We start from the raw sequence: 111,876 nt of genomic DNA, 5'->3' as shown, positions 1-111,876 counted from the left end.
CCATTCGCACTCCAGACCGGCGCGCTTGCACAGCTCGTCACCGACTTCACGCTCGAAGCCGTCGATCTCACCAGCATCATTGATGAAGTTGTACGGAGGGTAGGCGCCCTCGGTGCCCATGCGCACAGTTTCGGCCATTGCGATACCGGCGGTCAACGCCAGCGCTGCGGTGGTCAGAATCAGGTTTTTCATGAGTTACTCCCCTTTATTGGTTCTGTCCGTTGGTTAAGCCGCCTGAGTGGCGGAGAGAAAGCCCTGAAGCCGTTCGGATTCAGGGGCAGTGAAAATGTCTTCGGCTGAACCCTCTTCTTCGATCAGGCCCTGATGCAGGAACACAACGTGGCTGGAGATATCCGCAGCCATCTTCATGTCATGAGTCACGATGATCATGGTGCGGCCTTCTGCGGCCAGATCCTTGATCACTTTGATCACTTCCTGTTCCAGTTCGGGATCGAGCGCTGAGGTCGGTTCGTCAAACAGCAGCGCCTGAGGTTCCATGCACAGCCCACGTGCGATTGCGGCGCGTTGTTGCTGTCCGCCCGATAGTTGCGCCGGATAAACGTCGCATTTGTCGCCGATGCCGACCTTCTCCAGATATTTGCGCGCGCTGTCTTCGACCTCGGCCTTGTCGCGGCCCATGACAGTGACCGGAGCCTCCATCACATTCTGCAGGATGGTCATATGGGCCCACAGATTGAACTGCTGGAACACCATCGACAGATTTGTGCGGATGCGCAGCACCTGCTTGGGATCGGCGGGACGGCGATGATTGTGGCTGCCAGTCCAACGGACGGGCTCGCCTTTGAACAGAATCTCGCCCTCTTGGCTGTCTTCCAACAGATTGCAGCAGCGCAGCAGGGTAGACTTCCCCGAACCGGATGATCCGATCAGCGACACGACGTCGCCGCGATGCGCGGTGATGTCCACGCCCTTGAGCACCTCGAGTTGGCCAAAGCTTTTGTGCAGGTTCTTGATCTCAATGACGGGAGCGGCGTCTGTCACGGGCAGTCCAGATATGATTGGTGTTGGTGCGGTAATAGGGCTGAAAAATCGGGCTAATGCAATGCGCAATTGACAAGTTCACGCAGCGAAATTGCCAAATCGGGCGGTCGCGCTGTCTAAACTGTCAGTTTGTTGGGCGCATTCTGTGACTCGATGCACCATTATCGACAGGTCAGCCAGATCAATCTCTTGATTGCGGCCCAGAGATTCAGGTCACAGGATTCCGGATCAACCGAGGTGATCCTCAGCGAAACCAAAATTATTGAACTGGCTTGATCCAATCACCAAAACTGTTTGAATTTGGGAATAATTCGTTTTGAGTTAAAGATTGAAATATACGAATTCAATTCACGTAAGGGGCTTCTTGTGATCGCGCTATTATTTGCATTGTTCGCCGGCACGATGGTGCTGGCATACTTTAAGCTGGTCAGAATTTCATACGCATTGTTCGTGCTGACGCTTTTGGCTAGTGCCTACTGGCTGAAGTTTCACGCCACGACCCCCTTAACGATTCAACTGTGAGGTCGTCCAATGTCACCTGAATTTGCTCGTAACATGAATGCGATTGGTGCACTGGCGGTTTGCCTGGTTCTGGTGCTTGCCTTCTACTTTCAGCTTGTCCTTTACGAACTGCCCTGTCCGTTATGTTTGCTCCAACGCGTGGGATTCGTGGCCGTTGGGTTCGGGCTTGCTCTTAACCTGTTGTGGGGTACGCGCGCCAGAAACTATGGCATCGTGTTGGTGGCGGCGATCTTTGGGATCAGTGTTTCGATCCGGCAGATTCTGCTGCATATCGTGCCCGGAACAGGGCACTACGGCTCCCCGGTTCTGGGCCTACACTTCTATACCTGGGCGGGAGTTGCCTTTGGTTTGATCATCCTTGGCACCGCAATCATGCTGGTATTCGAGAAGCAGTATGATCTTGCGTCGGACGTTCGGGCAACCGAACGCTTCGGAGGAAGTACATTGGCCAAAACAGCGTTTTTCCTGATTTTGGCATTGGCCGTCGCGAACGCTGGTTCGGCGCTTTTGGAGTGTGGGCCCGGCATCTGTGACGATCCGCCGACAGACTACAAGTTTCTGAATGAGCTTGAAGGCAGCGATTCATAGCGCTGACAACGCCCAAAGGCTTGCCGGTTGATCAGACCTTCGCCGCCTTTTGTCTTGCAAGCGCCGAATCCACATCGCTCACGCCGAGCAGGCTGACGACAAGGCGTAGCAGAGAATCCTCTTCACCGCTGCGGTGCCCATCCGCCAGTGCGACCGACCACATGGCCTGCACAACGGCCAGGCGGTCGTCATAGGCGATCGCCTCTTTGATGGCGCGAGTAAAGCGGACGGTGTCGGGCGCCTCGGCTTCAAGGTCTTCGGCTCGGGCGCGCAGGGCTGCGGCCTCAAATGGCGACAGGCCGTAGCGTTCGGCCGAGATGCGGTCGATTCGGGCCATTTCGGTATCGGCATAGTCGTTGTCGGACCGAGCGATACGCACCAACAGGGCGGTGAGGGCCAGACGGGCATCATCTTCGACAAGCGGGTCGGGCTGCGGCTGCGTGAGCCGGGACAGGAAATCACTGAACATAAGCGTTTATATAGAGATAGCCTAGGTCGCTTCCAAGCGGCTTTGTATCCGCTCGCGTGCCGCTTTGCTGTCGTTGAAGCTGAGGCCCATGGCAATGCGGGCTTCTTCGACGATCTTGACCTCGCCCTCGTCCGAGTTGCCATCGGCCAGCACGACCTCCCACAGGGCGTCAAGCGCGGCCAAGCGTTCCTGAAGATCGGTGGTTTCGCGGATCAGTTTGCCGAATGTATCTGTTTCCGGAGCAGCTGCGTGCAATTTTTCGCAGGTGGCGCGGACCTTGGCGGCCTCGATCGCATTGTGCTGGTAAAGTCGCGCAAGAATGCGGTCGATCAGGCTGATCTCTTCCAGCTTGTAGTCGCGGTCGGCCTGCGCGACACGTACCAGCAATGCCCCCAGGGCCAGTTCGGCATCAGGATCGGGCAGTTTGTCATGTTGCGGCGGCCGAAAGGCCTGGAAGAATTTTTTCAACATATCGGCAGGATATTCCGTAATTCGAGGCGCGCCAAGCGGTGCTAGCCCTCATAGCCCTGAATAATCACAAGATCGCCGGTCGAAACCGGATCGCGCAAGGCCTTGGCGGCTTGATAGGCATCGCTTTCATAGCAGGCCAGCGCCTGTTCATAGCTGGGAAATTCGATGACAACTGTGCGGGCGCGAGCCTTGCCTTCAGGCTCGCTCCTCTCGCCGCCGCGTACAAGAAACTTGGCCCCGTAATCGGCGAATGGGGCCGCATTGGCAGCAATGTAAGATTTGTAGGTTTCAATGTCGTCTACATCGACATGGGCAACCCAGTATCCTTTGGCCACAAGGTGTCCTCCGCTGGTATCGGATGCAAGGTGCGGAGGAACAGGTTGAAATTCAATCCCCTAAAAGTGGATCATCCACCGGATTGCAGCGCGGCGCGTGCTGAATCCTGTAACCAAGCGGTCATTTGCCGATAGGGAACCGGGCCATAGCTGATCCGGGCCACGCCGAGTTTCGCCAGCGTCGGCGTGTCAGGCGTGCCGGGCAGGGCGATGATGTTGACCGGCAGGTCGGTGGCCGCGCAAAGCTGGCCGATCATGGATTCGTCTTTCAGGCCCGGCGCGAAGAACCCGCTGGCTCCGGCATCGGCGTAGGCGGCCGCGCGGGCCATGGCGTCATCCAGCATCGCTTGATCATGCGTGTCCGGAGCGGCTTTGAGGAAGATGTCAGTGCGGGCGTTGATGAAGGCGGGAACACCGGCCACGTCACAGCTTTCGCGCATCGCAGCGACACGCGCTGCCTGTGTTTCGATGTCATAAAGATCTTTAGTTCCAACGACCTGATCTTCGAAGTTAAAGCCGATTACACCGGTTTCCAGCGCGCGTTTGACATTGGCCGATATGCCAAAAGTATCCTCGGCATAAGCGCCTTCGAGGTCCATGGTGACCGGTATATCAACCGCCTCGACAATGCGGCGAGCGTTGTCTAACGCCAACTCAAACGGGATGTTCTGGCCGTCCGAAAACCCCTGCGCCATCGCGACCGGAGCACTGCCAGTCGCCAGCGCTTTGGCCCCTGCATCGCGTACAGCGACGGCGCTGCCGGGGTCCCAAATGTTATAGAGGATGACCGGATCACCCTTCTTGTGCAGGGCGGCAAATGTTTCTGCTTGGGTAATCTGATCGGTCATGGCCGGTCTCCTGTCGCTGCTATGGCGGCAGTTAACCGTGCAAACCGCCGGCGCGTAAAGATATTTCGCGCCGACTGGTACAAATCTGTTATCGGCCCGTGATCAGACCAGACGCGAGGTGTCTTTCGCGGCGCGCACGAATTCGCGGAACAGGGGGTGCGGGTCGAAGGGTTTGGATTTCAGTTCCGGGTGATACTGAACACCAATAAACCATGGGTGATCCGACCATTCGACGATTTCCGGCAGGCGACCATCCGGGGACATGCCCGAGAAATTCAGGCCTGCCTTTTCCAGTTTGTCGCGGTACTTGATGTCGACCTCGTAGCGGTGACGGTGGCGTTCCTCAATCTGGGTGCCGCCATAGACTTCCGCGACCTTCGAGCCTTCGGCCAGAACCGCATCATAGGCGCCCAAACGCATGGTGCCGCCCTTGTCGTCTCCGACTTTGCGTTCGACCTTGTGGTTGCCCTGCACCCATTCTTTCAGGTGGTAAACAACGGGTTCAAAACGCTTTTTCCCGGCTTCATGGTCGAATTCTTCGGACCCGGCTTCGGTGATTCCCGCCGCGTTGCGTGCGGCTTCGATCACGGCCATCTGCATGCCCAGACAGATGCCCAGATAGGGCACTTTGTGTTCACGCGCATATTGAGCGGCCTTGATCTTGCCTTCTGTCCCACGCTCGCCAAAGCCGCCTGGGACGAGGATGGCGTGGAAGCCTTCCAGATGAGGTGCGGCGTCTTCGTTGTCAAACACCTCGGCATCGACCCACTCGATCTTGACGCGGACGCGGTTGGCCATGCCGCCATGGGTCAGGGCCTCGGCAATTGACTTATAGGCATCTTCAAGCTGGGTGTATTTGCCGACGATGGCTACTTTCACTTCGCCTTCGGCGTTGTGGATGCGGTCGCTGACGTCTTCCCATTTGGCCAGATCGGGCTTGGGGGCCGGGCTGATCTGGAATGCGTCCAGAACCGCCTGATCCAGACCTTCACGGTGATAGGCCAGCGGGGCGTCGTAGATGGTGCTGAGGTCTTGTGCGGCAATCACGCTGTCGGGGCGGACGTTACAGAACAGGGCCAGCTTTTCGCGTTCTTTGGTTGGAATCGGTCCCTCGGACCGGCAAACCAGAATGTCAGGGGCTAGACCGATCGAGCGCAACTCTTTCACCGAATGCTGGGTTGGCTTGGTTTTCAACTCGCCAGAGGCTTTGATATAGGGCAGCAGCGTCAGGTGCATGAAGATACACTGACCGCGCGGCTTGTCCTGACTGAACTGGCGGATCGCTTCAAAGAAGGGCAGGCCCTCAATATCACCTACGGTGCCGCCGATTTCGCAGAGCATGAAATCAACCTCATCCTCGCCAATGGCGATGAAATCCTTGATTTCGTTGGTGACGTGCGGGATCACCTGAATGGTCTTGCCGAGGTAATCTCCACGGCGTTCTTTCTCCAGCACGTTGGAATAAATCCGCCCCGAGCTGACCGAGTCGGTCTTGCGTGCCGCCACACCGGTGAAGCGTTCGTAGTGGCCAAGGTCCAGATCGGTTTCAGCGCCGTCATCGGTGACGAATACTTCGCCGTGTTCGAAGGGCGACATGGTGCCCGGATCGACGTTTAGATAGGGGTCCAGCTTGCGCAGACGCACCGAATATCCGCGGGCCTGCAACAGCGATCCCAACGCCGCCGAAGCCAGTCCTTTGCCCAAGGACGAAACCACACCACCAGTGATGAAAATAAAACGCGCCATGTTTTTCGGCTGCTCCCGTGAGACGTCATTATTAGCTGCCCGGCGGTTCGAAAAAACCGCTGCATCACGGGACTTCACGTATAAAGGATTCGCGCACATAGCGCAAGAGAACCGCAAGATGCTGTTGCAGTTCCCTTATGGCTTTCTAGGTTTTGTGGCTTAGTCGGCCGCCTGCGGGATCAGCGGAGCATTGTCGCCTTGCGCCGGCGGCAACAATTCATCTGCCGATGGGACTGCCGGAGCGCTTTCCTCAGCCGGGGCCGGGGCAGGCACGCCCAAACGGTCAATCACCGAGCTGCCAGAAGATTTCTGGGCCGCCAGAATCGTCAGCGTGATCGAGGTGACGATAAAGCACGCGGCCAGGATCCATGTCAGCTTGCCCAACGCCGTTGCTGCCGCGCGGCCCGTCATGGCCCCGCCGCCACCGCCACCCATCCCAAGGCCGCCGCCTTCGGAACGTTGCATCAGCACAACGACAATCAGGCCCAAGGCCAGAAGAAGGTGGATGATGAGAACGACGTTTTCCATGGTGGTCCTGTACAGCGTGGCGTGTATCGCGTGGTACTTATGCAAGTTTGCCAGCGGGGGCAAGTCACGAGTTGGCATCACGTGCGGTGATGTTTCATATCACACCAAAGAGACTGGACAGAGCGCTGTTCTGTCGCGCAGGCTGCGCCTCATGCCACATGATGATCACGACCACCCGCACGCCCTGTTGCCTCCCGAACCCGCGCTGCGCGTCAAAGCGCTTGAGACGATTCTGACCCGCAAGGGTCTGATTGATCCTGCAGCGCTGGATGAAATCATCGATACTTATCAGAACAAGATAGGTCCACAGAACGGCGCGCATGTTGTTGCCAAGGCTTGGAGTGATCCCGATTTCAGAGCCGCGCTGCTGGCAGACGCCACATCAGTCGTGGCGGATCTGGGCTATTACGGTCGTCAGGGTGAGCATATGGTGGTCGTCGAGAACACGCCTGAACAGCACAACATGGTCGTCTGCACCTTGTGCAGCTGTTACCCGTGGCCGCTGCTAGGAATTCCACCGGGCTGGTACAAATCTGACGCTTACCGCGCCCGCGCCGTGCGAGAGCCGCGCAAGGTCCTGTCTGAGTTTGGCGTTACCTTGCCCGAAGGCACTTCGGTTCGCGTCTGGGATTCGACGGCCGAAATTCGTTACCTCGTCCTGCCGATGCGCCCAGAGAGCACAGAAGGATTGAACGCGGATGAACTGGCCGCGCTGGTCACCCGCGACAGCATGATCGGCACTGGGCTACCCAAGGTGCCGTCATGACGCGCGTACATGATATGGGAGGGCGCTTTGGTGATGGTCCGGTGAACCCGGAACCCGAAGACGCGCCGGTGTTTGCCGAAGACTGGCACGGTCGGGCGCTGGCGGTAACGCTCGCTGCGGGGTTTCTGGGGCAATGGAATATCGATGTCTCACGCCACGCGCGGGAAAGGTTGTCTCCTACGGACTACGCGCGGTTTTCTTACTATGAGAAATGGATGTCCGGTCTGGCTGATCTTCTGGTCGAAAAGGGTGTCCTGACGCTTGATGATTTGCGCGGTGTTGACGGGGATGGTGTTCATCCTCTGACTGAGCGTACCCTGAAGGCTGACGCCGTCGCAGGCGCTTTGGCCAAAGGTGGACCCGCAGATCGCCCGTCGAACGTCGAAGTTCGGTTTCAGGCTGGACAGGCCGTCCGAACCTTGGGCCAGAGCGCCAATCGACTGGTTGATGGCGGCCACACCCGGTTGCCGATCTATGCCGCGGGTGCAACGGGTCGCATCCTCAGGCTGCATGGCACTCATGTCCTGCCGGATTCCAACGCCCATGGGTTGGGTGAAGCCCCCGAGCCGCTATATGCGGTCGTGTTTCCCGCCTCAGAACTTTGGGCAAACCCCGAGCATCCGGCGGATGAAGTCGTGCTGGACCTCTGGCAGTCTTATTTGGAGCCCGCATGAGCGATTGTATCACTCACTCGGCCCCCGAGCCGGTTTTTGCCGAGCCCTGGCACGCGCAGGTTTTTGCGGTCACAGTGGCCTTGAACGAAGCGGGCCGGTTTGATTGGCCGGACTGGGCGGGACGGTTTTCCAATACTTTGAAACGGAACGGCCTCAAAAAAGATCTGGATGGTGGGGACGATTACTTTCACGCTTGGTTAGAGACCTTGGAGGCGCTGCTGGCTGAGCAGGGGGAAGCGCCCACTGATGATGTCCAGGATCTTCGCAATGCATGGGAAGAGGCTTACCTGACAACACCCCACGGTCATCCCGTACAATTGCGCTAAAAGCAGAGGGGGCGCTGCCCCCGCCGCCCGTCCGGGCGACTCCCCCGAGGTACTTTTGGCCAGATGAAGCAGGGGACCCGCTCTTCATCAGGCCAAAAACACCTCCGCCGGAGGCATCGCGCGCAGCACGATTTGTGTCTGCGGCGAAATATCGGTTTCCCTGCCGTCTGTGCCCGGCTATATGAGCCGGGTTTGAATATTCAGCGCAAAAGGACCGGATATGGCCAACGTGGTTGTTGTCGGCGCCCAGTGGGGCGACGAAGGAAAAGGCAAGATCGTCGACTGGCTCAGTGAGCGAGCGGATGTGATCGCGCGTTTTCAGGGTGGACATAATGCCGGGCACACGCTGGTCATTGAGGGTGAGGTTTACAAACTGCATGCGCTACCTTCGGGCGTCGTACGCGGTGGAAAGCTGAGCGTGATCGGCAATGGGGTCGTTTTGGACCCTTGGCACCTGATCAAAGAGATCGGTACGATCCGCGCGCAGGGTGTCGATATCACGCCCGAGACGCTGATGATTGCCGAGAACACCCCGCTGATCCTACCGTTCCATGGCGAGCTGGATCGTGCGCGCGAAAGCCAGAATTCGGTAGCCAAGATCGGGACGACCGGTCGCGGGATCGGTCCGTGTTATGAGGACAAGGTCGGGCGGCGTGTAATCCGGGTGGCTGATCTGGCTGATGATGCGACGTTGGCGCTGCGGGTCGATCGGGCCTTGGTCCATCACAATGCGCTGCGCAATGGGCTGGGGTTGGAACCTATTGATCGTGACGCGTTGATTGCGCAGTTGAAAGAGATCGCGCCGCAGATTTTGCCTTTCGCAGCCCCGGTGTGGAAGGTGCTGAACGAGAAGCGCAAGGCAGGCAAGCGAATCCTGTTCGAAGGCGCACAGGGTGCGCTGCTAGATATCGATTTCGGGACCTATCCATTTGTGACATCGTCGAATGTGATTGCGGGCCAGGCCTCGACAGGCGTTGGGATTGGGCCGGGTTCGATCGACTTCGTTTTGGGCATCGTCAAGGCGTACACGACCCGCGTGGGTGAGGGGCCTTTCCCAACCGAATTAGACGACGAAGATGGCCAGCGCCTGGGCGAACGGGGGCATGAGTTCGGCACCACGACGGGGCGCAAACGCCGTTGTGGTTGGTTCGATGCCTGTCTGGTACGCCAAACCTGCGCGACTAGCGGTGTGAACGGCATCTCCCTGACTAAGCTGGATGTGTTGGACGGGTTCGAGACGCTGAAAATTTGTGTCGGGTATGAGCTGGATGGCGATCGTCTGGACTATCTGCCGACCGCCGCCGACCAGCAAGCACGTTGCACGCCGATTTACGAAGAGATGCCGGGCTGGAGCGAATCCACCGAAGGCGCGCGCAGTTGGGCAGACTTGCCTGCGAACGCGATCAAATACGTGCGCCGCGTCGAGGAATTGATCGAATGTCCGGTCGCCCTTTTGTCCACCAGCCCGGAGCGGGAGGACACCATTCTGGTGACCGACCCGTTTGCAGATTGATGAGCAGCAACGACAAACCCGGCCTCAGCTATAAGGCACGTCGGCGGTGGTCATTGGTGCTGCTGCTGATCGGGCTCCCCATCTATATCGTTGCGGTTGTGACAATCGTGAACTGGCTGGATCGCCCGCCGATCTGGCTGGAACTTCTGGTATATGTCGCGCTTGGCATTGTCTGGGCGTTGCCGTTCAAATTTGTCTTCCGCGGGGTGGGCAAAGAGGACCCGGATCAAGATCAAAGCTAAGCCGCCCGATTGTCTTGGTGTCTTCTGCGTGGCACGATGTTTGCGACTTTCTTTCGCGGCAACCAGAGGCAGATAGGGCATGAAAAACCGGGTATTAGCGGCGGTTACCACAACATGTATCGCGAGCAGCGCTCAGGCCGATGATTGGCGCTATACCATTGCGCCTTATTTCTGGGGGCCGGAATTCAGAACCTCACTGGACGTGGGACCAAACCCGCCGGTGAACGGGGATACCTCGATCTTCGACATTCTGAAGGGCGCGTTCCTGATCGCTGGTCAGGCCCGAAATGGGCGTTGGACCATTGGTGGTGAATTCAATTATCTCAATTTGGGTGACGATGTCTCGGTCGGTCGGTTTGACGATGCAGCCAGTTGGGATCTTGAGGGCACGATGGTCTCACTGGCGGCCAGCTATGCGGTCTATCAGGATGATCGGTCACGGTTGGAAGCGTTGGCCGGGCTGCGCCATTGGGACCTGGATGTTTCGACCACCGTGCTGGATCGCACCTTCAGCACAGATCAAAGCTGGACCGACCCGTTGATCGGCGCACGCTATAACTACGCGCTGAATGACCGCTGGAGCCTCACAGCGATGGGCAATATCGGCGGCTTCGGTTATGGCTCGGAATTCCAGTGGGAAGCGCTGGTGCAGGCTAGTTGGAAGTGGCGTGAGAATATCAACGTTGCGGGCGGGTATCGCCATCTGGATGTTGAGTTTGAAGACGGGCGCGATGTGATTGATCTGATCCTGACCGGCCCTTACGTGGCGCTGGCGTTCAACTTCTGAACTTGATTGGCTTTTTGGCTGCCAGCCACGGAACGAAAAAGGGCCAAAGTTTCCTCTGGCCCAATTTTGTCTTGAGGGGGTATTGGGGGATCTTGGTGTCAGCCAGCGGCACGCTCGTCGTCGTTCGGGCGGAACCCGATTTGGGTTGAGGCGGCGAAACGGCCACCTCCGGCCTTTTCGATCTTGCCGTCCCGCAGTAACTGACCGAATGAGCGCAAGCTTTCTTCGCGGTTGAACGAGTCCTGCTTGAGCGAGCGAACTTTGTTCATCAGCTGTGGACGCGAGAACTGCTCCTGACCTTCGATGAAGGACAGATAAGCCGCGGCAGCTTCCAGCAGGTCGAGTAGCGATTGGGCACCCTGTTCTTGCGCAAAGGCTGCAAAACCACCTTCTTCATCTGCAGATTCCTCGTCCGCTGAGGTGACACGGCGCGGTGTCACCGGGCCGGTGTCAGCCGTTTCGGTATCCACCCGCTGTTCAGCCACCAGTTTCAATGGTGCGGCAGCATCCGGGGTGGGGCGTTCACTGGTGACCTCGATCTCGGGTCGGCGTGGATTGACGACCGAGGCCAGATCACCGCGATAATCATCCTCGGGGGTCTGAGATTTGTCTGCGCCATCTTCGCGGTCTGCTTCGGTTGCAGCAACGGCAGTGCGCAGGTGAGAATATGTTTCGCGCTGACCGCTAGTGGCAGGATCATCCATATGGGCGCCCGCTTCGTCCATCAGGCGCGAGACGTCCTGATCCAGACCCGTCATATCGGGCAGCTCAGCCGTCGTGTTTGCCGCCAGCTCGGTTTCTACCAGCGCCATTTCGTCAAGCAGCAGCGCCTCATCCTCGGCCGAGATGACGCCATTGGTGAGGCCGGTAAGATCCGGTGATGTTTCATCTTCGTCGGTGTCGTCCTGGCCATTCAGGATGTTTGACGGGCCTTCGTCTTCAGTTTCAGATTCGTCGTCGAGGTCCGAGAACAACACGTCCTTGTCCGTGACATCGGCCGACGGCTGTTCGGGCGCTTCGTCCTCGTCTTCAAGTTCGGCAGTGATCGCCGGTGAGATGATCGGGGCTGCTTCGACTTCGTCCTGCTCGATAGCGGCAGGCGCGAGTGGTTCTTCGTCCTCAACCGGCAGCTCGGCAATCGTTGCCATTTGCTCGGGTTCGGCAGGCTGTTCGACCTGCGGGGCCGTTGCCGGAGCGTCGTCCGTAGCAGTGTCTTCCAGATCGGCCGGGCTCAGCGCGCCGGACTCAAAAGCGGCAGAGATTGCATCGACCTTTGGCTTCACAGGCTGCAGATAGCTGACGTCTTCGTCTTCAGAGTATCCGGCAGGGGCAGCATCGGAATGCGAAACAACAGCCCGGATTCGCTGCAGCTTGGCTGCGATACTGTCAGCGGCGGGGGCATCGTCGGATTGCGGAGCAGACGGAGCAGGGGGAACAACATCCGCGACAGGCTGAACAGGTTCAGGTGTTGTGGCTGGCGCAATTGCAGCGGGGGTCGGTGCTGCAACCGGGGCGGCTTCCGTTGCGCGCAGCAACAGGCCGGTCTCGTTCTGGCTGGCTTCAACCTTCTGTGCGGCGTCCCGCTGTGCGATCCGGGTCAGCATCTCGGCGTCAGGCTGAGGGGGTTCCGATCCGAAGTATCGGTCATCCGCTGCAAGGTCCCGGAAATACTCGGCGATCGCCTTCATTGTTTCAAATGAATCGTCAAAACCTTCGAGGGTGCACGAGAAGGTGCCGTATGAAACGGTGAGTACCTTGTTGTTCTGTACCATCAGACGCATGTCCTTTACAAACTACCAGGTCGACTACCAGACACAGCAGGGGCAACCGACTCGAAACTCTAGCCATGAAGCTATCATTTTGTGGTTTCATTATGTCCAAAACTGGAAAATATGGTCAATCTTGTGGAAAATGGGGCAATTGTTCGCTCTGGCGGGCCAATCGGGCTGTTTGGTGGGGGCGAAATCTGTTCAGAGGATGTGAATCTGGTGCTAAATCGCGTCAATTCTGCCGTTGCGGCGGATGGCGGTGCGGCTGCGTTGATTGATTCGGGACGGATGCCGGACGCAGTGATCGGCGATTTGGACTCGATTACGGCAGAATATCGGGCCCGGATTCCCAAGGATCGGTTGTTCCGGATATCCGAGCAGAACAGCACCGATTTTGACAAGGCGCTGCGCAATATGGATGCGCCTGTGGTGCTGGCAGCAGGATTTCTGGGCGCGCGGGTGGATCATCAGTTGGTGGCGTTCAATACTCTGGTTCGGTTGCAGGATCGGCCTTGTGTCCTGTTGGGCGCACGAGAAATTGTCTTTCATGCGCCACCCAGGATCAGTCTGGAGCTCACAGTAGGAGACACGGTTTCATTGTTTCCGCTGCGGCGGGTGACCGGGCGCAGCGAGGGGCTGGAATGGCCGATTGATGATCTGGTGCTAGAACCGGACGGGCAGGTCGGAACCTCAAACCGAGCGCTAGGCGCGCTAACGCTTGAGGTCGATGGACCCGGGTTGCTGACGATCCTGCCGCGCGCGGCGTTGGATCAGGTCATGCAGGCGTTTCAGTCGGGCCGGACCGAGCGTTGGCCCGCTCGTGCAAGATAACGTAGAGCCCGGCGGCGATGGTGATGCCGATGCCCAGCGCGGCCAGCCCGTTTGGCAGATCGTGGAAGATCAGCCAGCCGATCAGGGTGGCGACCGGAATCTCTAGATATTGCATCGGGGCCAGAGTCGCAGACGGCGCATAGCGCAGAGACCATGTCATCAGCAGATGCGCCAAGGTGCCCAGCACACCGATCCCCAGTAGCAGCCAGAGCGTCTCGGCCGTGGGCATCGTCAGGGACATTGCTGGCAGGCCGATCTGGGAACCCAGCAGGACAATCGGAAGCAAAAAGACGGTAGCCATGGCCCCCGATACCGCCTGCAGTGCAACCGGGTCTGTTTCCTTGGCGATCTGCCGCGTAACCAACATGAACAGGGCGAAGACCGCCGCAACGATCAGGGGCAGCAAGGCGGGCGCGCCGACCTCAGCAAAGCTGGGCTGGATCACCAGCAAGGTGCCAATGAATCCCACGACACAGGCGATCAAACGACGGGGGCCGACCTGTTCGCCCAGAACGTATTTGCCCAAAAGCAGCATGATGAAGGGCATTACAAAGGCGATGGCCACGGTATCGGCCAGCGGCATATATTGCAGCGCTGTGAACATCGCTGCGATCCCAATGATGTGCAGAAGGGTGCGGATCATCGTCAGGCGCAAAACGCGCGGCGTCATCTTCCATGGCTTGCCGGTCATCGCGATCAGTGGGATCAAGATCATCGCCTGAACAGCAAACCGAACCAGTACCAGCAGTCCCAATGCTGTGGTTTCACCCAACAGCTTTGCCATCCCGTCACCCAGCGGTGCGAGCACGCAAAAACCGAGCATCAATATGATGCCGAGAACGGGACGATCCTGAGTCATGTGCGCGACGCTAGCGCTTTAGCGGCACAGGGGGAAGCTCTGATCTCAGGTGTCGGGCAGGGGTTGGACTTTGGTGTAATCCGGGCCGATGCAGGTGGGCAGGCCGTCACCAAGCTGCAGCCAGCTAAGCTTTTCCTCGTGCGCGACATGCAAGGTTGGGCTGAGTGCTTCGGGTTTTTCCAGCGTCGCCACATAGAGGTGCATCACATCCGACATCACCGTGGACCGGAAGGATATCGGCGTGCCGCAATGGGGGCAGAAACTGCGCTCGACTCCGGGTGAGGAATTGAAGCGTTTCGGCTGCTCACCGGTCCAGCGCCAATTGCCGTCGCGCACGCCGAAATAGGTGGTCATCGGAGCGGCGCATTGGCGACGGCAGCTGTCGCAATGGCAGGTGACACAGGACAGAACCGGAGGATCAACCTCGTATCCAATCTTGCCGCATAGGCAGTGTCCGCGCATGTCACCCCACTTGTTCTTGCTGTCAGATCAGCAGTTCGGCACGTTGACGGCCAACCCGCCCAAAGAGGTTTCTTTGTATTTCTCGTGCATATCCTCGCCGGTCTGGCGCATCGTTTCAATGGCCGCGTCCAAAGGCATAAAGTGCTTGCCGTCGCCACGCAGGGCCAGCGATGCGGCAGAGACGGCCTTAATCGCGCCCAAGCCGTTACGCTCGATACACGGCACCTGCACAAGGCCCGCGACTGGGTCGCAGGTCATGCCAAGGTGATGTTCCAACGCGATCTCGGCGGCATTTTCAACCTGCTCAGGCGTACCGCCCATCACGGCGCACATGCCTGCCGCAGCCATGGCTGACGCGCTGCCAACCTCGGCCTGACAGCCCGCTTCAGCGCCCGAGATCGAAGCGTTGAACTTGACCAGACCACCGATGGCGGCGGCGGTCAGCAGGAAATCCTCGACATGGCTTTCGGACGCGCCGGGCACGTGATCGAGGTAATAGCGCAGAACTGATGGCAGCACGCCTGCCGCGCCATTTGTAGGGGCGGTGACAACTTGCCCACCGGCTGCGTTTTCCTCGTTTACGGCCATGGCGTAGACGCTCATCCAGTCGTTGATCGTATGCGGGGCATTCAGGTTCATGCCGCGTTCCGCCAGCAGGGCATCGTGGATGCCCTTGGCGCGGCGGCGCACGCTGAGACCACCGGGCAGGATGCCATCCGTTTTTAGCCCACGCTCGATGCAGTCATTCATGACCTGCCAAAGACGCGCGGTGCCTTTGGCAAAGCTATCCGCGCAACCGCGCGCGATCTCATTTTCGCGCTTCATCTGAGCGATGCTTTTACCGTTGTCTTTGGCCATTTGCAGCATTTCGGCGGCGGATTTGAACGGGAAGGGCACAGGCGCACCTTCGTCAGTTGCCTTGCCTTCGGCCAATTCCTCTTCCGTAAGAACAAATCCTCCACCGATGGAGTAGTAGACCTGACGCAGGATGACATCGCCTTGTGCGTCAGTGGCCATCAGGATCATACCATTGGCATGACCGGGCAGATTGTTGTCGTAGTCGAAGATCAGATCGGCTTTGGGATCAAAGCTCAGCGTCGGCAGGCCTTCGGGTGTCACCGTATGGGATTCTGCGATAGCTGCCAGTGTGGCTTCGGCCTTGTCGTTGTCATAGGTGTCAGGCACAAACCCGGCGAGGCCCAGAATGGTAGCGCGGTCGGTGGCGTGGCCGACGCCGGTAAAGGCCAGCGAGCCGTGCAACGAGCCGCGCAGGCCCGAAAACTCGAACGGTGAGGCGCGCATCAGGTCAAGGAACCGTGCGGCGGCCACCATCGGACCCATGGTGTGGGAAGAAGATGGGCCGATGCCCACTTTGAACATATCGAAGACAGAGAGAAACATATCAGGTAGCTGAGCCTTCTGGAGGGTTGGCGTAGGTCGGCGAGGTGAAGGGAGTGACCCCCAGCCCCTCGGCGGCAATGGCGGCGCGGGTCGACGGGTTTGATTCTAGCTGCATCAGGATTTTTTGCAGATAAGGCGTGTCGGCGAGTTGATACCAGCTGCGGTCCGCCTTAGCGGGATAAAGCGCCATCCAACGCATCATGCAGGCGACATATATCGTCAGGACTGACGGGTGATCAGCACTGAACCAGTCGGGCGCTTTTTGGGCTTGAGCATCCAGCAGATTCAGGTGCTGCCGCAGCCGGGGGCGGATGCCGGAGCGTAGTGTATCGGCCTGATCTGCCGCGATGTATTTCTCGGCATAAAACAGGATTCGCAGGTCGGCATGCAGGGTATTAGAGGCGAAGAACAGCCACTTCAGGAATGCCGCCCGATCAGGGCTGACCTGTGTCGGGGCCAATTGCCCATGCGTATCAGCCAGCCACAGCAGGATTGCGGCGGTCTCGAAGATCGGACCCTGGGGCGTCTCCAGCACCGGGATCAGCCCGTTCGGATTCAACGCCCGATACGCCGCACTATTCTGTGCATCGCGGGCGCGATCGACCAATACGGTCTCATAGGGCAGGCCCATCTCTTCCAGCGCCAGTCGGATCACCAGCGAGGCGTTGTCGGGGGCGTAGTGCAGGCGGTATGGCGATTCCATGGCGACTATCTAGGGGGTCTGGCGATCACAATAGAGGCTGATTGCGACGTTTCCTATCGGAAACGCGTATTTCAGCGACATGTTAGCACAGGTGCGGAGTGTTTTGCCTCTCGCAGTTGCGCGGGGCATTCCGTATAAGTCTGGCAGTATTCTTGGGGGAAGCTGCCATGACCAGAGACTTGTCGCCCATCGACAAAGCGAAATACGTTGCTGCCTGTCGCGCCGCCGATCTTGTTCAGGACGGGATGCGTGTGGGATTGGGGACAGGCTCGACCGCCGCATGGTTGGTGCGCCGCCTGGGTGAACGGGTGCGCGATGGAGGGTTGAAAATCAAGGGCGTTCCGACGTCGACCGCGACGGCGCAATTGGCGCGGGAAGAAGGGATCGAGGTCGTCTCGCTGGACCAGGCCGGCTGGTTGGACCTGACAATCGACGGCGCGGATGAGTTTGATGGCGAGTTCAACCTGATCAAGGGCGGTGGTGCTGCGCTGTTGCAGGAAAAGATTGTGGCCACAGCCAGCGATCAGATGGTGGTGATCGCGGATGCAGGCAAAGAGGTTGAGACGCTGGGCGCATTCCCTTTGCCGGTCGAGGTGATCCCGTTCGGCTGGCAGACCACCCGCACCCTGATTGAAGAAGCGCTGGACACGATGGATGTGCTGGGCACTTCGGTCACGCTGCGGATGAACGGTGAGGCACCCAAGGTTACGGATGAGGGCAATCACATTCTGGACCTGCATCTCAAGCGGATCGGCAATGCCCGCCAACTGGCACTGGTGATGAATCAGATCCCGGGTGTGGTCGAAAATGGGCTGTTCATTGATATCTGCGACAAGGTTGTCATTGGTTATGGCGATGGCCGGGTCGAATTGCGTGATATCAATGAGGGTACAGTCCTGACCGATATGCTGGGCGACGGCGGGGACAACCTGTTTTCTGATCTGGCGGACTAAAGATCAGGCAGGTGGCGCGATAAACTGCAGAAGAAAAATCACTATTTCCCGCGTCAGGGGTTGGCAGTTCAGGATTTGCGCCCAGATATCCAGTGAATTTTGGCCACGCGGAATAAAAGGAACTCGTACATGAGCTTTGACTATGATCTGTTCGTCATCGGAGGCGGCTCGGGCGGAGTTCGCGCGGCACGGGTGGCGGCGGGTGAAAACGGCGCCAAAGTGGCCTTGGCGGAAGAGGATCGTTACGGCGGAACCTGCGTGATCCGTGGCTGTGTACCCAAGAAACTGATGGTTTTTGCCAGTGAGTTCGCTGATACGATCGGGGACGCGCAGGCTTATGGCTGGGACATGCAGCCCGGTGCGTTCAACTGGAACATGTTCAAAGGCAAACTGCACGCAGAACTCGACCGGTTGGAAGGCATCTACCGCAATATCCTGAAGAACAATGGTGTCGAAAGTTTCGACCAGCGCGCCCATGTGGTTGATCCGCATACGGTTGAACTGGCTGATGGTACCCGCAAGACGGCCAAGCATATTCTTGTCGCAACGGGCGGTCGCCCGGTTGTACCCGAGTTCCCGGGATCAGAGCTTGCGATCACCTCGAATGAAATTTTCCATCTGGATGAATTGCCCGAATCCATGCTGATCGTTGGCGGTGGATATATCGCCTGTGAATTTGCCGGGATCATGAATGGGATGGGGGTCAAAACGACTCAGTTCTATCGCGGGGCGCAGATTCTGCGGGGCTTTGATGATGAGGCGCGCGGGCTGATCAGTGAAGAGATGTGCCAGAACGGGATCGACCTGCATCTGGGTACCAACGTGCTTGAGATGAAAAAGCAAGGCGACAAAATCTGGGTGAAGGCCACAAATGGCTCCGAGCAGCTATTCGACGTTGTGATGTATGCCACGGGTCGCGCGCCGAATGCGGATGATCTGGGGCTTGAGGCTTTGGGCGTCGCGCGCGGTCGCAAGGGTGAGATCATCGTGGATGAGTACAGCCAGACCGGCGTGCCCTCGATCTTTGCCATTGGCGATGTAACGGATCGGGTGAACCTGACCCCTGTGGCGATCCGCGAAGGCATGGCCTTTGTCGAGACCGTCTTTAAAGCCAATCCAACGCCCGTTGATCACGAACTGATCCCGACCGCGATCTTTACCCAGCCGGAAATGGGTACTGTGGGCCTCAGCGAGGAAGCGGCTGCGGAACAGGAACCGATTGAGGTTTATGCGACCTCATTCAAGCCCATGCAGAAGGCGTTTGCTGGAGGCACACAGCGCGTGCTGATGAAGCTGATCGTGTCGCAAGAGACGCGGAAAATACTCGGCTGTCACATCGTTGCGCCGGGCGCGGGTGAGATGATCCAACTTGCCGGAATTGCCGTAAAGATGGGTGCCACCAAAGAAGATTTCGACCGTACGGTTGCAGTTCATCCGGTGATGGCCGAAGAACTGGTGACAATGCGGCAACCTGTGCGCACGGCTTGATTTGCAAGCGCGCGCACACACGTTACAAGGGAACCCGTGATCACACGGTCCAACACAAGGGAAAAGATACATATGGCGGGCAACAGCGGCGGCCCCTGGGGGGGCGGAGGCTCATCCGGAGGCGGAGGAAATCGGGGTAACAACGGGGATGGGCGCAAGCCCCCCGAAGGTGACGGCCCGCAGATCCCCGAGATCGATGAGCTGATGAAAAAGGGCCAGGAACAGCTACGCGTCCTGATGGGCGGTCGTGGCGGCGGTGGCCGTGGTACAAATGGTTCGGGCGGCGGCGGTGGCCCCGCGTTTACCAAGGGAACCGTAGCGATCGGTCTGCTCGTCGCGGCTGGTCTTTGGGGTTTGGCGAGCTTCTATACCGTCAAACCTGAAGAACAGTCTGTCGAACTGTTTCTGGGCGAATTCTCGGCGGTCGGAAACCCGGGCCTGAACTTTGCCCCTTGGCCGTTTGTAACCGCCGAGGTCATTCCGGTGACCCGCGAACAGAACGAAGACATGGGCGGTGCCCGTGGCAGCGACGATGGTCTGATGCTGACCGGTGACGAGAATGTGGTTGATATCGACTATCAGGTTGTCTGGAACATCAACGACCCGGCGAAATTCCTGTTCAACCTGCGTGATCCGCGCCAGACGATCCGCGCCGTGTCTGAATCGGCGATGCGTGAGATTATTGCGCAGAGCGAACTTGCGCCGATCCTGAACCGGGATCGCGGTATCATTGCTGATCGCCTGCAGGAACTGATCCAAGAGACAATGGACAGCTACGATTCGGGTGTGAACATCGTTCGTGTGAACTTTGACAAGGCTGATCCACCGCAGGACGTGATTGCCGCGTTCCGCGACGTTCAGGCCGCCGCGCAGGAGCGTGACAGGTTGCAGAACGTCGCTGACGCCTATGCCAACCGCGTTCTCGCTGAGGCGCGTGGTGAGGCCGCGCAGGTACTGGAAGAGGCTGAAGCTTATCGTGCCCAGCAGATCAACGGTGCACAGGGTGAAGCCAGCCGCTTTAGCGCGGTTTTGGAGGAATATTCCAAAGCACCTGATGTGACCCGCAAACGTCTGTATCTGGAACGCATGGAGCAGGTGCTGGGTGATGTGGACAAGATCATTCTGGATGAAAACTCGACAGGATCGGGGCAGGGCGTTGTGCCTTATCTGCCGCTCAACGAGTTGCGCCGTAACCCTGCAGGGGAGAGCAACTGATGCGTAAGACAACGTTTATTCTGCCGATCATCTTTCTTGCGATAGTCGGTGTTCTGTCCTCGATCTTCATCGTGGACGAGCGTGAACGCGCTCTGGTTCTGCAATTTGGTCGCGTTGTTGCGGTTAAGGAAGATCCGGGGCTGGCATTCAAAATCCCGCTGATTCAGGAAGTGGTGCGGTATGACGACCGTATCCTGTCGATTGACGTTCAGCCGCTGGAAGTGACGCCTCTGGACGATCGTCGTCTGGTGGTCGATGCCTTCGCACGCTACCGGATTTCTGATCTGGAACAGTTCCGTCAGGCCGTTGGTGTCGGCGGTATCCCGGTTGCCGAGGATCGTCTGGACCGCATCCTGCGCGCCGAAACCCGCGAAGTGCTGGGTTCGGTTTCGTCCCGTGACATCCTCAGCTCGGATCGTGCCGCGCTGATGCTGCGTATCCGCAACAGCGCGATTGCACAGGCACGTGCGCTGGGCGTGAACGTAATCGACGTGCGTCTGAAGGCGACCGATCTGCCGCAGGCCAACCTTGAGGCGACGTTTGACCGGATGAAGGCGGAACGTGAACGTGAAGCGACCGACGAACGCGCCCGCGGTAACGAAGCCGCGCAGCGTGTGCGCGCGCAGGCCGATCGGACCGTGGTTGAACTGGTCTCGGACGCCAACCGTGAGGCCGAGATCATTCGCGGTGAGGCCGATGCCGAACGCAACGCGATCTTCGCCGAAGCCTATGGTGCCGATCCGGAGTTCTTTGAATTCTACCGTTCGCTGACCGCCTATGAGAATGCCCTGCAAGGCAGCAACAGCTCGTTGATCCTGAGCCCGGACTCGGAGTTCTTCAACTACCTTGCTTCTCCGACCGGGCGTCGGGCACCGGCAGCTGCGGCCGCTGAGTGATGGGCATGATCCTTCTGGCCTTCGGGCTGGTGCTGATTGTCGAGGGGCTGGCCTATGCGCTGGCCCCTTCGCTTATTGAACGCATGCTCGAAGCGCTGCGCGCGCTGCCGGAACAGGCGCGGAGGCTGGTCGGGCTGCTGTGCGTGGTCAGCGGGCTGGTGCTGCTGTGGGGCGCATATCAGGTCGGTTTTTGATGCGATGGTTTCACGCACCGGTGATTTCCCCGCGATCCCGAGTTGCGGGCCGGGACAAACTGACTACATTGGTTGCAAAGAAGGGCATCCAGGTGATGCCAACAGAGAATTAGTCAACAAGGAGACCCCAAGTGCAGGCTAAGGCGCGCAGTGTGTCCGTCCGACAGGACGATTTTGTTATGAAGATGCGGCTGATGTGGCTGACCTTGGTGGGGGTGATGCTGGTTTTGGCTCAATCCGTGTCCGCGCAGGCGCGGGGTGACAGCCTGGCACCGCTGGCTGAACAGATTAGCCCTGCGGTGGTCAATATCACCACGTCGACGCTGATCGAAGGCCAGACTGGCCCGCAAGGGATCGTGCCAGAGGGCTCACCATTCGAAGACTTTTTCCGAGAGTTTCAGGATCGCAATGGCGGGGACAATGAAAATCGTCCACGTCGCAGCAATGCGCTGGGCTCGGGCTTCGTGATCTCGGAAGACGGCTATATCGTCACCAACAATCACGTGATTGCCGAAGCCGATGAGATATTGGTCGAGTTTTTTCCCGGTGATGGCCAGCCCGCGAAAGATTTGGTTGCCAAGGTAATCGGCCGGGACGAAAAGACCGACATCGCGCTGCTGAAAGTCGAGGCGGAAGGGCCGCTGAAATACGTGCAGTTCGGTGACAGCGACATTGCCCGCGTGGGCGATTGGGTGATCGCGATGGGGAACCCGCTGGGGCAAGGCTTTTCGGTGTCAGCAGGGATTATCTCGGCCCGGAATCGGGCACTGAGCGGGTCATATGATGACTACATCCAGACCGATGCTGCGATCAACCGGGGCAACTCGGGTGGGCCGCTGTTCAACATGAATGGCGAGGTGATCGGCGTAAATACTGCGATCCTGTCGCCCAATGGTGGCTCGATCGGGATTGGTTTCTCGATGGCTTCGAACGTGGTGATCAAGGTCGTTGATCAACTGCGTGAGTTCGGGGAGACCCGCCGCGGTTGGCTGGGCGTGCGCATTCAGGACGTGACCGAGGATATGGCCGAGGCGATGGGGCTGGACAAACCCGGAGGTGCGTTGATCAGCGATGTACCTGACGGCCCGGCAAAAGAAGCGGGCCTGCTGGCCGGAGACGTGATCATCAGCTTTGATGGTGTCGAGGTCGAGGATACACGCGGTCTTGTGCGGCAGGTGGGAGAGACCACCGTTGGCAAATCTGTGCGTGTGGTCGTGCACCGTGATGGAGGCACCCAGACCGTGCTGGTGACGCTGGGCCGCCGCGAAGACGCCGAACGTGCCGAGAACGGCGAAGAGCCGGAAGCCGAAACGCCGACTGAGGAAGACAAGGATATTCTTGGCCTGACCATCGCTCCGCTGGGGGATAGCCAGCGCGAGGAATTGGGTCTGGATGCCGATGCCGAAGGATTGTTGGTGACCAATGTTGATGAATCCTCGGAAGCCTTTGAAAAGGGTCTGCGCGCCGGTGATCTTATCACTGAGGCGGGGCAGCAGAAGGTGACTTCGATCACTGATCTGGAGACGCGGATGGATGAGGCGCGTGAAGCAGGACGCAAATCTCTGTTGCTGCTGGTGCGGCGGGGCGGGGAACCCCGGTTCGTAGCGCTGAGCCTAGAATAATAAACTCAGCGAACAGATCCGAAATTAGAAGGTCGGGATATTTTCCCGGCCTTTTTCATATTTCGTTAAGAAAAAAGCCATATGCCGGGGAAGGCATATGGCTCTGTACAGGGAGAGGTCGGTGGACAGATATCGGGGATGATAAAACCGACCTCCTACGGTAACGGGATTGACCTTAGGGCAATCTTAAAGCTGCGTATGTGAAGCGGATCACATCTGTGCCGAAAATTTAGATTAAATCGGATTCGGCCAGTTGCCGCAGCGCGTCAAAGTCGTGGATCTGCAGCCCGCCGCGCGAAGCTTCGACGACATTGTCGCGTTTCCATGTCGAAATGGTCTTTGACACTGCCTCACGCGTCGCACCGACAAATTCGGCCAATTCACTCTGCGAAAGCGTGATACGTGCCGTTGGGCTGTCCTGTTGTCCTGCCAGGTGCAAAAGCTTGCGCGCCAGTCGGATCGGCATCGGCAGGAATACCTGCTCGTTCAATTGAGCGCCCATATAACGCATGCGAAGACCGGCCAAGCGGATCAGATCCACCGCAAGGTCAGGATGTTCCCGGATCTGCGCCATCATGTCTTTCTGGCGAACGCGCAGGACTTTGGAGGGCTCAGCTGCAGTAACGGTTGCGGTGCGGGGACCGCTGTCGAACAACGCGATTTCCCCGAACACCTCACCTGGGCGCATCATGCTGAGAGACAGCTTGCGCCCGCTCGACGCAAGAAATGACACTTCGAGCGCACCGGAAAGAATGGCATAGAGCGCATCGCCTTCATCGTCCTGCTCGAACAGGACATCGCCCCGATCCAATGTGACTTCGGTGGCCTGGGCTGCCAGCATGGTGCGCAGCTCTTCAGAGGCTTCGGACAGGAATCCACTGTTGGGAAATGCCATCATTCGGGCGCTGATCTCCGGGGTTGAGTGGTGCGGGTGGTGACCCAACTTTTCACAGCTTCAAGCTTAAGCCAAGAAATTTTGTTAGCTTGTTACGCTTGGGCAAGAACAGTTATTGCTTGTCGGGATCATCCATGTAGCTTTGTAGCAGGTTGAACTGCATCATCAGAAACGCCATCAAGGCAATGGGAAAGCCGAAGGTTTCGATCTTGACCCATAGGTCCGTTGACATCGTGCGCCAGACCAATTCATTGGCTGCGGCCAGTACTGCGAAACAGGCACACAGACGCCGGGTGAGGATCATCCAGCCCTCGTGCTGCATGGGTAGCATCTCGTCCAGAACATATGCCAGGTAGGATTTCCCCTGCAAAAGCCCGATCCCGAGGATGGCGGAAAAGAAGCCATAGACCAGTGTTGTTTTCATCTTGAAAAACCGCTCGTCATTGAACCACGCGGTGAGGCCGCCGAAGAAAATCACCATGAATGCGGTGAAAATCTGCATCCGGCTGAGTTTGCCCGTCAGGTACCAGAGGATGCCCATGGCAGCCAGCATCAGCGGCACGAACAGGATGGTGGCGACAATGAACCCAGAATACTCGGTGCCGCCGATCACGAAATTGTCATCACGCAGGCGCAGGTAGATGAAGAAGAAGGCCAGTGGGGGGCCAAGTTCCAGTACCTGTTTGAGGAATGGGTTGATGTCTTTTTTCTCTGCCATGATTCCAACCTGCTGCTTACCCGCCCATTTCAACTATTACTGCGCCGAGTGCAATCAATGCCATCAACGCAATGCGTCTGGGGCCGACAGTTTCTTTCAGCACCAGCCAGCCGATGAGTGCTGCGAAAACGGTGGAGGTTTCACGCAGGACCGCCGCCTCTCCGACCTTGTCCAGTCGCGTGGCGAGCATGATGGCACCGAAGGACATCGGCGCGATGATGCCGCCCGCGAACCCGCGAAGCATCAGAGGTCCGAGCGCAGGGCGGTGGATCATTGCGCGGTATCTGAGCGCAGCATAGATCGGCATCGCGGCCCCGTCGATCATGAAGAACCACGCAAGGAAAGTGAACGGGTCGGCCGTAGCGCGGATACCGTAGGCATCATAGGTCGTATAGAGCGCCACGAAGAGGCCCGTGACGACCGCCAGCACAAGCGCGATTTGCAGCGTATCTCGATTAGTCTCAAGGTAGCGCAGGTTATAGGCGGCAAGGCCGAAGATACCCGCAAGAAGCGTCGCGACTCCAAGCCATTGGATGGCCGAGAAGGTTTCACCGAACAAAAGATAGGCTCCGATCACGGTGAAGAGCGGGCCAGTACCGCGCACGACCGGATAGACAACGGTATAGGAGCCTTTGGTGTAGGCCATCGCCTGCAGCACTTTATAGCCGATATGGATCAGCCAGACGACGCCAAAGATCGGCCACATGTAAGGTTCGGGCCATGGCACGATGAAGAAGGCGAATGGCATCGCCATAAGGCAGTAGCAGGCATCGATCGCCCCGCGCGACATCCACGGGTCGTGGCGGCCTTTTTGCAGTGCACCGAAAACCGCATGCAGGAAGGCCGCCATCAGCGCGAGCGCGAGGGCGAGTTGGTGGCCTGCTTCGGTGCCTTCGAGGGAGATCAGCCAGTCGCTCAAATCGGGGCTTTCGCTTGGGCGGAGAGAGTGGGGGGCTGTCTGCCCCCCACGCCCCCCGAAGGTATTTTCGGCCAGATGAAGGGGCGGATCAGGATTGTAAGCCCGTCAGGGCGGCGGCGAATTCTTCGGGATCAAACGGGGCGAGGTCGTCGATTTGCTCACCGACACCAATGGCGTGGATCGGAAGGCCGAACTTGTCGGCGAGGGCGACCAGCACGCCGCCTTTGGCTGTGCCGTCCAGTTTGGTCATCACGAGGCCCGAGACATCGGCCAGTTTGCGGAAGGTTTCGACCTGACTGAGGGCGTTTTGCCCGGTGGTGGCGTCCAGCACCAGCAGAGTGTTGTGCGGTGCGGTGTCGTCAACCTTGCGGATGACGCGGACGATTTTGGCCAGCTCTTCCATCAGGTCGGCGCGGTTTTGCAGGCGGCCTGCTGTGTCGATCATCAGCAGGTCGGCACCTTCGTTCTGCGCTTTGGTCAGCGCATCAAAGGCCAGCGAAGCAGGGTCGGAGCCTTCGGGGGCGGTGAGCACTGGAACGCCTGCGCGGTCACCCCAGACCTGCAGCTGCTCGACGGCGGCGGCGCGGAATGTGTCTCCGGCGGCGATGACGACTTTCTTGCCGGCGGCTTTGAACTGGCTGGCAAGCTTACCGATTGTCGTAGTTTTGCCCGAACCGTTGACGCCAACAACCAGCACCACTTGCGGGCGTTTGGGGTAGATCGGCATTGGTTTGGCCACGGGTTCCATCACGCGGGCAACCTCCTGCGCCAGCAGCTGTTTGATTTCCTGGGTCGAGAGTTTGCGACCAAAGCGGCCCTCGGCCATGTTGGACGTAACGCGCAAGGCGGTGTCGACGCCCATATCCGAGGCGATCAGAAGCTCTTCGAGTTGCTCCAGCATGTCGTCATCCAGCGTGCGGCGGACAACGGTCTTGGATTCATTTCGGCCGAACAGGCGACCCATCAAACCCTTGGATTCTGGAACCTCTGGGGGTGGAGGCGCCGGTGTGGGATCAGCCGGGATCGGAGCGGGAGGCTCGACCGGTTGGGGCGCGGGCGCGGGTTCCGGCACTTCGGGAACCGGTTGCGGTTCGGGCTCTGGTTCGGGGATCACCGGATCAGGATTTGGGGTTTCCTCGCCGCCATCCTCGACAATTGCATCCAGCCCCTCTTCGAGGCGCGATGAGGATTTGAACAGCTTGTCCTTGAGCTTTGAGAAAAACGCCATTTTTGATCTCCGCAGGTGTTCCCCTCACCTAATGTGGATTGAAGGCAGTTGCAAAGGGTCAGGTGAAGGCGATCAGAAACCCGGCTTGGGCAGCCCAGTAAAGCGGCCAGACCAGATAGGGCGTAAGCTTCAGGGTCGGGTGATTGGCAGGTAGCAGGAACTTTTCAGTCGCAAGCGCCAGGTCCGAGGCGATGAATGCCATCGCGGCGGGAAGGGCCCAGCGTAGTGCTCCAGTTTCGGGAAGGGCAAGAACGGCTATGCCCATGCCCAGGATGATTGGAATATAGGCGAGGACGGGTACTTTGAGGTCTCCGGCGCGGGGGGGGAGCAGCGTGGCCATAACGATGCCCAGGATGATCAGGGACCAGAAGATCGCGGGGTGGTCGAAGATCTGTTCAGGGTTGCTGCTGGGGCTCGTCAAAAATAAGGCGATATAGGCCAAATGCCCCGCAGCAAATGCACCGATGCCTGCCATGAATGTGCTGTCGGTTTCGCGTGACAGAAGGGCATCGCCTATCGCGCAGAAGGTAAGGGCGAGGATCAGGAGCCATGGCGCGCTTGCCAGTATGGCGACGCCTGCCAGCAGCACGACCGATGCTGTTTTCAGCATGCTACGCAGCGTGCCGGCCGGGCGCGCGGTAAGTGGCAGGTAGGTCAGCGCGCAGGCCGCCGCAATCCAGAAAAGAAGTGTCGTCATGGTGCGTCCCCGATGTTTTTGAGGCAATCATCGCCATGATCTCGGCGGTGCATCAAGGCGTGACGTGGAGTTATCTTGCCGATCGTCGCGATGTGGAAAGGTTGAATGGCACTTGTGGGCTGCTTCTGACACAGTGTGGTCATGATCCGAATTTGCTTGATTCTGCTGACCCTTGCCTCACAGCCCGTTGCGGCGCAGTCGCCTCTGACGGGGTCTGAATTCGATGCGTATACGCGTGGAAAAACCTTGTACTACGGGTTCGATGGGCAGGCCTACGGAGTCGAACGGTATCTGCCAGACCGCCGAGTCATCTGGTCATTTCTGGATGGCAATTGCATGAACGGAGTTTGGTACGAGCAGGAAGATCAGATCTGTTTCATCTATGAGGATCAACTGGCGCCGCAATGCTGGGTTTTCTGGCAATCCGGGGGCGGTTTGATCGCACAATTCGAGGGCGATCCGACAGCGACCGAGTTGTACGAGGCCGAGGATATTGGCGAAGAGATGTTGTGCTACGGACCGGATGTCGGGGTCTGAAATGGTCGCAGGTCTTCATAGTCCAGCATGACGTGATGTTGAAACGCGGGCCTTTCGGTTAGCCGTTCATAGTATCGACGCAAATGCGGTAACGGTGCGCGGACGATGTCAATATCGTAGTAGCGGTAAAGGACGTGGCCGAACTGTATATCCGCCAGTGTAAAATGCTCACCCGCAAGGAACGTGTTTTGGTCCAGCTCCTTGTCTGCGATTGCCAGTTTGATTTCCAAATCGCTGACGGCCCGATGGATCGCTGTTTGGTCCTGCTGTTCAACGGGTGTTCGCACAATTTGCCAGAACACCGGAACGGTAAACGCCATCGCCACGTTGAGTTTCGCCCATTCGGCCCATTTGTCGATCGTGGCGCGCCGGGCAGGATCTGAAGGCCAGAATGCCTGTTCGCCATATTGGGTGGCCAGATATCGCAGGATGGCGCCGGTTTCCCAAAGCGGTGGGTTGTCGCCATCTTGCAGGACGGGGATGGTTTTGTTTGGGTTCAGTGCCCGAAACGCTGCAGTGTCCAGCCCGCCGAAGCGATGGCCAAGATCGTGACGCTGGTATTCTAGGCCAAGCTCACCCACGCACCACATTAGGGCCTGAACGTTCGAGGATGTTTTACGGCCCCAGATCGTCAACATCGGTCAGAACAACGATCCCTGATCAGGAGGTGCCTGTTTGGATTTCTTGGGTGGCGCCTTGCCCGCAGCCCCGGTGCTGAGGCGACCGTCAGCGAATTCGATCTCAAGAACAGCGTGACCGGAGGCTTGAGCTTTGGTTGTGATGACCTCTCCTTCAGCGCGCACCACGGCGTAGCCACGCCCAAGCGTTGCCTTATAGCTGAGCGTTTCGCGCAGGCGGTCGGTGGCGTCCATCTGCTGGCGCAGGCGGTCCAATCGCGTGGATTGCGCGGTGTTCAGGCGTTCGGATAGGCGATTTAGAGCGTCGTGGCGTGTTTCCAGTTCGCGCTGGATCGGGCGCATTGACAGGCGCGAGGACATGTTGCGCCAGCGATCGCGGCGGGTTTCGACAAAGCTGCGCAGGGTCGAGGGGCGCAGACGCGCCGCACTGTCCAGCAGTTTGACGCGGCGGTTCTGAACACCCCGGATCAGCGCGTTGGGCAAGCGCTCGGATATCTGGTCTAGCCTTTGGCGCGGGCTTTCCAGCAGTGTGTCTGGGCGCGGCAGCGCGCGCGACAGATCGCGCAGCCGTTGACTGCGGCGTTGTACGGCATCTGTTGCCGCGCGCGACAGGCGGGCCCCTTGTTCGTTGGTCCAAGCCAGCAGTTCCATGCGGACCGGTACGGCAAGTTCGGCAGCGGCGGTTGGCGTAGGCGCGCGGCGGTCCGAGACATAGTCGATCAGGGTGGTGTCCGTCTCGTGCCCGACGGCCGAGATCAGCGGGATTTCTGAGGCTGCAGTCGCGCGCGCGACGCTTTCTTCGTTGAAGCCCCAGAGGTCTTCTATGGACCCACCGCCGCGCGCGACGATAATCAGGTCGGGTCGCGGGAGGGCCCCGCCCGGTGTGAGTTGATTGAAGCCTTCGATGGCGCGGGTCACTTCGGGGGCACAGTTTGCCCCCTGAACCGCGACGGGCCAGATCAGTACTTTGCGCGGGAACCGATCACGCAGCCGATGCAAGATGTCTCGGATCACCGCACCGGAGGGCGAAGTGACAACGCCGATGATCTGCGGCAAGTAGGGCAGGGGTTTCTTGCGTTCAGCCGCAAACAAGCCTTCGGATTCGAGCTGCTTTTTGCGCTTTTCCAGCAATGCCATCAGCGCGCCTTGCCCGGCGACGGCGACTTCATCGACATTCAGGTTGTATTTCGACTGGGCTCCAAAAGCTGTCAGGCGCCCGGTGACGACAACCTCGAGACCTTCTTCGGGAACAACTGAAAGACCAGAAATCTGCCCTTTCCAAGTTGTGCAGGCCAGCACGTTCCGGTCGTCCTTTATGTCGTAATACAGATGACCCGAGCGGGCCTTGAACACGCGGCCGACCTCACCACGCACACGGATTCGACCAAAGGTGCCCTCGAGCGTGCGTTTCACCTCGCCCGAGATGTCCGAGACAGTGTATTCGGGGGTGTTCTGACCCGGAATCGGGTCATCTAGCAGGTCGGACATTTCAGCGCCTTGTGTCAAATCTCTGCGCAGCTTAGAACGCCGCGCAGGCAAGGCCAAGCAGATCGGAGCGTTTCATGAATATCCTCATTCTCGGCAGCGGTGGACGCGAGCACAGTCTGGCTTGGGCGGTGATGCAAAACCCCAAATGTGATCGCCTGATTGTGGCGCCGGGGAATGCCGGGATCGCGCAGATCGCAGAGTGCGCGGCGTTGGACATTGAGAATGGCGGTGCTGTGGTCAACTTTGCCGAGGAAAACGCGATTGATTTCGTGATCGTTGGCCCCGAAGCGCCTTTGGCTGCAGGGGTTGCTGACCGGCTGCGCGAAGCGGGTGTGCTGGTTTTCGGGCCCTCGGCAGAAGCGGCGCGGTTGGAGGCCTCAAAAAGTTTCACCAAGGAAATCTGTGACGCATCCGGCGCGCCGACGGCGGCTTATGCCCGGTTCGCCGAGGCTGAGCCCGCCAAGGAATACATCCGTGCGCAGGGGACCCCGATCGTGGTCAAGGCCGATGGGCTGGCTGCCGGGAAGGGCGTGATCGTTGCGATGGACGAGCAAACCGCCCTGGACGCGATTGACGACATGTTCGGCGGAGCTTTTGGTGGCGCGGGGGCCGAAGTGGTGATCGAGGAGTTCATGGAGGGCGAGGAGGCGTCTCTGTTCGTGCTCTGTGACGGAGAGGATATCCTGTCGATCGGCACAGCGCAGGATCACAAGCGCGTCGGCGAGGGCGATACCGGGCTGAACACAGGGGGTATGGGCGCCTATTCTCCGGCCCCGGTGCTGAGCGCCGAGATCGAGGCCCTTGCGATGGATCAGATCGTGCGCCCGACGGTGGCCGAGATGAAGCGGCGCGGGACACCGTTTCAGGGTGTGCTCTACGCCGGTTTGATGATCAAGGATGGTCAGCCCAGGTTGGTGGAGTACAACGTGCGGTTCGGAGATCCCGAATGTCAGGTACTGATGATGCGCCTTGGCGCTCAGGCCATGGACCTGATGCACGCGGCGGCCGAGGGTCGCTTGGCTGAGACGCGGGTGAACTGGGCCGACGATCACGCCATCACGGTCGTGATGGCGGCAAAGGGGTATCCTGGTTCTTATGAAAAAGGCACTGTGATCAACGGCCTGGGCGATCTGGCCGAGGATAGTAGCAACATGGTATTCCACGCGGGGACAAAAGCGGCTGAAGGCAAGGTTCAGGCTTCGGGCGGACGCGTTCTGAATGTGACTGCGCGTGGGGAAACGCTGAAAGACGCACGCGACCGGGCGTATGACATGGTTGAAGGTGTTGATTGGCCTGAAGGGTTCTTCCGTCGCGACATCGGCTGGCGCGCGCTTTAACTCAGTAGTCGGGCTGCGCCCGTCTTGAATATTTGTGAGCGAGGGGCCAGCCCCTCGCGCTCCCCAAGAGATTTATGGCCAGATGAAGATCGGATCAGCACTTTAGTGCGTTGGCCAGATCTTTGAGACTGTTGAGTGGTCCGAGGTCTTTTTGTCGCCAGCCTTTGCTGTACGAGACGCCTATGATCCGCGACCAGTCGGCGCTGGCGAGGATCAGCTCAGGGTGCGTTTCGCATTGGCGCAGACCGCCTGAAATAAAATCTTCTCCGATCCTGTGATTGGTAAGGCCAGGGATTGTCGAGATTTCAATGAGTTCACCGTCTTTGTAACGCCAGATGCGCAGAGTTTTGGCTAGGTGCGGGCGGTCGACATAGGCGATCTCGACATGTCCATCACCATCCAGATCGGCGGCACCGATGGGGGCGAGCCAGCGGTTGCGTGTGCCGATATGGGGGGTGGCGACGATTTTTTGACCATTTATGTCATAGATCGCCAGTTGAGCACCCGTATGCTGCTGGGTCTCTACAACGATGATTTCTGGCAACCCGTCCTGATCGATATCGGCCAGGCGTGGGGCAAGATCTTCGAATACGCGGTCTTCGGGCAGACGTACAGTAACGGTCGAGCGTTTGGAGCTATCGGCTTTTCGCTGTGCCGCCGAGGAAAGACTTGTTCCGACGTCGATTTCCAAAGCACCGTATTCGACGGCGTCGCCAAGCACCCCATGGGCGTAGCGTGTTGTTGGTTCCGTGAAGCGAGCAGATACTTTGGTTTCGCCGCTGGCTGCGGGCATATTCCCCGTTAGCCAAATGCAAACCATCAGAACAGCGCCGCGCGCCCGACGGTGCCAAAGGCGGTTGGGCTGACGCGGCGCATCAGAGTGCATCAGATCTGCTTTTCGGGCATCTGCACAACCAGACCATCCAGCGCGTCGGTGACCTTGATCTGGCAGGTCAGGCGCGAGCGGGTCGGGTCGGGTTCATAGGCGAAGTCCAGCATGTCTTCTTCCATGTCGTCCTTGGCGGGGATTCTCTCGACCCAATCTGCGTGGATATAGACGTGGCAGGTCGAGCAGGCGCAGGCGCCACCGCAATCGGCCTCGATGCCGGGAATATTGTTGTCACGGGCCCCCTCCATGACTGTCAGTCCGTTGGCGACCTCGACTGTATGTTCGGTACCGCCATGCTCGACATAGGTGATCTTTGCCATTGCGTGCGTCTTCCTTTTTCGGTTGTCGAATTCTTCCTTAGTGAAGCGAGTTAAGTGTTTCTAGAGGGAATTGCGACTTGAACGGTCGCGCATGAATGTTCTTATCAACAATATTGTGATTGAGCCTGCGCCGATGTCAGAGGCTTTGATCGATCTCGTGGACCATGTGCAGGTGCACACCTATTCCATATTCGTCGTCCAATACGGGCACGCGCGTTTCAATTTCGACGTTAAATCCAATATGCTCATAAAAACTAACGGCTTCATTGTTGGCGGCTACGTCAAGGCATATCTGATTGCACTCGCCAGCCAAAGCTCGTTTTGTTGCTACTTCAAAGAGTTGGCCGGCAATACCAGTGCCCTGCATATCTGGACTCACGGCGAATTCGAGAATGTAGTAGGAGTTTTGACGCGGGGCAGGAAATAACCGATCCATCCAATGCAAGGCAGATTTTAGATGAAGCGCTTCATCTTCGCCAAGAGCATTAGCCTGATTATCCACGGAAAAATCGAAATTCGCAGAATACTCTTCGTCTGTATGCCCAATAAGGAGACCCGCAACCTTGTCGTGTTGCATGGCCGTAAAGGCATGTTTGTATGAATACAAACCCTGTTGCGCAGTCCATTCCGTTCCGATGATCTTGTGCAAGACATCCATTTTACCAAACATGTAGCCGTTTAGTTTTGGATCTGTGCTCCAAAGAAGATCGGCGAGAGTCTCGGGCGGAACAGATTTAGAAGCCGATTGTACTATCGCAGTCAAAAGTCACTCCTGATTCTAGCATCCAGAAAATATGACTTGCGATCCAAACATACCCCCTGCTTACCGTTTAAACAAAACGCCCTGTGATTTCTGGTCCCGATGATCTCCCCGCAGGTCTGCGTGCAACGCGCGGCCTGCTATAACCGCAGGACGAGCGCTCATCATGTCCAGCCAGCGGGTGAAATGCGGTTTGTCCTCAAGCACCTGTTGCTGGCCTTCCCATAGGCTGGCCCAGCCCCAGATCGACATGTCGGCGATGGAGTAGAAATCGCCGGCGACGTATTCGTTTTCGGCCAGCCTGCGGTCGAGTACGCCGTAGAGACGCCCGACCTCACTGCGATAGCGGTCTTTCGGATAGGGATGGTCTTGTGGCGGGTCCAGATGTGGGGCGTATTTAAGGAAGTGATGCGCTTGGCCGGCCATCGGGCCTACGCCGCCCATTTGCCACATCAGCCATTCCTCGACTGCGATCCTGTCACGTTCGGTATTGCCGTAGAACCGCCCGGTCTTGCGGGCGAGGTACATCAGGATCGCGCCGCTTTCGAAGACCGAAACAGGCGCGCCGTCAGGGCCGTCCGGGTCGACGATGGCGGGCATACGGTTGTTAGGCGAGATCTTTAGAAACTCGGGATCGAACTGGTCGCCCTTGCCGATGTTGATCAGGTGGGTTTTGCAGGGCAGCTCCATCTCTTCCAGAGCGATGGACACTTTCCAGCCGTTGGGCGTGGGCCAGAAATAGAGTTCAATCATGGGGCCTCCTTGAGTTTGGGCGATCATGAAGCTTTCTGCACAAACGGCAAGAGCGCGCCCGGCCGTGTTACGAAAGCGTGACCGGTGATCAGTCGGGCTTGACGTGTTCCGGGGCGGGGCGTAAACGCATCTTCATTCATGTGGCGATTTGTTACCGGATTGCGGGCCACGTTAAACAACACCGCTAAAAGGTCAGGATGAAAGACCCCTTTCGCTTGGCCGCGTCTGGGGTTTTTTGTTTGCCTCCAATGCGGGGCTGAAAGGAATGAGATGAGCGAGAGCTGGAACAAACGCACCCAAGCCGTCCATGGCGGCATCCGTCGCAGTCAGTACAATGAGGTTTCTGAGTCGATCTTTCTGACGCAGGGGTTTGTCTACGATACCGCCGAGCAGGCCGAGGCCCGGTTTATCGAAAGCGGCCCGGATGAGTTCATCTATGCCCGCTACGGCAACCCCACCGTGTCGATGTTCGAGCAGCGTATCGCAGCTTTGGAAGGCGGCGAGGATGCGTTTGCCACCGCTTCAGGTATGGCCGCTGTGAACGGTGCGCTGACTTCGATGCTGCAGGCGGGCGACCATGTGGTTTCAGCCAAGGCGCTTTTTGGGTCCTGTTTGTATATCCTCGAAAACATCCTGACGCGTTATGGCGTTGAGGTGACCTTTGTAGACGGCACCGATCTGGACGCGTGGGAGGCCGCGATCCGGCCTGACACCAAGGCAGTGTTTTTTGAATCCATGTCGAACCCGACGCTTGAAGTGATCGACATCACGTCCGTGTCGAGGCTGGCCCATGCGGTGGGTGCGGTTGTAATCGTGGACAACGTGTTCTCGACACCCGTGTTCTCGCGCGCGATCGAACAGGGAGCCGACGTGGTGGTCTATTCGGCGACCAAGCATATCGACGGGCAGGGCCGGGCGCTGGGCGGCGTGATCATCGGCACCAAGGAATTCATCCGTGGCACGGTCGAGCCTTACATGAAGCACACCGGCGGTGCGCTTAGCCCGTTCAGCGCTTGGATCATGGTCAAAGGTCTTGAAACCATGGCCCTGCGCGTAAACGCCCAAGCCGACAGCGCGCAGAAGATTGCAGAAGCTTTAGAAGGGCATTCTGCACTGGAGCGGACACTGTATCCCGGGCTGAGAACCCATGCGCAAAACGCGTTGGTGCAAGAGCAGCTGGGCGGCAAGGGCGGCACGGTTCTATCGCTGGACATCAAGGGCGGCAAAGCGGCGGCGTTTGCTTTCCTGAATGCGCTGACGATCCCTGTGATCTCGAATAATTTAGGCGATGCCAAGTCGATCGCAACGCACCCGGCCACCACAACGCACCAGCGTCTGAGCGACGAACAACGCGATGAGTTGGGTATCACGCCGGGCCTGATCCGACTTTCGGTTGGGCTTGAGGATGCCGGTGATTTGCTTGCGGATATCCAGCGCGCGCTAGACGTATCTCAGGGCTAGTGATGCGCCGGGAATGCATCATCAGGCGGATGTGATCCGCCTGATCCGGCGCATTTGGTTGTAAAATGACGATTTCTTGCCTCGAATTTCGATCCGGACTGCTATTCCGCGCGTATCGTTCAGGACTGGTAATTAAACCTCGGTGGTATATAACCGTCGGCCTAGCAAGGGATCCGTGCCAATGAACATTCATCCGCGCGACATCAACGAGACACCCGATCACGATCAGGCCGCAGCAGCGCTCAAGGTGCTGCGCGAATGGGCGAAATCAGCCTCGGCGGCCGAGATCAGTCAACTTGACCCGGCAATTGCGCAGCTTGTCCCGGGGCTGTTGCCGTCAAACTATCCGGCCCTGTCGCGCGAATATCCCCACGAGTTCGAGGCGGATGCAGCCTATAAGGCCACATTGCCGGATCTGCAAAACGGTCCGTCCAGCCTGATCCGGGGTTCGAAGCAGCAGATCCAGCATGTCGGCATCTCGAATTTCCGCCTGCCGATCCGGTTCCATCGCAAAAGTGGTGCCGAGCTGACACTTGAGACCTCGGTCACCGGGTCTGTCAGCCTTGAGGCCGAGAAGAAGGGCATCAACATGTCTCGGATCATGCGGTCCTTCTACAAGCACGCCGAGCGCACCTTTAGTTTTGAGGTGATGGAGGCAGCGCTGAACGACTATCTGACTGATCTGGATAGTTTGGATGCGCGCATACAGATGCGGTTTTCCTATCCCGATCGGATTGAGAGCCTGCGTTCGGGCTTGTCCGGATACCAGTATTACGACATCGCGCTGGAACTGGTTGATCAAGGCGGAGAACGTCTGAAGATTATGCATCTGGACTATGTCTATTCGTCCACATGCCCCTGTTCATTGGAACTGAGCGAACACGCGCGCGCAACCCGCGGGCAGCTGGCGACGCCGCATTCCCAGCGCTCGGTGGCGCGGATTTCGGTGGTTATCGATTGCAACGCCAATTGTCTGTGGTTCGAAGATCTGATCGCGCTGTGCCGCCGCGCGGTGCCAACCGAAACTCAGGTGATGGTCAAGCGCGAAGATGAACAGGCCTTTGCCGAACTGAACGCTGCCAATCCCATATTCGTGGAAGATGCCGCGCGTCTGTTCTGCGCCGAGCTGCAGGCCGATCATCATGTCGGCGATTTCCGTGTGATCGCCAGCCATCAGGAAAGCCTGCACAGCCATGATGCGGTCTCGATTCTGACCGAAGGTCCAACCTTCGAATCCGCGAGCCTGGACCCGCGTTTGTTCACGACGCTGTTTCATGTGGGCTGATTGACCCCGCGGAAGCTGCTGGAAAAACAGTCAAAAATCCTGCATGGGCGCTTTTTTGCCGCAATGCAGCAGGAAATGCTGCATCTGCACCCTGAATTGCGCTAGATTGTCCCCGAGTGCAGCTGCTGCGCATCCGTAAAAACCGGGTCGCGCAGCCCGAAAGGAAACCGGGACGTGCAACGCCTTGGACCGCCAACCTGCAAATCCGCCCGGACGATTGGGGCGGGCGGGGTCCTTTACTCATCTACCCGCTGCCTCGGTTTTATCAGGAGAGACATGCAATGAATCCGATTACTCAACCACTTGAGTTTCAGGCAGCCGCCATCCGGATGGCCGGTTACGCAATGGCCAGTCAGATGGAGATCATGCAGATCATGACCCGCGCGGCTTTTGATCTGCCGATGACACCTCTGCACGGACTGAAGACAGCCGAGGCACCCGCACCGGTTGCCCGCGAAGTGGCGACACCAGCAACGCGAAAGCCAGCCAGACCGGCTGCAAAAGCCAAGGTTGCAGTAAAGCCTAAAGAGGCGCCGAAACCCAAAGCAGCACCAAAGCCGAAGGCGGCGGCTAAGCCTGCGGTGGCACCTGCGCCGAAAGCGGCGGCTCCTAAGGTTGCGGCCCCTGCACCCAAGGCGGCCCCGGTAGCCAAACCGGCTGTGAAAGCAGCACCGGCGAAGGCCAAAGTACCTGCAAAACCCGCCTCGAAAGCGGCCAAGCCAGTATCAACGGCGGCCAAGCCGGTTGCGGAGTTCAAATCTTCCGCACAGGCCAAGGCACGACCGGCAGCCACAGCGCCAAAAGCATCGGCAAACACGGCAAAAGCTGCGACCAAGGCACCTGCGGTGGCTAAGCCCGCCCCAGCCAAGCCCGCCCCGGCAAAAGCTGCGCCTCTGGCCACAGCGGCTCCGAAACCTGCCGCTGCAAAACCTGCGACGAAGAAACCCGCAGCTGCGTCGGCTGAGCAGGCCAAACCGGCACCGCGTCGTGCACGCGCCCCGTCGAAGCCACCCGCGATGCCGGGCGTTGAGATAAAATCCGACAGTTAACACGGATCATCTGCTTGACACCGTCGAGCTGGCGCGCCAACGCTGCCCGTCATGATGGATCTTCGCCCGGTCGGATATGTGATTGGCCTGCTGGTCGCCATTCTAGGGGCGACCATGCTGCTGCCCATGCTTGTCGACATGATCGAGGGGCGGGGCGAGTGGCATGTTTTCTTTGAAAGCGCGGTCATCACACTGCTGACCGGCAGTGTTCTTGCGATGAGTTGTTCCAACGGGGTGGGCGAAGGTCTGACCATCCGTCAGACCTTTTTGCTGACCTCGGGTGTCTGGGTGGCGTTGCCGGTTTTTGGCGCAATTCCGTTTCTGTTCGGCGAAACTGAACTGCGTTTCGTCGATGCCTATTTCGAGGCGATGTCGGGGCTGACCACCACAGGTTCAACCGTGATCTCGGGGCTCGACGAATTGCCACAGGGCTTGTTGCTCTGGCGGGGCGTTTTGCAATGGTTGGGGGGCATCGGAATCATCGTCGTGGCGATGGTGTTCCTACCCGAGCTGCGCGTTGGTGGGATGCAGATCTTCCGCTCGGAAGGGTTTGAAACCATGGGGAAAATTCTGCCCCGCGCGCAAGAGATCGCCGGGCAGATTTCCTTGATCTACGTATTTCTGACGGTGGTCTGCGCATTGGTCTATGCCGGTTTCGGCATGAGCTTTTTTGACGCCGTCGTACATGCCATGACCACAATCGCGACGGGCGGGTTTTCAAACTATGACAGTTCTTTCGCCCGGTTTTCGGGACCTCTGGAATATGCCGCTGCCATCTTCATGATCCTCGCGGCGCTGCCATTTGTGCGGTATGTGCAATTGGCCAATGGTCACACAAGCTCGTTGTGGAAAGACAGCCAGATTCGGGCGTTTCTGGCAACCATCGTGGTTCTGGTTGTGATTATGTCGATCTTCCTGACTTCGGTCTTTCCGCACCATTGGGAGCAGGCGTTCCGCGAGTCGCTGTTCAACATCACATCGATCATTTCGGGCACCGGGTACGCGAGTGTCGACTATATGGGCTGGGGCAGTTTTCCGGTCATGTTGTTCTTCCTGATCGGATTGATTGGCGGTTGCGCGGGGTCCACCGCGTGTTCGATCAAGGTGTTCCGCTATCAATTGCTGTTTGCGTCGATTAAAACCCAGCTCAGCCGAATTCGTTCGCCGCATGGTGTGTTCGTGCCGCGCTATGATGGACGACCGATCAGTCGCGACGTGCTGACCTCGGTCATGAGTTTCTTCATGTTCTTTGCACTATCGATGGGGGTTCTGTCGTGGGCGCTGGCCCTGACTGGGTTGGACTTTATCACCTCGGTATCGGGGGCCGCGACGGCACTGGCTAATGTGGGGCCGGGACTGGGGGAACAGATCGGGCCAGCAGGCAACTTTGCGGGGCTGAATGACGGTGCCAAGTGGCTGCTGACGATTGGGATGCTGGTCGGACGCCTTGAACTGCTGGCTGTCTACGCAATCTTTACCGTTCAATTCTGGAGAGGCTAATGAAACGACCCCTTGGGGCGCAGATCTCGCACATGCTTAAGGATCGTGGCGTTGACGTGATCTTTGGCATACCGGGCGTGCATAATCAGGAGATGTATCGCGGTATCGAAGAGGCCGGGATCACGCATGTTCTGGCCCGGCACGAGCAGGGGGCCGGTTTCATGGCCGATGGATATGCCCGCGCGTCTGGCAAGCCAGGGGTGGCCTATGTGATCACCGGACCGGGCCTGTGCAACATCATGACGCCGATGGGGCAGGCTTATTCGGATTCAGTGCCGATGCTGGTGTTGTCTTCTTGCCTTGAAGAGACACAAGCGCTGCGTGGCCAATTGCATCAGATGAAGGATCAGCGCGCTGCGGCCGAGACAGTTACAGACTGGTCCTGTCAGGCGAACAATGCCCAGGCTGCCTATGGTCTGATCGAGCGCGCCTTCGAAGAGTTTGAGCTGTCGCGCCCGCGACCGAAACACATTCAGGTACCCATCGCGCAATTGGAGGCCGAGGCAGCGCCTGCGCCTTTTCCAAACCAGCCTGCCTTGCGCAACCAGACTGTTCCACCGGATGTGGCACCGGTTCTGTCGCTGCTGAATATCGCGCAGCGGCCTTTGTTCATATTAGGCGGCGGGTGCCGGTCTAACCTTTGGCGACAGATCCTGACCCAGTTGGGGGCGGCGTGCTTCACGACGTATGCCGGTCGCGGGCTGGCCGGGTCCGATTATCCGCTGGATTTCGGATCGATGCTGCCACGACCGGGCAGCGCCAAAGTAATTGCCTCGGCTGATCTTGTCGTTGTTGTCGGTGCTGAACTGGGCGAGGTTGATCTGTGGCGCCATGATCTGGGCCACAACGCAACTATGGTGCGTGTTGATCTGGACCCGCAAGTGCTGTCAGACCACCATCGTGCGGCTGTCAAACTGCAGGCAGATGGTGAGAGTTTTGCGCATGCGCTGTGGGCAGTGTCCGATCAGGTAAAACCAGCCGCTGGTTGGTCTGCGGACGAGGTGCGCGAGGCGCGCGCGCGCTGGCGGGCCGAGGTAGATGCCGAGCGCCCGGGCATTATCCCTGTGGTCGATGCACTCAGGGCGGCCATGCCCTTGGATACGATGATTTATTCGGACATGACCCAATTCGCGTATGTCGCGAAAGAAGTCTGGGACATGGGCTTTCCTTATCATTGGCACCACCCGACTGGATTTGGCACGCTGGGTTACGCCCTGCCAGCCGGGATCGGTGGTGCAGTAGCACGGCGGGGCAAACCCACAGCGGTCATCGCGGGTGACTATGGTTTTCACTACACAATGCAAGAGCTTGGGGTTGCTGTCGAACTCGGCCTGCCGCTACCCATCATTCTGTGGGACAATGGTAAACTCAAAGAGATTGAAGAGAGCATGGTGCGCGGACAGATCGCGCCCAATGCGGTGATCGCGCGAAACCCGGATTTCTGCAAACTGGCCGAGGCGTTCGGGGCGCTGTCAGCTGCACCGAAGACGCTGGATGAGATGCAGGCCGCAGTGCGCGCCGCCTTTCAGGCCGAGGTTCCCACATTGATACGGGTCACACCGGATATCCTGTAAACCTATGAAAAAAGGCGTGCACCTTCGTGCAGCGCCTTTTCCCTGAACCTGATTGTTCAGTCCCAGCAGTGCACCAGAACGGTCATTCCGTTGGCTCTGCGGCTGAGTTCGTTTGGTGAAATCTGGGCTGAGCCTTGCGCGGGCTGACCTGAGATGCCCGCCTTGGTCAGAACCTCGGTCAGACGTGCCACATTCGCCGCAAGGCTGACCGAGTCGGGCAGGGTACGCCCATCGGAAGGGGCAGGTAGCAACATGCCAACAACGCTGCCGCTATCGTCAAAGACAGGTCCTCCCGCGTCGCCGGGCTGGGCGGACAGTGCAAGGCGTTTGACGCCATCTTCTCCATTCAGGCCGCGGATATCAGCGATTTCGCCAAAGGTCAGAGTAGGGGCACCCAATGCGCCTTCGTAAGAAAAGCCCGAAACAGCGACCTGAGACTGAATACGCGGAACGCCCGCGCGGAACTCGGCAACACTGATCGGGGCAAGGGTCTGGCTAGGACGCAGCACAGCGACACCAAGGTCGGCATCTTGCCAAGCCAGTTGAACCTCTTGGTCACCGTCCAGCGTGATGCGGGTGCAGCTTTCAGCGGCCTCGGTGACCGTCAGAACCGTACCATCAGCGTCGGCGAAGAAGCCCGATCGCGATAGCCGCGGTTTGCGGATTTGCAGTCCTGACATCAAATCGATGCGCTGGTCAGCATCCGCTCCGGCACCGGCATCCAGTACGGCATCGGTCGTGGCAAAGCTTACGCGCATCGCGGCCAGAACTCGGGCGCGGCGAGCCTCATCCCCGGCAGGCCAGACCAGCGTGAAACCTTTGATCTTGCCGTCTTTCAGAGCTGCTTGCGTGAACGAGGTCATGCCATTTCCGCGTCCTTCAATCGTGAAGCTGTTGCCGCGCAGGCTGCGCTCACCGTCCAGAGGAACGATTTCAAGCGACTGCATCACTTGATAGAGCGCCCGCAGGGTTGCGGCAGAGCCTTCCTGCGAGATCAGCAGCGCCTTGGCGTCCAGATCAGAAGTGGGGTTGAAATGGGCAAAGGGTGCCTCGTAACGGTCAAAGCCCAAGACGCCTATTGGCATGTCCAGTTCGATCCCGGCTTGCGGGTCGGAATAGCGTGCCATCCCGACGCTGATCAGTGGAGCGTTGTAGTCATCCATCAGGGTTTTGCGCTGCAGCGTGGTCAGAACGCCAGTCGCGTCGAACCCGTTGGAACGTTGCCAATCGCCCATCGAGCGGCGGGTGCCCTGACCAAAGGCTCCGTCAATTGTTGAATTGTAGAACCCGGCTGCCTGCAACGCGGTTTGCAGGTCTCTGCGCTCTTGCGCGGTCAAAAGGCGTTCGCCCTGCAGAGCCTGCGAACGGGTTTCATCTGCGTCCTGCAGGGTAAGACCGGCCAAGGGCTGCTCTGGTTGCGGCTCGGGCTGGATCGGGGCGGTGACGACGCCGCGGTTCAGGATGTTGGCACCGAAGGGCCAGAACTGTTGCCCCAGCGCGCTGGAGAAGGCGATGAAACTGTCCGATGGGATCTGACGCTCGGCCCTGTAAACGCGCAGCACCTGTTCGGCGTCGTCGCGTAAATAGGGCCCGATAACAATGGCATACCAGCCAGAATTCAGCCGAAACCCGTTCACATCGGGCAGCGCGTTCGCATAGACCTGCGCCCGTTCCTGCGCCTCGCGCAGCGACGGCTGCGCCTCGATCTGAACAAAGACGCCCGCATCTTGCTGGGCAAAAGCGGCGCGCAGGCCGAAGAGGATAAAGAATGTAATAACCGTAAATACGCGTGTCATTGTCTGCCCGTGTTCTGCAGTGTTTTCACTTTGGCGCAGATTACGCGGAATCGCGGTCCGATTGCCATGCCCGGAATACGGGGAATTCTGTGTGTGGCCGCTCAGCGACAGAGTGGCCGATTGGCCCGTTGACGCCCTTGGATGCCTTGCATAGGAAGGGCCGAACCCACCGGAACCGGGCGCTTGGGCGTCCAAGGGAATTGTCATGACCGAACCCAATAGCGCACCACGTTCATTTCAAGAGATTATCCTAAGGCTTCAGTCCTATTGGGCGTCGAAAGGTTGTGCGATCCTACAGCCCTATGACATGGAGGTCGGCGCAGGTACGTTCCATCCAGCAACCACGTTGCGCGCTTTGGGGTCCAAGGCTTGGTCAGCGGCCTACGTTCAGCCCTCGCGTCGCCCGACAGACGGACGTTATGGCGAAAACCCGAACCGGTTGCAGCATTACTATCAATACCAGGTGCTGATCAAACCCAGCCCGCCGGATCTGCAAGAGCTGTATCTGGGCAGCCTTGAGGCCATCGGCATCGACATGGATCTGCACGACATCCGCTTTGTCGAGGATGACTGGGAAAGCCCCACTCTGGGTGCGTGGGGGCTGGGCTGGGAGGTCTGGTGCGACGGCATGGAAGTCAGCCAGTTCACCTATTTCCAGCAGGTCGGCGGCCATGACTGTGCGCCGGTTTCGGGTGAGCTGACCTATGGTCTGGAACGTCTGGCCATGTATGTGCTGGGCATCGACCATGTGATGGACATGCCCTTCAACGATCCTCAGTCGCCCAGCCCGCTGACCTATGGCGACATCTTCAAGCAGACCGAAGAGGAATACGCCCGCTGGAACTTCGATATTGCCAATACCGAGGTCCTGCTGCGTCATTTCGAAGAGGCTGAAACCGAATGCGCGACCATTCTGGCGCAGGAACATGACGACCCGAAGACGGGCAAGCGCATCATCATGGCGCATCCCGCATATGATCAGTGCATCAAGGCCAGCCACATCTTCAACTTGCTGGACGCCCGCGGGGTGATTTCGGTTACCGAAAGACAGGCCTATATCGGCCGCGTTCGCGCATTGGCCAAGCAATGCGCCGATGCGTTCGTGCAGACCGAGGCTGCCGGGTTCGAAGTTTGATGCAGCGCCTAGGCCAGTCCGGGCAACAACGCCTTCAGGCCGTCTGCGATCATGCTGATTGCGATAGCCGCAAGGATCATGCCCATGAAGCGGCTCATTATCACTCGGGCATTGTCCGACAGCCGCTTAGCCAACGCCGATGCGTTCCAGAACGTGATCAAAAGCAAGGCCACCACGAACAGAAATACACCTGCATAGACAACGGCTTCGACCGGGGTTTTGATGTGGTGCGCATAAAGGATCAGTGTTGTGATTGTTCCGGGGCCGACCAGAATGGGAAAAGCCAAGGGATAGAACGCAACGGTCTCGGGCGCGGGATAGGATTTCTTTTCTCCGTCGGTTCCGTGATGCGAGCTGCTCTCGTTCCCGTTCAGCATGTTCAGGCCGATCATCAGTACAACGAGGCCACCGGCGACGCGCAGGTCATCGACGCTGATGCCAAAGAGCCCAAGCGCTTGACTGCCGATCGCAGCGAAGGCGCCACCGAGGATCGTGCAATAAAGCGCAGTCTTCACAGCCACTTTGCGTTGATCCGAAATGGGCAGGTCTTGCGTAACACTCAGGAACACAGGCAAGTTGGTAATCGGATTCATGATTGCAAAAAGCGCGCCAAAGAATCCGACGGCAAGAGTGGTTTCCATGCGAGTAGCCTCGTTTCTGACCGTACTGCTTGGGAACCTGTCTTATTTTCTATGAACTTGAAAGAGGTGGCGTAAACGATGACTGGAAAATTGGTTGCGCTAATCCTTCTGATTTCTGGAGTTCTGGCCGGTGCTGGCATGTATTACCTGCAGGTTTATGGGTTCTATTATGAGGTAGAACCGCGCCCGGGCCAGGATGTGGTCCTGCTGGCGCAAGGGGCGGAAGCGCCCGAAGCCATCGCCTATACTGGGTTTAAGGCCATTGACGCCGACAGTTCTCCGATCCGGTATCGGGCCTGTTTCGAAACCGAGTTGAGGCCGGATCAAATGGTGGATTTTACCCCTGTCGAGAACCCCGAGCCATTGACCGCGCCAGGGTGGTTTGACTGCTACGACGCAGTTGCGCTGGCCGACGTATTGAAATCGGGTCAAGCACAGGCTTTCTTGGGCACCAAGAACATCCATTATGGTGTCGACCGGATCGTTGCCATTACACAGGATGGTAAAGGCTACGTCTGGCATGCGCTGAACAATTGCGGTGAAAAGGCCTATGACGGCACGGTTGTGGGCGAGGAGTGCCCACCCAGGCCCGAGGGCTGATGCAGATGGGGATGGTCGTTGAGATACCGGAGTTCCTGACAGCAACGCTGGGCTTTGCGGTCTATCTGCTGGGGGCAGAGATCAACGCCCGTGTCGCACAATTGCGCAGCTTCAACATCCCCGAGCCGGTAACCGGGGGCCTTCTGGCCTCGCTCGTGGTATTGGCGCTGTATCTTGGTTTCGGCATTGAGCTATCCTTTGGCTTGACCGCACGAGACTTTCTATTGGTTCTGTTCTTTGCCGGGATTGGTCTAAATGCCCGTCTGTCCGATTTGATTGCGGGCGGCAAGCCTTTGCTTTTGCTTCTGATTTTGACGCTTCTGACCATCGTTGCGCAAAACGTGATCGGCGCTGCGGGGGCCGCGATGTTCGGTTATCCGGCGCAAGCCGGGGTGCTGTTCGGGTCTGCTGCGCTGATCGGGGGGCACGGAACCGCGATCGCCTGGGCCCCCGAAGTTGCGGGCGCCACCGGTTTGAGTGGCGCAACCGAGTTGGGGGTGGCCGTGGCCACATTGGGTCTCGTGCTGGCCGCTCTGGTCGGGGGGCCGATTGCGCGGCTGCTGATCGAGGGGCGCAATCTCAGCCCCGAACGCCCCGGGGAAGAGCATACGGTGGGCCTGCCCAATGAGGTCGACCAGAAATCCGAGATTGATCATCTGACAATCATGCGGGTGCTGCTGTATCTCAACCTCGCGATCATTTCAGGCGCGATCCTGAGCGAAGCAATCAGCGCCGCAGGGCTGAAACTGCCGTTGTTTGTGCCCTGCCTTATCATGGGGATCGTGATTGCCAATCTCCGCGCCATGTTCGCGCCGAATGCCAAGCCGGTCTCACGCACGCCCTCGCTGGCGCTGATCTCGGAATTCGCGCTTGGTGCATTTCTGGCGATGTCGCTGATGAGCCTTCAACTGTGGACCATCGCCGAACTGGGCCTTGCGATTGCGGTGATCATGACCGCCCAGACCCTGTTTGCCGTGGTGTTCGTGATCTGGGTTCTGTTTCCGTTGATGGGATCGAATTACCGCGCCGCCGTTCTGGCCGCCGGGTTCGGGGGGTTCGCTCTGGGTGCTACCCCCACAGCTATCGCAAATATGACCGCCGTAACCAAGCGATATGGCCCGTCGCCTATTGCCTTTATCGTACTGCCCCTTGTATCCGCATTCTTTGTGGACATCGCCAATGCCATCGTCATTCAGACGATTGTCAATTTCTAAGGACCGAAAATGCCCGACCTGCTGATCGAACTGTTTTCCGAGGAAATCCCCGCGCGCATGCAGACCCGCGCCGGTGAAGACCTGAAAAAGCGGATCACCGATGGTCTGGTCGAAGGCGGTCTGACCTATGCCTCTGCCGCTGCACTGACGACGCCGCGTCGCCTGACGCTGGCGGTTGAAAGCCTGCTGGCGGAAAGCCCGACAATCCGCGAAGAACGCAAAGGCCCAAAGGTCGGCGCGCCTGACAAAGCCATCGAAGGCTTTCTACGCGGCGCGGGACTGACCCGAGACCAGTTGGAAGAGCGCGACACGCCCAAAGGCGCAGTGTATTTCGCCACCATTGAAAAGGCGGGTCGTCCAGCAGCTGAAATCATCGCCGAGGTCTTAGAAGCTACCATTCGAAACTTCCCCTGGCCCAAATCCATGCGCTGGGGGGCTGGATCGATGCGGTGGGTACGGCCCTTGCACTCGATCCTGTGCATCCTGACCGATGAAGCAGGTGCGCAGGTCGTGCCGCTTGCGATCGAAGGGATCACGTCCGGTGATACGACTGAGGGCCATCGTTTTATGGCCCCGAACCGGTTTACGGTGACCTCGTTCGAGGATTATGCCGCCAAGCTGAAACGCGCCTTCGTGGTGCTGTCGCCCGAAGAGCGCGCCGAACATATCTGGAACGATGCCCAGAACATGGCCTTCGCCGCAGGTCTGGAAGTCGTCGACGACAAGGGTCTGCTGGCAGAAGTTGCCGGTCTGGTCGAATGGCCCGTTGTGCTGATGGGGCAGATCGACGAGGAGTTTCTTGAGCTGCCGCCCGAGGTACTGCAGACCTCGATGAAAGAGCATCAGAAGTTCTTTTCTGTGAAGAACCCCAAGACGGGGCGGATCGAGCGCTTCATTACCGTCGCCAATCGCGAGACCGCCGATAACGGCGCAACCATTCTGGCGGGGAACCAGAAGGTTTTGTCGGCCCGTCTGGCCGATGCGAAATTCTTCTGGGAGAACGACCTGCGCGTTGCCAAGTCGGACATCGCCCAATGGACCCGCGCGTTGGAGAATGTGACTTTCCACAACAAGCTGGGCACTCAGGCGGAACGCATCGACCGCATTGCCGCGCTGGCCCGAGAACTGGCCCCGGTGGTCGGGGCGGATGCGGATCAGGCCGAGAAAGCCGCGCGTTTGGCCAAGGCTGATCTGAACTCCGAAATGGTCTATGAATTCCCTGAACTTCAAGGGCTTATGGGGCGGTATTACATCGAAGCGGCAGGCGAGGATGCCGCAGTGGCCGCCGTTGCGCAGGAACATTACTCGCCGTTGGGGCCGTCGGATGATGTTCCGACCGCACCGTTGTCTGTGACAGTGGCGCTAGCCGACAAGCTGGACACGCTGACCGGGTTCTGGGCGATAGATGAGAAACCCACGGGTTCGAAAGATCCCTTTGCTTTGCGTCGTGCGGCGTTAGGGGTAATTCGACTAATCGTGAATAATGATCTGCGTCTTCGGTTGGACCGTTTTTTCGATAGTCAACTGGTTCGATCAGAACGCGCTATCAATGAGGCTTTGCCCGAAGCGAATGTCCGCGATCTCCTGGAAGAAATCGCAAAACATGGTGTCTTTGGTGCTTCATTCCATACTGTCAAAGAAAAGCTTGAAGGATCGCCCGCAGCAGCATTTCTTGAGCTTGAGAAAAAGGTTCCTGACGCGTCTGACGATCTTCTTTCTTTCTTCCACGACCGCCTCAAAGTCTTCCTCCGAGACGAGGGCATCCGCCATGATGTCATCGACGCTTGTATCGCGATGGAGGGGAATGACGACCTCAACCTGCTGGTCAAACGCGCCCGCGCTCTGAATGCGGTAATCGCGACCGAGGATGGAGAGAACCTCGTGCAGGGGTTCAAGCGTGCGAACAACATCCTGTCTCAGGCGGAAGAGAAGGATGGAGTCGAATACTCTTACGGCGCGGATGTGAAGTTTGCTGAAACTGACAGCGAAAAGGCACTGTTTGCAGCGCTTGACGCGGCAGAGGCCAAGATCGATCCCGCGCTGAAGGCCGAGGATTTCCCGACAGCGATGGCGGCAATGGCCGCACTGCGCGGGCCGGTGGATGCGTTCTTTGAGGACGTGCAGGTCAATACCGATAATGACATTCTGCGCCGCAACCGTCTGAACCTGCTGAGCCAGATCCGCAAGGTCTGCTCTAGCGTTGCTGATCTGACCCGTATCGAGGGATAACGCCCTTGCGCCAAGGGCGCAGGGGCTTATGCTGCGGTGAAACCAAAAGGTGCCGCAGTGCAGAATAATCCGCATACCACGCTTATCACTCCAAAAGCGCCCGTTGCCGCCAATACGCATGGCGGCCGGGCGAAGTGCCTGCAACGACTGGTCAGGCTGGACATGCCGGTGCCTCGGACAGTGGCCCTTTCTTTTGACGCGGTGCAGCGAATTGCCAAGGGCGACATTCCCGACATCGCGGCCATTCTGGAACAGTTCGACGCCGAGTCATTGCTGTGTGTACGGCCCAGTTCGGAAGATCCTGACTGGGGTGGACCGGGTGCGGTGCTGAATATCGGCATGAACGATGCCCGATATCTGGATCGGTCTGCGGAAATGGGGGCGGATGCGGCGGCGGCGCTATATCTGCGGTTTGTGCAGAGCTATGCGCTCCATATTGCGCGTCTGGACCCAGATGTATTCGATACCATCGAGGCGGACGGGCGCGAAGGGCTGAGCTTGTCGTTGCGGGCGTACGAAGACGAAACCGACGAGGCCTTCCCGCAGGATCGTGGAGAGCAGCTGATCGGTGTTCTGCGCTCGATGGCACGTGCATGGGACGGCACCTCGGCCCGCTTGCTGCGGCAGGCCAAAGGCGCGCCTGCGGATGCCGGTTTGGGTCTGGTGATTCAAGAGATGATCCCGGGCGTCGGGCAGGGGGAATGCGGTTCGGGCGTGTTGCAACTGATCGATCCAGCGACGGGTATGCCCCAAATCACGGGTCGCTATCTGAGCCAGAGCCAGGGGCGCGATGCTCTGGGCGAAGGTGTCGCTGCGCTGTATCTGGAAAAGGATGAACGCGGTCAATCACTGGAGGATGTGGCGCCCGAAGCGTTTGCCGATCTCAAGGCCCACGCTGCGCTAATGCGCGAGAAGCTGCGCGAAGAGATGCAGGTTGAGTTCGTTGTGCAGAACGGCAAAGTGCATATTCTGGATGGTGTACGGGTTCCGCGCGGGTCGCGGGCCGGGATGCGGATCGCTGTGCGCTTGGCCGAAGACGGTATCATTCCGCCGCAAGAGGCTGTGATGCGAATCGATCCGCATTCGTTGAATGAACTCCTGCACCGGCAGGTCCACCCCGAGGCCGAACGCGATGTGCTGACCACCGCTATCGCGGCCAGCCCCGGCGCGGCTACGGGTCGGATCGTCTTTACTGCAGCCGAGGCGCAAGCCAGCGCCGCGCGGGGTGAGCCTTGTATTCTTGTACGCCGTGAAACCTCGCCCGAGGATGTGCGCGGAATGCACGCTTCTGTGGCGGTTTTAACTGAAAAGGGCGGGATCACCAGCCATGCGGCGGTGATTGGCCGTGGTCTGGGTTTGCCGTGTATCGTCGGCGCGTCCGAAATGCGGTTTCAGACCAAGAAAAAGCTGCTAAGCGCACCGGATGGGCGTGTGTTCAAGACAGGCGATATTCTGACCATCGATGGGACTTCGGGTCAGGTATTGGCCGGACAACCCGAGATGCTTGAAGCGGCGCTGGATGATTGCTTTCAGACACTGATGAGCTGGGCCGATGCCGAGAGGGACATCGCCATCCGCGCCAACGCCGATACACCCGCTGACGCGCAAACTGCGCGAAACTTCAAAGCAGAAGGGATCGGGTTGTGCCGAACGGAACACATGTTCTTCGATCCCGGTCGTTTGACCGTAATGCGCGAAATGATCTTTGCGCAGACCCCGTCTGGACGTGCCGCTGTGCTGGAACGGTTGCTGCCGATGCAACGGCAGGATTTTGTGCAGTTGTTCCGGATTATGGAGGGGCAGCCGGTCTGCATCCGCCTGTTCGATCCGCCCTTGCACGAGTTTCTGCCCACTGCGCGCACCGGTCAGCGCGAGCTGGCTGAGGCGCTGGATTTGCCAATCTCGGATGTCGAACGTCGGGTCGAGGCGATGAGCGAGTACAACCCGATGCTCGGATTGCGCGGGGTTCGTCTGGGTGTCACCGTGCCGGAAATCTACGACATGCAGGCACGCGCGATCTTCGAGGCGACGGTTGAGGCCAGCAAAGAAGGTGCCCCTGTCGTGCCCGAGGTCATGATCCCGCTGGTCTCGGCCAAGCGCGAGGTTGAACTGGTCAAAACACGCATCGATACTGTAGCGGCCGAGGTTGCCTCGGAGCAGGGGCAGGAGTTCGACTATCGATTGGGAGTGATGGTGGAGACGCCTCGGGCCTGTCTGCGCGCGAATGAGATTGCGCCACATTCCGCTTTCCTAAGCTTTGGAACAAACGACCTGACCCAGATGACCTACGGATTGTCGCGCGATGACGCGGGGCGCTTCATGTCGGCATATGTCCGCCAAGGCGTGTTTGGCGAAGATCCATTTCACGTTCTGGATGCAGATGGGGTAGGTGAATTGCTGAAGCTGGGGGCCGAGCGCGGGCGCCAAGCCCAACCAGACGTTACGCTTTCTGTCTGTGGCGAACATGGTGGTAACCCCGAATCAATCGCAATCTGCCGGTCACTTGGATTCGACTATGTGTCCTGTTCTCCTTTCCGGGTTCCTGTCGCTCGGCTGTCTGCCGCTCAACTGGCGATTTCGTCCAAACTTGGGGGTTGACTAACTGTCTCCTACCTAGAAATAGTGGCGTAAGAAACGTTCCGCTGTCGATAATAATTGGCGGCGTGAGCGGTTTTTCTCTTGCATTTTTTTCAGAACTGGACGTCTCGCTTCGTCTGGGGTATTAGCCTCGTCGCGCCCGCCGGGGGAGGGTATGGCGCGTTTGTGCCTGTGCGAGGTTATCTGATGAGACGCTACATAGTGGCTGTTGCCGTGGGGGCCGCAGCCTTGCTACCGAGTTTGTCCTTTGCCGATAGGCAAGGCGATGCAAAATCTGTTGAGTTGGTCACACGCAACGAGTTGCCAGCACAAAGCTTCCGCGATTACCTAAAACTGTTTAAGCCGCGTAAGGCGCCGGAAAAAGTCGAAATCTCCTACACCAAAGCCTGGCTGGACCAGCAGCCAAAGGCGACCGGAGATGAAAATTTCCGTTGTCTTGCCGAAGCGCTGTATTTCGAGGCCCGCGGTGAAAGCGTGCGTGGCCAGTTTGCTGTGGCCGAAGTTATCCTGAACCGTGTTGAAAGCGGTCGCTTTCCGGATTCACTGTGCGGTGTGATCAAGCAAGGAACGGGCAAGAAATATCAGTGCCAGTTCACCTACACCTGTGACGGGCAGAAAGAGATTATCAACGAAAAACGCGCTTATGATCGCGTTTCGAAAGTCGCCCGTGCCGCAATCGATGGTGTAGCTGAAGAGATGACCGCAGGTGCCACGCACTATCACACCAAGGCAGTGCGCCCTTCCTGGTCCCGCGTCTACAAAGAAACGGCGCGTATTGGCGTGCATATCTTCTACAAGCACAATTATCGCACGGCCAGCAACTGATTGACGCACCAGCGCTGGAAGGGTGCTGGCAACAGGCGTTTTACCAACTATGTTGCGAGCCAGGAGGTTCGCAATGACCATAACACGCCGACAGTTTCTGCAATCGACCCTGGCCTTGTCGATGATACCACGCGTGGCGATGGCATCTGCCACCGAACTGGTGGCACAGACTTCCCTCCAGCAGATCGCGCCCCAGGGATATCCGGAAACTCCGGTCTGGAGTTATGGCGGCAGTGTTCCGGGCGCGGAAATCCGTGTTCCGCAGGGTGCTCGGGTACGCCGCAAGCTTGTAAACATGCTGCCGCAACCAACGACCGTTCACTGGCATGGCATCCGGATCGACAATGCGATGGATGGAGTGCCCGGCCTGACGCAGGAAGTTGTGCAGCCAGATTCCAACTTTGAATATGATTTCGTGGTGCCGGATGCGGGAACCTATTGGTATCATGCGCACAACCAATCGATGGAGCAGGTCGCGCGTGGGCTTTATGGCCCTTTGATCGTCGAAGAAGCCAGCGGACCCGATGTTGATCAGGACCTGACCTTAATGCTGGACGATTGGCGCCTTGACACCGAGAGCGCAAAGATATCCAGCGATTTCGACAATGCTCATGATCTGAGCCATGCGGGTCGGCTGGGCAACATTGTAACGGTGAACGGAGAGTTTGACCCTTCTTATCCAGTGCAAGCGTCTGAACGATTGCGATTGCGGGTGATCAATGCCGCGAATGCCCGGGTATTCGACGTAGCGCTCGACGGGCTTGCTGGCTGGATTGTTGCGCTTGACGGTATGCCGCTTGAGGTTCCATTGCGAGTTGAGAGCAGTTTTCCTTTAGCGCCTGCGCAGCGGGTTGACTTGATCGTTGATGTCTCAGCGGAATCCGGCCAGACGGCAAGTATTGTGAGTGTAGAACGGGATGGCGCTTACGGACTCGTCAAATTTGATGTGTTCGGAGTAGCATCGCGTATTGCTGATGCAAAAGTTAGACCGTTGCCAGCAAACCGAATGCCCGAAATTGAACTGCAGAATACACCTCTGCATCGTATGACGATGCAGGGGGGGGCAATGCGCTGGCTGGAGAGCGCCAAATTGGGCGATTCCGAGCTGTCGGGGCGCGAGTTGGCTCAGCTTGGACGATTCTGGGCTTTGAACGGATATGCAGAGCGGCCAGATGATCCGTTTCTGGATGCGCGATTGGGATCAGTTCATCGGATTGAATTCGCAAATGAAACGGCGTTTCCACATGCGATGCATCTGCATGGACACCATTTTCGCATTATCCTGCAGGACGGTACACTGGGGCCGTGGCGCGACACTGTTCTAGTCGAACGAGGGCAGGTGCGGCAAGTAGCGTTGGTAGCTGACAATCCGGGCAACTGGCTGTTGCATTGTCACATGCTAGGCCATGCGGCATCGGGTATGATGAGCTGGTTCCGGGTCACGTAACGCCGCATTCCGTAGCTGGAAAGGCGTTTGCTGCGATGCTATACGCCCGCGAAACGCCTAAAGTGGGCTGATCATCAGTCCACCGAGCCCGAAAAGGTCCGCCGCATGAGCTCTGAAATCCGTCTTGCCTTTGCGCACCCGTCCGAACGGTCCGAGGCTACCGCCGCGCGCGGTGCGCTGGACCGCATTTCGCTGCGCGATCACATCGTTGAGGTCGAGATCGGGGCGTTTCAGGCCGAACGCGGTACCACGCAACGGATCTGCTTTAACATCGTGGTCGAGGTGCGTCCGCTGACAGACCCCATCGATGATGACGTGGATCGTATTCTGTCTTACGACCGTGTAACCGAAGCGATTGCGTTCGAGCTGGCTGCTGAGCGACTAAATTTGCTCGAGACACTGGCAGATCGCGTGGCGGAGCGCATTCTGCTTGAGCCTCAGGCTGTAAGAGCCTTTGTTCGCATTGAAAAACTGGATCGTGGACCTGGCGCGCTTGGCGTCGAGATCGTGCGCGGCAAGGATGCGGTACATCATGATGTGACCGAAGAAGAGCGGCCACATCCACGGTTGGTCTTTCTGTCGAATGCAGCGATTTCATCAGGTAATCTCACCGGCTGGATCGACCAGCTTGAGAATCGCCAGCGCCCGCTGATCCTATGTGTTGGGGCGTCTGATCTGGATGTGCCGCAGACGGGTCACGCAATGACCCAACGCCGGATAGATCTGTTGGCAATTGAACAGAACGCCTGGGTTCTGGCTGCGCGCGATCACCGTTGCGTGGTCGTTTCAACGCGGACCGAGTTGGATTGGGCGATGAAAAACGGCCAGATTTGTGTTTGGGCACCCTCCAAAATTGTTCTGGATGCGGTCGATGGCCCCTCAGCCGCGCCGTCTGACGCGGTGGCGCTGGCTGCTTGGTTCGGAGCAACCTTTGAAGCCAGCGAGATGCTGGTTATTGGCGGAGACCTGCCCGAAGCCCCCAAAACGCCATTGCGCGCAGTTCCGGTGGAGCAGGCGCAACTGTGAACGTCTATTACCGCCCATTGGTCCAGCATGGGAGCACGCGCGTCGACGGGGCGGTGCCACTTGCAGGGCAGGTGCTGTGGTTCTCACAGGCCGAGCGGATTGAGCGCGGGCAAAGCACCCAGATCGTCGATGCCGTTGAAATCCCAAAGGAACAGCTGGATCGTCTGACCTGCGCGCGTCCAGCGATTGCCGGGCTTGATATGGCACGAACGCAGATCATGGGCATTCTGAATGCCACGCCGGATAGCTTCTCGGATGGGGGGCTGCATAACTCGGTCGAGGCCGCTCGGACCGCTGCCGCCGACATGGTAGCGCATGGTGCAAGTATTCTGGACATTGGCGGCGAATCCACGCGCCCGGGCGCTGATTTTGTGCCTGAAGACGAAGAGATTGCCCGCACACGCCCTTTGATTGAGGCAATTCGGGGCGAGACGGATGTGTTGATCTCGATCGATACTCGCAAGGCCGGTGTTGCCAAGGCAGCGCATCAGGCGGGTGCGGGACTGATCAACGATGTGTCGGGATTTACCTTCGATCCTAAACTTGCACCATTTTGCGCGCAGATTGAGGCTCCGGTTTGTGTGATGCATATGCAGGGTGATCCGACCACGATGCAGGATGACCCGCACTATGACAATGTTCTGCTGGATGTTTACGATTTCCTTGAGGGGCAAATCGCGCATCTTGAAGGACTGGGGCTCAGCCGCGATTTGATTGTCATCGATCCGGGCATCGGGTTTGGCAAGAATCTGGACCACAACCTGACCCTTCTGCGCAATCTCAGCCTGTTTCACGGGCTGGGCTGTCCAATCCTTCTGGGCGTTTCGCGCAAGGGATTTATTGGTCAGATCGGTAAAGAGCCGCGCAAGGATGCCCGCGCGCCGGGGTCAATCGCGGTAGCTCTGGCGGGAATATCACAGGGCGTGCAGATTGTACGGGTACATGACGTGGCCGAGACGGCTCAGGCCTTGCGTCTATGGGCCGCCGTCCGGTAATCCGGGCAAAAGGAATTTTCAGGAGACCGACTTATGCGCAAGCTGTTTGGAACCGACGGGGTGCGGGGCACCGCCAACACGCACCCTATGACGGCGGAAATGGCTTTGCGGATTGGCGCGGCTGTGGGGCGTTATTTCCGCCGCGATGCCTCAGGCGTACATCGCGTTGTCATTGGCAAGGATACGCGGCTGTCGGGCTATATGCTGGAAAATGCGCTGACGGCAGGTTTGACCTCGACCGGTATGAACGTGCTTCTGCTGGGGCCGGTGCCGACTCCTGCGGTAGGGTTGATGACGCGCTCGATGCGCGCGGATCTGGGCGTGATGATCTCGGCTAGCCACAATCCGGCGATCGACAATGGAATTAAATTCTTTGGGCCGGACGGGTTCAAGCTGTCCGATCAGGCCGAGATTGAGATCGAGCGGCTGATCGAAGAAGGCGTAAGCCCCGCACAGGCGCAGAATATTGGTCGTGCGCGTCGGGTCGACGATGCGCGGTTCCGTTATGGCGAGCGTGTGAAATCATCGCTGCCGCGCAATCTGCGCTTGGATGGGCTGAAGGTTGTGATCGACTGCGCCAACGGTGCCGCGCACCGTACTGCGCCGGAAGTTCTTTGGGAGTTGGGAGCAGATGTGATCCCGGTCGGCATCGCGCCGAACGGCAAGAACATCAACCTCGGATGTGGCTCAACCCAGCCTCGTGTTGCGGCCGAAACCGTGGTTTCACACGGCGCCGATGTAGGTATCTGTCTGGATGGGGATGCCGACCGCGTCGTTGTGATCGACGAAACTGGCGCTGTCGCCGATGGGGATCAGTTGATGGCTCTGTTGGCGACCGCGTGGTCCCGCGCGGATCAGTTGAAAGGCGGCGCCTTGGTGGCCACTGTGATGTCGAACCTCGGATTGGAGCGGCACCTGGCCGGGCAGGGGCTGCGTCTGGAGCGGACCGCCGTTGGCGACCGCTATGTGGTTGAACGGATGCGCGAGGGTGGTTTCAATCTTGGTGGCGAACAGTCAGGTCACATCGTGATGAGCGATTATGCCACAACCGGCGACGGTCTGATGGCGGGGCTGCATTTTCTGGCAGAGATGGTGCAATCCGGCAAGAAAGCCTCGGACTTATCGCGCCAGTTTGAGACGGTGCCGCAATTGCTGAAGAATGTGCGCTTTAGCGCGGGGCAGGCCCCGCTGGAAGCGGCCAGCGTCAAAAGCGCGATTTCCGAGGCCGAGGCGCGTCTGAATGGGCAGGGGCGTTTGCTGATCCGCAAATCGGGCACGGAACCTCTGATCCGGGTGATGGCGGAATGCGAGGATGCCGCACTGCTGACCCAAGTGGTCGATGGGATCGTATCCGAGGTTGAGGCGGCGACAGGTTAACGCCCCAGTAGCATTTTCTGCAGAGTGAACCACTGGCTGATTGCCAGCCCGGTTAGGATCATGGCAAGCGCGATATAGAACCGCAGCGGCAGGGCTTCGGATAGAATCCAGGCCCCGAACACCATCGACCAAACGGGCACCTGATAGTTCACCAGCGTCAGAAAGACGGACCCGGCGCTGCGGGTGATGGATACTCGCAGCAGGGTGGCGAAGGCCGTGGGGACAAGGCCTAGAACGATCAGGGCCAGACTGGGGCGCGTTCCCTGCCACGAGGGAAGCCCCTCGGTTAGCAGCATGATAGGTATCAATAGTACTGCGCCAACCAGCAGCGTCAGGGCTGCCAGAGCCATCGGTTCAATCGGCGGGCAGCGGCGGGTCAGGATCGACGAGCTGGCGTAGCACAAGGCTGCCGTGACGCAGGCCATTTGCGCCAGTGGCTGCGTACCCTGACCCAATTGCGCCAGACCGGGCCCGATCAACACAAGCGCGCCAGAGAAGCCAAGGCAAACGCCGACCAGACGCCGTAGGTTCATAGGCTCATCCGAAAAGAAATGTGCCAGCGGCAGAACCATCAGCGGAATCGCCGCCATGGACAGACCCGCAAAGGCCGAAGGGACAAATTGTTGCCCCCAGCTTAACAGCATGAAGGGAACCGCCGTCGACAGAATGCCGATGAAGAAAATCGAACTCAGAAGGGCTGGTGTCAAACTCGGAATACGCCGTCCGGTAAGGCGCATCAGCACCAGCAGCATAACGGCACCCAATGTGGTGCGCGACGTCGCCACGGTGACCGGTCCATAGCCTTCCAGCGCCATGGCAACCACCATGAACGTCCCGCCCCAGATGAGGCCCAGCGTGAAAACACCGCTCCAATCCTGTTTTGTCGGTTGTTGAACCATTCCATACACTTATCCCGCGAATCTGACGGTGTCACGCGCTGATATTGACATTAGGTAAGTCATTACTTACCGTAAGCTATGGCTTACAAAGAAGTGCTTTCGGCTTTAGGGGATTCGACCCGTCGTCAGGTTTTTGAGGCGGTGGCCAAGCACCCCAGGGCGGTTGGTGATCTGGCAGCGGATTTGCCCGTAAGCCGCCCGGCGGTCTCGCAACATTTGAAGGTCTTGTCCGAAGCCGGGCTTGTCGTTTGCCGGGCCGAGGGAACGCGCCGCATCTATGCCGCCCGACCCGAGGGGCTGGCAGACCTGCGCGCCTGGCTCGAGCAATACTGGTCGGACGTGTTGGAGAATTTCGCCGCCGAGGTAAACGAAGGACGAGATGCATGATCGAACCAATCATCAAGACCATTGTTGTGAACGCAACGCCCGAGTGCGCCTTTGACATTTTTGTAAATCGCATCGCCAATTGGTGGCCATTGGATGGGCACGCTGTCTCAGCGGCGCAAGGCAAGCCTGCGCTGGCAGTTGTGATCGAACCTCATGTCGGCGGTGCGGTTTATGAAACCATGTTCGATGGCGCCCGCGCTGATTGGGGCAAGGTGTTGATCTTCGAACAGGGGGCTCGCCTGGCCTTCAGCTGGCACCCCGGCACCAACACCGACCGCACCACGCGGGTTGAGGTCCGGTTCGCAGCCCACGGGGCCGGGCAGACCATGGTCACTCTGACCCATTCGGGCTGGGAAGTCTGGGCATCTGAGGCGTCGGACAAACGCACCGGTTACGACAGTGGCTGGGATTATGTTCTGGGTGAATGCTACGCAAATGCTGTCACCAAATGAAAAGGGCGGCCACCGGGGCCGCCCTTTCGCTGACAATTGTCAGACTTAGTTCTTTTCTTTGTCGACCATTTTGCCAGCCGAGATCCAGGGCATCATGGCGCGCAGTTTTGCACCGGTTTCCTCGATCATGTGCTCATCGTTCGCACGGCGCGACGCTTTGATGGTCGGTTGGCCTACAGCGTTCTCCAGCATGAAGTCACGGACGAATTTACCCTGCTGGATGTCGTTCAGAACCTCTTTCATACGCGCTTTGGTCTCGTCGTATTTCAAAATACGCGGGCCGGTGACGTACTGGCCATATTCAGCCGTGTTCGAGATCGAATAATCCATGTTGGCGATGCCGCCTTCATAGATCAGGTCAACGATCAGCTTCACTTCGTGCAGACACTCGAAATATGCCATCTCGGGCGCGTAGCCGGCCTCAACCAGCGTTTCAAAGCCGCAGCGGATCAGTTCAACCAGACCGCCGCACAGAACAGCCTGCTCACCGAACAGGTCGGTTTCGCATTCCTCGCGGAAGTTGGTTTCGATGATGCCCGAACGGCCGCCACCGATGGCCGAGCAGTAGGACAGGCCGATTTCCAGCGCTTTGCCGGTCGCGTCGTTGTCGACCGCGACGAGGCAAGGAACGCCGCCGCCTTTGGTGTATTCGCCGCGCACGGTGTGGCCGGGGCCTTTGGGGGCCATCATGATCACGTCGACGCCTTCTTTCGGCTCGATCAGGCCAAAATGGACGTTCAGGCCGTGGGCGAACGCGATGGCCGCACCTGGCTTGATGTTGTCGTGCACGTATTTCTTGTACGTCTCAGCTTGCAGTTCGTCAGGCATGGTGAACATAATAACGTCGCACCAGGCTGCGGCTTCGGCGATGCCCATCACCTGCAGGCCTTCCGCTTCGGCTTTCTTGGCCGAGGGGGAGCCTTCGCGCAGGGCGATGACCAGGTTCTTGGCGCCCGAGTCGCGCAGGTTCAGCGCGTGGGCGTGGCCTTGCGAGCCGTAGCCCAGAATCGCCACTTTTTTGTCTTTGATCAGGTTGATGTCGCAATCGCGATCGTAATAGACGCGCATTTCGCCGGTCCTTTCAGTTTCGATTGATGTGCTTCTATCTTGCGTGATTGCTATTGGCGATAGGGTTTGGATTGAGTATTTGACAAATAGATGAAGAATAATTCTTCTATTGAATGAAATGTGAAGAAATCATGCTTGATGATGTTGATCGACGTATACTGCGCCACTTCCAGGCCGAGCCAAGCCTGACAACGGCAGAATTGGCTGAGCGATGCCGCATCACTTCGGGCGTCTGCTGGCGCCGGATCGAAAAAATGCAGGCGGCAGGAGTGATCGAGGGGCAGGAAGCCGTTATCGACTGGGCCGCCTTGGGCTATGCGGTCGAGGTCTCTTTGCGAATAACGCTGGACAAGACGCAGGCACGGGCGTTCGACGAATTCACGGCGGCGGCGCGGAACGTGGCCGAGGTGATCGAGATCCAGACCTTCCTTGGTCGGGTGGATGTGCGCCTATCGGTGTTGGCGCGAGATATGGCGCATTATCAACAGGTCTATCGCGATCGCATTCTGACCCTACCGCATATCGCCGATATCGAAGCCCTTATGCATATCGCCCGAGTCAAACGGGATGAGGTGTTGCCGGTATGATCGAACTGGATGAGATCGACCGCAGAATTCTGCGCGCGCTGGTGCAGGACGCGACCCAAAGCGCGGGGGCTCTGGGGCGCCGCTTTGGCTTATCGCAGCCTGCGACCTGGCGGCGTATTCGTCGACTGGAAGAAGCAGGCGTGATCAAGGGGCGGCGGCTGCGTCTGAATGCCGAGGCCCTGGGTTTTGGAGTGACCGTCTTTCTCGGCGTGAAACTTGCGCGAAAAGGGCAGGTCAGCCTTGAAGATTTTGAACGTGCCGTCAGCGCCATTCCCGAGGTGCAGACGGTTGAGCATGTGCTGGGTCTTTATGATTATCGCTTGCGCGTCGTGGCGCGGGATCTGGCAGACTTCGAACGGGTTCTGCGCCGAAGGGTGATGACCTTACCAGGGGCCGGAGAGGTCGAAGCCAATGTACTGCTGAGCGAAGAACGCCTGCCCGGGCCGATCGGTTAGTATTTAGTGCGGATGCGGAACCCCGGATGATGGGTCATGCGGGCGAAAGTCATCGGTTGCCCGTCCTTCCACGTGGTCCGTTCCAGCTGAATCATCGAAGTGCCAGTGGTTGTGCCCATGAAATCAGCTAGACGATTGTCCGCCGAGATCGCGCAAAAGGCGATTTCAGCTTCGGTGAACGGGGCAGCATTCAACAACCATTCGTGTGGGCCACTTTTGTTGAGGTCGGCTTGCTCGACCTCGGGTACGGCTTCGATATTGATCCAGCGTTCTTCAAGCTGGAAGGGGCGGTTGTCTGCATAGTGCATGCAGATCACGTGCAGAACGCGCGCGTCCGGTTCGACATTCAGTTGCGAGGTCAGCCAGCCGGGGCTGTAGACCACGTTCCGTTCCACCAGAGCATAGCGATAGGCTGAGTTTTGGTTCTCAACCGCTTGTCTCGCAAGTGAAATTTCAAGCTTGGCTTGTTTGCGTGGTTCTTTCTTGACCCGCGTTCCGCTTTTGCGCTTGCGCTCGACAAAGCCCTGTTCGGCGAGCTCCCTCAGCGCCCGGTTCACCGTGGCGCGGGCACAATTGAACTCTTCCGCTAATTGGGTTTCGGTGGGTAAAAGCGAGCCCTGAGGCCATATGCGGGATTCAATCCGCCGCTTTACCTCGTCTCGAACGACTTGAAAACTAATCCGCTTTTGCGCAGTCACGAGTAAAATTATCCGTTCTTGTTCAAAGTGTGTGTATCTGTTCAGAAACACGCTAGGGTGTAAAGGGGACCTGACTCTGGTTGGCGTCATTTCTGCTAATTGTGGCATGTAAAAACTCAAAATGAAATTTTTGGCTGTGGGTTACTTTGGGTCAACTTCAGGCCACGTTTGACGCTTTACCGAGCGCGCAAGACAAGGCAGAACAAAAAGGACCCAATAGAAAGGATGCGTCATGCCGGCACTACTGAATACTGTTGACCCGGGCGGGCTGGAGGAGTTCTCGGTGGTTTTTACCGACCGTTCTCTGAACCATATGTCTGCAAGTTTTCAGCAAGTCATGCGCGATATTTCAGCAATGCTGCGTGAAGTTTACAATGCTGAAGGCGTTGCGGTCATTCCCGGCGGAGGCACCTATGGGATGGAAGCCGTCGCGCGACAGTTTGCGCGGGATGCTGATGTGCTTGTCGTACGCAATGGGTGGTTTTCATATCGGTGGAGTCAGATCATCGAGTCAGGTGATCTGACATCGTCGACCACCGTTCTCAAAGCGCGCGAAACCGGCAATTCCAGCCCGTCACCTTTTGCTCCGGCCCCGATTGATGAAGTTGTGGCGACAATCCATGAGAAACGACCGGGTATTGTCTTCGCGCCGCATGTTGAGACCTCGGCCGGAGTGATTCTGCCTGATGATTATGTGACAGCGATGGCCGCTGCTGCGCATGAGGTGGGGGCGTTGATGGTGCTGGACTGCATCGCCTCGGGCTGTGCCTGGGTCGATATGAAGGCCACCGGAGTGGATGTACTGATCTCGGCTCCGCAGAAGGGGTGGAGCGCAACGCCATGCGCCGGTCTTGTCATGCTATCCGAACGCGCCGAGACGCGGCTGGCAGAAACCTCATCCGATAGCTTTGCGATAGATTTGAAGAAATGGCGCCAGATCATGCAGGCCTACGAGAATGGCGGCCATGCCTATCACGCCACCATGCCGACGGATTCTCTGCTTTCCTTCCGCGACACAATGGCCGAGACGCGCGCGTACGGCTTCGAAAAGCTGCGCGCGGCGCAATGGGCGCTGGGTGATGGCGTCCGGGCCTATCTTAGGGACAAGGGCGTCATGTCGGTTGCCGCCGAAGGGTTCGGCGCGCCGGGTGTGGTGGTCAGCTATACAGCAGACCCCGAAGTGCAGAACGGCAAGAAGTTCGCGGCCCTGGGCATGCAGATCGCAGCCGGCGTACCGCTGCAATGTGACGAACCCGAAGGGTTCAGCACCTTCCGTCTCGGCCTGTTTGGCTTGGACAAGCTGTATGATGTTGACGACACGATTGCGCGCCTGAAACGGGTTCTGGATCAGGTGCTGTAATAGCGTGGCGGGCAGAAGCCCGCCCTGCGGTTCAGCGGACGCCGAGGCCCATTTGCATGAGCGTCTTGCGCACGGGTGGTAGGGAATAGAGCGCATTCAGCCCCATCGCTCGTGCGTCGCGCAGCGGACGCGCTTCGATCATCGAGGCGCGGTTCAGCAGGTCGATGCCTTTGACGCGCAGTTCGATCTCGGTATGGCGGGCCTTGTGATAGGAATCCAGCATCTGCGCATCGCCTAAGCCCTCGGGCCGGGCTTGCGTCAATTCCAGCAAGCAGCGCAGATCGCCCAACGACATGTTCAGCCCCTGCGCACCAATAGGTGGCACCACATGCGCGGCCTCGGCCATCAGCGCGATGCGTTCGCCCGACAACCGTTCCGCCGACTGGCTGATGATCGGCCAGATCGTCCGGCGTGAGGCCAATTTCAGCGGTCCGAACAGCCCGCAAGAGCGTTCGGTCATGGCGGCTTCGAACGCGTCGGATTCAAGGTTTAACAGTTCAACGGCACGTGGCCCACGTTCCATCCAGACAATGGCCGAGGACGGCTGGCCCTGCCAGTCGGGCAGGGGGACCAATGTGAACGGCCCGCCCGAGCGGTGAATCTCGGTCGAGACATTGTCGTGCGGGATGGGATGGGTGACGGCGAAGGCGAGGGCCTTTTGGCCGTAGCGCGTGGTATGAACATTGATCCCGGCAGCTTCGCGCATTGGTGAACTACGCCCGTCGGCGGCGATTACCAGTTTGCAGCGGATGCGGGTGCCGTCGCTCAGGCCGACCCGTGCCTCATTGGTGCGGGTGAACAGGCTGACCGTACCGGTGCCGGGGCGGAAATCGACATTCGGCAGTTCGGCTAGTCGCGCCACCATCTCGCGGCGCAGCAGCCAGTTGGGCAGGTTCCATCCGAATGGCTGATCCGAGATATCGGCGGCGTTGAAATCACGCACGACGCGCGGTTCGGGCACATCGCCACCCGCATCCACGATGCGCATGATCTGCAGGGGCGCGGCGTGGGCATCCAGCTTGGCCCAAAGCCCGCATTGTTCCAACAGACCGTGGGCAGGCTGCAAAAAAGCGGTGGTACGCAGATCCGATCCGTCCACGTCCCGCTCGGTGATCGGAGGGGTGGGATCGACGCAGACTACGTCGAACCCGGCAGCGCCAAAGGCGGCGGCGGCGGTCAATCCGGCGATTCCGCCGCCGGAAATCAGGATGTCACAGCTGTCAGTCATGAGTATGTCTCCGTTGCCGCAGACACTAGTGCTGTTGCGCGGTGGGCGCCAAGTGACATCCTGTCTCGTGCTTTATCCCCGAGAGATCAAAATCAGGACAAGGAACATCGTCGGCACCAGCATCAGGGCGGGAATGTAAAGACCCGGCAGGCCGAACAGAAGGATGGAACAGCCCCACATGCTGACCAGCGCCGCGGCTGTATAATAAAGGTCTTCAGCTTCGGCATTGGCCGCGTCCCGGGCCATCCAGCCAAACACGGGAATTGCAAACAAAAGGCGCTGCCAAAGAGGCAGGCGCTGAGGCATCTCAAGCGCGGTCATTGGGGTCTCCGATTCTGTTCGTCGCTGAGCTGCATATGGGGTCAATTCTGCAACTGCGAAACGAACAGATCGTCGCAGTGTGACAGCCTATCGCAGGCGACCCAGAAACCCGGTCAGATCATCGGTGTGATGGTGAATATGGTCAGCCTGGTGCGGGTCAGGCGCGACGTGCACGGTACGCATTCCCATCTCGTGTGGGGCGGCCAGATTGCGTGGATCATCTTCGAACATGGCGGCTTTCGCTGTATCGATTCCATCCTGCGCAAAGATCGCCTCGAACGCGGCTTTTTGCGGCTTGGGGCGATAGCCTGCGTGTTCTACGCCATAGATCGCGTCGAACAGCCCATTCAGACCGCGTGCCGCCAGAACGCGCTCAGCATAAGGTGCAGATCCATTGGTATAGACAATGCGTCGCCCGGGCAAAGCGCGGATATGTTCCACCAGCGCAACATCGGGTTCCATATGGCTCATGTCCACCTGATGCACGGCGTGCAGATAGGGATCGGGGTCCAGATCGTGCTCTGCCATCAGGCCCGCGAGTGTCGTGCCGTATTCGCGCCAGTAATGCGAACGCAACCGGTCGGCCTCGGGGCGGTCGACGCCGATAGCTTGCACGACGTAATCCGTCATCAGCACTTCGATCTGATCGAACAGGCGCATATGCGGCGGGTAAAGCGTGTTGTCTAGATCGAACACCCATTGGGTGACATAGGAAAAGGCAGGTTTGACCATGCTTTGGGTTTAGGGCGATGGGCTGCGGTTTTCAATGCCGCACTTGATCGGGGGGGCGTGTGGCGGCTAGACAGGTCCGAACGAGGAGACAATTCAGCCGATGCCCCAATCCAAACAGTCCAATACGGACGCCTATAGCCTTATTCTCGAAGCGATAGACGTCGGTGTCTACAAGCCTGGTGATCGGCTGGTGGAAAGCGAACTGGCCGAGCGGTTTGGCGTTTCGCGCACTCCGATCCGCGAGGCGCTGCAGCGGCTGGAAACGCAGTCGTTGCTGGAACGGGACGGGCGGTCGTTGATCGTGGCCTCATTGGACCACAACCAGATGGCCGAGCTTTATGTTGTCCGGCGTGAATTGGAAGGGTTGGCCGCACGTCTGGCCGCAAAACACGCAACCGAAGAGGAAATTCGGGTCCTTCGGGACATGGTGGTGGCCGATAATGAGTTGATCGGAGATCCTGTTGCGCTGTCGCGGGCCAACCGGAGATTTCACGAACAGATTCACCTGGCTTCGCATAACCGCTATCTGGTGCAGCAGCTTGATCTGGTGCATCGGACCATGGCCTTGATGGCGACCACATCGCTGGCCGCAGAAGGGCGTGGCGAGATTGCGCAGAGCGAGCACAAAGGCATCGTGGACGCGATTGCGGCGCGAGACGAGGACGCGGCGGCCAAGGCGTTGCAGGATCACATTTCGGTCGCTTTCATGACGCGGCTGAAACAGGATGCGATCCGGCGCGAGAAATAGCGGCCTCACGTTCCTCGACCGCATGGCCGTGCTGGGTCTTGTCCCAGAAGAACGGATTGACCGCCAGTTCCCACAGGCCTTTGTAGGCCGCCAACACGCCCAGCGGATAGTAAAGCACCATGGTCGGCACCCAGGGTAGCAGGAACCTGCGTTTGCCTGCGATGACACCGCAGATACCCACCAATAGGTTGGCGGCTTCGGCGACGAGAAACAGAACCACGCAGGCAGTCAATAAACCGGGTGTCAGGATTGGTTGATACAGGTTGGGCAGCCCGAAAAAGATGGGCCAGAACGCCCACAAAAGCGGGGCCAGAAGGAATTGGCCCAGTGTTCCTAGAAAAAAGGCCTGTAAGCCCAAAAAGCGCAGCAACCCCAGATCGCGCAGCAATTGGCGTGGTGCGCGCATATGCACCAGATAGGTTACCATGAACCCCTTCAGCCAACGCGAACGCTGCTTGACCCATGGCCAGGCGCGAAAGTTCGCCTCTTCATAGGTCGTGGTGCAGACGATCTCGGTCCGATATCCGGCACGGCTTAGGCGGAAACCCAGATCGGCATCTTCGGTGACATTATGGGCATCCCAACCGCCCAGTTCGACCAGCTTGTCGCGGCGAAAAAAGAAGGTTGTGCCGCCCAGCGGAACGACCAGACCAATTCGCGCGATGCCTTTCAGGACGACGCGAAACCAGCCGCTGTATTCGATGGTAAAACAGCGCGACCGCCAATTGGTGCGCGGATTGTAGTAGTCTAGAATACCTTGCAGGCACACCACCTCCTTTGGGGCGTTCGCGAAATGGCGGACAACGGTTTCAATCTGATCGGGTTGCGGGGCGTCTTCGGCATCCCAAACGCCCAAAATCTCTCCACGGCAGAAATCCAGCGCATAGTTCATCGCACGGGGCTTGGTGGTCAGGTCACTCCGATCCGGCACAACAATGGCGCGCATCCAGGTTGGCAGTTCTATTTGCCTGAGCGCCTCATTGGTTACGTCATCCCGCTCTTCCAGCACCAAAATGACATCCAGCAACGCTTTGGGATAGGTCAGGCGGCGCAGCCGGGCGATCAGGTCATCGGCAATCTCGCGTTCCTTATATAGCGGCACAAGGATCGAGACGCGGGGTAGGCGAAGTGACTCAGAGGTCTTTGTTGTTGGCTCAGATTTTTCTCGCCATAGATAAGCAATGAGCCCCGAGAGTCTGAGAGACAAGAACAGTCCCAGGGTCAGCAGTGCAAAGCCCAAAAGAAGGCCGAGGCCAACTATCGGGAAACAAACACAGAGTGCCGCGAATAGGATAAATCCAATGATCGGCCCACGGCGCGTCTGGGCCGACCAATTCCTGCAGCTTTGCCGCGCCTCAACGCGAGTTTCTGCAGCTTGTGCCAGCGGTTGAGCATATTGACGGGCGATGGCAGCATCGATCTGCTCGGGTCCTGCCAGAACCGGGATGATCGTGTAACCGTGGCCTTTCAATGCGTCTGCCACTGCGTCGAATGTATCCGGCCTAGCTGTAGCGATCAGCAGGATTGGCCCCACACGCATCCAGGGCAGTACATTGTGCTCCAACCAAAACTCGACCGGTTCGAGCAAGCAGAGGTCTGCGGCTGGTGGTACCTGCGCAAGATCGGCGATCTGAAGGCCGGTTTGGTCAGACAGCGCCGAGAGAACCTGCGCACGGCTGGCCCATCCTTCACTGACCAGTATTTCCCCCAATGGCGCGTTCTGGAATACTTGCATCCGCAGGGCGCGCGCCAACTGGTCGGATGTGATGATGCCTTGTTCGACGAGACATGTGCCGAGCGGTTTGCGCGAATGCGGCCCGGGCACAGGCTGCGCCAGTGTCTGACGCTGGAGATTCAATTCGACCATAACGAAACCCTGCCGCATGTAACATCCGGCAGGGTTGCTTAGTCAGGGTTAACACACGGTTAACGCTGTTGAATTCGCCTTTAAGCTTGTGCTTTTTGATCCGCCATCGCCGCGGCAAAGCGTTCGAACAGGTAGAAACTGTCCTGCGGGCCGGGTGACGCTTCTGGATGATGCTGCACCGAATAAACCGGGCGACCCGTCATGCGGATGCCGCAGTTCGAGCCGTCAAACAGAGAGCGATGCGTTTCGACTACGCCATCGGGCAGTGTTTCCGCGTCCACGGCGAAGCCGTGGTTCATCGAGGTGATCTCGACCTTGCCGGTTTCCATATCCTTGACCGGATGATTGGCACCATGGTGGCCGTGGTTCATCTTGATCGTCTGCCCGCCAAGCGCCAGTGCCAGCATCTGATGGCCTAGGCAGATGCCAAAGACGGGCAGATCTGTTGTATCCAGCACTTCCTTGATCATGGGAACTGCATATTCGCCGGTAGCCGCCGGATCGCCGGGTCCGTTTGACAGGAACACTCCGTCTGGCTTGTGTGCCAGCACCTCCGCTGCCGTTGCGGTGGCGGGCAATACGGTTACGTCGCAACCTGCCGAGGCGAGACAGCGCAAGATGTTGCGCTTGGCACCATAGTCGATCGCGACCACCTTGTGCATCGGAGCTTCCTGACGCTGGTAGCCATCGGGCCAAGCCCAACGCATCTCATCCCAGCGATAGCTTTGGGCGCAGGTGACTTCTTTGGCCAGATCCATCCCTTCGAGCCCCGCAAATCTACGCGCTGCAGCAATCAGGGCTTCGATATCGAAGTTTCCCTCGGGATCATGAGCTAGCGCCACGTGCGGTGCGCCTTGCTGGCGGATCGCGCGGGTCAGGCGGCGGGTATCGACGCCGCCGATTGCGATGCGACCACGGCGGGCTAACCAGCTTTTTAGCTCTTCTGTCGCGCGCCAATTCGACGGCTCGGTCGGGTCCCATTTGACCACCATCCCGGCTGCCACCGGGTCGCCGGTTTCGTCATCTTCGGGATTCACTCCGACATTGCCGATATGCGGGAAAGTGAAGGTCACGATCTGGCCCGCATAAGAAGGATCGGTCATGATCTCTTGATAGCCCGTCATGGCGGTGTTGAAACACAACTCGGCCTCGGTTTGACCGGTTGCGCCGAAGCCCACACCGTAAAACAGGGTTCCATCGGCCAACGCCAGACATGCGGTGGGCTTGGACGGGGCGTTCTGGGCCATGGCGCGACTCTCCTGCAAGGTAAACGGGCGCATAACTAAGTGGGTTATACGCTAGGGTCAAGTCTGTTCAAATTTTGGGCTATTGTTAAAAATCAATAAGTTACAATTAATGTCCACTGTTGTACCAACCTTTTTGTTTCGATATGGTCAGGGTTCCTTTGCCATGGGGATGGACAGACCATATGGATATGCGATCACGGGTGAACTCTGCCCTGAAGCAAGCTATGAAAGACAAAGCCGCCGAGCGTCTTTCGACACTGCGCCTGATCAATGCGGCGATCAAGGATCGTGATATTGCTTCGCGCGCCTCTGACAATGAAGAGACCAAAGGCTGCGGCGATGCCGAAGTGCTTGAAATTCTGGGTAAAATGACCAAGCAGCGCAAGGAAAGCGCACGCGCCTACGAAGAGGGTGGACGCCTTGATTTGGCCGAGCGGGAACTGCGCGAGGTTGAGGTGATTGAGGAATTCCTGCCCAAACAGCTGGACGACGACGAAGTTAGCAAGGCCATTCAGACCGCCATCACGTCTACTGGGGCGGGCTCAATCCGCGATATGGGCAAGGTGATGGGCGAGTTGAAGTCGCGCTATACCGGTCAGATGGATTTCGGCAAAGTAGGACCGATGGTCAAAGATCATCTTTGCGCTAACTCGAACGGCGCTTAATCACGTCGATTTGCGCAGTTTCTGACTCAGATCATCAAACAGCGCGATCCGCTCGTCCTCGGACAGGAACGCGCCGATCTCAACTTCGCGCCCATCGCCGATCAGCGTTACGTAGTGGGGTACCGGACCACCGCTGGTGTGCATTTCGGGGCGGGCCCAATAGCGGTTGCAGGTCCATTCCTGATCGCCCTTGTCTGGGTGGTGGTGCACAAGGTGGGCTTGCGTCTGGCCTAAGGTCAGAACCTCGAACACGCTGCGCGCGCGATAGTTTGTCTGGATTGCCAACCAGAGGCCCAGAACCGTCAGCAGCAGGAACGGCAGCAGACCCCACAGGACGATCGAACCCAACATCGCCAGCAGCGGGATCAGTCCGAACAGGAACACCGACAAGATGACGGTCATTGCACCACGTGGCGGCAAGGAGTTGTGCGGCCAAAGCCGCAGTTCCTGTTCAGCGTCCGAGTTTTCTGTCCATTGATAAGGCATGGCGAGAACCTAGCTCAGACCGGCGCAATGTCGAAGCAAAAATCGGTCAGACAACGTGGCCGACGCGGACCCATGACAGGGCATCGTCAAGCCGGTCATCACCCCAGAACACTTCGTCGCGGACAACAAAGCTGGGTGCGCCGAAAACCCCCAGTTTGATGGCCTTGTTTGTCTCGTCCTCCAAGGCTGCAACAGCGTCCGGGCTGCGGGCACGGGCAAGCATCAGGCGTGGATCTTGTTGGCACCGAAGCAGGGCTTCGGAAATGGCGCTTTCGCTACCGGCCTCAATCCCGTCCTCGAACCAGATCCGATAAAGATTTTGCGTGAACCCGGCGCCCCAGCCGTCCTGCATGCCCAGCAAAGCCACCTGATTTGCCAGCGCCAGGTCAGAAATTGGATAGGGGGCGGGAAGTTTGGCGTGGATGTGATATTTCGCAGCGCGCCGCTCAATATCGCGCCACATATAGGCCGACTTCACCGGTTTGCCAGCGAAGGGAATATTTTGCTGTTCCGACATCACCGTGCGCACGTTGAAGGGGCGCCAGGTTACTGTCGCATCGTTTTCTTCGCACCAGCCATCCAGGCGCGTGATGGTCAGAAAACTGTAAGTGCTGCCGATTGAATACCAAAAGTCGATCTCGGGCATAGCAAGGCTCCTGTCAAAAGGGGCTTTGCCAACCAGAATACCGCAAAACGGAGGTTTTTTCGATCTTTGCCCAATTTAAGTGGTCAAAGTAGCGCTTTATCGATGGGTTCTGTCGGCTGAGGGGCAGTGCCGCAGGAAGTCATCTGGCGCAGGTCGATTTCGATCATGCGGCAGATGGACGAGATCGGAACATCGGTTACGTCGCCTTCGAACGGGTCCTCCATCGAGGCGCTGACCCGTTCAGTCACGAAGAAAATCCAGCAAACCAACGCTCCGATCGGAGCAAAGACTGCCCAGTCAAGCAGAACGGATTTTGTTACCGAGTAGCCCATCCCAGCGGTGATCGAGCGTTGGTCATTCAACGCCAGCGGTAACATGAAGATAAAAATATAGCTGAAGATGCGCCCGACCTCGGCGACCTGCCGCGGGAAGGGGGTATTCTTGATACGTTCGCTTTGGCCTTGCGCGTCTGCAAACCGTGCTAGCCGGTTCATCAGCGCCACATGCCAATAGGGTTCGATCTTGCCGGATTGCGCCAGTGATGAAAGCCGCTCACCCTGAAGAAACAACAGGTACGCGGCACGGTTGGATTTCCCTTCGAGCAGAGGCATATCAGCCGCCAGTTGGGTATCGCGCCAGCATTCGGGTTCCTGATGCAGCGCGATTTTGTCCACGACCGGTTTGTGTCCGAACATCCACGGGCGGCGGGCACGTCCATGCGTTGCGGGCTGGCGCAGCTGAAATGCCAGCATGTTGAGCCAAGCGATATGACGTTCCAGCAATTCACGCCGTATCTCGGGCGCAAGCGGCGTGCCGTCAGCCTGAACCAGATTGCTGATCGTGTTGCCCCAATCGCGACTGGCGTTGACGATGTCCCCCCAGATCTTGCGGGCCTCGACCCAGCGGCCATAGGCCGAGGTGTTCTTGAAACCCAGAAAAAATGCCACTGCCAAACCCAGCATCGTGACCGGTGGGCTGGAGTTCGAGATCAACTCAAGTGGAGTAACTTCATCCACTAGTTCAAGCAGGAGTATCCAGGCCATGACGATGCAAATGAACCCGGCAGAGCCTTTGACCAGTTGCCGAAGTGTGATGCCGTGATGGAGAATCATGTGGCGCGCACCCGTCTTAGATTATGCTGTTTTCGCAAATACTAGCGGCCTGATCTTTGGTGCGTCTACGTGTTGGAAGCAGCAAGTTGCGGACTGGGGGCATAAAAAACACAAAGCCCCGCACGGGGCGGGGCTTTGCTGAATTTGGTTTGGATGGCGGGATTAGTGCGCGTGGCCCTTGTCCCAGTCTTCCTGCTTGGGCAGCTGCTCGAACGTGTGTTCAGGCGGCGGCGTGGGCAGGGTCCATTCCAACGTATCCGCGTATTCGTTCCACGGGTTCGGGCGTGTCTCTTTCGCACCACGCAGCAGGGCGTAGATCACGATGCCGAAGAACAGCAGGAACGAGGCGAACGAGATGAACGCACCAATCGACGAAACGAAGTTCCACTGAGCAAACGCTTCAGGGTAGTCGATATAGCGGCGTGGCATGCCCTGACGGCCCAGGAAGTGCTGCGGGAAGAAGGTCAGGTTGGCGCCGATGAAGAACAGCCAGAAGTGAACCTTGCCCCAGAACTCGGAATACTGACGGCCCGTCATCTTCGAGAAGTAGAAGTACACGCCAGCGAAGATCGCGAAGACGGCACCCAAGCTCATCACGTAGTGGAAGTGCGCAACGACGTAGTAGGTGTCGTGATAGGCACGGTCCACGCCGGCCTGCGACAGCACAACGCCGGTCACACCACCAACGGTGAACAGGAACAGGAAGCCGAAGGCGAACAGCATCGGGGTTTTGAACTCGATCGAGCCGCCCCACATGGTCGCGATCCACGAGAAGACCTTAACGCCGGTCGGAACCGCGATGACCATCGTGGCCAGCATGAAGTAGGCCTGCTGGCGCAGCGACATGCCAACTGTGTACATGTGATGCGCCCATACGACGAAGCCCAGCACACCGATCGCGATGATCGCCCAGACCATCGGCAGGTAGCCGAAGATTGGTTTACGCGCGAAGGTCGCGATCACGTGGCTGATGATGCCAAAGCCGGGCAGGATCACAATGTACACTTCCGGGTGGCCAAAGAACCAAAGGATGTGCTGATACAGGATCGGATCACCGCCACCAGCCGGATCAAAGAAGGTAAAGCCAAAGTTGCGGTCCATCAGCAGCATGGTGATTGCGCCTGCCAGAACCGGCAGCGACAGCAGAATCAGCCACGAAGTGACGAAGATCGACCAGCTGAACAGAGGCACCTTGAACAGTGTCATTCCCGGGGCACGCATATTCAGGAAGGTGGTGATCATGTTGATTGCGCCGAGGATCGAGGAGGCGCCCGATACGTGCACGGCGAAGATCGCAAGGTCCATGGACATGCCGCCTTCGGTCGTCGACAGCGGTGGATACAGAACCCAGCCTACACCTGAACCAAGCTGGTCGTTACCACCGGGGCTGAGCAGCGAGGCGACGCCCAGCGAGGTGCCAGCGACATACAGCCAGAAGGACAAGTTGTTCATCCGCGGGAACGCCATGTCCGGCGCGCCGATCTGCAACGGCATGAAATAGTTGCCAAATCCGCCGAACAGGGCGGGGATGACCACGAAGAACATCATCAGAACACCGTGATAGGTGATCATCACGTTCCAGAGGTGACCGTTGGGGGTACATGGATCGGCCATGAAACCTTCGAGGCACATATACTGAACACCGGGGTGCATCAGTTCGAGCCGCATATAGACAGTCATCAGAACCGAGATCAGACCGGCAAGAGCCGAAAAGACCAGGTAGAGAATCCCGATGTCCTTGTGGTTGGTCGACATGAACCAGCGGGTGAAAAAGCCGCGCTGATCTTCATGCTCGTGACCATGAATGGCTGCGTCTGCCATTAGGTGCCTCCTGTTGCAACTGTACCGCGCAGTCGGACCTCTCCAACGCGCGGGATTCCTGCTGGTTTTAGATTGCGAAGGGGCGACCTTCAATGGTCGAGTTTGATCTGGATCAAGATTAATTGTCGCGGGCAGACTGTGCTGCGCGATAATCTGACCTCGGATGCGAGGGATTTGGGGATTCAGTCCGCGATTACAAGTGGTGACGGGGAAACCCGCTTGACCCGCATCAAGCGGCGGCTCAGAACAACGGGTAAGTCCAACACCGGAGGCCTGTAATGACCGCTTATGATCCCGAAAATGTCTTTGCCAAGATCCTGCGCGGAGAAATCCCGTCAAACCGTGTGTATGAAGACGACGACACCGTCGCGCTGATGGATATCATGCCCCGGGCGGACGGGCACTTGTTGGTGATCCCCAAAACCCCCTGTCGCAACATGCTGGATGCAACGCCCGAGCAACTGGCAGCGGTGATGGCGACGGTACAGAAGATGGCTCACGCTGTGAAAGAAGCGTTTGACGCTGATGGCGTCACCGTTCAGCAATTCAATGAGGCCGCAGGCGGGCAAGAGGTATTTCACCTGCATGTGCATGTATTGCCGCGCCACGAGGGCGTCTCGATACGCCCGCCCGGTAAAATGGGCGATTTTGACCTGATTGCTCAACACGCCGACAAGATCCGCGCGGCACTGACCTGATCCACCTTCGAAGCGAGCTGTCGCAGGCGACGTGATCACCAAACGCATGGAGCACGACACTTGCGTAATCGCGCTGCCCGTCGCAGACCTGAGGAATACGGATCAGTCTTGTTCCATTCATTTCATGCGTGCGATCCGGACTCGTAAATCATCAGGCTGCTGTCCGGCGATTTCATTAGCCCGGTTCAAGTTTTTCCATTTGCAGCTTCGAGCGTGAGCAAGGCCTCTAATTAGACCAGCGGCTGGCCAGATCTTGGCCATGGCGTACGCATTGCAACCGCCGCAGCGCGGTATCGTCATAGCGGCGCCGATTACCCGCAGTAGGTTCGAACGGCGGTAGAAGTCCAGAACCGGATCGTAGGTGCTTTGAATCCAGTGCGAAATGAGGGAGCCCCGATTGCATTCATTTTCGAAAACACCCCCTTGAACCTCTAGTCACTAGAGGAATTATGTAGCATGGTGATTCAGAAAATAGGACACACTAAAATGGCTCATCAGCATTCCCACAAAGGGCACAGCCACGCGCATGTTGATCCGCAGGCCGGCGATGCGCGCGTTGCCTGGGCCATCGCGGTCAATATGTTCTTGACGCTGGCACAGATTGTGGGCGGGGTTATTTCAGGGTCGCTCGCCTTGATTGCGGACGCCTTGCACAACCTGTCAGATGCGATTGCGCTGGTCATCGCATTCTTTGCCCGCAAGATCGCTCGTCGACCCGCAAACGCGCGTATGAGTTTCGGGTATGGCCGGGCCGAGGTTGTAGCGGCGCTGGTTAACTACACAACACTGATCGTTCTGTCAGTCTACCTGCAGTACGAAGGCGTAATGCGGTTTGTCGAGCCCGAGCCGGTTAATGGCTGAATCGTTGTCTGGATCGCTGGGATCGCATTGGTCGTCGACCTTGTCACCGCTATGCTGACCTATTCCATGTCCAAGGACAGCATGAATATTCGTGCGGCATTCCTGCACAATGTGGCCGATGCATTGGGGTCCGTCGCCGTGATTGTCGCAGGTACCGCTGTAATTCTCTTCAACTGGACTTGGGTCGACCCAGCGGTCACCATCATGATCTCACTTTACATCCTTTGGCACGTCAAATCCGAGATCGGTGAAACCATACGCGTTCTGATGTTGGGCGCGCCAATAGAATTGGATCCGGAAGAGGTCGCCACAGCCATTGAGGGCGTATCGGGTGTGGCAGGAGTTCACCACATCCATCTGTGGAGCATGCAGGAGCGTGAGCCCGCGCTGTCGGCGCATCTGCTCATCAAACCCGACGCACAAGATAGTGCCGAGGATATCCGGGTGATGGTCAAGCAGGTTCTGCAGAACAAGTTTGGGCTTGGTCATGTTACGCTTGAAATCGAAGCCAGCGGGCACGCTTGCGTCGGATCAACCCGATTTGGGCATCAACAGATTTAGGGGCCTAAAACGAGAATTGCCGTTCCGATATGGGGTCGGAACGGCAGACTCGTAACCAAACACTTTCACGGATTTCGCAGGGCAGCCCTGAGATCACCGGTTAACACACCACTCACTCATGAACGGTCATTACATACTATGTGGTCAGATGGCGTTTGTAAGGAGAGGATGTGAAGAATCCCTGAATTTGAGGCGAATTGAGACCATTCAAAGGAATTTTCTGAATGATTTTCGAAACAGAGTGCCCCAAATTCTAGCATTGTCTTTTGCGTATTCTGGCCAGATCTGTCCGAATACGTGGAATCACCTATAAACTAGGCGCCTTCGGTGGCGAAGACCTCATCAAAGGTCTTTTTTAGCGCAACATCGACGTCATCCATGGTCACCGGCAACCCAAGATCGACCAGTGAGGTCACCCCGTGTTCCTGAATTCCGCAGGGCACGATACCGGTGAAATGGGACAGGTTCGGCTCGACATTGATTGAGATACCGTGAAAGCTGATCCATTTCCGCAGGCGAATGCCGATGGCCGCGATCTTGTCCTCGGCTGGCTGGCCGGTGATCGTCAGCGGCTTGTCTTGCCGTTGCACCCAGACGCCCACGCGGCCGTCGCGGATCTCACCGGTGACATTGAACTCGGCCAGAGCCGCAATCACCCATGCCTCAAGCTGCTGCACAAAGCGGCGCACATCATGACCGCGTTTGCCCACATCAAGCATGACGTAAACAACGCGCTGACCGGGGCCGTGATAGGTGTACTGTCCACCGCGCTTGCTTTCATAGACCGGAAAGCGATCCGGATCGGTCAGATCTTCTCGCTTGGCAGAAGTCCCAGCGGTATAAAGCGGAGGGTGTTCCAACAGCCAAATGCATTCGTCCGCCTCACCCGCTGCAATCGCAGCAACGCGCGCCTCCATGAAGGCAGTGGCCTCGTCGTAGTCGATCAGCCCGTCGGTAGTCTTCCATTCCATGCTCGTTCCTTAGACCGTCTGCGGGGCAGGGGGAAGGGGTCAGGCGGCCTCGGCCAGGCAGCGTTGCAGGACCTGCGCATAAGTGTCCGTGCCCTGTGCGCCGGTCAGCAGATATTTCCCTCCAAACACCATCGAAGGCACGCCCGAGATGCCTCGGCTGGTCCAGAAATCTTGTTTTTCACGCACCGGTTGGGCATGCGCACCTGATTCAAGTGCGGTTCGCGCCGCCTCCGGGTCGAGCCCGGCCGTCTCGACCGCGCCCATCAACACTTCGACGTCAGAGACATCCTGTTGCTTGGTGAAATAGGTTTCGAACAGGGTCAGTTTCAGCGGATGCTGACGCCCCTGTGTTTCCGCCCAGTCAAGCAGTTGATGCGCGGCAAAGGTGTTCACGATTCTGCTGTCATCAGTGAAATTGAAGGTGAACCCAAGTTCAGTGCCCAACGCAGTCAACCGCTCGCGCGCCTGCTGGCTTTGTTCGGGCGTCGAGCCATATTTCTCGGCAATATGCTCCCTCAGATTCTGTCCCTCTGGCCCCATGTTGGGGTTCAGTTCGAACGGATGCCAGCGCAATCGGGCCAGCACATTCTCTTGCTTCAGTGCGGCATCGAGTTGACGAAAGCCGACAATACACCACGGACAGACCACATCCGAGACGACATCAATCTGCACGGTAGGGCGGGGATCGGGCGAGGGCATGGCTGCTCCAGATTGCATTGTATCGCGGTTAGATATGGCTAAAGCACGTGATTTCAATCGGCTGTGTTTTTGCCTCTTCACATCGCGCGGCTCAGCGTCTATACGCCCCTCTACCAAGTCATTGGCAGTGCGGTCGTGGCGGAATTGGTAGACGCGCAGCGTTGAGGTCGCTGTGGGGTAACACCCGTGGAAGTTCGAGTCTTCTCGACCGCACCAAAATATCTGAAATAAATTAACTATATCAATGGTTTATTATTTATAGATGCAGGCGTGCCCACCCCTGTAACCACCGTTAGATTGCGCTTTAGTCGATCGCCGCTCAATTGCAGAGGCTTTTTTGCTCGGTCGAGCGCCATGGGCGCTTAAAACACTTATTAGGTGCTCGCGACCTTCATGTGGCTTAACACAGTCCCAACATCATTTGGTCCATTGCGTTTCGATCTCGACTATCGCAGAAATTGTGCAATGGATCAGATGCAAAGTAATTTCGATTTTTTGGATAAGCTAGACGGTGAACTTGCCAATTTAGGCCGACTTGCCGAGAGCTATTTTCAAGAAGACCCCAGCACAAGCTTGATTAAGCTTCGGCAATTCGGCGAACGTCTTGCCCGACGACACGCCGTGCTAGTGGGCGTTGACTTAGTTGACGCAGATACTCAAGTCGATCTGCTGCGTAGGCTAAAATATGATAGGGCCGCGCCTGACCGTGTGCTGGATGTGCTTCACCACATCAGAAAGCTTGGCAACATTGCGGTTCATGAGGGTCAGGGTGATCACCGTCAAGCACTGACATGTTTAAAGATGTCAGTTCAGCTCGGAGTTTGGCATCTTCGTGCCACCACAAAGGATCGAGAGTTCTCGCCTGGCCCGTTTGTCCCCCCGCGTGCCCCTCAGTCATCAACAGAAGAGCTTGTGAAGGAACTTGAGCGGCTGCGGCGTGAGCGTGACGATGCACTGACCGCTGTGCAAAGAGCGGAAGAGCAAAAAAGACAGGCTCTTCTGGACGCTGAAAGCGCCGAGGCGAGGCATCAACGTGAACTTTCCGAGCGTCAGACTTGGGAGGCTTTGGCGCAGGATGCCGACAAACAGCTGCAAGAACTGGCCGCACAGGTGCAAGGACAATCGGCGACGCTGCGAGCTGAGTTCGTAGAAGCTGCCAATGTAGCAGTTTCGGCTATAGACCTAGACGAACAATCTACACGTGCACTGATAGATCAGCAGCTTAGAGATCGCGGGTGGGAGGCAGACAGTTCCGAAATTCGGTACAGCAAAGGTATTCGGCCCGCGAAAGGGCGAAACGTAGCAATTGCCGAGTGGCCAACTAAATCCGGTCCTGCTGATTACGCCCTTTTTGTTGGAGAATACTGCGTTGGTATTGTTGAAGCAAAGCGGTATCGAAAAAACGTGTCGGCGGCGATAGATCAGGCCGAAAGGTACTCAAGAGGATTTGAGTGGACAGGAAACAAGTTAAAATGGACAGAAGAGTTCCATGTCCCATTTGTTTTTTCAACAAACGGACGGCCCTTCCTGAAACAGGTTGAAACCGAGAGTGGAATTTGGTTTCGAGACGTAAGGCTGTCGCAGAACCTACGTCGCGCCCTCATGGGATGGTTCTCACCCGACGAATTGATTTCCATGCTGGAAGTCGAGAAGGACAAGGCGCAGGCTGCTTTGGAGGCCCGTTCCTTCGACTTTGGTTTCCAATTGCGCCCGTACCAGAAGGCTGCAATCCAAGCAGTTGAGAATACACTTAGTTCAGAAAAACGCGAAATGCTGGTGGCTATGGCGACAGGAACCGGCAAGACCAAGCTAGCCATTGCCATGCTTTATAGACTGTTGGCCACGAAACGTTTCCGTCGCGTCTGCTTCGTTGTGGATAGGTCCGCGCTAGGCACTCAGACCAGTGATGAATTTATGAGCACTGCGATTGAGGGGCCGAAAACCTTTGGGCAGCTGTTTGGCATGAAGGGGCTTGAAGACGTCAAACCTGATCCCGAAACACGTGTGCACATTTGCACAATCCAAGGGTTGGTGAAACGTGTTCTTTATAACTCCGACCCCACAGATGTTCCACCGATTGGTCAATACGACCTGATGGTGATTGACGAATGCCATCGTGGCTACTTGCTCGACCGGGAAATGTCGGATGCTGAATTGAGCTTTAGAAGCCAAGATGACTATGTCTCGAAGTATCGGCGCGTTTTGGAGTATTTCGATGCGGTTAAGATCGGGCTTACAGCTACGCCCGCACTCCACACAGCACAGATCTTTGGCGATCCAATTTATACCTATACTTATCGAGAAGCGGTGGTGGACGGCTGGCTGATCGACCATGAACCTCCGGTTCGTTTTCAGACGGCCCTTAGTAAGGCGGGTATCACCTTTGAGGCCGGAGAAGATGTGGAAGTTCTTGACAGTCAAACGGGAGAGGTCGACAGCGTTACCACGCCAGACGAACTGAATTTCCAGGTGGAAGCATTTAACAAGCGAGTGATCACACAGCCTTTTAATCAGGTCGTCGCGGAGGAACTGGCAAGACACATCGATCCAAATCTGGATGGAAAGACTTTGGTGTTCGCGGCCACGGACGCCCACGCGGATATCGTCGTGCATGAACTGAAAAAGGCATTCGCGGCGCAATACGGTTCGATTGAAGATGCTGCCATTCGAAAGATCACAGGCAGCGTAGACAAAGTTGGGGCCTTGATCCGCTCGTTCCGAAACGACGCGTTTCCGCAGATTGCAGTTACCGTTGATCTGTTGACCACTGGAATCGATGTGCCAAAGATCACCAATCTCGTTTTTATTCGGCGCGTGAATAGCCGTATTCTATATGAGCAAATGTTGGGTCGGGCCACCCGCCGGTGCGATGATATCGAGAAGGAGGTTTTTCGTATTTTCGATGCCGTGGACCTCTATGCCTCGCTTCAAGACCTAACAAAGATGAAACCTGTGGCCAGCAACCCCAAGCTCACGTTCGAACAGCTTTTTGATGAGCTAGCGTCGGTTGTTGAAGAGGACCAGCGTGAGCTGGTGCGCGATCAGGTGCTGGCGAAGCTCCACCGCAAACTCAGAAAGTTACCTAGCAAGGTAGCGGATGCGGTAAGAGATTTGACGGGGGAGACCGCAGAGGAGCTGCGGGACCGTTTGAAGAACCACAGCTCTGAGCAGGCCGCTGAATATGCCAAGCGGTTTGCAGGTTTGGGCAAAATACTTGATTGGGACCCTGACGGGTCTGGACCAAACCTCGTGCCGATCTCGCACCATGAAGACAGCATGGAGGCCGTAACAACCGGGTACGGCGACTATGAGAAACCGGAGGATTTCTTGGATACCTTCACGTCCTTCGTGAAGAACAACCAGAACAAAATCGCAGCACTTTCAGTCGTGGTACAACGGCCTAGGGAACTCACGCGGACCGAGTTGCGAAACCTGCGCCTTGAACTGGATAAGATGGGCTTTTCTGAAACCAGTCTTCGACGCGCGTGGAATGATGCATCAAACGAAGATATAGCCGCTTCAATCATCGGTTTCGTCAGGCAAGCGGCGTTGGGTGACCCTCTGATACCATTTGAAACACGCGTGCAATTCGCTACAAAGGCGATCCTAGCAAAGGCAAGGTGGACAGACCCGCAAAAGACTTGGTTGCGACGTATCGCCGAACAAATCACAAAAGAAATTGTCGTGGACCGTGACAGCATCGACCAAGGCACCTTTGCAGCGCAGGGGGGCTTTAAGCGCCTCAATCTGGTGTTCAACGGTCAGTTGGAAACCATCCTCCACGACTTTAATGAAGAACTCTGGAAAGTGAGCGCATGAACCCGAATACCGCTGAAATCGTCGCCAAGCTTTGGCGTGAATGCAAAACGCTCCAGTCGGCTGGGGTGTCGTACGCAAACTACGTTAACGAACTGACTTACCTGCTGTTTTTGAAGATGCTGGAGGAAACCGGTCAGGAAAGCCGACTGCCAAACGGGCATTCTTGGCGAAAACTAGCAACGACGGAGGGCGGTGATCAACTCGAATACTATAAGTCGATGTTGCTGGAACTGGGTAACCCCAAAAATACGACTGACCCGGTGACGCTAGCGATCTTTACCGACGCAATGACGCACATCCGCTTGCCCAAAGACCTCAAGACACTGACAACCAACATCGACAAGCTTGATTGGTTCACGGCCCGTGAAGATGGTTTGGGTGATCTCTATGAAGGTCTTTTGGAAAAGACGACTTCGGCCACGAAGTCCAAGGCCGGACAATACTTCACACCTCGCGCCTTGATCGATAGCATCATCCGCGTGGTCAAGCCGCAACCCGGCGAGATCATCCAAGACCCTGCTGCTGGTACAGGCGGTTTCCTCATTGCCGCTGATCGTACGATCAAGGATGCCACCGACGATCTGTTCACGCTTTCCGAAGAACAGGGCAATTTCCAACGCCGTCTTGCTTTTCGAGGGCACGAATGGGTGCCCGACACCCACCGTCTGTGCGTCATGAACATGCTGCTACACGGGATCGAAAGCCTCGTAGGATGTGAAGATAGCTGCGCGCCACAGGGGGAAACACTTGGCGAAGCCGATGTGATCCTCACCAATCCACCGTTCAACAAGATGTCGGGCAATGTGAACCGCCCAGATTTCACTTTAACTGCGGGCGAACGTGTCGGCCCCATGCCATTCCTCGAACATGCCGTTCGCAACCTTAAAAAGGGCGGGCGTTGCGCGATTGTCATGCCGGACAACATCCTGTTTGGCGACGGCTTAGGCACTGAACTGCGACGCTTTTTGATGGCGAACTGTAGTCTGCACACCATCTTGCGTCTGCCGACCGGGATTTTCTATGCCCAAGGGGTTAAGACCAACGTGCTCTTCTTCACCCGCGTTACGGATAAGGTATATCCAGCCAATCACGGGCAGCAGGCCACTAGCGATGTTTGGTTCTACGACCTCCGTACGAATATGCAGTCCTTCGGCAAAACCAACCCGCTGACGCGCCAGCACTTCGAGGAGTTCGAAAGTCTTTTTGGCCCAGATCCCTCCGGCTACTCTGATCGTCAGGAGCAGGGTGAGGAAAGCCGTTGGCGCAAGCTCACCCGTGAACAGATCACTGAACGCGGTGACAATCTCGATTGGACATGGCTGCGCGATGAAAGCGGCGATCCCGAGGACGATATGACCGAGCCGGACGAAATTGCCGCCGCGATCATGAGCCACCTCCGCGCCGCCTTGGGCGAGATCGAAGCGCTCAGCGAAGAACTGGAAGACACCCCAGTCGTCGAGGCCGCAGAATGAGCACAGGCGAAACCTTTGGGCGCACCATCCAGCTGTTCCTAGTCGATGGCAAACCCACCGGCCTACGCAAGGCGACGATCCACGGCTGGACTGGTGTTGTACTTGTCTCCAGCCAATCCACATTCGCCAATCTCACCAGCCGTGACGAGGTTGACCGCACCGGCGCTTATGTCTTGACTGGCCCTGACCCAGAAAAACAAGGTATGACCCGCGTCTATATTGGCTCGGCCAATTCCGTGCGTGAGCGGATTAAGCAAAGCGCTGAAAAGCGCGAGTTCTGGGAAACGGCCATCGCGGTGACTACCAGTGATGATGACCTGTCCAAGGGTCACGCAGAGTACCTGGAAGCGCGACTGATCGAGTTGACGGCGCAGGCGGGCCGAGTGGCGCTAGACAACGGAACCCAACCCGACACCAGTCGCCGCAGACTGCCTGAGGCGGACGTGGCGAATATGGAGCAATTTTTGGCCAACCTACGGATCATCCTACCGGTGATTGGGCTGGACATGCTCAAACCGCAGCCCCGAGCGGTAGCGCAAGCTGCGAAGCCGGTGGAAGAGCGAACCAAAGGCGATGTCCAGTTTGAAATTCGCCACAAAAGCGGGATCCAGGCAACGGCGGTGGAAGAAGACGGCGAGTTCATCGTGCTGGAAGGGTCTGAGGCTAGAAATGAAACGGGCTATACCCAACACAGCTATACCGAGTTGAAAAAAGAGCTAGTTGCCGATGGCGTGCTTGTGCCATGCGGAGAAGGCAAAGTGAAGTTTGCTAAGTCGTGGTCGTTCAGAAGCCCGTCAGCCGCAGCAGCAATTGTTTATGACCGTAGCAGCAACGGGCGTCATGAGTGGAAGGTTAAAGGCTCCAAGCAGACCTATCACGATTGGCAACAGGCGCAGGCCGCCAAGCAGGAGGCGGCGGAATGAGTGAGCTTCCGAAGGGGTGGGCTTCTCCCGGCTTGGCCGAGATTTGCACCTTCAACCCAAAGCACGATCCAGAAACAGACCGGGATCAACACGTGTCTTTTGTCCCGATGCCGGCCGTATCTGATGAGCGCGGTTCAATCGAAACCCCTCAAGATCGACCGCTTTCAGAAATCTGGAAGGGCTATACGCATTTTCAGGATGGCGATGTGATCTTTGCCAAAATTACGCCGTGTATGGAGAACGGAAAATCCGCCGTAGCGTCTGATCTCACCAACGGGCTCGCTTGTGGCTCAACTGAATTTCACGTGTTGCGCCCCGAAGGCGGGATATTGCCTGACTATATCTGGAGGTTTGTTCGCCAAGTTGATTTCCGCAAAGATGCAGAAGCTCACATGACCGGTGCTGTCGGTCAACGGCGTGTGCCAAAAACCTACCTTGAGAAGCACCCGATCCCGCTCCCCCCACTCCGCGAGCAAAGGCGGATTGTGAGGAAGCTCGACACCCTCAGCGCCCGCACCTCCACAGCCCGTGCCCACTTCACTGCCATCGCGAAGCTGGTGGAGCGGTATAGAACCCAGGTACTTCAGGCGGCTCTGTCTGGCGTCTATACAGTTGATTGGAGATTAAAAAATCCAACGCCCGAAACAACGGCGGTAAAGATCGTGGGCGAGTGCAAAGAAAATTGCATCTCTGTACGTCGCTCGAAACAGCCAACAAGAAATCTTGTTCCGCCTGAGAGTGTTCCATTAGACTGGGGTTTTGAACGCGGACAAGACTTGTGCAGTGTTATCGTTGATGGCACGCACCACACGCCGACCTATGTCGACGACGGCGTTCCCTTTATTTCTGTAAAGGACGTTCGAAATGGGAAAGTCTATTTCGATGCGTGTAAGTACATTTCTAACGAAGAGCATGCAGAACTGTCGAAACGCTGTGCGCCGAAAACCGGCGACGTGCTGATTACGAAGAGCGGCACTATTGGAAGGCTCGCAGTCTTACGAGAAGTTCCAGATTTCAGCCTTTTCGTTAGTGTTGCAATGATCCGACCCGCTTCTCCCAAGCTCGCCCCGAACTTTCTTGCATACGCCCTCGAAAACTGGGTTAGATCAATAAACATTAGCGCGGAGATCACTGGTTCCACTATCAAGAACTTGCACCTGCAAGATATCAAAGCGCTTGGATTTCCAATACCTTCGTTTGAAGAACAATGCGAAATAGTCCACCGGATCGAAGCCGCCTTCGCCAAGATTGACCGCCTCGCCGCCGAAGCCGAGAAGGCCCTGAAACTCACCGACCGGCTTGATCAACGCATCTTCGCCAAAGCCTTCGCAGGCGAGCTTGTCCCCCAAGACCCTACGGACGAACCCGCTAGCGTTTTACTCAACTGCATAAGAGAAGAACGCCGCACCAAACCTAAACCCAAACGCGGGCGCAGGAAGAAGGTTGAGGTATAAATCATGGCAAGGCACATACCTGGGCAACGTATCGAAGGCATCCCAGAGATCACCGTAAAACCGGGCAGTTTACCAGGCACTTGGGATGTGTTCATGAAGCCCTCCGAAGAGCGAATTGAGGAAGCGGGCCTTAGCTCATTTACCGATAATATCGAGCCGGTAGTCCTGTATATCCTTGATACAGCGAACGAGCGCGTGCGGCTCTTTCCGATCTTTACAAGACCAGAGCCAGATGGGTCGTACACGCCCAAGCATAAGAAAATCAAGGCGATCTCTTTTGATTGGTTCCTTTCCACCCCAAACCCGAATGAGAATGACGCAGATGCTGCCCTAGACTTCCAACCGGATGGCCTTACCCGTGACCCGAACTTTGGGTTGGGGATGAAAAAAGAGTATCGTTTTGTTTTGGATGCGGTTGCTGAGCACACAGACAAGGATGTTCTTTACATCGGCGAAGGCGATCCGTTGGAAGACGAATTCAAGCTATCGTTGGACGACTTTGAAAACCTAGTCACGGAGATCGATCGAATTGATCGTCGTGCTCAAGTGGCCGAAAATGAGGTAAAGGCAACGACGGCATTCAATACTATTGCCGCAGTTGTGGGGGCCGAGTCGCGCCCATTTCGGTTAGGCCGTAACGAAATTCGGCAGTTGATCCAGAAGTATGCGGCTGACCCGGACTATCGCGACCCAGATGCACAGAAAGAATTGGTCACTGAGCTTGGGCGCTCAGCCCGTACTTTCGCTCAGCAAGCGCCGGAAGCGACGGAGCAACTTATCTCAGAACTTGAACTGACCCGATTGGAGATGGCTGTCAGAGAGTTTGAAGATTTGATTGCCAAGAACCACAATGAGAACAAGTGGCAGAAATTTTTTGAAGATGACCCGTTCCTACTGTCGTTTGCTTTTGGTTATCCCCTAGTTTGTGTCAACGGTCAGTCATATGTCGGAGGACGCCGAATAGATGGTAAAGGCGAAAAAATCGGTGACTTTTTGTACAAGAATAGTGTCAACAACAACGCTGCTCTTGTCGAGATTAAGAAACCCCAATCTCCGCTTTTGAAGAAGTACCGAGATGGCGTTTTTAACCCACACGATGAGCTTACTGGTGGCGTGACACAGGTGCTTGATCAGCGCTATCACTTTGTCCGGCGGTTTGCGCTGCACAAGTCTGACAATGATTGGCATGGTGATGACGAAGTTGCCGACTACGAGATCGATTGTGTGCTAATCGTCGGCACCATGCCTAGCGAGACAGACCAACGACGTTCGTTTCAGATGTATCGAAAGAACTCCCACGGTGTCCGCATCGTCACATTTGATGAAGTGTTGGCGATGCTAAAAAACTTGTTGCACTATTTGCAGACGACCAGCCTGACGAGTGCTAGCTGAGGGTGGTCTCAACAACGGGCTTACAAAGCTTTACCAAGGCGGGCGCAAACGCATGACAGATTGTGACACTTGCAACTATCTTAGTTGCCGAGTACCCGCGCGTTGATGAAGCCATACAGGACAAAGAACGGCCAGGCTACTATGAAGACAGCCCTGCATAGAAGAACCGCAAGATCGCCGGATTGTTCACCTGCGAGCAGAAAACGCTGATCTTCGCGCAGGGTTTCCAATTCTTCATCAGTTCGGCAATTTGATTGTTCCGACGTCGAGAGGTCTCTGAGAAAGACCAACCTCCAAAGATATGCCCCGGCAAGTAGGTATCCAAACGCGGCGACAACGGTCCAGAATGCCATATTAGTTTTCCTCCATGATCTTTCGTGCTGTAATTGGGCTCGATGGTTGCAACCCGTTGCAATCTACGCGCTGGGCACGGTCACTTCGGCATGACCGTTGCAACGGGTTGCATTTCCCTCTGACAACAGATGGATACGTGTCTCAAGCATTTGCCACGGGATTTCGCGGCGGATGGCGGCTGTCTGCGGTCCATAATGGGGTCGGGCCTCTGTAGCAGCCACGTAGGCTGCCCTCAGAGCAGTATTTGGCACTTCAAGGGCCTCACCCAGCCAAAACACCATCGGGGGGCACTGAAGCTGATTGTAGATGAACTGGCAGGACCGGCCAGAGTTTGGTTTGCGACCATAAACGCCGGGGGTGTCATATTCCTTCAGCCAGCGCAGCCAATGCTCTTTTTGACTTCTATACCAAGCGTTTCCGAAGCCGACGCCGATTTGGAGGAAATGCTCCAGCATAGTGGTCATGGGCTGGTCTTCGGTAAGGGTTTCAATCGTCTTCAAAAGGACATCTCTCTTCATGAGGAACCATACCAACGTAGTCGGTTCGGAAAACAATAACTGTCTGTTATCAATCATTTTTATGCCCTCTTCTCATACTTCTTGCCGTCTTGAAAAATGTCTCATCCAATGGGTCCCATTGGCCAAACAGACGCCAATGCATGTGCATCAACATGGGGTTGTTTGACGTTTCAGGTATCCACGACGATGTGGCAACGAATTCGGCCATTTCCGCCGCCATATCAGTCGCGCTGGAATAACCGGACGTAAAGTCGAGCAGTGTGCACCACACCTTGAAGGTCTCTAACTCAGGGTCGGCAAACTTGCCGTTTTCAAACTTTTGTTCGAGGGCATTGAGGTGTCGCATCAACCGCTCGCGGGCCTTGTGGCCAATGCCGATGGTCGAGCCATCAGTCGGGTGAGAATAGCCAAGGAACTCTAAGTCGTAATCCGGGTCAGCGGATGTCGGACTATGCAACGTCAGAGGACCGAAAGGGCACCGACCCAAGCTGTCGGCCAAGGTATCCCTAATCGTCCGGCTGCCTTCCTCGGTGCGGCTGGCAACCAAAAGGTTGTCAAAGCACACGATCACCCGAACGTCGTCAATACGAGGTAAGTCATTGAGAACGTTGTTCAGGTGCCACGCCAAAATGGCGCTTGAAGCCGGAGAGCCTTGCATAAGTCCCGAAGGCCCTCTGGTGTTGCAAACAATATCATCGGTATAGGAACCAATAGGAGCATGATCCCGTACCATGTAGTTCTCCGGCGTTGCCGCATCTGGCGTTTCCGGCGAAGCCCCTTTCTTGGCTTCATGTTTCGAGGAATGTGCTTGGAACGAAAAACGTGTGTTACGAGTATCTAGAACATTGGCGATTATCCGATTGGGGAGCGGCAAGTCGTACAGCGCGTCTAAGTTGAAGCTGTCAAAGCAGTCTTCAATGTCGGTTTGCCAAAGATTGCGGTATCCTTCGCGTTGCAGTTGTTGGATGTGAACCGCTGCATGGTCTCGGCCATAATGCTTGACACCAAACAGTGACGGGTGCCGAACGAACTCGGCGTCCATTGCGCTATTGATGATCTTGTGCGTTGCAGACAGTACCGGCGGCATGATGCAAATGTTTCGTTTACCACCGCTGGCTTTTGTTATCGGGTATGTTGCCACCGCATGTTCTTGCTCGGCGTATGGGTTAACCTGCTGGGCCAGAGTATAGGCTTGTTCTCGACCGATCTTCCCTTTGGTAGCTTTGAGAATGGCTGCCTGCTTCACGTCCGGGTGCCGAAAAAAACCGCGTTGCAGGGTATGACGGCGCTTACCCGCTTTCCGCCCCGCCATCAGCTTTCGGACTTGCTGCGAATAAATCTGGTACAGGGCTTGCTTCTCCAAACGCCAAGGCATGTTGCCGGAGGTGCAAGAATTTTGATGGTCGTTGGGCTGCATCGCTTGATCTTCGGTTGTTTGGATTTGCTGCGAGGGCAAAGCGATTAAACGCGCGGCGCTCGCGGGAAGCAGGGTAGATAGTTGCAACTGGTTGCACGGGAATGGATGGGGGCTTTGGTTCGCCCCGTTAAACCCGCTTGAATTGGGAATAACGCTCCGGCAGCATCAAGGCCTCGCTGGGTGCATCCATTTTCGTTTTGTTGCGCCACACGCGGAGCAGCGAACTGCGGTTCCGGTGGTAACTAACGGCTTTCCATGTGATGCGGGCTTTAGACCGCGCCCCGGAGTTCTGCTTCTGAATGATCCACTGGAAGTTGTCTTTGCAACTGATGATGCGGAAACGGTCTACACGGACGATTTCATAGGCATAGTTGTCTAGCGTTTCGCGGCGCGACATACACGACGGCGTGTCGTTGGTTTTCTTGTTTTCGTGCAACTGGTTGCACCGGTCCGGGCGTGACCGAACGAGATCGGAATGTTGGGTGTCTTTGCAAGGCATTTTGGGTCTCTCGGTTTGCCACCGGAGCCGGAAAGTGCTATTCTTCAATTGGTTAGATTGAGACAGCCCGTTCCCGGTTCGCCGGGGCGGGCTTCTTAGTTGAAGCGTTTGTCTTCAAGGGCTTTAACGGCTTCTTCAATCTCATCGCTCTTCCAGTACGAGCGACTGCCAAATTTCACCGGCGGAGGGAATTCACCCTTTTCTATAAGGCGATAGAGGGTAGTGCGGCTGATCGGATATTTCGCCAGAATTTCTTTGGCTGTGCTGTAGCGTATTTGGTTCTGCATGTTATTTTCCGTGTCTCGGCGTTTCTTCGAGACCAACAAACAGACGCTCGACGGAGCAGTGGAGAGCAAACCTCCAGTTATTTTCTTTTGATGTGGTAGTCGTAGATTTTTCTATTGGCGTCGACGCTGGTACCAAGCCCGCGCTTCAGAGCTAAAGCGGCAGCGCTCGACTTGCTTTTCCCATTAAAGATTAGTTCCTGCATTACACGGACTATCTCGGATGTGTCTTTCTTCACCTGCCCACGCTTGCTTTCGCCGCCTTTACGCCGCGCTTCCTTTTGTGCTGCTTCCCGTTCAACGTCATTTAGGTGACCGCTCCGCAAAAACTCTTCAGTCAATAAACTACCAGCAAGGAATGCTTGGTTCAGTGCGTGAGAAATTGCTTCGTGATACTTTTTTGGAACATTCGTTATTGCCTCTCCGGCGGCGTCCAATGCTCCTTGCGCTCGTTCGCAAAAATCGTTCGCTGATAAGTCGTCAGCCGCTGGCGGGGGCATTTCGTCCAACCGCTTTTTCGCGCTGGAAATCGAGCGCGGTGCGTGGTTTTCACTGAGTTTTTGAATGTCTTGGAGCACTGCATCCAACCCATCTCCAATATCGGTGGGGAAAGATATTGTGAGCCGAGATTTCCTCGACATGGCATCTTCCGCTATGATCTCTTTTTGGATTGTAATCCGCGATTTCTTAGCGTTCATGGTGCAACCAGTTGCAAGATTACTGATTGTTGGCCAGTTACATGTTGCGCCCAGCGTTCCATGAGAATACGCCGCTTCTCCAAGTAATCAGTCCGTCGATATGACAGTTCCACTTTGCCTCCGACGGAATGAGCTAAAGCCATTTCGGCAATGTCGCGTGGCGTGTCGGTTGCTTCAGCGCACCATGTGCGAAAACTTGATCGAAACCCGTGGGGACGAGCCTTCAAATTACGTCTTTTCATCAACTGAGACATGGTGGCATCCGATATGACGCCTTTGTGGGTGCTGGGGAAAAGAAAGCCGCCACGGGCGAACGGTTTGGCCTGTTCGATCACTGATTTGGCTTCGGTGGATAGCGGGACGCGAAACTCTTTTTCCATTTTCATCCGTTCCGCCGGAATGACCCATGTGTCTCCATCAAGCTCATCCAAATGACAAAACCTGATCGGAGTGGAGCGAACGGCCGTCAGAATGAGGAGGCGTAGCGCAAGGTGGGTGATCGAACCTTCGTCGAGGCTTTCAAAAAACTCGGGTACCTTGGGCCACGGCATTGCGGGGATATGCTTCCTTTTTTGTCTAGATTTTCCCAGAAGAGCTTTGGCTTTTGTAGTGGCTTGCATGTCAACGTCGAGGCCCATTGCCGCGCCATATTGCATTACAATGCCGAGCCTGCTCATGGCCTTCTGAGCGGTTTCACCTTTTGAATGCCAAATCGGAGCTAGTGTGTTCTTGATGTCTTGCTGGTCGATTTCTTCAATGGGAACTTTGCCAAGCTTGGGCAACACATGAAGAGCTAACGGCGAGAACCAACGCCCTGCTTTTCCGTCGTTTTTCAATTCGGCCTTGCGGGCCTCATAGGCTTCCTCTGCAACTGTTCCCAAAGTGTGGTCCGCTTTGGCCGCCGCTCGGAGCAAACGCTGTCGCTCTTTAATTGGGTCTTTGCCACTACGGGCGACCTTACGCCATCGCTCGGCACTGTTACGGGCTTCTTTCAGGCCCACTTCCGTAAATGAGCCAAGACCCATTTCGCGTCGTCGGCCGTGGATTTGGACCCGCAGAAACCATTGCCCGCCGCCATCGGCGCGTTTGTGCAGCCAAAGCCCGCCACCGTCGTTGTATTTTCCGGGAGGTGCCGTCTTTATCTTGATTGCCGTGAGCTTGTTCAATGCGGGCATCAATCCACCTTCATGTCCACCCAATATACAGGGACACAGTGAAACACTTGCAGCCAAAGGGAAACAGTAAAGTACCCGCAAAGCACTGTTCTTGTGTAAGTTCCTCCACAATGAGGGATGTAGGGGGACAAGAAGAAATACGGTGCAACGATATTTCAATGCATCTCGACCGCACCAACATCCTGAAATCGTTACCCGAAATTGTCAGGTGAGACGGGCACCCTGTTGGTTGAAGCGATAGGTTCGATCCTGGGCGTAGCCGAAATGGACGGATTCACCAGCGTTGACCTGATGCTGGCCGAACAGGCGCGCGGTGATCTGGTGGTCTTTCATCATCGCGATCACGTTTGTGTCTCCGCCCAGATGCTCAACATGAGTCACGTTCGCGGTCAGGGGGCCTTCGTCGGATAAATACAGATCCTCTGGGCGGATACCCAACGTTGTGTCTGCGCTGTCGCCGATCACGCTAGCGGGGAAGAAATTCATCGACGGAGCGCCAAGGAAACCCGCGACGAACTGGTTGGCGGGGTTATTATATAGCTCCATCGGGCTGCCAACCTGTTCAACGCGCCCGTCGCGCAGGACGACGATCTTGTCAGCGAGTGTCATCGCCTCGGTCTGGTCGTGAGTGACGTAGATCATCGATGCATCGAGCTGCTGATGCAGGTTGGCGATTTCCAGTCGCGTATTCATACGCAGGGCGGCGTCCAAATTGGACAAGGGCTCGTCGAACAAGAACAGTTTGGGTTCGCGTACAATGGCGCGGCCGATCGCGACGCGTTGGCGCTGGCCGCCTGACAGTTCTGAGGGGTAACGGTCGATATAGGGCTCAAGGTTCAGCATCTTGCTGGCCTTGGCGACGCGTTCTTCGATGACCTGCTTGCTCTGTCCTTCCTGTTTCAGTGCCAGCGACATGTTCTTGCGCACATTCAGGTGGGGATAGAGCGCGTAGCTTTGGAACACCATGGCGATGCCGCGTTTGGAGGGTGGGGTGAGGTTCATTAGCTCTCCACCAATGCGCACTTCGCCTGAGGTCACGTCCTCCAGCCCCGCGATCACGCGTAGCAGGGTGGACTTGCCGCAGCCGGAGGGGCCGACGAAGACGACGAATTCTCCGTCTTCGACTTCGATGTTAATATCTTTCAGTACCTCGACAGTGCCGAAGGACTTGTTCACGTTTGTCAGCGTCAGGGCGGTCATGTGCGTGCCTCTTTCAGCGAAATGGGTTGGCCAGTGCGGATGCTTTCATCGGCAGCTAGACAGATGGCCAGCGATTGCACGGCGTCGTTCATATGGCGGGTCAGGTCGATGTCCTCGGCGATGGCGCGCAGCATATAGGCTTGTTCGGCATCGCAGAGCTCCTGATGACCGGGTTCATCCGGCATGTCGATTTTCTGGTCGCCATCGGGGCGATGGACCAGAAGGCCGCCAACCTTGGTGTGTCCGTCGATATCGGCGGATGCGCCCTTGTTTCCATCGGTGATCGAGACCGAGCCGTTGGGCGACACGATGTCTTTCACGAAGAACGCGGTTTCGGACATCATCGGGCCCCAACCGGCCTCATACCAGCCGACCGAGCCATCCTCGAAGACCACCTGAAACTGGCCGTAGTTGTACATGTCTTCGGCGATCTCATCGCTTAGGCGCAGGCCCATGCCGTGGACTCGCACGGGGTCGGAGTCAGTGATCTGACACATCACGTCGACATAATGCACACCGCAATCGACGATGGGCGAGGTGGTCTGCATCAGAGCTTTGTGTGTTTCCCACTCGGCCCCGCTGCTTTGCTGGTTGAGGTTCAGGCGGAACACATACGGCCCGCCGAGGTCGCGCGCCTCGGAAATCAGGCGCATCCACGAAGGATGGTGTCGCAGGATGTAACCGATCACCAGTTTGCGGTTGGTCTCAATGGCCTTTTCGACAACACGCTTGGCATCTGCCACAGTGGTCGCTAGCGGCTTTTCGACAAATACATGCGCCCCGGCCTCCATCGCCGCGCAGGCGAAATCGGCGTGGCTGTCGGAGTAGGTCGCCACAACCACCAGATCCGGGTTGGTTTCAGTCAGAGCTGCCTGAAAATCTGAATAAGCCGGATAGCCTGACAGGTCAGGATGGTCGACGCGACCGGATCGGTTCACCAACCCAACAATCTGCGCGTCCAGGTGGTTGTGGTGGGCCAAAGCGTGGCTCAGCCCCATATTGCCGAGGCCGGCGATCAGAACTTTGGTCATTTCACAGCTCCTGAAGTGATGCCGCGGATCAGTTGGCGCGAGAAGATGACATAGAGCACCAGCACCGGCAGGATCGCCATGCTGAGCGCCGACAGAACCGCGTTCCAGTCGGTGACGAACTGGCCGATAAAGACCTGGCTGCCCAGCGTCAGTGTTTTGGTTTCCTCGGCCGGGGCAAGGATCAGCGGGAACCAGAGGTCGTTCCAGATGGGGATCATGTTGAACACGGCCACGGTCGCCATGGCGGGGCGTACCAGCGGTAGAACCAATCGGAAGAATATGGTGTATTCGGACAGCCCATCGACGCGGCCTGCGTTCTTCAGATCGTCCGAGACTTGCCGCATGAATTCAGACAGGATGAACACCGCCAGCGGCAGACCTTGCGCGGTATAGACAAGGATCAGGGCCCAAAGGGTGTTCACCAAACCGGTTGCCACCATCATCTCAAGTATCGCCACGGTGCCGATGCGGATCGGGATCATAATCCCAAGCGCCAGATAGAGGCCCATCAGAGTGTTGCCCTTGAATTTGTATTCGCTCAGGGCAAAGGCGGCCATGGCGCCGAACAGCAGAACGAAGGCCAGCGACACCACGGTCACGATCAGCGAGTTTTGGAAATAAAGGAAGAAATCCCCTTGTTTCATCACCGTCTGGTAACCGATCAGCGAGAAGCTTTCGGCATCGGGCAGGGCGAGTGGCTCGCGGAAAATCGAGCGTCGGGTTTTGAAGCTGTTGATGATGATCACGAAGACCGGGAAGAGGGCGATCAACGTGTAGAGGATCAGCGCCCCATGCATGGCGGCCGTGTTCAGCGGGTTACGGCGTGCTTTGTTCATCCGGCTATCCTCACAGTTGATACCGGCGCATCCGGGTCTGGATGCCGAAGAGGTAGATGCAGACACCCACGAGAATGATGGCGAACATCGCGCCAGCGATGGCGGAGCCCATATGCGGGTCGCCCAATTGCAGTTGGAAGCCGAAGAACGTGCGGTACATGAAGGTACCAAGGATGTCGGTCGAGAAATCCGGCCCCGCCAGCGCGCCCTGCGAGACATAGATCAGGTCGAACGCGTTGAAATTGCCGACGAATGTCAGGATCGAGATGATGCCAATCGAGGGAATGATCAACGGCAGCTTGATCTTCCAGAACGCCGAAGCACCGGTGATGCCGTCTATTTCTCCGGCTTCAAGGATCTCTTCGGGGATCGACAGCAGAGCGGCGTAGATCAACATCATCGGGATGCCGACGAATTGCCAGACCGAGACAAGTGCCAGTGTTGTCAGCGCGTATTCTTCCTTGCCCAGCCATGGTGCAAACAGCGACTTCAGACCAATGGCGTCCAGCATTGAAGGTGCGATGCCCCAAAGCGGGGACAATATCAGCTTCCACGCGAAACCGACGATCACAAAGCTCAGAATGGTCGGAATGAAAATTGCGGACCGATAGAGCGCGGCAAACCGCAAGCGTGGATGCGACAAAAGCGCGGCCAAAGCGATACCGATGGGGTTCTGAACCAGCATGTGGATCAGGAAGAACCAGAAGTTGTTGCCCAAAGCGTTCCAGAACTGCTCGGACCAGATCGGATCAAAGAACAGGGTGCGAAAATTCTGCAAGCCCACGTAGATACGTGTCTGATCAACCTCGGTGAACAGTGCGAGGCGCAGTGTGTTGAACAAGGGGAAGATCATCACTGCCGTGTAGACCAGCACCGCAGGGGCGAGGAAAACGGCAATGTGCCAGCGTATGCGGCGGGTCTGCATGGGAATCTCCGGGGGAAAGGTCCGGACGCGACGCGGTAGCCGCGTCCGGTGTGAGTGGCCTAGGTGTTACTGATGCGGTGCGTACCAGCTGGCCAGACCGTCTTGCAGTTGCTGACCCAGCGCTTCGGGTGTCTCGGCACCCTTGATGGCTGCAACGGATGCACCCCAAGTCTCGTTTTCGAGGTTCGGTGTGCCGCGCGACAGGATTTGGTAGGTCGAGCGGATCGTGCTTTCGCACTCATCTCGCCAACCGACGATTTCCTTGGCCAGTGGGTCTTCCAACTCGACCGGAGTGCTGGACAGCGGGAAGAAGCCGGGTAGGGCGTTACCGAAGATGCTGGCGAATTCCGGGCTTGCGACCCAAGCCAGGAAAGTGCGCGCAGCTTCTTGGTTTTCGCTCGCCGCGTTCATGCCTATGCCGATATCGGTGTGGTCCGAAATATAGCAGGTATCGCCCGCGTTCTGGACCGGTGGCTTAAAGGCGCCCATTTCGAAATCGGCCTGCGTGTTGAAGCCCGAGATTTCCCAGCTGCCTGCTGGATAGACCGCTGCACGACCCAGGGTGAACAGGTTCTGGCTGTCGGGATAGGTCTGTGCCTCATACCCGTCGCCGAGGTAGTCCGCCCACTTGGCCAGTGTCGCATACGGGGCGACCCACTGGGGGTCGGTCAGCTTCTGCTCGCCCTTGATCAGCGCCTGACGGCCTTCTTCACCTTTCCAGTAGTTCGGGCCGATATTGTTATAGCCCATCGTTGCGGCTTCCCACTGGTCATTGGTGCCCATCGCCATCGGGATATAGGTACCGTCTTCCTTGATCTTATCGAGGGCGGCAAAGAACTCAGCTTCGGTAGTTGGAACTTCGATGCCCAACTCATTGAACGCATCTTTGTTGTAGATGAAGCCGTGAATCACTGACGCCATCGGGACGCAGAAACTGGCCGAACCGTCATCGGTTTGCCACGCAGATTTGGCCACGTCCGAGAAGTTTCCCATGGCCTCAAGATCAGACAGATCGGTCAGGTGCCCCGACTCGTATAGCGCAAGCGAGGCATCAAACGGACGGCAGGTAATCAGATCGCCAGCCGAACCGGCCTCGAGCTTCGAGTTCAAGACAGCGTTGTATTCTGCCGGTGCTGAGGGCGAGAAGATCACTTTGATGCCGGGATTCTCGGCCTCGAACGCCGGAATGATCTTTTCCTGCCACAACGCCAGATCGTCGTTTCGCCAACTTTCGATGGTCAAAGTGGCCTCTTGCGCATAGGCGCTTGTGACCAGCGCCGTGCTCATCAAGGCAAGGCTAAGAACTTTGCGTGTCATTTGATATCTCCCAGGTTGATGGTTTCTTGGTTTTGTTTCATCCGCTCCAGCGCAGGGCGGAGGTGATCGTCGGTGTTGCTTAGCATTGCTTGCGCCGCGTCCAGGGACCCTGCGCCTACAGCCAAAAGGGCCGCGCATTTGAGGTTGCCCTCTGCCGCAGTCAACGCCTTTGTAGCCTGCGCCGAGGAAACGCCGGTCAACTGACAGACGATCCCGTTGGCTCGGGCGCGTAGCTTGTCATTGTCAGCGCGCAAATTGATCATCATGCCGTCCTGAATATGCCCCAGCTCCATCGCCATCAGCGTCGAAAGCATGTTCAGTGCGATTTTCTGCGCTGTACCAGCGCCCATGCGGGTAGAGCCCGAGATCAGTTCAGGTGGTGTCGAAAGCAGGATTGGATGGTCAGAAAGCTGCAACAGTTCGGTGCCCCCGTTATTGGCAATGCCGATAACTGTGGCGCCTCTGTCCCGCGCGATCCGCGCTGCAGCGGTTGTGTACGGTGTGGTTCCGCTGGCCGAGACGGTGATCAAGGTGTCTTTGGCAGAAAGATCGGCCAGATCTCGGGCAAGGCTGTCGGTGGCATCTTCGACATCTCCCGGCATCTCAACTCCTGAGGGCAATCCACCTGCCATGTGGATGCGAATCTGGCGGGCTGGTATCGAAAAAGTTCCCCCGAGTTCCAGCGCATCCGAGGCGGCCATCAAGCCGGAAGAGCCTGCCGCCAAATAGCGCAAAACCCCGCCCGATCGGATGGATTGCGCCATAGCTTTTGCGCCTGCGCAGAGGGTGGGCAGCGAGGAAAGCGGGGCAGCGGCAGCGTCGGCTTGCGAGCGGGCCAGCAGCTCGGCCACTTCAATCAGCGGTCGGGCGTCAAGTCCGATCGCGTCTTGATGTAGCTGTTCGGTAACTGGCTTGGTCACGTGATTCTCCCCCGAGATTTTGAATATCATACCTTTTAGATACCATTAGTCTACCATTTTATTTTTACGCCCACAATTTTCAAGATTTAGACAACTATTACTGCATTATTGTGGAATTTGGTCTTCAAAATTAGAAATAGGTATTATAAAGGTATCCCCATGAGTCGCCCTTCTGATACCATTGTGCTGGCCGCTGATGGCGGTGGAACACGCTGCCGTCTTGCTGTTTCAGACGGCTCTGCGGTTCAGTGTGTCGAGGTTGGTGCGGCAAATGTATCAACCGATTTTGACGCAGCCTGCGCTGAGTTGATGCACGGAATTGCTGCTTTGGCCCGACGTGCCGGACTAGAGGCAACTCAAATCGCTCGTGCGCCAGCCTACTTGGGGCTGGCCGGTATCACGGGGCGCGCGCTGGCTGATCGGCTGGCAGAAAAGCTGCCATTTGACCATGTTCTGATTGAAGATGACAGGCCCGCCGCATTACGTGGTGCGTTGGGTTCGAAAGACGGTTTCGTAGCGCATTGCGGAACGGGTTCTTTTCTGGCGGTCCAGAATGGGGATCGCAGGTCATTTGCCGGGGGCTGGGGACCTGTTCTCGGAGATCAGGCCTCGGCGCAATGGGTTGGGCGGCAGGCTTTGGCCCGTACGCTTGACTGTGTGGACGCTCTGAAGCCTGCGTCTGAATTGGCGGACAGCCTGTTGTCGCGTTTTGATGGCGCTGCTGGGATTGTCAGGGCCGCCTCCAAGATGTCGCCTACCGAGTTCGGAGCGCTGGCGCCTGTTGTCACGCAACACGCAAAGCAAGGGGATGCGCTTGCGCTGTCGATCATGGAGGATAGTGCGCAGTATTTGGCGGATCAGATGTTGGCGATGGGCTGGTTGCCCGGCCTTTCGATCTGCCTGACCGGCGGCATCGGCCCGCAATATGCGGAATTTCTGCCTGCGCCAATGCAACTGGAATTGACCGCCCCACTAGGTGATCCGTTATCCGGTGCCATCGCGTTGGCCCACGCCTTTCAAAAGGAGACCCGACATGAGCGTTGCTGACTTCCTGCGGCCCGAGGGTTGGCTGGGTCAGACTGCCGGTCCGCGTTACGTGCAGTTGCGGCAGCGGCTGGAGCAGGGGATCGAAGAGGGTATTCTGGCCCCGAACAGTTCGCTTCCGCCCGAGCGCGAGATTGCCGAACTGACGGACCTGTCGCGGGTGACGGTCCGCAAGGCGATTCAGGAACTTGTGCGCAAAGGCGCGATTGAACAGCGGCAAGGCTCGGGGTCATTCGTGCGTCAAGCGGTTGCACGGGTTGAGCAGTCGCTGTCGCACCTGACCTCGTTTACCGAAGACATGGAGAGGCGCGGTTTTGAAACGACATCAACCTGGTTGGAGCGCGGAATATTCCTGCCGTCACCTGATGAAATGCTGGCGCTGGGCCTATCGGCGAGTGATCAGGTCGCCCGCATTCATCGTCTGCGCGCGGCTGGCGGGCGACCGATGGCGCTGGAACGCGCGGCGTTGCCGCTGGATATATTACCTAACCCGACTGAGGTTACCGGATCGCTCTACGCCTTTCTCGAACACTCGGGCAATCGCCCGGTGCGTGCGATCCAGAAAATCTCGGCCATCAATCTCGAAGCAACCGAGGCTGGATTGCTGGACGTTGCTGAAGGTACGGCGGGGCTGCGCATTCAGCGGACCTCGTATCTAGAAAGCGGGCGCGTTGCTGAACTGACCCGATCCATCTATCACGGCGATGCCTACGATTTCGTAGCAGAGCTGCGTCTGTCAACCTGAAAGGCGGGGCTCATGTCCAGCGATACAACTCAAATGCGGCAGGAAATCAATGAGATACCTTTTGCCGTTGATCGGCTTCTCACTGATGGGACCACGGCGATTACAAAGACCGCAAGCGCGATCCGCGCGCACGATCCCAGCTTCCTGATTTCGGTTGCGCGAGGTTCGTCGGACCATGCCTGCAGCTATCTGAAATACGCTTCGGAACTGCTGCTGGGCCTGCCCATGGCCTCGGTTGGGCCGAGCGTGAAATCGATCTACGGGGTCGATATGCGATGCCCCGGGGCGCTGTGTATTTCGGTTTCCCAATCGGGTCAAAGCCCCGACATCGTACAGCTGACGAAGTCCCTGACAGAAGGCGGCGCGTATTCGGTGGCGATCACGAACGATACCACGTCTGCACTGGCCCAGAACGCCACCTCGGCTCTGCCCATCCTTGCAGGCCCCGAGCTTAGCGTGGCTGCCACCAAGACTTTCGTCACCTCTCTGGTCGCCGGGCTTTGGTTGCTGGCCGAGGTAAAGGGTGATGACACTTTGCTGGCTGCAATTCACAAATTGCCGGAAGATTTATCGCGGGCGATCACCTGCGATTGGAGTGCGGTGGTCGAGGCAGTCGATGGCCAATCCCTGTTCACTTTGGGACGTGGGATGTCCTGGGCAATTTCGAATGAGGCGGCGCTGAAATTCAAGGAAACCTGCCAGATTCATGCGGAAAGCTATTCCTCGGCCGAAGTTCTGCATGGCCCGGTTTCGATCGTGGATCTGGGCTTTCCGGTGATTGCGTTCTCGTCCGGAGACGCGGCTGAGGCCAACATCGCCGAAATCGCCGATGCGCTCGCAGCTAAGGGCGCAAAAGTCTTCGCAACGACCAATCAGGTGTCTGATGCCGTGAGGCTACCACATGTCCGCACCACGCACTGGATGACAGATCCGGTAGCCTCAATCGCTTCGTTCTACGGTATGGTCGAAACTGTGGCCACGCGCCGGGGCATCAATCCCGATGCACCGCGTCACCTGCGGAAAGTGACGGAGACGGTATGACCGATGCGACGATCACCTTCGCGGGCGGGCTTATCTTTGATGGTAAAACCCTGAAGGACGGCCACGCCGCCCGTTTCGTCGGCGGGCTGCTCGACAGTATTTTGCCCGAAGCCGAGTTGCCTTCGGATGAGATGGTTAAGGATCTGTCGGGCGATATTTTAAGCCCCGGCTATGTAGATTTGCAGGTGAATGGCGGCGGAGGCGTCATGTTCAACGACGATCCATCGGTCGAGACATTACAGCGTATTGCGGCGGCTCATCGCAAGCTTGGCGCGACGTCGATCCTTCCGACGCTGATCACGGACACGCCCGAAAAGACAACGGCTGCCATTTCTGCTGCTTCTCAGGCCATTCAGCGCGGAGTTCAGGGGATTGTCGGCTTGCATCTTGAGGGGCCGCATCTCTCGGTGCGACGCAAGGGCGCGCATGACGGCGGGCTGATCCGCCGGATGCAGGACGCTGATCTTGCACAGCTGATAGAAGCGGCAGGGGCGTTGCCTGCATTGATGGTCACACTTGCGCCTGAAAGTGTCACGATTGCTCAGGTCGAAACGCTCAGCAAGGCGGGGGTCATCGTGTCGTTGGGGCACAGTGATGCCGAGTTTCAAACCTGCGTGGCTTACGCACAGGCGGGCGCGCACTGCGCCACCCATTTGTTTAACGCGATGAGTCAGTTGGGCAACCGCGAACCGGGGCTGGTTGGCGCAGTCTTGTCCAGCGGTGCGATGTCTGCCGGATTGATAGCGGATGCAATCCATGTTCACCCGCAGACGATGCGCGCCGCCTTTGCAGCTAAACAGGGGCCGGGGCATCTGTTTCTGGTGAGCGACGCGATGGCCGTTGCTGGAACGGATCTGCAGGAATTCAAGTTGGAAGGGCGTGTCATCCAACGTGAAAACAGCAGGCTGACCTTACCGGATGGAACCCTGGCCGGGGCCGATCTGAACCTGACCACCGCGCTGCGCGTGTTGACAACGGATGTCGGCGTTTCACTGACGGACGCCTTGGCAGCGGCCACACGCATTCCGGCGGATATCATTTCCCAGCGCTCAATCGCGCGCCTGAACTTGATCTCGCAGGCCATTCGCATTTCTCCGGATTTGTCGCAGGCCCGTCCGGCAGTTGCTTAACCTTGTGTTGCAACAAATTGCGAAACACCGCGTTTTTCGCATCTCGCCTCAACTGTAGCGGTTGTGTAAGACCTTAGGCGAACGTGGTTTGGGAATGTCTGGTGGTTTGGGAATGTCTGTATGTATCAGATAATTGGAATAATTGGCAGGGCATTGACCACCCGGATCGCGCAATGATCCAAACGCGTGGCGTTTTCATTGGTCAGCGTACGGATTGTTTGGGCGCGCGCCTGCTGATGATCCTGACCTGTATCCGTCTGGCCGAAGACTTTGGGACAGACTACCGGGTGAACTGGTTCCCGCAAGGCGCCGATGCGCCGGAGTTGGATCATACTGAGGAGTTATTCACCAAAGACTGGATGGATGCGCATTTCCTTGATCAGGCAGAGTTCGACACGATAAGCGCGACCGCTCTGCCAATTTGGGCCTTCCAGAACGATCCATCGCCCGAGCGGCTGATCGACCATTTGGCGTCTGGCCGTTCGGTTCTGGTCGAAGAAGCGAACGAGATATTGGTCTTCCCGTGGGAAGAGATCGAAACCATCCGTCCCCGCTATCGCGATTTCATACATCGCGTAGGATTTGTGGATGAGGTTCGTCAGATCATGGATCGCGCGGATCAGAAGCTCTCGGGGCAGGGGGTTTCGGCTTACCACATTCGACGCGGAAAAATCCTGAACGGATTACCATGGAAGCATTCGATCTGGCCCGCCAAGATCGAACCTGACGAGTTTTACGAGGCCCATCTGGAGAAATCCAAGGGCCAGACGGCGATCATGTTTTCGGATCAGCCAGAGGTGATAGACCGTTTCAAGCAGCGGTTTCCGGAGCTCATGCAGATGTCGGATATCGCTGATCTGTCGGCTCTGACCCGGGCGCAGCGGGACTTTCTGGAGCTTTTTGCGATGTCACGGGCGGATCAGGTGATCGCGCCACACATATCTGGCTTTTCAATGGCTGCAGCCCGGATTTCGGGGCAGCAGCGTAAAGTGTTCCGCGATGTATTGTCCAAGGATGAGATGCAGGCGGCCAATGCGCGGTTCATCGAACGGGTTGCGAAGGGGCCATCGGCCTTTCCGAATCCCTCAGAGGCGGCGCATATCTATTCAAAGGCGGTGCAATATCTGTCAGCGCAGGATCGCTGCGAAGAGGCGTATGATAGTGCGAAACCTATTCTGGACGCCGGGGCCGACAACGCCTTTATGCCACTTCTGCAATCCCTGAACTGTTTTTACCTGTCGAAGTGGCAGGAAAGCGAGGCACATGCCAAAGAGGGATTGCAGAACCCGCATCTCTGGCCCGAAGACTATTCTGTTTTGTGCGCGTTGCGCGGCGCTGTTCTTGGCATGCAGGGCAAGCGCGGTGCGGCGACGCTGCACTTTGCTAAAGCGTTCTGGTCCAAACCCTTACGGCCGGATGTTGTGGTGCTGGGGTCCAGAATGCTCTACCGCGCCCAACTTGCGCTTAGGCTAATGCCGCCTGTGGATTGGTCGTTGCAGAAGGTCGTTCGGCAACGCCGATTTCCACCGTTCAATAACCTGTATCTGGTTCAGCGCAATGTTGTTGTCAGGCGTTCTTGCAACTTCGATTTCATACTCTTGGATTGGGCCGAGTTGGCGCTGGATCAACGCGCAAGTCGTATCTTTGATCACCAACAAAGATTGGAAGCGCTTTCTACCTCACTCGATGAGATTCACGACGTACCAGCAGACGACCCGCGATTGTTGGGCGCGAGGGTGATACTACAGAGGCAACTGGGTGAATTGTCCGGGGCCCACGCCATTGATAAAACCCGCCAGATCGTAGCTGGTGTGCCGGAAAGTGCCTTGTACCAAAAGCGGCTGGCCGAACTTTACGAAGCAGAAGGCGATACCGTAACTGCGCATCGAGCGATGTCAGAGGCGCTAGCTTGTGACCCGGAAAGCCCGTTTCTTCTGTTTGCCATGGGGCGCTTGCTAGAGCGGACGGGCAAGACCGGTCAGGGTGAAAAGTTCATTCTGAAAGCTGCCGATCTGGATGAAGTCACCGTCGTCATTCAGGGCATGGCGGGCCAGATACACATGCGGCGCGGGAACAAGAACAAGGCACGTCCCTATCTTGAGAAAGCGCGCGATCTCTATCCGCCTCACAAGCGCTTTACCAATCAGCTGAACCGGCTTTCGGGTCAGGCCTGACGCTAATCCAGCGCGACCTCTTGCCGTAGTTTTCCGGTTGTCTTGTCGAAGATCAGAATGCGATTGTCGTCGGTCACGACCGCATACCAGTTGTTGCCGATGGTCAACGCTTGCGCTTTTGCGCCATCCGGAAGTTCGATCTGGTCGGGCAGCTTCGGAGTGCGGTCCGATAGGCGGATGACAATCAGGGCGAATGTCACTAGAACCCCGCCAATCATTACCGCGGTCAACAGCATGACCATCCGCCGCAGCAGTCGAAGCTGCGGTGTTTCCTGCGGTTCCTGAGGTTCGGAAGGGACAGTCATGGGCACCCGCCTGATAGAGTTTCATATCGCGGCCGCTCCGCCGCCCCGCCTTGATAAGGCGCTTGCGCGGGATGTGCCAGCGGAAGAGAACCTGTCGCGCACCCGGCTGGCCCGACTGGTCAATGAAGGGGCCGTGACTGTCGATGGTGCGGTAGTCGAAGACCCCAAAGCCAAGATTGCCGAAGGTGCGCAGATCGGGATCACCGTGGCCGAGGCCGAGGACAGCCACATCGGTCCCGAAGATATCCCGCTGGAGGTCGTCTTTGAGGATGACGATCTGATCGTGATCAACAAACCTGCGGGAATGGTGGTACATCCGGCTCCGGGGTCTCCGAACGGTACGCTGGTCAATGCGCTGCTGCATCATTGCGGGGATGATCTCTCGGGCGTTGGGGGCGTCAAGCGTCCGGGCATCGTGCACCGGATCGACAAGGAAACCAGCGGGTTGCTGGTTGTGGCGAAATCGGATGCGGCGCATCACGGGCTGGCTGCCCAGTTCGAGGCGCATAGCGTCGAGCGCTACTATCGCGCGATCTGCTATGGTGTGCCGGATGCCAATGACCCTCGGTTGCGTGGGATCAAGGGTGTCAGCTTTGAGCCCGGCAACATCATGCGCCTAACAACTCAACTGGCGCGGCACAAGACGGATCGGCAAAAGCAGGCCGTGCTGTTTCACGGAGGCCGCCACGCAGTGACACGGGCGCGGATTGTCGAAGTTTTTGGAACGCCCGGCGGTCTGTCCTTGATCGAATGCTGGCTTGAGACGGGCCGAACGCATCAAATCCGTGTCCATATGGCCCATGCCGGCCACGGGCTTGTCGGAGACCCGGTTTACGGCGGAAAGCGCAAACTGGCTGCGCGGTCATTCACGCCTGAGGCCGCCGAGGCGGTGCAGGCTTTCCCCCGCCAAGCTCTGCACGCAGCAGTGTTAGGCTTCGAACACCCGGTTTCGGGCCAGGTATTACGTTTTGAAGCCCCGCTGCCGCAGGATATGGCGGACCTGCTGGAAAATCTCAGAAAACCACTGAAATAAACTGCAAAGGCTTGTGAAAAAGGCCTTTTCAGCTTTCCTTTACATAGGGTTAATCTCAGACTGTTAACAGATCCTCTTGAATGTATCGGGTCTGGTACCCATATCCCATGTTAAGGGCTTAAACATTTGTCCAAGGGGCAGAAATAAATGGCAAATTACTCAAATCTTCCAGCGCCGACACCCGAGGGTGGGCTGAACCGCTATATGCAGGAGATTCGCAAGTTTCCTCTGCTGGAGCCGGAGGAAGAATATATGCTGGCCAAGCGCTGGGTCGAGGAACAGGATACCGAGGCCGCGCATAAAATGGTCACGTCACACCTGCGTCTGGCGGCCAAGATCGCCATGGGATATCGCGGTTATGGCCTGCCGCAGGCCGAGGTGATTTCCGAGGCCAATGTGGGCCTGATGCAGGCGGTCAAGAAATTCGACCCCGAAAAAGGCTTCCGGCTGGCGACCTATGCCATGTGGTGGATCCGCGCTTCGATCCAGGAATACGTCCTTCGGTCGTGGTCGATGGTGAAACTGGGTACAACATCGGCGCAGAAAAAGCTGTTCTTCAACCTGCGTAAAGCAAAGGCACGCATTGGCGCGCTGGAAGAGGGTGATCTGCGTCCTGAAAACGTGGCCAAGATTGCAGAAGACCTCGGAGTGACCGAGGAAGAAGTGATCAGCATGAACCGTCGGATGTCCGGTGGCGATGCATCGCTGAACGCGACCGTGGGGTCCGAAGGCGAAGGCACCATGCAGTGGCAGGATTGGCTGGAAGATGAAGATGCCGATCAGGCTGGTGACTACGAGGCGCGCGATGAATTGGAAGCCCGGCGCGAATTGCTCGCTGCTGCGCTGGATGTTCTGAACGATCGCGAGAAAGACATCCTGACTCAGCGCCGTCTGATGGACCAGGCTGTTACGCTGGAAGAGCTGAGCACGCAGTACAATGTCAGCCGTGAACGTATTCGTCAGATCGAAGTGCGCGCGTTCGAGAAGCTGCAAAAGAAGATGCGAGAGCTTGCGCGCGAAAAAGGTATGCTGGGTTCAAACTGACCCCAGACAGATATCAGCCCGCCATATGAGCGGGCTGATTTTTTTAGTTATGCGAAAATGAAATCGGACTCGGACAGGTGGCTTGCCCAGATGCCTGATAGATAGATGCTGTCTCCGTCGTCCAACTCGATCTTGGTCCCGAAGAACTTTCCGTCGATATCGTCTTCGATGTCCTCAAAGCTGTTGATGCCATCGTATTCGGACAGGTCGATCTTGTCCTTGCCGACGCGGAAATCGACAATCCAGTCGTGACCGTCGCCTTCATCGAACACAAACGTGTCCTTACCGCGCCCACCAAAGAGTTTGTCATTGCCTTCGCCGCCGTCGATGATGTCTTTCCCACGACCTCCGAAGATTTTGTCATGGCCTTCATCGCCACGCAGAATATCCTTTCCGCGCCCCCCGAAGATTATGTCGTTCCCGGCACCGCCAAGCGCCACATCATTGCCCGAGCCGGTGTTGATCACGTCATTGCCACCATCACCGTGAACAAAGTCTTTGCCGCGTCCGGTAAAGATGAATTCATCGCTGCTGTCACCCAGGATAAAGTCCGTGTTCTTTTTGCCCAGAATGCCCGACACCGAGACGGGTAGAAGTACGCCGTCAAGTACGTGAATGATACCGTTTGACGCATCCACGTCGAACGCGATCAAGCCGGGATCGTCGATGCCCGGATCGGCATCGCTCAGGCTGGGAGGATCGCTTTCAAGGTTCAGTTCGACTGACGACCCAAGCAGAGTTTGGATTTCAGCCCCGTCGCCTAGACCGACCACTGTGGTGCTGTCGAACTCACCATCGACCACGTGATACTTCAAAATGTTGGTTAGCAAAGGGATGGGGTCTCCGCCGCCAAGCAGGGTGAGCGCCTTGATGATGTGGCCCAATGCTCCAGCCTCGTCATCCCCTTTATACCCAAGCGTTTGTGCCAGAGTAATAAAGGCGGCGTCATTTGGGGCAAAGACGGTCAGTTCTGCCTCAGGATTGTCCAGCGTTTCCGCCAGCCCGGCTGCAATAACCGCTTCGCGGAGAATGTCGAAATCCTGATTGTCGCTGTCAAACGTTCCGGGATCACCGCTTTTTAGTACTGTTCCTGTAATCGTATGTGTTGCTGGCATTTCAGTAAGCCTCCCACCCTGTTTGCCGTTGCTTCGGATATTGCCAGAGCTCGATCCGAGCATGATTCAGTCGATGTTTGAGCTACGGCGGCAGCATCAGACTGGATCAACAAAACTGATTTGCGAGGGCAGGATTGGCGCCGATCGGTTTTTGATTATCGATATAAAGTATAAGGTTATCGGGGTTTTTTAATCTCATCAAAAAATTTGCCGAGGCGTATGATATTCAAATAGATAGAGAAAGGACTGACTTATTGGCAGGTGGTTGATAGACAGATCAGGAACTGAATTACATAGAACTCGCCCTGGGCGGGTTACATCAATTTTTAGGGGGCGCGCATGCATAAACCGGTCAATTGGGGTGTTCTGGGTGCAGCCAGATTCGCACGACAACACATGGCGCCCGCCATCCATGCGGCAGAGGGCGCGCGGCTGGCGGGGTTGGCGACCTCGGATCCGGCTAAGGCCGAGCCCTTTGCCAGATATTGCCCTGATCTGAATGTCTACAACAGCTATGAGGCATTGCTAGCCGATCCTGAGATTGAGGCGGTGTACATCCCGCTGCCCAACCATCTTCATGTCGAATGGAGCCTGAAGGCGCTGGATGCGGGCAAGCATGTGCTGTGCGAAAAGCCGATGACCATGCGGGCTGATGAATTTGACGCGCTGATCGCAAAGAGGGACCAGACGGGTTTGCTGGCTGCCGAAGCATATATGATCGTGCATCACCCTCAGTGGCATCTGACCCATAAACTGATCGCGGACGGAGCGATCGGCCGGCTGGTCCATGTCACCGGGGCGTTCAGCTATGACAACCGGGCGGACACGGGCAACATCCGCAACCGTGCGGAAACCGGTGGGGGCGGGCTGCGTGACATCGGGGTGTATGTTATCGGCAGCGCTCGGTTTGCAACTGGGCAAGAGCCGGTCTCGGTCAGCGGTGCGATCCGGTGGGAAAATGACGTGGATGTCTTCACCGAAATACGCGCGCAGTTTCCCGAATTTACCTATTCCGCCTACGTCTCAACACGCATGCATCCACATCAGGAAATGGTGTTTCACGGAGAAGGTGGCATGATCCGTCTAACCGCTCCGTTCAATGCGCGCGTGTTCGGCGAGGCGCGGGTTGAACTGCACCGACCGGGCCTTGAAGTTCTGGTGCCCCGGTTTCCAGCGGACAACCACTATCAATTGCAGGTCGAAGCGTTCTGCCGATCGGTTCGCGAAGGGGTTGAATATCCCTGTTCGTTGGAATTCGTGAGGGGCACACAAGAGGTTATCGATCAGGTCTTTGACGCCGCCGTTTCGCTCTAGCTTGCCACGCCTGTGGTGTCTCGCGTATCCTGTCCCGACCGGATCAGGAGGGCTAAATGGCGGGCGGCTGGGCGCGCGATGGCGCGGTGAGTGAACAGATCGAAGCGTCGATTTCAGATGAACTGGCGCGGATGCAGGCGCAAAAGCGACCTGTGGGCGAAAGCCTGACCCATTGTGCCGAATGCGAAGAACCGATCCCCGAAAAACGCCGCCTTGCTCTGCCCGGCGTAAAGCTGTGCCTGGATTGCCAGCAAGAGCGTGACAGCAGCTTCAAATCCCGTGGCGGGATCAATCGGCGGGGTTCGAAAGACAGTCAGTTGAAATAACGCGAGGAGCACCCGGTGAAGGATCAGCCGCAGAGATCAGTACTGCAAAACGGGTTGGTTCTTGGGTTCCTAGCCGCGTTTCTATGGGGCACGCACAGCGTTATCGTGCGATATTTGACTAGTGATCTCGGCGGGTTACAGATTGCCGTGTCGCGCCTGTACATTGCTGCTTTTGCGATTTACTGCATGTTGCGGGTGATGGGCGCACGGGTTTCAATCCAGTACAGGGATTGGAACTTCCGACTGGCGGTGTTGTCGACGGTGGTGAACTATATTTTGTTCCATATTGGCCTGGAGCATACAGGTGCCGCGAATGCGATGGTGCTTGAGAATACCGCGCCGTTCTTTGTGTTGATATTCCTGTATTTCTTCGCGGATACCACCGTTGGCCGGACTGATGTATTGGCAACCCTGCTGGCGATCCTCGGTGTGTTTCTAACCGTCTATCGGGATTTTCAAGGCGGGGGAGAACCCCTGCTGGGCGATCTGATGGAAATCGGGGCGGGACTTAGCTGGGCGGTGTTCCTGATTTCCAGCAGCCGCGCGATGCAGTCATCGGAGACCACTGCCGAAAGGTTGAACTTCCTGTTTGGCATCTTTTTGTGTTCGGGCGTTTTGCTGGTGCCACTGGCGGCTTTTTCTATTCAGATGCCGACCGCAAACGATGTGATCTTCTTGATCCTTCTGGGCGTTTTGCCGACCGCGCTTGCCTATTATCTTTGGTACGAGGCCGCCGCCCGCGTGTCGACATTGACGGCGACGTTGCTATTCGCCGCCTCGGTTGTGTTTACCTTTGTCAACTCGGCACTGTTTCTGGGCGCAACGATCACACCGCTTGCGATTGTCGGCGCGGTATTGATTGTCACGGCCATTTTCGTGACGACCATGAAATCAGCCAAAGAGAAATGAGGCAGCCATACAGGCTGCCTTTCAACTTTAGCTTTCCATCGCTTCCAGTTCGTCAATAAATCCCGAGATCATCGACAGGCCTTTGTCCCAGAACTCGGGATCACTGGCGTCCAGTCCGAACGGGGCCAGAAGCTCTTTATGGTGCTTGGAGCCACCGGCGCGCAGCATTTCGAAATACTTGTCCTCAAACCCGTCTGCACCGCTTTCGTAAACCGAATACAGCGCGTTCACGAGGCCATCACCGAAGGCATAGGCATAGACGTAGAACGGCGAGTGGACGAAGTGCGGGATATAGGCCCAGAAAGTCTCGTACCCGTCCATGAATTCGAATGCGGGGCCAAGGCTTTCAGCCTGAACGCTCATCCAAAGGGCGTTGATATCGTCTGGTGTCAGCTCGCCCTCACGACGGGCGGCGTGCAGTTTGCATTCGAAGTCGTAGAAGGCGATCTGGCGGACGACTGTGTTGATCATGTCCTCGACCTTACCGGCCAGAAACACCTTGCGCTGTTCCGCTGTCTCGGCCTGATCCAGCATTTTGCGGAAGGTCAGCATTTCACCAAAGACCGAAGCAGTTTCAGCCAAGGTCAGCGGGGTCGATGAAAGCATCTCGCCCTGATTGGCGGCCAATACCTGATGCACGCCGTGGCCCAATTCATGCGCCAATGTCATCACATCGCGCGGTTTGCCCAGATAGTTGAGCATCACGTAGGGATGAACTTCGGTCACGGTAGGATGCGCAAAGGCGCCAGGCGCTTTGCCGGGCTTCACGGCCGCATCGATCCAACCCTTCGAGAAGAAGGGAGCTGCGATCTCACCCATCCGAGGATCAAACGCGTTATAGGCGTCCATCACCGTCTTCTCGGCCTCGGACCAATCGACGATGCGGGTGTCCTCCATCGGCAACGGAGCATTACGGTCCCACACTTGCATCACGTCCAGACCAAGCCATTTGCGTTTCAGTTCGTAGTAACGATGGCTCAGCTTGGGGTAGGCGGCCACAACGGCCTCGCGCAGGGCTTCGACCACTTCGGGCTCGACATCGTTCGACAGGTGGCGACCAGTCTGAGCAGTTGGCATGTTGCGCCAGCGGTCAACGATTTCTTTTTCCTTGGCCTGCGTATTGTGCACGCGCGCGAAGCTTTTGATATTGCTTTGGAAAACGCTGGCCAGTTCGCGCGCGGCAGCTTCACGTTTGGCACGATCCTGCTCGGTCAAAAGGTTCAGCGTACCTTCGATATTCAACTCTTCGCCATCAACGGTAAAGGTCAGGCCCGCAATTGTCTCGTCGAACAGGCGCTCCCATGCATCGCCGACCACGCCGAGATCGTGCAGAAATTTCTCAAGCTCGTCGGATAGTTGATAAGGCTTCATCGCGCGGATACGGCGGAACACGGGCTCGTATCGCGCCAGATCGGCATTGGCGACAAAATGAGCAGCCAGCGCGTCATCGTCGATGCGATTCAGTTCCAGCGTGAAGAACACCAGAGGCGTGGTGAAGACGGTGATCTTCTCCTGCATGTCAGACAGGAACTTGGCGCGATCCGCGTCGGTGGTCAGTTGGTAATAGCGCAATCCGGCAAAGGACATGATCCGCCCGGCGATGGCGTTGATCTTTTCGTTGCGCAGCACGCAGGTCAGTAGTCCAGCTGCGTCCAATTCGGCCAGCTTACCCTCATAATCTGCGGCAAAGGACGCACATTCGCCCTCCAACCAGTCCAGATCGCGGGCCAGTTCGGGTGCATCTTCCGAGGC

Annotated in this window: 112 protein-coding genes, 1 tRNA gene, 1 pseudogene and 1 riboswitch (2 of these 115 only partly in view); of the genes and pseudogenes, 58 read left to right on the top strand and 56 right to left on the bottom strand. The window is 57.4% G+C overall.

Going from position 1 to position 111,876, the window contains the following annotated elements:
• Both ACR0NE_RS18800 and ACR0NE_RS18795 read right to left on the bottom strand, forming a co-directional pair.
• Positions 1-192: the 5' end (the start) of a transporter substrate-binding domain-containing protein gene (locus ACR0NE_RS18800; RefSeq protein WP_170393598.1), read on the bottom strand. 558 nt of this gene lie to the left of the window's left edge; only the first 192 of its 750 coding nucleotides appear in the window; it begins with the start codon at positions 190-192; its stop codon lies beyond the left edge, outside the window.
• A gap of 33 nt (positions 193-225) precedes the next feature.
• Positions 226-1,002 carry an ABC transporter ATP-binding protein gene (locus ACR0NE_RS18795; RefSeq protein ID WP_170393596.1) on the bottom strand — a complete coding sequence of 259 codons (777 nt, stop codon included), beginning with the start codon at positions 1,000-1,002 and terminating at the stop codon, positions 226-228.
• A 366-nt stretch (positions 1,003-1,368) separates the two neighbouring features.
• Between ACR0NE_RS18795 and ACR0NE_RS18790 the strand changes: the two genes are divergently transcribed.
• The gene (locus ACR0NE_RS18790) at positions 1,369-1,524 is read left to right on the top strand and encodes a DUF5993 family protein (protein WP_223118239.1); all 156 of its coding nucleotides are present in this window, start codon (positions 1,369-1,371) and stop codon (positions 1,522-1,524) included.
• Between the two features lie 9 nt (positions 1,525-1,533).
• A complete protein-coding gene (locus ACR0NE_RS18785) occupies positions 1,534-2,112 on the top strand; it encodes a disulfide bond formation protein B (protein ID WP_170393594.1) in 579 nt (192 codons plus the stop codon).
• A 31-nt stretch (positions 2,113-2,143) separates the two neighbouring features.
• Here the strand turns inward: ACR0NE_RS18785 and ACR0NE_RS18780 are convergent, their stop codons facing one another.
• From ACR0NE_RS18780 to secG, 6 genes are all read right to left on the bottom strand, one after another.
• Positions 2,144-2,581 carry a tellurite resistance TerB family protein gene (locus ACR0NE_RS18780; protein WP_170393592.1) on the bottom strand — a complete coding sequence of 146 codons (438 nt, stop codon included), beginning with the start codon at positions 2,579-2,581 and terminating at the stop codon, positions 2,144-2,146.
• Positions 2,582-2,602: 21 nt separating this feature from the next.
• Positions 2,603-3,052 carry a tellurite resistance TerB family protein gene (locus ACR0NE_RS18775; protein ID WP_170393590.1) on the bottom strand — a complete coding sequence of 150 codons (450 nt, stop codon included), beginning with the start codon at positions 3,050-3,052 and terminating at the stop codon, positions 2,603-2,605.
• Positions 3,053-3,093: 41 nt separating this feature from the next.
• Entirely contained in the window at positions 3,094-3,387 is a 294-nt protein-coding gene (locus tag ACR0NE_RS18770; RefSeq protein ID WP_170393588.1) for a DUF1330 domain-containing protein, read from the bottom strand.
• Between the two features lie 71 nt (positions 3,388-3,458).
• Positions 3,459-4,235 (bottom strand): isocitrate lyase/PEP mutase family protein, encoded by a 777-nt coding sequence (locus ACR0NE_RS18765; protein WP_170393586.1) that lies wholly within the window; start codon positions 4,233-4,235, stop codon positions 3,459-3,461.
• A 102-nt stretch (positions 4,236-4,337) separates the two neighbouring features.
• A complete protein-coding gene (locus ACR0NE_RS18760; protein ID WP_170393584.1) occupies positions 4,338-5,981 on the bottom strand; it encodes a CTP synthase in 1,644 nt (547 codons plus the stop codon).
• Positions 5,982-6,140: 159 nt separating this feature from the next.
• Complete coding sequence (gene secG, locus ACR0NE_RS18755; protein WP_010439184.1) at positions 6,141-6,509, bottom strand: preprotein translocase subunit SecG; 369 nt, start codon at positions 6,507-6,509, stop codon at positions 6,141-6,143.
• A 151-nt stretch (positions 6,510-6,660) separates the two neighbouring features.
• Between secG and nthA the strand changes: the two genes are divergently transcribed.
• The 6 genes from nthA (at position 6,661) to ACR0NE_RS18725 (ending at position 10,817) form a co-directional block, all read left to right on the top strand.
• Entirely contained in the window at positions 6,661-7,275 is a 615-nt protein-coding gene (nthA, locus tag ACR0NE_RS18750) for a nitrile hydratase subunit alpha (RefSeq protein ID WP_170404906.1), read from the top strand.
• Positions 7,272-7,949: a nitrile hydratase subunit beta gene (gene nthB, locus ACR0NE_RS18745; protein ID WP_170596043.1), complete on the top strand. Its 678-nt coding sequence runs from the start codon at positions 7,272-7,274 to the stop codon at positions 7,947-7,949. The genes nthA and nthB overlap by 4 nt, the downstream gene beginning before the upstream one ends.
• A complete protein-coding gene (locus tag ACR0NE_RS18740) occupies positions 7,946-8,275 on the top strand; it encodes a nitrile hydratase accessory protein (protein ID WP_170596041.1) in 330 nt (109 codons plus the stop codon). The genes nthB and ACR0NE_RS18740 overlap by 4 nt, the downstream gene beginning before the upstream one ends.
• A 220-nt stretch (positions 8,276-8,495) precedes the next feature.
• Complete coding sequence (locus tag ACR0NE_RS18735; RefSeq protein WP_170393577.1) at positions 8,496-9,788, top strand: adenylosuccinate synthase; 1,293 nt, start codon at positions 8,496-8,498, stop codon at positions 9,786-9,788.
• Positions 9,788-10,030: a DUF2842 domain-containing protein gene (locus ACR0NE_RS18730; protein ID WP_170393574.1), complete on the top strand. Its 243-nt coding sequence runs from the start codon at positions 9,788-9,790 to the stop codon at positions 10,028-10,030. The genes ACR0NE_RS18735 and ACR0NE_RS18730 overlap by 1 nt, the downstream gene beginning before the upstream one ends.
• A 79-nt stretch (positions 10,031-10,109) precedes the next feature.
• On the top strand, positions 10,110-10,817 hold the full coding sequence (locus ACR0NE_RS18725) for a YfaZ family protein (protein WP_170404917.1): 708 nt from the start codon (positions 10,110-10,112) through the stop codon (positions 10,815-10,817).
• 98 nt (positions 10,818-10,915) lie between these two features.
• On the opposite strand, the gene ACR0NE_RS18720 is transcribed toward ACR0NE_RS18725, so the two are convergent.
• The gene (locus ACR0NE_RS18720; protein ID WP_170596129.1) at positions 10,916-12,589 is read right to left on the bottom strand and encodes a hypothetical protein; all 1,674 of its coding nucleotides are present in this window, start codon (positions 12,587-12,589) and stop codon (positions 10,916-10,918) included.
• Positions 12,590-12,709: 120 nt separating this feature from the next.
• Here ACR0NE_RS18720 and ACR0NE_RS18715 point away from each other — a divergent pair, with 120 nt between their 5' ends.
• The gene (locus tag ACR0NE_RS18715) at positions 12,710-13,417 is read left to right on the top strand and encodes a thiamine diphosphokinase (protein WP_170596039.1); all 708 of its coding nucleotides are present in this window, start codon (positions 12,710-12,712) and stop codon (positions 13,415-13,417) included.
• Here ACR0NE_RS18715 and ACR0NE_RS18710 read toward each other — a convergent pair.
• From ACR0NE_RS18710 to ACR0NE_RS18695, 4 genes are read right to left on the bottom strand one after another with little or no spacing between them, the layout of a single operon-like run.
• Entirely contained in the window at positions 13,362-14,276 is a 915-nt protein-coding gene (locus ACR0NE_RS18710) for a DMT family transporter (RefSeq protein WP_170596038.1), read from the bottom strand. The two genes, ACR0NE_RS18715 and ACR0NE_RS18710, sit on opposite strands and share 56 nt — an antisense overlap.
• A gap of 45 nt (positions 14,277-14,321) precedes the next feature.
• Entirely contained in the window at positions 14,322-14,738 is a 417-nt protein-coding gene (locus tag ACR0NE_RS18705; protein ID WP_170404929.1) for a GFA family protein, read from the bottom strand.
• A gap of 27 nt (positions 14,739-14,765) precedes the next feature.
• Positions 14,766-16,139: an L-serine ammonia-lyase gene (locus ACR0NE_RS18700; RefSeq protein WP_170511074.1), complete on the bottom strand. Its 1,374-nt coding sequence runs from the start codon at positions 16,137-16,139 to the stop codon at positions 14,766-14,768.
• Between the two features lies 1 nt (position 16,140).
• On the bottom strand, positions 16,141-16,842 hold the full coding sequence (locus ACR0NE_RS18695) for a glutathione S-transferase family protein (RefSeq protein WP_170596036.1): 702 nt from the start codon (positions 16,840-16,842) through the stop codon (positions 16,141-16,143).
• Positions 16,843-17,009: 167 nt separating this feature from the next.
• Here ACR0NE_RS18695 and rpiA point away from each other — a divergent pair, with 167 nt between their 5' ends.
• From rpiA to ACR0NE_RS18665, 6 genes are all read left to right on the top strand, one after another.
• Positions 17,010-17,795, top strand: coding sequence for a ribose-5-phosphate isomerase RpiA (gene rpiA / locus ACR0NE_RS18690; protein ID WP_170421048.1), 786 nt, complete (start codon positions 17,010-17,012; stop codon positions 17,793-17,795).
• A 129-nt stretch (positions 17,796-17,924) separates the two neighbouring features.
• A complete protein-coding gene (gene gor / locus ACR0NE_RS18685; protein ID WP_170596034.1) occupies positions 17,925-19,283 on the top strand; it encodes a glutathione-disulfide reductase in 1,359 nt (452 codons plus the stop codon).
• 72 nt (positions 19,284-19,355) lie between these two features.
• Positions 19,356-20,498, top strand: a complete 1,143-nt coding sequence (hflK, locus tag ACR0NE_RS18680; protein WP_170393723.1) for an FtsH protease activity modulator HflK — start codon at positions 19,356-19,358, stop codon at positions 20,496-20,498.
• Complete coding sequence (hflC, locus tag ACR0NE_RS18675; protein ID WP_170393556.1) at positions 20,498-21,394, top strand: protease modulator HflC; 897 nt, start codon at positions 20,498-20,500, stop codon at positions 21,392-21,394. Before hflK ends, hflC begins: the two co-directional genes overlap by 1 nt.
• On the top strand, positions 21,394-21,588 hold the full coding sequence (locus ACR0NE_RS18670; RefSeq protein WP_170393554.1) for a DUF2065 domain-containing protein: 195 nt from the start codon (positions 21,394-21,396) through the stop codon (positions 21,586-21,588). Before hflC ends, ACR0NE_RS18670 begins: the two co-directional genes overlap by 1 nt.
• Positions 21,589-21,767: 179 nt before the next feature.
• Positions 21,768-23,210 (top strand): Do family serine endopeptidase, encoded by a 1,443-nt coding sequence (locus ACR0NE_RS18665; RefSeq protein WP_480459430.1) that lies wholly within the window; start codon positions 21,768-21,770, stop codon positions 23,208-23,210.
• Between the two features lie 229 nt (positions 23,211-23,439).
• On the opposite strand, the gene ACR0NE_RS18660 is transcribed toward ACR0NE_RS18665, so the two are convergent.
• The 5 genes from ACR0NE_RS18660 to ACR0NE_RS18640 all read right to left on the bottom strand — a co-directional run bounded on the left by ACR0NE_RS18660 (position 23,440) and on the right by ACR0NE_RS18640 (position 27,667).
• The gene (locus ACR0NE_RS18660; RefSeq protein ID WP_170393550.1) at positions 23,440-24,108 is read right to left on the bottom strand and encodes a Crp/Fnr family transcriptional regulator; all 669 of its coding nucleotides are present in this window, start codon (positions 24,106-24,108) and stop codon (positions 23,440-23,442) included.
• 109 nt (positions 24,109-24,217) lie between these two features.
• Positions 24,218-24,823 (bottom strand): inner membrane-spanning protein YciB, encoded by a 606-nt coding sequence (locus tag ACR0NE_RS18655; RefSeq protein ID WP_170393548.1) that lies wholly within the window; start codon positions 24,821-24,823, stop codon positions 24,218-24,220.
• A gap of 16 nt (positions 24,824-24,839) precedes the next feature.
• Positions 24,840-25,742, bottom strand: a complete 903-nt coding sequence (locus tag ACR0NE_RS18650; RefSeq protein WP_170393546.1) for a DMT family transporter — start codon at positions 25,740-25,742, stop codon at positions 24,840-24,842.
• 88 nt (positions 25,743-25,830) lie between these two features.
• Positions 25,831-26,970, bottom strand: coding sequence for a signal recognition particle-docking protein FtsY (gene ftsY / locus ACR0NE_RS18645; RefSeq protein ID WP_170596029.1), 1,140 nt, complete (start codon positions 26,968-26,970; stop codon positions 25,831-25,833).
• Between the two features lie 58 nt (positions 26,971-27,028).
• Positions 27,029-27,667 (bottom strand): lysoplasmalogenase, encoded by a 639-nt coding sequence (locus tag ACR0NE_RS18640; protein ID WP_170596027.1) that lies wholly within the window; start codon positions 27,665-27,667, stop codon positions 27,029-27,031.
• Between the two features lie 141 nt (positions 27,668-27,808).
• On the opposite strand from ACR0NE_RS18640, the gene ACR0NE_RS18635 reads away from it, so the two are divergent.
• Positions 27,809-28,204: a hypothetical protein gene (locus ACR0NE_RS18635; RefSeq protein ID WP_170393540.1), complete on the top strand. Its 396-nt coding sequence runs from the start codon at positions 27,809-27,811 to the stop codon at positions 28,202-28,204.
• Here ACR0NE_RS18635 and ACR0NE_RS18630 read toward each other — a convergent pair.
• Positions 28,180-28,842 carry a glutathione S-transferase family protein gene (locus tag ACR0NE_RS18630; RefSeq protein WP_170596025.1) on the bottom strand — a complete coding sequence of 221 codons (663 nt, stop codon included), beginning with the start codon at positions 28,840-28,842 and terminating at the stop codon, positions 28,180-28,182. The two genes, ACR0NE_RS18635 and ACR0NE_RS18630, sit on opposite strands and share 25 nt — an antisense overlap.
• Before the next feature lie 3 nt (positions 28,843-28,845).
• On the bottom strand, positions 28,846-30,330 hold the full coding sequence (xseA, locus tag ACR0NE_RS18625; RefSeq protein WP_170596023.1) for an exodeoxyribonuclease VII large subunit: 1,485 nt from the start codon (positions 30,328-30,330) through the stop codon (positions 28,846-28,848).
• Positions 30,331-30,404: 74 nt separating this feature from the next.
• Between xseA and purD the strand changes: the two genes are divergently transcribed.
• Positions 30,405-31,667 (top strand): phosphoribosylamine--glycine ligase, encoded by a 1,263-nt coding sequence (gene purD / locus ACR0NE_RS18620; protein WP_170596022.1) that lies wholly within the window; start codon positions 30,405-30,407, stop codon positions 31,665-31,667.
• Between the two features lie 94 nt (positions 31,668-31,761).
• Here purD and ACR0NE_RS18615 read toward each other — a convergent pair whose 3' ends face one another.
• The 4 genes from ACR0NE_RS18615 to ACR0NE_RS18600 all read right to left on the bottom strand — a co-directional run bounded on the left by ACR0NE_RS18615 (position 31,762) and on the right by ACR0NE_RS18600 (position 34,389).
• Positions 31,762-32,460 (bottom strand): FG-GAP repeat domain-containing protein, encoded by a 699-nt coding sequence (locus ACR0NE_RS18615; protein WP_480459410.1) that lies wholly within the window; start codon positions 32,458-32,460, stop codon positions 31,762-31,764.
• 92 nt (positions 32,461-32,552) lie between these two features.
• Entirely contained in the window at positions 32,553-32,876 is a 324-nt protein-coding gene (locus ACR0NE_RS18610) for a 2Fe-2S iron-sulfur cluster-binding protein (protein ID WP_170596018.1), read from the bottom strand.
• A 136-nt stretch (positions 32,877-33,012) separates the two neighbouring features.
• Positions 33,013-33,639, bottom strand: a complete 627-nt coding sequence (locus ACR0NE_RS18605; RefSeq protein ID WP_170596016.1) for a GNAT family N-acetyltransferase — start codon at positions 33,637-33,639, stop codon at positions 33,013-33,015.
• A 60-nt stretch (positions 33,640-33,699) separates the two neighbouring features.
• Positions 33,700-34,389: a glutathione S-transferase N-terminal domain-containing protein gene (locus ACR0NE_RS18600; RefSeq protein WP_170596014.1), complete on the bottom strand. Its 690-nt coding sequence runs from the start codon at positions 34,387-34,389 to the stop codon at positions 33,700-33,702.
• 130 nt (positions 34,390-34,519) lie between these two features.
• A riboswitch (SAM riboswitch) is annotated at positions 34,520-34,597 on the top strand.
• A 62-nt stretch (positions 34,598-34,659) separates the two neighbouring features.
• Here ACR0NE_RS18600 and metZ point away from each other — a divergent pair.
• The 5 genes from metZ (at position 34,660) to ACR0NE_RS18575 (ending at position 41,258) form a co-directional block, all read left to right on the top strand.
• Positions 34,660-35,850: an O-succinylhomoserine sulfhydrylase gene (metZ, locus tag ACR0NE_RS18595; protein ID WP_170596012.1), complete on the top strand. Its 1,191-nt coding sequence runs from the start codon at positions 34,660-34,662 to the stop codon at positions 35,848-35,850.
• Positions 35,851-36,031: 181 nt separating this feature from the next.
• Complete coding sequence (folE2, locus tag ACR0NE_RS18590; protein WP_170510606.1) at positions 36,032-37,135, top strand: GTP cyclohydrolase FolE2; 1,104 nt, start codon at positions 36,032-36,034, stop codon at positions 37,133-37,135.
• Positions 37,136-37,416: 281 nt separating this feature from the next.
• Positions 37,417-38,184: a hypothetical protein gene (locus tag ACR0NE_RS18585; protein ID WP_170510603.1), complete on the top strand. Its 768-nt coding sequence runs from the start codon at positions 37,417-37,419 to the stop codon at positions 38,182-38,184.
• Between the two features lie 51 nt (positions 38,185-38,235).
• On the top strand, positions 38,236-39,684 hold the full coding sequence (locus ACR0NE_RS18580) for a TrkH family potassium uptake protein (protein ID WP_170393516.1): 1,449 nt from the start codon (positions 38,236-38,238) through the stop codon (positions 39,682-39,684).
• Positions 39,684-41,258, top strand: coding sequence for a thiamine pyrophosphate-binding protein (locus ACR0NE_RS18575; protein WP_170596010.1), 1,575 nt, complete (start codon positions 39,684-39,686; stop codon positions 41,256-41,258). The genes ACR0NE_RS18580 and ACR0NE_RS18575 overlap by 1 nt, the downstream gene beginning before the upstream one ends.
• Before the next feature lie 56 nt (positions 41,259-41,314).
• Here ACR0NE_RS18575 and ACR0NE_RS18570 read toward each other — a convergent pair whose 3' ends face one another.
• Positions 41,315-43,054, bottom strand: a complete 1,740-nt coding sequence (locus ACR0NE_RS18570) for a serine protease (protein ID WP_170596127.1) — start codon at positions 43,052-43,054, stop codon at positions 41,315-41,317.
• 205 nt (positions 43,055-43,259) lie between these two features.
• On the opposite strand from ACR0NE_RS18570, the gene ACR0NE_RS18565 reads away from it, so the two are divergent.
• Entirely contained in the window at positions 43,260-44,189 is a 930-nt protein-coding gene (locus ACR0NE_RS18565; protein ID WP_170596008.1) for a glycine--tRNA ligase subunit alpha, read from the top strand.
• 8 nt (positions 44,190-44,197) lie between these two features.
• Here ACR0NE_RS18565 and ACR0NE_RS18560 read toward each other — a convergent pair whose 3' ends face one another.
• Complete coding sequence (locus ACR0NE_RS18560; RefSeq protein ID WP_170404988.1) at positions 44,198-44,830, bottom strand: MarC family protein; 633 nt, start codon at positions 44,828-44,830, stop codon at positions 44,198-44,200.
• Between the two features lie 78 nt (positions 44,831-44,908).
• Here ACR0NE_RS18560 and ACR0NE_RS18555 point away from each other — a divergent pair, with 78 nt between their 5' ends.
• The 9 genes from ACR0NE_RS18555 (at position 44,909) to glmM (ending at position 57,141) form a co-directional block, all read left to right on the top strand.
• Positions 44,909-45,430 carry a DUF6446 family protein gene (locus ACR0NE_RS18555; protein WP_170465487.1) on the top strand — a complete coding sequence of 174 codons (522 nt, stop codon included), beginning with the start codon at positions 44,909-44,911 and terminating at the stop codon, positions 45,428-45,430.
• A 5-nt stretch (positions 45,431-45,435) separates the two neighbouring features.
• On the top strand, positions 45,436-46,644 hold the full coding sequence (gene gltS / locus ACR0NE_RS18550) for a sodium/glutamate symporter (RefSeq protein WP_170596125.1): 1,209 nt from the start codon (positions 45,436-45,438) through the stop codon (positions 46,642-46,644).
• A gap of 9 nt (positions 46,645-46,653) precedes the next feature.
• The gene (gene glyS, locus ACR0NE_RS18545; RefSeq protein WP_170510598.1) at positions 46,654-48,873 is read left to right on the top strand and encodes a glycine--tRNA ligase subunit beta; all 2,220 of its coding nucleotides are present in this window, start codon (positions 46,654-46,656) and stop codon (positions 48,871-48,873) included.
• A gap of 36 nt (positions 48,874-48,909) precedes the next feature.
• Positions 48,910-51,471, top strand: a complete 2,562-nt coding sequence (locus ACR0NE_RS18540) for a pyruvate, phosphate dikinase (protein ID WP_170596005.1) — start codon at positions 48,910-48,912, stop codon at positions 51,469-51,471.
• Between the two features lie 186 nt (positions 51,472-51,657).
• On the top strand, positions 51,658-52,296 hold the full coding sequence (locus ACR0NE_RS18535) for a cell wall hydrolase (RefSeq protein WP_170596002.1): 639 nt from the start codon (positions 51,658-51,660) through the stop codon (positions 52,294-52,296).
• A 73-nt stretch (positions 52,297-52,369) separates the two neighbouring features.
• Entirely contained in the window at positions 52,370-53,743 is a 1,374-nt protein-coding gene (locus ACR0NE_RS18530) for a multicopper oxidase family protein (protein WP_170596000.1), read from the top strand.
• A gap of 105 nt (positions 53,744-53,848) precedes the next feature.
• Positions 53,849-54,769, top strand: coding sequence for a dihydroneopterin aldolase (locus tag ACR0NE_RS18525; RefSeq protein ID WP_170595998.1), 921 nt, complete (start codon positions 53,849-53,851; stop codon positions 54,767-54,769).
• Entirely contained in the window at positions 54,766-55,764 is a 999-nt protein-coding gene (gene folP / locus ACR0NE_RS18520; protein WP_170595997.1) for a dihydropteroate synthase, read from the top strand. Before ACR0NE_RS18525 ends, folP begins: the two co-directional genes overlap by 4 nt.
• 33 nt (positions 55,765-55,797) lie before the next feature.
• Entirely contained in the window at positions 55,798-57,141 is a 1,344-nt protein-coding gene (glmM, locus tag ACR0NE_RS18515) for a phosphoglucosamine mutase (protein WP_170393497.1), read from the top strand.
• On the opposite strand, the gene ACR0NE_RS18510 is transcribed toward glmM, so the two are convergent.
• Positions 57,138-58,040, bottom strand: a complete 903-nt coding sequence (locus tag ACR0NE_RS18510; protein WP_170405007.1) for a DMT family transporter — start codon at positions 58,038-58,040, stop codon at positions 57,138-57,140. The genes glmM and ACR0NE_RS18510 overlap by 4 nt on opposite strands.
• A gap of 78 nt (positions 58,041-58,118) precedes the next feature.
• On the opposite strand from ACR0NE_RS18510, the gene ACR0NE_RS18505 reads away from it, so the two are divergent.
• Together ACR0NE_RS18505 and ACR0NE_RS18500 are read left to right on the top strand one after the other, a co-directional pair.
• Positions 58,119-58,427 (top strand): metalloregulator ArsR/SmtB family transcription factor, encoded by a 309-nt coding sequence (locus ACR0NE_RS18505; protein WP_170595995.1) that lies wholly within the window; start codon positions 58,119-58,121, stop codon positions 58,425-58,427.
• Positions 58,424-58,879, top strand: a complete 456-nt coding sequence (locus tag ACR0NE_RS18500; RefSeq protein WP_170595993.1) for an SRPBCC family protein — start codon at positions 58,424-58,426, stop codon at positions 58,877-58,879. The genes ACR0NE_RS18505 and ACR0NE_RS18500 overlap by 4 nt, the downstream gene beginning before the upstream one ends.
• A 45-nt stretch (positions 58,880-58,924) precedes the next feature.
• On the opposite strand, the gene ilvC is transcribed toward ACR0NE_RS18500, so the two are convergent.
• Positions 58,925-59,947 carry a ketol-acid reductoisomerase gene (ilvC, locus tag ACR0NE_RS18495; RefSeq protein ID WP_170393489.1) on the bottom strand — a complete coding sequence of 341 codons (1,023 nt, stop codon included), beginning with the start codon at positions 59,945-59,947 and terminating at the stop codon, positions 58,925-58,927.
• Positions 59,948-60,078: 131 nt separating this feature from the next.
• Here ilvC and ACR0NE_RS18490 point away from each other — a divergent pair, with 131 nt between their 5' ends.
• Both ACR0NE_RS18490 and ACR0NE_RS18485 read left to right on the top strand, forming a co-directional pair.
• On the top strand, positions 60,079-60,534 hold the full coding sequence (locus ACR0NE_RS18490; RefSeq protein ID WP_170393487.1) for an Lrp/AsnC family transcriptional regulator: 456 nt from the start codon (positions 60,079-60,081) through the stop codon (positions 60,532-60,534).
• On the top strand, positions 60,531-60,989 hold the full coding sequence (locus ACR0NE_RS18485; protein WP_170393485.1) for an Lrp/AsnC family transcriptional regulator: 459 nt from the start codon (positions 60,531-60,533) through the stop codon (positions 60,987-60,989). The genes ACR0NE_RS18490 and ACR0NE_RS18485 overlap by 4 nt, the downstream gene beginning before the upstream one ends.
• Here the strand turns inward: ACR0NE_RS18485 and ACR0NE_RS18480 are convergent.
• Positions 60,986-61,687 carry a GntR family transcriptional regulator gene (locus ACR0NE_RS18480; protein WP_170393483.1) on the bottom strand — a complete coding sequence of 234 codons (702 nt, stop codon included), beginning with the start codon at positions 61,685-61,687 and terminating at the stop codon, positions 60,986-60,988. The genes ACR0NE_RS18485 and ACR0NE_RS18480 overlap by 4 nt on opposite strands.
• Before the next feature lie 232 nt (positions 61,688-61,919).
• On the opposite strand from ACR0NE_RS18480, the gene ACR0NE_RS18475 reads away from it, so the two are divergent.
• The gene (locus tag ACR0NE_RS18475; RefSeq protein ID WP_170595991.1) at positions 61,920-63,047 is read left to right on the top strand and encodes an aminotransferase class V-fold PLP-dependent enzyme; all 1,128 of its coding nucleotides are present in this window, start codon (positions 61,920-61,922) and stop codon (positions 63,045-63,047) included.
• Positions 63,048-63,078: 31 nt separating this feature from the next.
• Here ACR0NE_RS18475 and ACR0NE_RS18470 read toward each other — a convergent pair whose 3' ends face one another.
• The 3 genes from ACR0NE_RS18470 to ACR0NE_RS18460 form a co-directional block, all read right to left on the bottom strand.
• Positions 63,079-64,275 carry a UbiH/UbiF family hydroxylase gene (locus ACR0NE_RS18470; protein ID WP_170595989.1) on the bottom strand — a complete coding sequence of 399 codons (1,197 nt, stop codon included), beginning with the start codon at positions 64,273-64,275 and terminating at the stop codon, positions 63,079-63,081.
• Between the two features lie 72 nt (positions 64,276-64,347).
• On the bottom strand, positions 64,348-64,596 hold the full coding sequence (locus ACR0NE_RS18465; protein ID WP_170405023.1) for a hypothetical protein: 249 nt from the start codon (positions 64,594-64,596) through the stop codon (positions 64,348-64,350).
• Positions 64,597-64,683: 87 nt separating this feature from the next.
• Positions 64,684-65,328, bottom strand: coding sequence for a pyrimidine 5'-nucleotidase (locus ACR0NE_RS18460; RefSeq protein ID WP_170595987.1), 645 nt, complete (start codon positions 65,326-65,328; stop codon positions 64,684-64,686).
• Between the two features lie 100 nt (positions 65,329-65,428).
• Between ACR0NE_RS18460 and ACR0NE_RS18455 the strand changes: the two genes are divergently transcribed.
• A complete protein-coding gene (locus tag ACR0NE_RS18455; RefSeq protein WP_170393473.1) occupies positions 65,429-66,076 on the top strand; it encodes a GntR family transcriptional regulator in 648 nt (215 codons plus the stop codon).
• On the opposite strand, the gene ACR0NE_RS18450 is transcribed toward ACR0NE_RS18455, so the two are convergent.
• On the bottom strand, positions 66,033-67,961 hold the full coding sequence (locus ACR0NE_RS18450) for a glycosyltransferase family 2 protein (RefSeq protein ID WP_480459405.1): 1,929 nt from the start codon (positions 67,959-67,961) through the stop codon (positions 66,033-66,035). The two genes, ACR0NE_RS18455 and ACR0NE_RS18450, sit on opposite strands and share 44 nt — an antisense overlap.
• A gap of 62 nt (positions 67,962-68,023) precedes the next feature.
• A complete protein-coding gene (carA, locus tag ACR0NE_RS18445) occupies positions 68,024-69,190 on the bottom strand; it encodes a glutamine-hydrolyzing carbamoyl-phosphate synthase small subunit (RefSeq protein WP_170595985.1) in 1,167 nt (388 codons plus the stop codon).
• Between the two features lie 182 nt (positions 69,191-69,372).
• Here carA and ACR0NE_RS18440 point away from each other — a divergent pair, with 182 nt between their 5' ends.
• Positions 69,373-69,855, top strand: coding sequence for a GatB/YqeY domain-containing protein (locus ACR0NE_RS18440; RefSeq protein ID WP_170393469.1), 483 nt, complete (start codon positions 69,373-69,375; stop codon positions 69,853-69,855).
• Here the strand turns inward: ACR0NE_RS18440 and ACR0NE_RS18435 are convergent, their stop codons facing one another.
• The 4 genes from ACR0NE_RS18435 to ctaD all read right to left on the bottom strand — a co-directional run bounded on the left by ACR0NE_RS18435 (position 69,856) and on the right by ctaD (position 73,920).
• Complete coding sequence (locus tag ACR0NE_RS18435; RefSeq protein WP_170510555.1) at positions 69,856-70,341, bottom strand: DUF2244 domain-containing protein; 486 nt, start codon at positions 70,339-70,341, stop codon at positions 69,856-69,858.
• A 46-nt stretch (positions 70,342-70,387) separates the two neighbouring features.
• Positions 70,388-70,987 (bottom strand): 2-hydroxychromene-2-carboxylate isomerase, encoded by a 600-nt coding sequence (locus ACR0NE_RS18430; RefSeq protein ID WP_170393465.1) that lies wholly within the window; start codon positions 70,985-70,987, stop codon positions 70,388-70,390.
• A gap of 83 nt (positions 70,988-71,070) precedes the next feature.
• Positions 71,071-72,030, bottom strand: coding sequence for a bestrophin family protein (locus tag ACR0NE_RS18425; RefSeq protein ID WP_480762298.1), 960 nt, complete (start codon positions 72,028-72,030; stop codon positions 71,071-71,073).
• A gap of 231 nt (positions 72,031-72,261) precedes the next feature.
• Entirely contained in the window at positions 72,262-73,920 is a 1,659-nt protein-coding gene (gene ctaD / locus ACR0NE_RS18420) for a cytochrome c oxidase subunit I (RefSeq protein WP_170393460.1), read from the bottom strand.
• A gap of 102 nt (positions 73,921-74,022) precedes the next feature.
• On the opposite strand from ctaD, the gene ACR0NE_RS18415 reads away from it, so the two are divergent.
• The 3 genes and pseudogenes from ACR0NE_RS18415 (at position 74,023) to ACR0NE_RS18405 (ending at position 76,040) form a co-directional block, all read left to right on the top strand.
• The gene (locus ACR0NE_RS18415; protein WP_170595981.1) at positions 74,023-74,199 is read left to right on the top strand and encodes a hypothetical protein; all 177 of its coding nucleotides are present in this window, start codon (positions 74,023-74,025) and stop codon (positions 74,197-74,199) included.
• Positions 74,199-74,618, top strand: coding sequence for an HIT family protein (locus tag ACR0NE_RS18410; protein ID WP_170393458.1), 420 nt, complete (start codon positions 74,199-74,201; stop codon positions 74,616-74,618). Before ACR0NE_RS18415 ends, ACR0NE_RS18410 begins: the two co-directional genes overlap by 1 nt.
• A gap of 486 nt (positions 74,619-75,104) precedes the next feature.
• A pseudogene (locus ACR0NE_RS18405) lies at positions 75,105-76,040 on the top strand (cation diffusion facilitator family transporter).
• A gap of 314 nt (positions 76,041-76,354) precedes the next feature.
• On the opposite strand, the gene lipB reads toward ACR0NE_RS18405, so the two are convergent.
• On the bottom strand, positions 76,355-77,011 hold the full coding sequence (gene lipB / locus ACR0NE_RS18400) for a lipoyl(octanoyl) transferase LipB (RefSeq protein WP_170595979.1): 657 nt from the start codon (positions 77,009-77,011) through the stop codon (positions 76,355-76,357).
• Between the two features lie 39 nt (positions 77,012-77,050).
• Positions 77,051-77,710: a DsbA family oxidoreductase gene (locus ACR0NE_RS18395; protein ID WP_170595978.1), complete on the bottom strand. Its 660-nt coding sequence runs from the start codon at positions 77,708-77,710 to the stop codon at positions 77,051-77,053.
• 129 nt (positions 77,711-77,839) lie between these two features.
• Here ACR0NE_RS18395 and ACR0NE_RS18390 point away from each other — a divergent pair.
• The 6 genes from ACR0NE_RS18390 (at position 77,840) to ACR0NE_RS18365 (ending at position 86,770) form a co-directional block, all read left to right on the top strand.
• Positions 77,840-77,926: transfer RNA gene (locus tag ACR0NE_RS18390), tRNA-Leu, on the top strand.
• A gap of 249 nt (positions 77,927-78,175) precedes the next feature.
• On the top strand, positions 78,176-81,529 hold the full coding sequence (gene hsdR / locus ACR0NE_RS18385) for a type I restriction-modification system endonuclease (protein ID WP_480459401.1): 3,354 nt from the start codon (positions 78,176-78,178) through the stop codon (positions 81,527-81,529).
• The gene (locus ACR0NE_RS18380; RefSeq protein ID WP_170595976.1) at positions 81,526-83,001 is read left to right on the top strand and encodes an N-6 DNA methylase; all 1,476 of its coding nucleotides are present in this window, start codon (positions 81,526-81,528) and stop codon (positions 82,999-83,001) included. The genes hsdR and ACR0NE_RS18380 overlap by 4 nt, the downstream gene beginning before the upstream one ends.
• Positions 82,998-83,924 carry a GIY-YIG nuclease family protein gene (locus tag ACR0NE_RS18375; RefSeq protein ID WP_170595974.1) on the top strand — a complete coding sequence of 309 codons (927 nt, stop codon included), beginning with the start codon at positions 82,998-83,000 and terminating at the stop codon, positions 83,922-83,924. The genes ACR0NE_RS18380 and ACR0NE_RS18375 overlap by 4 nt, the downstream gene beginning before the upstream one ends.
• A complete protein-coding gene (locus ACR0NE_RS18370; protein ID WP_170595972.1) occupies positions 83,921-85,378 on the top strand; it encodes a restriction endonuclease subunit S in 1,458 nt (485 codons plus the stop codon). Before ACR0NE_RS18375 ends, ACR0NE_RS18370 begins: the two co-directional genes overlap by 4 nt.
• A 93-nt stretch (positions 85,379-85,471) precedes the next feature.
• A complete protein-coding gene (locus ACR0NE_RS18365) occupies positions 85,472-86,770 on the top strand; it encodes a Shedu immune nuclease family protein (protein ID WP_170595970.1) in 1,299 nt (432 codons plus the stop codon).
• An 80-nt stretch (positions 86,771-86,850) separates the two neighbouring features.
• Here the strand turns inward: ACR0NE_RS18365 and ACR0NE_RS18360 are convergent, their stop codons facing one another.
• The 13 genes from ACR0NE_RS18360 to ACR0NE_RS18300 form a co-directional block, all read right to left on the bottom strand.
• Positions 86,851-87,123 carry a hypothetical protein gene (locus ACR0NE_RS18360; RefSeq protein ID WP_170595968.1) on the bottom strand — a complete coding sequence of 91 codons (273 nt, stop codon included), beginning with the start codon at positions 87,121-87,123 and terminating at the stop codon, positions 86,851-86,853.
• 63 nt (positions 87,124-87,186) lie between these two features.
• Positions 87,187-87,642 (bottom strand): hypothetical protein, encoded by a 456-nt coding sequence (locus ACR0NE_RS18355; RefSeq protein ID WP_170595966.1) that lies wholly within the window; start codon positions 87,640-87,642, stop codon positions 87,187-87,189.
• A 49-nt stretch (positions 87,643-87,691) separates the two neighbouring features.
• Positions 87,692-89,059 carry a hypothetical protein gene (locus tag ACR0NE_RS18350; RefSeq protein ID WP_170595964.1) on the bottom strand — a complete coding sequence of 456 codons (1,368 nt, stop codon included), beginning with the start codon at positions 89,057-89,059 and terminating at the stop codon, positions 87,692-87,694.
• 127 nt (positions 89,060-89,186) lie between these two features.
• Positions 89,187-89,456, bottom strand: coding sequence for a hypothetical protein (locus tag ACR0NE_RS18345; RefSeq protein WP_170595958.1), 270 nt, complete (start codon positions 89,454-89,456; stop codon positions 89,187-89,189).
• 197 nt (positions 89,457-89,653) lie between these two features.
• Entirely contained in the window at positions 89,654-89,845 is a 192-nt protein-coding gene (locus ACR0NE_RS18340; protein ID WP_170595956.1) for an AlpA family phage regulatory protein, read from the bottom strand.
• A gap of 77 nt (positions 89,846-89,922) precedes the next feature.
• Positions 89,923-90,540 carry a hypothetical protein gene (locus tag ACR0NE_RS18335; protein WP_170595953.1) on the bottom strand — a complete coding sequence of 206 codons (618 nt, stop codon included), beginning with the start codon at positions 90,538-90,540 and terminating at the stop codon, positions 89,923-89,925.
• Entirely contained in the window at positions 90,537-91,715 is a 1,179-nt protein-coding gene (locus ACR0NE_RS18330) for a site-specific integrase (RefSeq protein WP_170595952.1), read from the bottom strand. Before ACR0NE_RS18330 ends, ACR0NE_RS18335 begins: the two co-directional genes overlap by 4 nt.
• Before the next feature lie 204 nt (positions 91,716-91,919).
• Positions 91,920-92,915: an ABC transporter ATP-binding protein gene (locus ACR0NE_RS18325; protein ID WP_170595950.1), complete on the bottom strand. Its 996-nt coding sequence runs from the start codon at positions 92,913-92,915 to the stop codon at positions 91,920-91,922.
• Positions 92,912-93,946 carry a Gfo/Idh/MocA family protein gene (locus tag ACR0NE_RS18320; RefSeq protein ID WP_170595948.1) on the bottom strand — a complete coding sequence of 345 codons (1,035 nt, stop codon included), beginning with the start codon at positions 93,944-93,946 and terminating at the stop codon, positions 92,912-92,914. The genes ACR0NE_RS18325 and ACR0NE_RS18320 overlap by 4 nt, the downstream gene beginning before the upstream one ends.
• Positions 93,943-94,782, bottom strand: coding sequence for a carbohydrate ABC transporter permease (locus ACR0NE_RS18315; RefSeq protein ID WP_170595946.1), 840 nt, complete (start codon positions 94,780-94,782; stop codon positions 93,943-93,945). Before ACR0NE_RS18315 ends, ACR0NE_RS18320 begins: the two co-directional genes overlap by 4 nt.
• Before the next feature lie 10 nt (positions 94,783-94,792).
• Entirely contained in the window at positions 94,793-95,707 is a 915-nt protein-coding gene (locus ACR0NE_RS18310; protein WP_170421115.1) for a carbohydrate ABC transporter permease, read from the bottom strand.
• 66 nt (positions 95,708-95,773) lie between these two features.
• On the bottom strand, positions 95,774-97,024 hold the full coding sequence (locus ACR0NE_RS18305; RefSeq protein ID WP_170393441.1) for an ABC transporter substrate-binding protein: 1,251 nt from the start codon (positions 97,022-97,024) through the stop codon (positions 95,774-95,776).
• On the bottom strand, positions 97,021-97,944 hold the full coding sequence (locus tag ACR0NE_RS18300; protein WP_170595944.1) for an N-acetylmuramic acid 6-phosphate etherase: 924 nt from the start codon (positions 97,942-97,944) through the stop codon (positions 97,021-97,023). The genes ACR0NE_RS18305 and ACR0NE_RS18300 overlap by 4 nt, the downstream gene beginning before the upstream one ends.
• A gap of 159 nt (positions 97,945-98,103) precedes the next feature.
• Here ACR0NE_RS18300 and ACR0NE_RS18295 point away from each other — a divergent pair, with 159 nt between their 5' ends.
• The 5 genes from ACR0NE_RS18295 (at position 98,104) to ACR0NE_RS18275 (ending at position 104,078) form a co-directional block, all read left to right on the top strand.
• The gene (locus ACR0NE_RS18295; protein ID WP_170595942.1) at positions 98,104-98,991 is read left to right on the top strand and encodes a BadF/BadG/BcrA/BcrD ATPase family protein; all 888 of its coding nucleotides are present in this window, start codon (positions 98,104-98,106) and stop codon (positions 98,989-98,991) included.
• Positions 98,978-99,733 (top strand): GntR family transcriptional regulator, encoded by a 756-nt coding sequence (locus ACR0NE_RS18290; RefSeq protein WP_170393434.1) that lies wholly within the window; start codon positions 98,978-98,980, stop codon positions 99,731-99,733. The genes ACR0NE_RS18295 and ACR0NE_RS18290 overlap by 14 nt, the downstream gene beginning before the upstream one ends.
• Positions 99,734-99,745: 12 nt before the next feature.
• Complete coding sequence (locus tag ACR0NE_RS18285) at positions 99,746-100,774, top strand: SIS domain-containing protein (RefSeq protein ID WP_170595940.1); 1,029 nt, start codon at positions 99,746-99,748, stop codon at positions 100,772-100,774.
• A complete protein-coding gene (gene nagA / locus ACR0NE_RS18280) occupies positions 100,771-101,904 on the top strand; it encodes an N-acetylglucosamine-6-phosphate deacetylase (RefSeq protein ID WP_170595938.1) in 1,134 nt (377 codons plus the stop codon). Before ACR0NE_RS18285 ends, nagA begins: the two co-directional genes overlap by 4 nt.
• A 173-nt stretch (positions 101,905-102,077) precedes the next feature.
• Entirely contained in the window at positions 102,078-104,078 is a 2,001-nt protein-coding gene (locus ACR0NE_RS18275; RefSeq protein WP_170595936.1) for a hypothetical protein, read from the top strand.
• A gap of 2 nt (positions 104,079-104,080) precedes the next feature.
• Here ACR0NE_RS18275 and ACR0NE_RS18270 read toward each other — a convergent pair whose 3' ends face one another.
• Positions 104,081-104,383 (bottom strand): DUF6476 family protein, encoded by a 303-nt coding sequence (locus tag ACR0NE_RS18270; RefSeq protein WP_170583872.1) that lies wholly within the window; start codon positions 104,381-104,383, stop codon positions 104,081-104,083.
• On the opposite strand from ACR0NE_RS18270, the gene ACR0NE_RS18265 reads away from it, so the two are divergent.
• Positions 104,382-105,416: an RluA family pseudouridine synthase gene (locus ACR0NE_RS18265; protein WP_170595934.1), complete on the top strand. Its 1,035-nt coding sequence runs from the start codon at positions 104,382-104,384 to the stop codon at positions 105,414-105,416. The genes ACR0NE_RS18270 and ACR0NE_RS18265 overlap by 2 nt on opposite strands.
• 147 nt (positions 105,417-105,563) lie before the next feature.
• On the top strand, positions 105,564-106,460 hold the full coding sequence (rpoH, locus tag ACR0NE_RS18260; protein WP_170393423.1) for an RNA polymerase sigma factor RpoH: 897 nt from the start codon (positions 105,564-105,566) through the stop codon (positions 106,458-106,460).
• A gap of 47 nt (positions 106,461-106,507) precedes the next feature.
• Here rpoH and ACR0NE_RS18255 read toward each other — a convergent pair whose 3' ends face one another.
• Positions 106,508-107,575 carry a fasciclin domain-containing protein gene (locus ACR0NE_RS18255; RefSeq protein WP_170595932.1) on the bottom strand — a complete coding sequence of 356 codons (1,068 nt, stop codon included), beginning with the start codon at positions 107,573-107,575 and terminating at the stop codon, positions 106,508-106,510.
• 339 nt (positions 107,576-107,914) lie between these two features.
• On the opposite strand from ACR0NE_RS18255, the gene ACR0NE_RS18250 reads away from it, so the two are divergent.
• From ACR0NE_RS18250 to ACR0NE_RS18240, 3 genes are read left to right on the top strand one after another with little or no spacing between them, the layout of a single operon-like run.
• Positions 107,915-108,889: a Gfo/Idh/MocA family protein gene (locus ACR0NE_RS18250; RefSeq protein ID WP_170393419.1), complete on the top strand. Its 975-nt coding sequence runs from the start codon at positions 107,915-107,917 to the stop codon at positions 108,887-108,889.
• Positions 108,890-108,945: 56 nt separating this feature from the next.
• Positions 108,946-109,215, top strand: coding sequence for a DksA/TraR family C4-type zinc finger protein (locus tag ACR0NE_RS18245; RefSeq protein ID WP_170393417.1), 270 nt, complete (start codon positions 108,946-108,948; stop codon positions 109,213-109,215).
• A 15-nt stretch (positions 109,216-109,230) separates the two neighbouring features.
• Positions 109,231-110,124 carry a DMT family transporter gene (locus ACR0NE_RS18240; RefSeq protein ID WP_170595930.1) on the top strand — a complete coding sequence of 298 codons (894 nt, stop codon included), beginning with the start codon at positions 109,231-109,233 and terminating at the stop codon, positions 110,122-110,124.
• A 27-nt stretch (positions 110,125-110,151) separates the two neighbouring features.
• On the opposite strand, the gene ACR0NE_RS18235 is transcribed toward ACR0NE_RS18240, so the two are convergent.
• Positions 110,152-111,876: the 3' portion of a M3 family oligoendopeptidase gene (locus ACR0NE_RS18235; protein ID WP_170595928.1), read on the bottom strand. It continues 96 nt past the right edge of the window; 1,725 of the gene's 1,821 nt are visible here — the last part of the coding sequence; its start codon lies off the right edge, out of view — the gene reads right to left on this strand; the stop codon is at positions 110,152-110,154.

The organism is Ruegeria sp. C9 (assembly GCF_056537585.1).
This window is presented reverse-complemented; position numbering and strand designations above follow the sequence as displayed.

Bases quoted from the DNA above. Each gene is read 5' to 3' on its own strand.
- ACR0NE_RS18315 (WP_170595946.1), bottom strand. From the start codon at position 94,782: ATGAACAAAGCACGCCGTAACCCGCTGAACACGGCCGCCATGCATGGG.
- ACR0NE_RS18340 (WP_170595956.1), bottom strand. From the start codon at position 89,845: ATGCAGAACCAAATACGCTACAGCACAGCCAAAGAAATTCTGGCGAAA.
- ACR0NE_RS18290 (WP_170393434.1), top strand. From the start codon at position 98,978: ATGAGCGTTGCTGACTTCCTGCGGCCCGAGGGTTGGCTGGGTCAGACT.
- hflK (WP_170393723.1), top strand. From the start codon at position 19,356: ATGGCGGGCAACAGCGGCGGCCCCTGGGGGGGCGGAGGCTCATCCGGA.
- ACR0NE_RS18580 (WP_170393516.1), top strand. From the start codon at position 38,236: ATGATGGATCTTCGCCCGGTCGGATATGTGATTGGCCTGCTGGTCGCC.
- ACR0NE_RS18670 (WP_170393554.1), top strand. From the start codon at position 21,394: ATGGGCATGATCCTTCTGGCCTTCGGGCTGGTGCTGATTGTCGAGGGG.
- ACR0NE_RS18715 (WP_170596039.1), top strand. From the start codon at position 12,710: ATGGTCAATCTTGTGGAAAATGGGGCAATTGTTCGCTCTGGCGGGCCA.
- ACR0NE_RS18510 (WP_170405007.1), bottom strand. From the start codon at position 58,040: ATGGTTCAACAACCGACAAAACAGGATTGGAGCGGTGTTTTCACGCTG.
- ctaD (WP_170393460.1), bottom strand. From the start codon at position 73,920: ATGGCAGACGCAGCCATTCATGGTCACGAGCATGAAGATCAGCGCGGC.
- ACR0NE_RS18450 (WP_480459405.1), bottom strand. From the start codon at position 67,961: ATGCGGCAGGGTTTCGTTATGGTCGAATTGAATCTCCAGCGTCAGACA.
- nthA (WP_170404906.1), top strand. From the start codon at position 6,661: ATGCCACATGATGATCACGACCACCCGCACGCCCTGTTGCCTCCCGAA.
- ACR0NE_RS18270 (WP_170583872.1), bottom strand. From the start codon at position 104,383: ATGACTGTCCCTTCCGAACCTCAGGAACCGCAGGAAACACCGCAGCTT.
- metZ (WP_170596012.1), top strand. From the start codon at position 34,660: ATGAGCGAGAGCTGGAACAAACGCACCCAAGCCGTCCATGGCGGCATC.
- ACR0NE_RS18530 (WP_170596000.1), top strand. From the start codon at position 52,370: ATGACCATAACACGCCGACAGTTTCTGCAATCGACCCTGGCCTTGTCG.
- ACR0NE_RS18355 (WP_170595966.1), bottom strand. From the start codon at position 87,642: ATGAAGAGAGATGTCCTTTTGAAGACGATTGAAACCCTTACCGAAGAC.
- ACR0NE_RS18740 (WP_170596041.1), top strand. From the start codon at position 7,946: ATGAGCGATTGTATCACTCACTCGGCCCCCGAGCCGGTTTTTGCCGAG.
- ACR0NE_RS18275 (WP_170595936.1), top strand. From the start codon at position 102,078: ATGATCCAAACGCGTGGCGTTTTCATTGGTCAGCGTACGGATTGTTTG.
- secG (WP_010439184.1), bottom strand. From the start codon at position 6,509: ATGGAAAACGTCGTTCTCATCATCCACCTTCTTCTGGCCTTGGGCCTG.
- ACR0NE_RS18535 (WP_170596002.1), top strand. From the start codon at position 51,658: ATGAGACGCTACATAGTGGCTGTTGCCGTGGGGGCCGCAGCCTTGCTA.
- ACR0NE_RS18460 (WP_170595987.1), bottom strand. From the start codon at position 65,328: ATGGTCAAACCTGCCTTTTCCTATGTCACCCAATGGGTGTTCGATCTA.
- ACR0NE_RS18250 (WP_170393419.1), top strand. From the start codon at position 107,915: ATGCATAAACCGGTCAATTGGGGTGTTCTGGGTGCAGCCAGATTCGCA.
- ACR0NE_RS18455 (WP_170393473.1), top strand. From the start codon at position 65,429: ATGCCCCAATCCAAACAGTCCAATACGGACGCCTATAGCCTTATTCTC.
- ACR0NE_RS18335 (WP_170595953.1), bottom strand. From the start codon at position 90,540: ATGAACGCTAAGAAATCGCGGATTACAATCCAAAAAGAGATCATAGCG.
- ACR0NE_RS18430 (WP_170393465.1), bottom strand. From the start codon at position 70,987: ATGCCCGAGATCGACTTTTGGTATTCAATCGGCAGCACTTACAGTTTT.
- ACR0NE_RS18320 (WP_170595948.1), bottom strand. From the start codon at position 93,946: ATGACCAAAGTTCTGATCGCCGGCCTCGGCAATATGGGGCTGAGCCAC.
- ACR0NE_RS18345 (WP_170595958.1), bottom strand. From the start codon at position 89,456: ATGTCGCGCCGCGAAACGCTAGACAACTATGCCTATGAAATCGTCCGT.
- ACR0NE_RS18310 (WP_170421115.1), bottom strand. From the start codon at position 95,707: ATGCAGACCCGCCGCATACGCTGGCACATTGCCGTTTTCCTCGCCCCT.
- ACR0NE_RS18665 (WP_480459430.1), top strand. From the start codon at position 21,768: ATGAAGATGCGGCTGATGTGGCTGACCTTGGTGGGGGTGATGCTGGTT.
- ACR0NE_RS18655 (WP_170393548.1), bottom strand. From the start codon at position 24,823: ATGGCAGAGAAAAAAGACATCAACCCATTCCTCAAACAGGTACTGGAA.
- folE2 (WP_170510606.1), top strand. From the start codon at position 36,032: ATGAACATTCATCCGCGCGACATCAACGAGACACCCGATCACGATCAG.
- ACR0NE_RS18350 (WP_170595964.1), bottom strand. From the start codon at position 89,059: ATGCAGCCCAACGACCATCAAAATTCTTGCACCTCCGGCAACATGCCT.
- ACR0NE_RS18765 (WP_170393586.1), bottom strand. From the start codon at position 4,235: ATGACCGATCAGATTACCCAAGCAGAAACATTTGCCGCCCTGCACAAG.
- ACR0NE_RS18585 (WP_170510603.1), top strand. From the start codon at position 37,417: ATGAATCCGATTACTCAACCACTTGAGTTTCAGGCAGCCGCCATCCGG.
- ACR0NE_RS18440 (WP_170393469.1), top strand. From the start codon at position 69,373: ATGGATATGCGATCACGGGTGAACTCTGCCCTGAAGCAAGCTATGAAA.
- glyS (WP_170510598.1), top strand. From the start codon at position 46,654: ATGCCCGACCTGCTGATCGAACTGTTTTCCGAGGAAATCCCCGCGCGC.
- gltS (WP_170596125.1), top strand. From the start codon at position 45,436: ATGGGGATGGTCGTTGAGATACCGGAGTTCCTGACAGCAACGCTGGGC.
- ACR0NE_RS18265 (WP_170595934.1), top strand. From the start codon at position 104,382: ATGGGCACCCGCCTGATAGAGTTTCATATCGCGGCCGCTCCGCCGCCC.
- ACR0NE_RS18555 (WP_170465487.1), top strand. From the start codon at position 44,909: ATGACTGGAAAATTGGTTGCGCTAATCCTTCTGATTTCTGGAGTTCTG.
- ACR0NE_RS18470 (WP_170595989.1), bottom strand. From the start codon at position 64,275: ATGACTGACAGCTGTGACATCCTGATTTCCGGCGGCGGAATCGCCGGA.
- ACR0NE_RS18525 (WP_170595998.1), top strand. From the start codon at position 53,849: ATGAGCTCTGAAATCCGTCTTGCCTTTGCGCACCCGTCCGAACGGTCC.
- ACR0NE_RS18465 (WP_170405023.1), bottom strand. From the start codon at position 64,596: ATGACCGCGCTTGAGATGCCTCAGCGCCTGCCTCTTTGGCAGCGCCTT.
- carA (WP_170595985.1), bottom strand. From the start codon at position 69,190: ATGGCCCAGAACGCCCCGTCCAAGCCCACCGCATGTCTGGCGTTGGCC.
- ACR0NE_RS18295 (WP_170595942.1), top strand. From the start codon at position 98,104: ATGAGTCGCCCTTCTGATACCATTGTGCTGGCCGCTGATGGCGGTGGA.
- ACR0NE_RS18660 (WP_170393550.1), bottom strand. From the start codon at position 24,108: ATGATGGCATTTCCCAACAGTGGATTCCTGTCCGAAGCCTCTGAAGAG.
- ACR0NE_RS18565 (WP_170596008.1), top strand. From the start codon at position 43,260: ATGACCGAACCCAATAGCGCACCACGTTCATTTCAAGAGATTATCCTA.
- ACR0NE_RS18775 (WP_170393590.1), bottom strand. From the start codon at position 3,052: ATGTTGAAAAAATTCTTCCAGGCCTTTCGGCCGCCGCAACATGACAAA.
- rpoH (WP_170393423.1), top strand. From the start codon at position 105,564: ATGGCAAATTACTCAAATCTTCCAGCGCCGACACCCGAGGGTGGGCTG.
- ACR0NE_RS18475 (WP_170595991.1), top strand. From the start codon at position 61,920: ATGCCGGCACTACTGAATACTGTTGACCCGGGCGGGCTGGAGGAGTTC.
- ACR0NE_RS18610 (WP_170596018.1), bottom strand. From the start codon at position 32,876: ATGGCAAAGATCACCTATGTCGAGCATGGCGGTACCGAACATACAGTC.
- nagA (WP_170595938.1), top strand. From the start codon at position 100,771: ATGACCGATGCGACGATCACCTTCGCGGGCGGGCTTATCTTTGATGGT.
- ACR0NE_RS18785 (WP_170393594.1), top strand. From the start codon at position 1,534: ATGTCACCTGAATTTGCTCGTAACATGAATGCGATTGGTGCACTGGCG.
- ACR0NE_RS18700 (WP_170511074.1), bottom strand. From the start codon at position 16,139: ATGTTTCTCTCTGTCTTCGATATGTTCAAAGTGGGCATCGGCCCATCT.
- ACR0NE_RS18325 (WP_170595950.1), bottom strand. From the start codon at position 92,915: ATGACCGCCCTGACGCTGACAAACGTGAACAAGTCCTTCGGCACTGTC.
- ACR0NE_RS18410 (WP_170393458.1), top strand. From the start codon at position 74,199: ATGACCGCTTATGATCCCGAAAATGTCTTTGCCAAGATCCTGCGCGGA.
- ACR0NE_RS18490 (WP_170393487.1), top strand. From the start codon at position 60,079: ATGCTTGATGATGTTGATCGACGTATACTGCGCCACTTCCAGGCCGAG.
- xseA (WP_170596023.1), bottom strand. From the start codon at position 30,330: ATGTCCGACCTGCTAGATGACCCGATTCCGGGTCAGAACACCCCCGAA.
- ilvC (WP_170393489.1), bottom strand. From the start codon at position 59,947: ATGCGCGTCTATTACGATCGCGATTGCGACATCAACCTGATCAAAGAC.
- ACR0NE_RS18370 (WP_170595972.1), top strand. From the start codon at position 83,921: ATGAGTGAGCTTCCGAAGGGGTGGGCTTCTCCCGGCTTGGCCGAGATT.
- hflC (WP_170393556.1), top strand. From the start codon at position 20,498: ATGCGTAAGACAACGTTTATTCTGCCGATCATCTTTCTTGCGATAGTC.
- ACR0NE_RS18380 (WP_170595976.1), top strand. From the start codon at position 81,526: ATGAACCCGAATACCGCTGAAATCGTCGCCAAGCTTTGGCGTGAATGC.
- ACR0NE_RS18425 (WP_480762298.1), bottom strand. From the start codon at position 72,030: ATGGCCTGGATACTCCTGCTTGAACTAGTGGATGAAGTTACTCCACTT.
- ACR0NE_RS18305 (WP_170393441.1), bottom strand. From the start codon at position 97,024: ATGACACGCAAAGTTCTTAGCCTTGCCTTGATGAGCACGGCGCTGGTC.
- purD (WP_170596022.1), top strand. From the start codon at position 30,405: ATGAATATCCTCATTCTCGGCAGCGGTGGACGCGAGCACAGTCTGGCT.
- ACR0NE_RS18500 (WP_170595993.1), top strand. From the start codon at position 58,424: ATGATCGAACCAATCATCAAGACCATTGTTGTGAACGCAACGCCCGAG.
- ACR0NE_RS18365 (WP_170595970.1), top strand. From the start codon at position 85,472: ATGAAGCCCTCCGAAGAGCGAATTGAGGAAGCGGGCCTTAGCTCATTT.
- ACR0NE_RS18710 (WP_170596038.1), bottom strand. From the start codon at position 14,276: ATGACTCAGGATCGTCCCGTTCTCGGCATCATATTGATGCTCGGTTTT.
- ACR0NE_RS18705 (WP_170404929.1), bottom strand. From the start codon at position 14,738: ATGCGCGGACACTGCCTATGCGGCAAGATTGGATACGAGGTTGATCCT.
- ACR0NE_RS18435 (WP_170510555.1), bottom strand. From the start codon at position 70,341: ATGCCTTATCAATGGACAGAAAACTCGGACGCTGAACAGGAACTGCGG.
- lipB (WP_170595979.1), bottom strand. From the start codon at position 77,011: ATGGAATGGAAGACTACCGACGGGCTGATCGACTACGACGAGGCCACT.
- ACR0NE_RS18600 (WP_170596014.1), bottom strand. From the start codon at position 34,389: ATGATTGAACTCTATTTCTGGCCCACGCCCAACGGCTGGAAAGTGTCC.
- ACR0NE_RS18560 (WP_170404988.1), bottom strand. From the start codon at position 44,830: ATGGAAACCACTCTTGCCGTCGGATTCTTTGGCGCGCTTTTTGCAATC.
- ACR0NE_RS18780 (WP_170393592.1), bottom strand. From the start codon at position 2,581: ATGTTCAGTGATTTCCTGTCCCGGCTCACGCAGCCGCAGCCCGACCCG.
- ACR0NE_RS18640 (WP_170596027.1), bottom strand. From the start codon at position 27,667: ATGACGACACTTCTTTTCTGGATTGCGGCGGCCTGCGCGCTGACCTAC.
- ACR0NE_RS18330 (WP_170595952.1), bottom strand. From the start codon at position 91,715: ATGCCCGCATTGAACAAGCTCACGGCAATCAAGATAAAGACGGCACCT.
- glmM (WP_170393497.1), top strand. From the start codon at position 55,798: ATGCGCAAGCTGTTTGGAACCGACGGGGTGCGGGGCACCGCCAACACG.
- hsdR (WP_480459401.1), top strand. From the start codon at position 78,176: ATGGATCAGATGCAAAGTAATTTCGATTTTTTGGATAAGCTAGACGGT.
- ACR0NE_RS18720 (WP_170596129.1), bottom strand. From the start codon at position 12,589: ATGGTACAGAACAACAAGGTACTCACCGTTTCATACGGCACCTTCTCG.
- ACR0NE_RS18375 (WP_170595974.1), top strand. From the start codon at position 82,998: ATGAGCACAGGCGAAACCTTTGGGCGCACCATCCAGCTGTTCCTAGTC.
- ACR0NE_RS18575 (WP_170596010.1), top strand. From the start codon at position 39,684: ATGAAACGACCCCTTGGGGCGCAGATCTCGCACATGCTTAAGGATCGT.
- ACR0NE_RS18505 (WP_170595995.1), top strand. From the start codon at position 58,119: ATGGCTTACAAAGAAGTGCTTTCGGCTTTAGGGGATTCGACCCGTCGT.
- ACR0NE_RS18730 (WP_170393574.1), top strand. From the start codon at position 9,788: ATGAGCAGCAACGACAAACCCGGCCTCAGCTATAAGGCACGTCGGCGG.
- ACR0NE_RS18635 (WP_170393540.1), top strand. From the start codon at position 27,809: ATGATCCGAATTTGCTTGATTCTGCTGACCCTTGCCTCACAGCCCGTT.
- ACR0NE_RS18285 (WP_170595940.1), top strand. From the start codon at position 99,746: ATGTCCAGCGATACAACTCAAATGCGGCAGGAAATCAATGAGATACCT.
- rpiA (WP_170421048.1), top strand. From the start codon at position 17,010: ATGACCAGAGACTTGTCGCCCATCGACAAAGCGAAATACGTTGCTGCC.
- ACR0NE_RS18725 (WP_170404917.1), top strand. From the start codon at position 10,110: ATGAAAAACCGGGTATTAGCGGCGGTTACCACAACATGTATCGCGAGC.
- ACR0NE_RS18360 (WP_170595968.1), bottom strand. From the start codon at position 87,123: ATGGCATTCTGGACCGTTGTCGCCGCGTTTGGATACCTACTTGCCGGG.
- ACR0NE_RS18615 (WP_480459410.1), bottom strand. From the start codon at position 32,460: ATGCCCGCAGCCAGCGGCGAAACCAAAGTATCTGCTCGCTTCACGGAA.
- ACR0NE_RS18630 (WP_170596025.1), bottom strand. From the start codon at position 28,842: ATGTTGACGATCTGGGGCCGTAAAACATCCTCGAACGTTCAGGCCCTA.
- ACR0NE_RS18735 (WP_170393577.1), top strand. From the start codon at position 8,496: ATGGCCAACGTGGTTGTTGTCGGCGCCCAGTGGGGCGACGAAGGAAAA.
- gor (WP_170596034.1), top strand. From the start codon at position 17,925: ATGAGCTTTGACTATGATCTGTTCGTCATCGGAGGCGGCTCGGGCGGA.
- ACR0NE_RS18255 (WP_170595932.1), bottom strand. From the start codon at position 107,575: ATGCCAGCAACACATACGATTACAGGAACAGTACTAAAAAGCGGTGAT.
- ACR0NE_RS18485 (WP_170393485.1), top strand. From the start codon at position 60,531: ATGATCGAACTGGATGAGATCGACCGCAGAATTCTGCGCGCGCTGGTG.
- nthB (WP_170596043.1), top strand. From the start codon at position 7,272: ATGACGCGCGTACATGATATGGGAGGGCGCTTTGGTGATGGTCCGGTG.
- ftsY (WP_170596029.1), bottom strand. From the start codon at position 26,970: ATGGCGTTTTTCTCAAAGCTCAAGGACAAGCTGTTCAAATCCTCATCG.
- ACR0NE_RS18395 (WP_170595978.1), bottom strand. From the start codon at position 77,710: ATGCCCTCGCCCGATCCCCGCCCTACCGTGCAGATTGATGTCGTCTCG.
- ACR0NE_RS18570 (WP_170596127.1), bottom strand. From the start codon at position 43,054: ATGACACGCGTATTTACGGTTATTACATTCTTTATCCTCTTCGGCCTG.
- ACR0NE_RS18760 (WP_170393584.1), bottom strand. From the start codon at position 5,981: ATGGCGCGTTTTATTTTCATCACTGGTGGTGTGGTTTCGTCCTTGGGC.
- ACR0NE_RS18245 (WP_170393417.1), top strand. From the start codon at position 108,946: ATGGCGGGCGGCTGGGCGCGCGATGGCGCGGTGAGTGAACAGATCGAA.
- ACR0NE_RS18695 (WP_170596036.1), bottom strand. From the start codon at position 16,842: ATGGAATCGCCATACCGCCTGCACTACGCCCCCGACAACGCCTCGCTG.